The 113774-nt window shown below is 70.7% G+C and carries 107 protein-coding genes, 3 tRNA genes, 1 pseudogene and 1 riboswitch (1 of these 112 running past the window's edge); of the genes and pseudogenes, 68 read left to right on the forward strand and 43 right to left on the reverse strand.

Going from position 1 to position 113774, the window contains the following annotated elements:
* Positions 1-153 precede the first annotated feature (153 nt).
* The 10 genes from dnaA to HUJ41_RS00050 all read left to right on the forward strand — a co-directional run bounded on the left by dnaA (position 154) and on the right by HUJ41_RS00050 (position 11021).
* Positions 154-1566 carry a chromosomal replication initiator protein DnaA gene (dnaA, locus tag HUJ41_RS00005; RefSeq protein ID WP_179872829.1) on the forward strand — a complete coding sequence of 471 codons (1413 nt, stop codon included), beginning with the start codon at positions 154-156 and terminating at the stop codon, positions 1564-1566.
* Positions 1567-1975: 409 nt separating this feature from the next.
* Positions 1976-3118: a DNA polymerase III subunit beta gene (gene dnaN / locus HUJ41_RS00010; RefSeq protein WP_179872830.1), complete on the forward strand. Its 1143-nt coding sequence runs from the start codon at positions 1976-1978 to the stop codon at positions 3116-3118.
* A gap of 5 nt (positions 3119-3123) precedes the next feature.
* Entirely contained in the window at positions 3124-4338 is a 1215-nt protein-coding gene (gene recF / locus HUJ41_RS00015) for a DNA replication/repair protein RecF (protein WP_179872831.1), read from the forward strand.
* A complete protein-coding gene (locus HUJ41_RS00020) occupies positions 4331-4840 on the forward strand; it encodes a DciA family protein (protein WP_179872832.1) in 510 nt (169 codons plus the stop codon). Before recF ends, HUJ41_RS00020 begins: the two co-directional genes overlap by 8 nt.
* A 161-nt stretch (positions 4841-5001) precedes the next feature.
* Positions 5002-6996, forward strand: coding sequence for a DNA topoisomerase (ATP-hydrolyzing) subunit B (gene gyrB, locus HUJ41_RS00025; protein ID WP_179872833.1), 1995 nt, complete (start codon positions 5002-5004; stop codon positions 6994-6996).
* 69 nt (positions 6997-7065) lie between these two features.
* Positions 7066-9666: a DNA gyrase subunit A gene (gyrA, locus tag HUJ41_RS00030; protein WP_179872834.1), complete on the forward strand. Its 2601-nt coding sequence runs from the start codon at positions 7066-7068 to the stop codon at positions 9664-9666.
* Entirely contained in the window at positions 9663-10070 is a 408-nt protein-coding gene (locus tag HUJ41_RS00035; protein ID WP_179872835.1) for a DUF3566 domain-containing protein, read from the forward strand. The genes gyrA and HUJ41_RS00035 overlap by 4 nt, the downstream gene beginning before the upstream one ends.
* Before the next feature lie 76 nt (positions 10071-10146).
* Positions 10147-10220: transfer RNA gene (locus tag HUJ41_RS00040), tRNA-Ile, on the forward strand.
* Between the two features lie 148 nt (positions 10221-10368).
* Positions 10369-10441: transfer RNA gene (locus HUJ41_RS00045), tRNA-Ala, on the forward strand.
* Between the two features lie 177 nt (positions 10442-10618).
* Positions 10619-10682: riboswitch (guanidine-III (ykkC-III) riboswitch) on the forward strand.
* 12 nt (positions 10683-10694) lie between these two features.
* The gene (locus tag HUJ41_RS00050) at positions 10695-11021 is read left to right on the forward strand and encodes a DMT family transporter (RefSeq protein ID WP_179872836.1); all 327 of its coding nucleotides are present in this window, start codon (positions 10695-10697) and stop codon (positions 11019-11021) included.
* Between the two features lie 105 nt (positions 11022-11126).
* Here the strand turns inward: HUJ41_RS00050 and HUJ41_RS00055 are convergent, their stop codons facing one another.
* Entirely contained in the window at positions 11127-11705 is a 579-nt protein-coding gene (locus HUJ41_RS00055; RefSeq protein WP_179872837.1) for a type 1 glutamine amidotransferase family protein, read from the reverse strand.
* A gap of 127 nt (positions 11706-11832) precedes the next feature.
* Here HUJ41_RS00055 and HUJ41_RS00060 point away from each other — a divergent pair, with 127 nt between their 5' ends.
* Together HUJ41_RS00060 and HUJ41_RS00065 are read left to right on the forward strand one after the other, a co-directional pair.
* The gene (locus HUJ41_RS00060) at positions 11833-12375 is read left to right on the forward strand and encodes a peptidylprolyl isomerase (protein ID WP_179872838.1); all 543 of its coding nucleotides are present in this window, start codon (positions 11833-11835) and stop codon (positions 12373-12375) included.
* On the forward strand, positions 12372-13205 hold the full coding sequence (locus tag HUJ41_RS00065; protein WP_179872839.1) for a rhomboid family intramembrane serine protease: 834 nt from the start codon (positions 12372-12374) through the stop codon (positions 13203-13205). The genes HUJ41_RS00060 and HUJ41_RS00065 overlap by 4 nt, the downstream gene beginning before the upstream one ends.
* A 112-nt stretch (positions 13206-13317) precedes the next feature.
* On the opposite strand, the gene HUJ41_RS00070 is transcribed toward HUJ41_RS00065, so the two are convergent.
* A complete protein-coding gene (locus HUJ41_RS00070) occupies positions 13318-13554 on the reverse strand; it encodes a cell division protein CrgA (RefSeq protein ID WP_179872840.1) in 237 nt (78 codons plus the stop codon).
* Between the two features lie 53 nt (positions 13555-13607).
* Between HUJ41_RS00070 and HUJ41_RS00075 the strand changes: the two genes are divergently transcribed.
* Genes HUJ41_RS00075 through HUJ41_RS00085 form a run of 3 tightly spaced genes read left to right on the forward strand, consistent with a single transcriptional unit; the run spans position 13608 to position 15209 of the window.
* Positions 13608-14384: a class E sortase gene (locus tag HUJ41_RS00075; protein WP_246299255.1), complete on the forward strand. Its 777-nt coding sequence runs from the start codon at positions 13608-13610 to the stop codon at positions 14382-14384.
* Positions 14385-14400: 16 nt separating this feature from the next.
* Positions 14401-14565 carry a hypothetical protein gene (locus HUJ41_RS00080; protein WP_179872841.1) on the forward strand — a complete coding sequence of 55 codons (165 nt, stop codon included), beginning with the start codon at positions 14401-14403 and terminating at the stop codon, positions 14563-14565.
* The gene (locus HUJ41_RS00085; RefSeq protein WP_179872842.1) at positions 14499-15209 is read left to right on the forward strand and encodes an anthranilate synthase component II; all 711 of its coding nucleotides are present in this window, start codon (positions 14499-14501) and stop codon (positions 15207-15209) included. Before HUJ41_RS00080 ends, HUJ41_RS00085 begins: the two co-directional genes overlap by 67 nt.
* Positions 15210-15235: 26 nt before the next feature.
* Here the strand turns inward: HUJ41_RS00085 and pknB are convergent, their stop codons facing one another.
* From pknB to HUJ41_RS00120, 7 genes are all read right to left on the reverse strand, one after another.
* The gene (gene pknB, locus HUJ41_RS00090) at positions 15236-16954 is read right to left on the reverse strand and encodes a Stk1 family PASTA domain-containing Ser/Thr kinase (RefSeq protein ID WP_179873795.1); all 1719 of its coding nucleotides are present in this window, start codon (positions 16952-16954) and stop codon (positions 15236-15238) included.
* Between the two features lie 88 nt (positions 16955-17042).
* Positions 17043-18710, reverse strand: a complete 1668-nt coding sequence (locus tag HUJ41_RS00095) for a serine/threonine-protein kinase (RefSeq protein WP_179872843.1) — start codon at positions 18708-18710, stop codon at positions 17043-17045.
* Positions 18707-20161: a peptidoglycan D,D-transpeptidase FtsI family protein gene (locus HUJ41_RS00100; protein ID WP_179872844.1), complete on the reverse strand. Its 1455-nt coding sequence runs from the start codon at positions 20159-20161 to the stop codon at positions 18707-18709. Before HUJ41_RS00100 ends, HUJ41_RS00095 begins: the two co-directional genes overlap by 4 nt.
* The gene (locus tag HUJ41_RS00105; protein ID WP_431356472.1) at positions 20161-21588 is read right to left on the reverse strand and encodes an FtsW/RodA/SpoVE family cell cycle protein; all 1428 of its coding nucleotides are present in this window, start codon (positions 21586-21588) and stop codon (positions 20161-20163) included. Before HUJ41_RS00105 ends, HUJ41_RS00100 begins: the two co-directional genes overlap by 1 nt.
* On the reverse strand, positions 21575-22816 hold the full coding sequence (locus HUJ41_RS00110; protein WP_179872845.1) for a Stp1/IreP family PP2C-type Ser/Thr phosphatase: 1242 nt from the start codon (positions 22814-22816) through the stop codon (positions 21575-21577). Before HUJ41_RS00110 ends, HUJ41_RS00105 begins: the two co-directional genes overlap by 14 nt.
* Positions 22817-22821: 5 nt before the next feature.
* On the reverse strand, positions 22822-23325 hold the full coding sequence (locus HUJ41_RS00115; RefSeq protein WP_179872846.1) for an FHA domain-containing protein FhaB/FipA: 504 nt from the start codon (positions 23323-23325) through the stop codon (positions 22822-22824).
* Positions 23322-24029 (reverse strand): FHA domain-containing protein, encoded by a 708-nt coding sequence (locus tag HUJ41_RS00120; protein ID WP_179872847.1) that lies wholly within the window; start codon positions 24027-24029, stop codon positions 23322-23324. The genes HUJ41_RS00115 and HUJ41_RS00120 overlap by 4 nt, the downstream gene beginning before the upstream one ends.
* A 174-nt stretch (positions 24030-24203) precedes the next feature.
* On the opposite strand from HUJ41_RS00120, the gene HUJ41_RS00125 reads away from it, so the two are divergent.
* From HUJ41_RS00125 to HUJ41_RS00155, 7 genes are all read left to right on the forward strand, one after another.
* Positions 24204-24290, forward strand: a tRNA-Leu gene (locus HUJ41_RS00125).
* Positions 24291-24489: 199 nt separating this feature from the next.
* Positions 24490-24822 (forward strand): hypothetical protein, encoded by a 333-nt coding sequence (locus tag HUJ41_RS00130; RefSeq protein ID WP_179872848.1) that lies wholly within the window; start codon positions 24490-24492, stop codon positions 24820-24822.
* A 14-nt stretch (positions 24823-24836) separates the two neighbouring features.
* The gene (locus HUJ41_RS00135; protein ID WP_179872849.1) at positions 24837-25535 is read left to right on the forward strand and encodes a DUF4386 family protein; all 699 of its coding nucleotides are present in this window, start codon (positions 24837-24839) and stop codon (positions 25533-25535) included.
* Between the two features lie 56 nt (positions 25536-25591).
* Positions 25592-26584, forward strand: coding sequence for a GlxA family transcriptional regulator (locus HUJ41_RS00140; protein WP_179873797.1), 993 nt, complete (start codon positions 25592-25594; stop codon positions 26582-26584).
* Positions 26585-26636: 52 nt separating this feature from the next.
* Positions 26637-27185, forward strand: a complete 549-nt coding sequence (locus HUJ41_RS00145; RefSeq protein WP_179872850.1) for a YaeQ family protein — start codon at positions 26637-26639, stop codon at positions 27183-27185.
* A gap of 45 nt (positions 27186-27230) precedes the next feature.
* A complete protein-coding gene (locus HUJ41_RS00150; protein ID WP_224744496.1) occupies positions 27231-27629 on the forward strand; it encodes a heavy-metal-associated domain-containing protein in 399 nt (132 codons plus the stop codon).
* 3 nt (positions 27630-27632) lie between these two features.
* Positions 27633-29933 carry a heavy metal translocating P-type ATPase gene (locus HUJ41_RS00155; RefSeq protein ID WP_179872851.1) on the forward strand — a complete coding sequence of 767 codons (2301 nt, stop codon included), beginning with the start codon at positions 27633-27635 and terminating at the stop codon, positions 29931-29933.
* Between the two features lie 13 nt (positions 29934-29946).
* Here HUJ41_RS00155 and HUJ41_RS00160 read toward each other — a convergent pair whose 3' ends face one another.
* The 4 genes from HUJ41_RS00160 to HUJ41_RS00175 form a co-directional block, all read right to left on the reverse strand.
* Positions 29947-30348 (reverse strand): winged helix-turn-helix transcriptional regulator, encoded by a 402-nt coding sequence (locus HUJ41_RS00160; RefSeq protein ID WP_179872852.1) that lies wholly within the window; start codon positions 30346-30348, stop codon positions 29947-29949.
* 125 nt (positions 30349-30473) lie between these two features.
* On the reverse strand, positions 30474-32306 hold the full coding sequence (locus HUJ41_RS00165; RefSeq protein ID WP_179872853.1) for a GMC family oxidoreductase N-terminal domain-containing protein: 1833 nt from the start codon (positions 32304-32306) through the stop codon (positions 30474-30476).
* Positions 32307-32308: 2 nt separating this feature from the next.
* Positions 32309-34009, reverse strand: coding sequence for an aldehyde dehydrogenase family protein (locus HUJ41_RS00170; protein WP_179872854.1), 1701 nt, complete (start codon positions 34007-34009; stop codon positions 32309-32311).
* Positions 34010-34106: 97 nt separating this feature from the next.
* On the reverse strand, positions 34107-35438 hold the full coding sequence (locus HUJ41_RS00175) for an MFS transporter (protein ID WP_179872855.1): 1332 nt from the start codon (positions 35436-35438) through the stop codon (positions 34107-34109).
* A 61-nt stretch (positions 35439-35499) separates the two neighbouring features.
* Between HUJ41_RS00175 and HUJ41_RS12680 the strand changes: the two genes are divergently transcribed.
* Genes HUJ41_RS12680 through HUJ41_RS00185 form a run of 3 tightly spaced genes read left to right on the forward strand, consistent with a single transcriptional unit; the run spans position 35500 to position 38123 of the window.
* Positions 35500-36564 carry a type III polyketide synthase gene (locus HUJ41_RS12680; RefSeq protein WP_191151316.1) on the forward strand — a complete coding sequence of 355 codons (1065 nt, stop codon included), beginning with the start codon at positions 35500-35502 and terminating at the stop codon, positions 36562-36564.
* Positions 36561-37091, forward strand: coding sequence for an isoprenylcysteine carboxyl methyltransferase family protein (locus HUJ41_RS12685; RefSeq protein WP_246299256.1), 531 nt, complete (start codon positions 36561-36563; stop codon positions 37089-37091). The genes HUJ41_RS12680 and HUJ41_RS12685 overlap by 4 nt, the downstream gene beginning before the upstream one ends.
* Entirely contained in the window at positions 37092-38123 is a 1032-nt protein-coding gene (locus tag HUJ41_RS00185; protein WP_179872856.1) for an NAD(P)/FAD-dependent oxidoreductase, read from the forward strand. It begins immediately after the preceding gene.
* 42 nt (positions 38124-38165) lie between these two features.
* Here HUJ41_RS00185 and HUJ41_RS00190 read toward each other — a convergent pair whose 3' ends face one another.
* Positions 38166-38819 carry an HAD hydrolase-like protein gene (locus HUJ41_RS00190; RefSeq protein ID WP_179872857.1) on the reverse strand — a complete coding sequence of 218 codons (654 nt, stop codon included), beginning with the start codon at positions 38817-38819 and terminating at the stop codon, positions 38166-38168.
* Positions 38820-39007: 188 nt separating this feature from the next.
* Between HUJ41_RS00190 and HUJ41_RS00195 the strand changes: the two genes are divergently transcribed.
* The gene (locus tag HUJ41_RS00195; protein WP_179872858.1) at positions 39008-42274 is read left to right on the forward strand and encodes a fibronectin type III domain-containing protein; all 3267 of its coding nucleotides are present in this window, start codon (positions 39008-39010) and stop codon (positions 42272-42274) included.
* 42 nt (positions 42275-42316) lie between these two features.
* Here the strand turns inward: HUJ41_RS00195 and nucS are convergent, their stop codons facing one another.
* Genes nucS through HUJ41_RS00210 form a run of 3 tightly spaced genes read right to left on the reverse strand, consistent with a single transcriptional unit; the run spans position 42317 to position 45121 of the window.
* Positions 42317-43012: an endonuclease NucS gene (gene nucS / locus HUJ41_RS00200; protein ID WP_179872859.1), complete on the reverse strand. Its 696-nt coding sequence runs from the start codon at positions 43010-43012 to the stop codon at positions 42317-42319.
* A 9-nt stretch (positions 43013-43021) separates the two neighbouring features.
* Positions 43022-43852, reverse strand: coding sequence for an SDR family NAD(P)-dependent oxidoreductase (locus tag HUJ41_RS00205; RefSeq protein WP_179872860.1), 831 nt, complete (start codon positions 43850-43852; stop codon positions 43022-43024).
* 9 nt (positions 43853-43861) lie between these two features.
* Positions 43862-45121: an MFS transporter gene (locus HUJ41_RS00210; protein ID WP_218925617.1), complete on the reverse strand. Its 1260-nt coding sequence runs from the start codon at positions 45119-45121 to the stop codon at positions 43862-43864.
* A gap of 192 nt (positions 45122-45313) precedes the next feature.
* Here HUJ41_RS00210 and HUJ41_RS00215 point away from each other — a divergent pair, with 192 nt between their 5' ends.
* Positions 45314-45487, forward strand: coding sequence for a CsbD family protein (locus tag HUJ41_RS00215; RefSeq protein ID WP_179872861.1), 174 nt, complete (start codon positions 45314-45316; stop codon positions 45485-45487).
* Here HUJ41_RS00215 and HUJ41_RS00220 read toward each other — a convergent pair.
* Positions 45484-46788 carry an MATE family efflux transporter gene (locus tag HUJ41_RS00220; RefSeq protein WP_179872862.1) on the reverse strand — a complete coding sequence of 435 codons (1305 nt, stop codon included), beginning with the start codon at positions 46786-46788 and terminating at the stop codon, positions 45484-45486. The two genes, HUJ41_RS00215 and HUJ41_RS00220, sit on opposite strands and share 4 nt — an antisense overlap.
* 68 nt (positions 46789-46856) lie before the next feature.
* On the opposite strand from HUJ41_RS00220, the gene HUJ41_RS00225 reads away from it, so the two are divergent.
* The 6 genes from HUJ41_RS00225 to HUJ41_RS00250 all read left to right on the forward strand — a co-directional run bounded on the left by HUJ41_RS00225 (position 46857) and on the right by HUJ41_RS00250 (position 55754).
* Positions 46857-48818: a M13 family metallopeptidase gene (locus tag HUJ41_RS00225; protein ID WP_179872863.1), complete on the forward strand. Its 1962-nt coding sequence runs from the start codon at positions 46857-46859 to the stop codon at positions 48816-48818.
* Complete coding sequence (locus tag HUJ41_RS00230; RefSeq protein ID WP_489137752.1) at positions 48782-49720, forward strand: serine hydrolase; 939 nt, start codon at positions 48782-48784, stop codon at positions 49718-49720. The genes HUJ41_RS00225 and HUJ41_RS00230 overlap by 37 nt, the downstream gene beginning before the upstream one ends.
* Positions 49721-50012: 292 nt before the next feature.
* On the forward strand, positions 50013-51290 hold the full coding sequence (locus tag HUJ41_RS00235) for a hypothetical protein (RefSeq protein ID WP_179872865.1): 1278 nt from the start codon (positions 50013-50015) through the stop codon (positions 51288-51290).
* A gap of 12 nt (positions 51291-51302) precedes the next feature.
* Positions 51303-53291, forward strand: a complete 1989-nt coding sequence (locus tag HUJ41_RS00240; RefSeq protein ID WP_179872866.1) for a hypothetical protein — start codon at positions 51303-51305, stop codon at positions 53289-53291.
* A 174-nt stretch (positions 53292-53465) separates the two neighbouring features.
* Complete coding sequence (locus HUJ41_RS00245) at positions 53466-55256, forward strand: hypothetical protein (RefSeq protein WP_179872867.1); 1791 nt, start codon at positions 53466-53468, stop codon at positions 55254-55256.
* A 90-nt stretch (positions 55257-55346) separates the two neighbouring features.
* Positions 55347-55754, forward strand: a complete 408-nt coding sequence (locus tag HUJ41_RS00250; protein WP_179872868.1) for a pilus assembly protein CpaE — start codon at positions 55347-55349, stop codon at positions 55752-55754.
* On the opposite strand, the gene HUJ41_RS00255 is transcribed toward HUJ41_RS00250, so the two are convergent.
* Positions 55695-56987 carry a glutamyl-tRNA reductase gene (locus tag HUJ41_RS00255; RefSeq protein ID WP_179872869.1) on the reverse strand — a complete coding sequence of 431 codons (1293 nt, stop codon included), beginning with the start codon at positions 56985-56987 and terminating at the stop codon, positions 55695-55697. The genes HUJ41_RS00250 and HUJ41_RS00255 overlap by 60 nt on opposite strands.
* Before the next feature lie 113 nt (positions 56988-57100).
* Between HUJ41_RS00255 and hemE the strand changes: the two genes are divergently transcribed.
* Genes hemE through HUJ41_RS00290 form a run of 7 tightly spaced genes read left to right on the forward strand, consistent with a single transcriptional unit; the run spans position 57101 to position 64734 of the window.
* Entirely contained in the window at positions 57101-58171 is a 1071-nt protein-coding gene (hemE, locus tag HUJ41_RS00260; RefSeq protein ID WP_179872870.1) for a uroporphyrinogen decarboxylase, read from the forward strand.
* Entirely contained in the window at positions 58164-59474 is a 1311-nt protein-coding gene (locus HUJ41_RS00265) for a protoporphyrinogen/coproporphyrinogen oxidase (protein WP_179872871.1), read from the forward strand. Before hemE ends, HUJ41_RS00265 begins: the two co-directional genes overlap by 8 nt.
* Entirely contained in the window at positions 59471-60136 is a 666-nt protein-coding gene (hemQ, locus tag HUJ41_RS00270) for a hydrogen peroxide-dependent heme synthase (RefSeq protein WP_179872872.1), read from the forward strand. Before HUJ41_RS00265 ends, hemQ begins: the two co-directional genes overlap by 4 nt.
* Positions 60133-61413: a ferrochelatase gene (locus HUJ41_RS00275; RefSeq protein WP_179872873.1), complete on the forward strand. Its 1281-nt coding sequence runs from the start codon at positions 60133-60135 to the stop codon at positions 61411-61413. Before hemQ ends, HUJ41_RS00275 begins: the two co-directional genes overlap by 4 nt.
* A gap of 26 nt (positions 61414-61439) precedes the next feature.
* On the forward strand, positions 61440-62390 hold the full coding sequence (hemC, locus tag HUJ41_RS00280) for a hydroxymethylbilane synthase (RefSeq protein ID WP_179873801.1): 951 nt from the start codon (positions 61440-61442) through the stop codon (positions 62388-62390).
* On the forward strand, positions 62387-63373 hold the full coding sequence (gene hemB, locus HUJ41_RS00285) for a porphobilinogen synthase (protein ID WP_179872874.1): 987 nt from the start codon (positions 62387-62389) through the stop codon (positions 63371-63373). Before hemC ends, hemB begins: the two co-directional genes overlap by 4 nt.
* Complete coding sequence (locus HUJ41_RS00290; RefSeq protein ID WP_179872875.1) at positions 63370-64734, forward strand: glutamate-1-semialdehyde 2,1-aminomutase; 1365 nt, start codon at positions 63370-63372, stop codon at positions 64732-64734. Before hemB ends, HUJ41_RS00290 begins: the two co-directional genes overlap by 4 nt.
* Before the next feature lie 61 nt (positions 64735-64795).
* Here the strand turns inward: HUJ41_RS00290 and HUJ41_RS12690 are convergent, their stop codons facing one another.
* The 6 genes from HUJ41_RS12690 to HUJ41_RS00315 form a co-directional block, all read right to left on the reverse strand.
* The gene (locus HUJ41_RS12690; protein WP_246299259.1) at positions 64796-64942 is read right to left on the reverse strand and encodes a hypothetical protein; all 147 of its coding nucleotides are present in this window, start codon (positions 64940-64942) and stop codon (positions 64796-64798) included.
* A 111-nt stretch (positions 64943-65053) separates the two neighbouring features.
* The gene (locus HUJ41_RS00295) at positions 65054-65824 is read right to left on the reverse strand and encodes an ABC transporter substrate-binding protein (RefSeq protein WP_246299260.1); all 771 of its coding nucleotides are present in this window, start codon (positions 65822-65824) and stop codon (positions 65054-65056) included.
* A 104-nt stretch (positions 65825-65928) separates the two neighbouring features.
* Positions 65929-66726, reverse strand: a complete 798-nt coding sequence (locus HUJ41_RS00300; RefSeq protein WP_179872876.1) for an ABC transporter ATP-binding protein — start codon at positions 66724-66726, stop codon at positions 65929-65931.
* Positions 66723-67733 carry a FecCD family ABC transporter permease gene (locus HUJ41_RS00305; RefSeq protein WP_246299374.1) on the reverse strand — a complete coding sequence of 337 codons (1011 nt, stop codon included), beginning with the start codon at positions 67731-67733 and terminating at the stop codon, positions 66723-66725. The genes HUJ41_RS00300 and HUJ41_RS00305 overlap by 4 nt, the downstream gene beginning before the upstream one ends.
* Before the next feature lie 50 nt (positions 67734-67783).
* The gene (locus tag HUJ41_RS00310) at positions 67784-68827 is read right to left on the reverse strand and encodes a FecCD family ABC transporter permease (protein WP_179872878.1); all 1044 of its coding nucleotides are present in this window, start codon (positions 68825-68827) and stop codon (positions 67784-67786) included.
* Entirely contained in the window at positions 68824-69822 is a 999-nt protein-coding gene (locus HUJ41_RS00315; RefSeq protein ID WP_179872879.1) for a siderophore-interacting protein, read from the reverse strand. Before HUJ41_RS00315 ends, HUJ41_RS00310 begins: the two co-directional genes overlap by 4 nt.
* Positions 69823-69971: 149 nt before the next feature.
* On the opposite strand from HUJ41_RS00315, the gene HUJ41_RS00320 reads away from it, so the two are divergent.
* The 4 genes from HUJ41_RS00320 (at position 69972) to HUJ41_RS00335 (ending at position 71988) form a co-directional block, all read left to right on the forward strand.
* Positions 69972-70361: a YtxH domain-containing protein gene (locus tag HUJ41_RS00320; protein ID WP_179872880.1), complete on the forward strand. Its 390-nt coding sequence runs from the start codon at positions 69972-69974 to the stop codon at positions 70359-70361.
* Between the two features lie 13 nt (positions 70362-70374).
* Complete coding sequence (locus HUJ41_RS00325) at positions 70375-70791, forward strand: phage holin family protein (protein ID WP_179872881.1); 417 nt, start codon at positions 70375-70377, stop codon at positions 70789-70791.
* On the forward strand, positions 70788-71045 hold the full coding sequence (locus HUJ41_RS00330) for a DUF3618 domain-containing protein (RefSeq protein ID WP_246299262.1): 258 nt from the start codon (positions 70788-70790) through the stop codon (positions 71043-71045). Before HUJ41_RS00325 ends, HUJ41_RS00330 begins: the two co-directional genes overlap by 4 nt.
* Positions 71046-71160: 115 nt before the next feature.
* A complete protein-coding gene (locus tag HUJ41_RS00335; RefSeq protein WP_246299264.1) occupies positions 71161-71988 on the forward strand; it encodes a uroporphyrinogen-III synthase in 828 nt (275 codons plus the stop codon).
* A gap of 16 nt (positions 71989-72004) precedes the next feature.
* Here the strand turns inward: HUJ41_RS00335 and HUJ41_RS00340 are convergent, their stop codons facing one another.
* From HUJ41_RS00340 to HUJ41_RS00350, 3 genes are all read right to left on the reverse strand, one after another.
* Positions 72005-72439 carry a DUF1304 domain-containing protein gene (locus HUJ41_RS00340; protein ID WP_179872882.1) on the reverse strand — a complete coding sequence of 145 codons (435 nt, stop codon included), beginning with the start codon at positions 72437-72439 and terminating at the stop codon, positions 72005-72007.
* Positions 72436-73419: an MDR family oxidoreductase gene (locus HUJ41_RS00345; RefSeq protein ID WP_179872883.1), complete on the reverse strand. Its 984-nt coding sequence runs from the start codon at positions 73417-73419 to the stop codon at positions 72436-72438. Before HUJ41_RS00345 ends, HUJ41_RS00340 begins: the two co-directional genes overlap by 4 nt.
* 63 nt (positions 73420-73482) lie before the next feature.
* Positions 73483-74508 carry a 6-phosphofructokinase gene (locus tag HUJ41_RS00350; protein ID WP_179872884.1) on the reverse strand — a complete coding sequence of 342 codons (1026 nt, stop codon included), beginning with the start codon at positions 74506-74508 and terminating at the stop codon, positions 73483-73485.
* Positions 74509-74656: 148 nt separating this feature from the next.
* Here HUJ41_RS00350 and HUJ41_RS00355 point away from each other — a divergent pair, with 148 nt between their 5' ends.
* The 6 genes from HUJ41_RS00355 (at position 74657) to HUJ41_RS00380 (ending at position 77715) form a co-directional block, all read left to right on the forward strand.
* Positions 74657-74941: a hypothetical protein gene (locus HUJ41_RS00355; RefSeq protein ID WP_152583370.1), complete on the forward strand. Its 285-nt coding sequence runs from the start codon at positions 74657-74659 to the stop codon at positions 74939-74941.
* Between the two features lie 70 nt (positions 74942-75011).
* The gene (locus HUJ41_RS00360; RefSeq protein WP_179872885.1) at positions 75012-75410 is read left to right on the forward strand and encodes a PPOX class F420-dependent oxidoreductase; all 399 of its coding nucleotides are present in this window, start codon (positions 75012-75014) and stop codon (positions 75408-75410) included.
* A complete protein-coding gene (locus HUJ41_RS00365; RefSeq protein ID WP_246299265.1) occupies positions 75407-76411 on the forward strand; it encodes a DNA-3-methyladenine glycosylase family protein in 1005 nt (334 codons plus the stop codon). The genes HUJ41_RS00360 and HUJ41_RS00365 overlap by 4 nt, the downstream gene beginning before the upstream one ends.
* Positions 76412-76428: 17 nt before the next feature.
* On the forward strand, positions 76429-76977 hold the full coding sequence (locus tag HUJ41_RS00370; RefSeq protein WP_179872886.1) for an acyl-CoA thioesterase: 549 nt from the start codon (positions 76429-76431) through the stop codon (positions 76975-76977).
* Between the two features lie 49 nt (positions 76978-77026).
* Positions 77027-77410, forward strand: coding sequence for a YidH family protein (locus HUJ41_RS00375; protein WP_179872887.1), 384 nt, complete (start codon positions 77027-77029; stop codon positions 77408-77410).
* Complete coding sequence (locus tag HUJ41_RS00380) at positions 77407-77715, forward strand: hypothetical protein (protein WP_179872888.1); 309 nt, start codon at positions 77407-77409, stop codon at positions 77713-77715. The genes HUJ41_RS00375 and HUJ41_RS00380 overlap by 4 nt, the downstream gene beginning before the upstream one ends.
* Positions 77716-77738: 23 nt before the next feature.
* Here the strand turns inward: HUJ41_RS00380 and HUJ41_RS00385 are convergent, their stop codons facing one another.
* A complete protein-coding gene (locus HUJ41_RS00385) occupies positions 77739-78653 on the reverse strand; it encodes a LysR substrate-binding domain-containing protein (protein ID WP_179872889.1) in 915 nt (304 codons plus the stop codon).
* A 104-nt stretch (positions 78654-78757) separates the two neighbouring features.
* Between HUJ41_RS00385 and HUJ41_RS00390 the strand changes: the two genes are divergently transcribed.
* The gene (locus HUJ41_RS00390; protein WP_179872890.1) at positions 78758-82342 is read left to right on the forward strand and encodes a proline dehydrogenase family protein; all 3585 of its coding nucleotides are present in this window, start codon (positions 78758-78760) and stop codon (positions 82340-82342) included.
* Between the two features lie 13 nt (positions 82343-82355).
* On the opposite strand, the gene HUJ41_RS00395 is transcribed toward HUJ41_RS00390, so the two are convergent.
* The 3 genes from HUJ41_RS00395 to HUJ41_RS00405 all read right to left on the reverse strand — a co-directional run bounded on the left by HUJ41_RS00395 (position 82356) and on the right by HUJ41_RS00405 (position 85256).
* On the reverse strand, positions 82356-82712 hold the full coding sequence (locus HUJ41_RS00395) for a GntR family transcriptional regulator (RefSeq protein WP_152583378.1): 357 nt from the start codon (positions 82710-82712) through the stop codon (positions 82356-82358).
* Positions 82713-82721: 9 nt separating this feature from the next.
* A complete protein-coding gene (locus HUJ41_RS00400; RefSeq protein WP_152583379.1) occupies positions 82722-83720 on the reverse strand; it encodes a hypothetical protein in 999 nt (332 codons plus the stop codon).
* Between the two features lie 66 nt (positions 83721-83786).
* Complete coding sequence (locus HUJ41_RS00405; protein WP_179872891.1) at positions 83787-85256, reverse strand: helix-turn-helix transcriptional regulator; 1470 nt, start codon at positions 85254-85256, stop codon at positions 83787-83789.
* A 136-nt stretch (positions 85257-85392) separates the two neighbouring features.
* On the opposite strand from HUJ41_RS00405, the gene aceA reads away from it, so the two are divergent.
* Both aceA and aceB read left to right on the forward strand, forming a co-directional pair.
* Positions 85393-86703, forward strand: a complete 1311-nt coding sequence (gene aceA, locus HUJ41_RS00410; RefSeq protein WP_179872892.1) for an isocitrate lyase — start codon at positions 85393-85395, stop codon at positions 86701-86703.
* Between the two features lie 148 nt (positions 86704-86851).
* Positions 86852-88495 (forward strand): malate synthase A, encoded by a 1644-nt coding sequence (gene aceB / locus HUJ41_RS00415; protein ID WP_179872893.1) that lies wholly within the window; start codon positions 86852-86854, stop codon positions 88493-88495.
* 29 nt (positions 88496-88524) lie between these two features.
* On the opposite strand, the gene HUJ41_RS00420 is transcribed toward aceB, so the two are convergent.
* Positions 88525-88959 (reverse strand): hypothetical protein, encoded by a 435-nt coding sequence (locus HUJ41_RS00420; protein ID WP_179872894.1) that lies wholly within the window; start codon positions 88957-88959, stop codon positions 88525-88527.
* A gap of 114 nt (positions 88960-89073) precedes the next feature.
* Complete coding sequence (locus tag HUJ41_RS00425; RefSeq protein WP_152582557.1) at positions 89074-89511, reverse strand: Lrp/AsnC family transcriptional regulator; 438 nt, start codon at positions 89509-89511, stop codon at positions 89074-89076.
* 103 nt (positions 89512-89614) lie between these two features.
* Between HUJ41_RS00425 and ddaH the strand changes: the two genes are divergently transcribed.
* From ddaH to HUJ41_RS00455, 6 genes are all read left to right on the forward strand, one after another.
* Positions 89615-90484, forward strand: a complete 870-nt coding sequence (gene ddaH, locus HUJ41_RS00430; RefSeq protein ID WP_407941908.1) for a dimethylargininase — start codon at positions 89615-89617, stop codon at positions 90482-90484.
* The gene (rocD, locus tag HUJ41_RS00435) at positions 90484-91716 is read left to right on the forward strand and encodes an ornithine--oxo-acid transaminase (RefSeq protein WP_152582611.1); all 1233 of its coding nucleotides are present in this window, start codon (positions 90484-90486) and stop codon (positions 91714-91716) included. The genes ddaH and rocD overlap by 1 nt, the downstream gene beginning before the upstream one ends.
* A gap of 289 nt (positions 91717-92005) precedes the next feature.
* Positions 92006-93055: an extracellular solute-binding protein gene (locus HUJ41_RS00440; RefSeq protein ID WP_179872895.1), complete on the forward strand. Its 1050-nt coding sequence runs from the start codon at positions 92006-92008 to the stop codon at positions 93053-93055.
* A gap of 53 nt (positions 93056-93108) precedes the next feature.
* On the forward strand, positions 93109-94689 hold the full coding sequence (locus HUJ41_RS00445) for an ABC transporter permease (RefSeq protein WP_179872896.1): 1581 nt from the start codon (positions 93109-93111) through the stop codon (positions 94687-94689).
* A complete protein-coding gene (locus HUJ41_RS00450; RefSeq protein ID WP_179872897.1) occupies positions 94686-95768 on the forward strand; it encodes an ABC transporter ATP-binding protein in 1083 nt (360 codons plus the stop codon). Before HUJ41_RS00445 ends, HUJ41_RS00450 begins: the two co-directional genes overlap by 4 nt.
* Positions 95769-95848: 80 nt before the next feature.
* Positions 95849-97096, forward strand: coding sequence for a kynureninase (locus HUJ41_RS00455; RefSeq protein WP_179872898.1), 1248 nt, complete (start codon positions 95849-95851; stop codon positions 97094-97096).
* Positions 97097-97216: 120 nt separating this feature from the next.
* Here HUJ41_RS00455 and HUJ41_RS00460 read toward each other — a convergent pair whose 3' ends face one another.
* Positions 97217-98032, reverse strand: coding sequence for an ABC transporter permease (locus HUJ41_RS00460; protein ID WP_268888681.1), 816 nt, complete (start codon positions 98030-98032; stop codon positions 97217-97219).
* Between the two features lie 50 nt (positions 98033-98082).
* A complete protein-coding gene (locus HUJ41_RS00465; RefSeq protein WP_179872899.1) occupies positions 98083-99084 on the reverse strand; it encodes an ATP-binding cassette domain-containing protein in 1002 nt (333 codons plus the stop codon).
* 226 nt (positions 99085-99310) lie between these two features.
* Between HUJ41_RS00465 and HUJ41_RS00470 the strand changes: the two genes are divergently transcribed.
* The 3 genes from HUJ41_RS00470 (at position 99311) to HUJ41_RS00480 (ending at position 101982) form a co-directional block, all read left to right on the forward strand.
* Positions 99311-100444: an acyl-CoA dehydrogenase family protein gene (locus tag HUJ41_RS00470; protein WP_179872900.1), complete on the forward strand. Its 1134-nt coding sequence runs from the start codon at positions 99311-99313 to the stop codon at positions 100442-100444.
* A gap of 13 nt (positions 100445-100457) precedes the next feature.
* Positions 100458-101315 (forward strand): alpha/beta fold hydrolase, encoded by an 858-nt coding sequence (locus HUJ41_RS00475; RefSeq protein ID WP_246299267.1) that lies wholly within the window; start codon positions 100458-100460, stop codon positions 101313-101315.
* A gap of 67 nt (positions 101316-101382) precedes the next feature.
* On the forward strand, positions 101383-101982 hold the full coding sequence (locus HUJ41_RS00480) for a hypothetical protein (protein ID WP_179872902.1): 600 nt from the start codon (positions 101383-101385) through the stop codon (positions 101980-101982).
* A gap of 12 nt (positions 101983-101994) precedes the next feature.
* Here the strand turns inward: HUJ41_RS00480 and HUJ41_RS00485 are convergent, their stop codons facing one another.
* From HUJ41_RS00485 to HUJ41_RS00500, 4 genes are all read right to left on the reverse strand, one after another.
* The gene (locus tag HUJ41_RS00485; protein WP_179872903.1) at positions 101995-102705 is read right to left on the reverse strand and encodes an alpha/beta hydrolase; all 711 of its coding nucleotides are present in this window, start codon (positions 102703-102705) and stop codon (positions 101995-101997) included.
* Positions 102702-103733 carry a serine hydrolase domain-containing protein gene (locus tag HUJ41_RS00490; RefSeq protein WP_179872904.1) on the reverse strand — a complete coding sequence of 344 codons (1032 nt, stop codon included), beginning with the start codon at positions 103731-103733 and terminating at the stop codon, positions 102702-102704. The genes HUJ41_RS00485 and HUJ41_RS00490 overlap by 4 nt, the downstream gene beginning before the upstream one ends.
* Complete coding sequence (locus HUJ41_RS00495) at positions 103730-104677, reverse strand: LLM class F420-dependent oxidoreductase (RefSeq protein WP_179872905.1); 948 nt, start codon at positions 104675-104677, stop codon at positions 103730-103732. Before HUJ41_RS00495 ends, HUJ41_RS00490 begins: the two co-directional genes overlap by 4 nt.
* Positions 104678-104740: 63 nt before the next feature.
* The gene (locus tag HUJ41_RS00500) at positions 104741-105166 is read right to left on the reverse strand and encodes a DUF1801 domain-containing protein (protein WP_152582568.1); all 426 of its coding nucleotides are present in this window, start codon (positions 105164-105166) and stop codon (positions 104741-104743) included.
* Between the two features lie 57 nt (positions 105167-105223).
* Between HUJ41_RS00500 and HUJ41_RS00505 the strand changes: the two genes are divergently transcribed.
* Positions 105224-106081, forward strand: coding sequence for an aldo/keto reductase (locus HUJ41_RS00505; RefSeq protein WP_152582569.1), 858 nt, complete (start codon positions 105224-105226; stop codon positions 106079-106081).
* Between the two features lie 87 nt (positions 106082-106168).
* Here the strand turns inward: HUJ41_RS00505 and HUJ41_RS00510 are convergent, their stop codons facing one another.
* The 3 genes from HUJ41_RS00510 to HUJ41_RS00520 all read right to left on the reverse strand — a co-directional run bounded on the left by HUJ41_RS00510 (position 106169) and on the right by HUJ41_RS00520 (position 109017).
* Complete coding sequence (locus HUJ41_RS00510; protein WP_179872906.1) at positions 106169-107401, reverse strand: alpha-hydroxy acid oxidase; 1233 nt, start codon at positions 107399-107401, stop codon at positions 106169-106171.
* Between the two features lie 4 nt (positions 107402-107405).
* Positions 107406-108080 (reverse strand): GntR family transcriptional regulator, encoded by a 675-nt coding sequence (locus HUJ41_RS00515; protein ID WP_179872907.1) that lies wholly within the window; start codon positions 108078-108080, stop codon positions 107406-107408.
* 70 nt (positions 108081-108150) lie between these two features.
* Positions 108151-109017, reverse strand: a complete 867-nt coding sequence (locus HUJ41_RS00520) for a substrate-binding domain-containing protein (RefSeq protein WP_246299269.1) — start codon at positions 109015-109017, stop codon at positions 108151-108153.
* Positions 109018-109036: 19 nt separating this feature from the next.
* Here HUJ41_RS00520 and HUJ41_RS00525 point away from each other — a divergent pair.
* The 5 genes and pseudogenes from HUJ41_RS00525 to HUJ41_RS00545 form a co-directional block, all read left to right on the forward strand.
* Positions 109037-109840, forward strand: a pseudogene (locus HUJ41_RS00525) (FGGY-family carbohydrate kinase); the annotation flags it as partial.
* 9 nt (positions 109841-109849) lie between these two features.
* Complete coding sequence (locus HUJ41_RS00530) at positions 109850-110812, forward strand: 1-phosphofructokinase family hexose kinase (protein ID WP_218925618.1); 963 nt, start codon at positions 109850-109852, stop codon at positions 110810-110812.
* A 77-nt stretch (positions 110813-110889) separates the two neighbouring features.
* Positions 110890-112554, forward strand: coding sequence for a circularly permuted type 2 ATP-grasp protein (locus tag HUJ41_RS00535; RefSeq protein ID WP_152582574.1), 1665 nt, complete (start codon positions 110890-110892; stop codon positions 112552-112554).
* Complete coding sequence (locus HUJ41_RS00540) at positions 112554-113486, forward strand: alpha-E domain-containing protein (protein WP_152582615.1); 933 nt, start codon at positions 112554-112556, stop codon at positions 113484-113486. Before HUJ41_RS00535 ends, HUJ41_RS00540 begins: the two co-directional genes overlap by 1 nt.
* On the forward strand, positions 113483-113774 hold the beginning of the coding sequence (locus HUJ41_RS00545) for a transglutaminase family protein (RefSeq protein ID WP_179872910.1). 551 nt of this gene lie beyond the right edge of the window; only the first 292 of its 843 coding nucleotides appear in the window; the start codon lies at positions 113483-113485; the stop codon falls past the right edge of the window. Before HUJ41_RS00540 ends, HUJ41_RS00545 begins: the two co-directional genes overlap by 4 nt.

The raw sequence follows: 113774 nt of genomic DNA on the forward strand, positions 1-113774 counted from the left end.
CCATGATCACGCTGAACGTTGGTCACGACATGCCCGGTCGAACTACAGTAGGCAGACGGTCCGCGACTCGCACGCGCAGCCCACTGCTGCACGCCTCCCGCCGGCCAGCCCCCACCAGAGACCCCTTCACGAGCAGAGATGAGGACATCCGTCATGGCGGACGACACCGAGTCACCACAGGAGCTGTGGAACTCGGTGCGCACCGCGCTCACGACGGATGAGCGCATCACGCCCCAGCTGCACGGCTTCATCAACCTCGTCGAACCGCGCGGCATCATGGCGGGCACGCTCTACCTGGAAGTGCCGAACGAGCTCACGCGCGGCATGCTCGAGCAGCGCATCCGGTTGCCCCTCCTCACCGCCCTCACGACCGTCGCCGGCGACAACGTCTCGAGCTTCGCGATCGTCGTGAACCCCGAGATCCAGAACGAGGGCCTCGAGGCGTCCCTCGAGACGACCGACTCCTCGGCCCCCTACATCGAGCAGTCGACCACCCCGCCGCCGAGCGATTCGGGCGGGCGCCGCGGTGACAGCAGGCTCAACCCCAAGTACAGCTTCGACAACTTCGTCATCGGCGGCTCCAACCGCTTCGCCCACGCCGCGGCCGTCGCCGTGGCCGAAGCGCCCGCGAAGGCCTACAACCCGCTCTTCGTCTACGGGGAGTCCGGGCTCGGCAAGACCCACCTCCTCCACGCGATCGGGCACTACGCCGAGAGCCTCTACCCGGGCATCCGCGTGCGCTACGTCTCGAGCGAGGAGTTCACGAACGACTTCATCAACTCGATCGCGAACAACCGGGCCAGCGTGTTCCAGTCGCGCTACCGCGAGATCGACATCCTCCTCATCGACGACATCCAGTTCCTGCAGGGCAAGGACTCGACGCAGGAGGCGTTCTTCCACACGTTCAACACGCTGCACGACCACAACAAGCAGGTCGTCATCACGAGCGACCTTCCGCCCAAGCACCTCACCGGGTTCGAGGACCGCATGCGCAGTCGGTTCGAGTGGGGTCTCATCACCGACGTGCAGGCGCCCGACCTCGAGACCCGCATCGCAATCCTGCGCAAGAAGGCGCAGAACGACCGCCTCCAGGTTCGCGACGACGTGCTCGAGTACATGGCCTCGAAGGTGTCGAGCAACATCCGCGAGCTCGAGGGCACCCTCATCCGCGTCACGGCGTTCGCCAACCTCAACCGCACGCCCGTCGACCTGCAGCTCGTGCAGACCGTTCTCAAGGATCTGATCACGCTCGACGAGGACAACGTCATCGCACCGGTCGACATCATCAATCACACGGCTGCCTACTTCAAGCTCACGGTCGACGACCTCTACGGGTCGTCCCGCTCGCAGGCCGTCGCGACCGCGCGTCAGATCGCGATGTATCTGTGCCGCGAGCTCACCAACCTCTCCCTCCCGAAGATCGGGCAGCTGTTCGGCAACCGCGACCACACCACGGTCATGTACGCGAACAAGAAGATCAGCGAGCTCATGAAGGAGCGCCGGTCGATCTACAACCAGGTCACCGAGCTCACGAGCCGCATCAAGCAGAACAACCGCTACAGCTGAGCGCGAGTCGCACCCACCGCTGCGTGGTGACGTTCCGTGGCGCCGCCAGGGCACTCGAGCGACTTTTCGCACACTGGGGACAGCCTGTGGATAACTCCGTCGTGAATGGGGAGCGATTGTTGAATGACAGCTCCAGCCTGTGGGGTCACGCCCTGCGTCACCCGGCCGAGTGCACGGATTCCCGGTCCCGTTCCCACCACTCCTCCACAAGTTACACACATGTGGTTCAGCCAGCCCCCGCGGACTCCGCAGGGTTATCCACACTGTGCACAGCGGTTAACACTGTTGTTCTTGTTTCTCTCTGATGACATGACGATGGATAACTTTTGCCCGCCCGCCGAACGACACACCTGCTGTGCCAGTATGGGAGGCCCGGGATTCCGGTGAGGGACGACCGAGAGGCAGCCGCGTGAAGTTCCAGGTCAATCGCGACGTTCTGAGCGACGCCGTGTCGTTCGCCGTCAAGCTCCTTCCCCAGCGCACCACGCTTCCGATCCTCAGTGGTGTTCTCGTGCGGGCCGAGAACGGCACCGTCACCCTCTCGTCGTTCGACTACGAGGTCTCGGCGCAGACGACGATCTCCGCCGACGTCACCGAGGAGGGCACGGTTCTGGTGTCGGGCCGGCTGCTCGCCGACATCGCCTCGCGCCTTCCCGCCGCGCCCGTGGAGTTCGTCACCACCGAGTCCAAGATCGCGGTCACGTGCGGTTCGGCGCGCTTCACGCTCTCGAGCATGCCGGTCGAGGAGTACCCGAGCCTGCCCAGCGTCGACGGACCGAGCGGCATGCTGCCCGGAGAGGACTTCTCCGATGCCGTCGGTCAGGTCGCCGTCGCCGCCTCGCGGGATGACGTCACCCCCGTCATCACCGGAGTCCAGCTGGAGATCGTCGAGAACCGGCTCTCCCTCGTCGCCACCGATCGCTACCGGGTCGCCGTGCGCGAGATCGACTGGGAGTCGACTGCCGTCGAGGTCGGCGTCACCGCTCTCGTACCCTCGCGCACGCTCTCGGAGATCGGCAAGATCTTCGCCCACAGCTCGGCCGTGACGGTCACGATCGTCACGGGCGGAGACCGCGAGCTCATCGCCTTCTCCGCCGACAAGAAGACGGTCACCTCGCTCCTCATCAAGGGCAACTTCCCGCCCGTCAAGCGACTCTTCCCCGAGACGGTCGAGAACTACGCCGTCATGAACACCGCGGAGCTCGTCGAAGCCACACGCCGCGTCGCCCTCGTGCTCGAGCGCGACGCCGCGCTGCGGTACTCATTCAGCGATGACGGACTGACCCTGGAGGCCATCGGCTCGGAGAACGCTCAGGCTTCCGAGACCATCGACGCGCACGTAACGGGCGGCGAGACCACCGTCTCCCTCAAGCCGCAGTTCCTCATCGATGGGCTGGCCGCGGTGCACAGCGAGTTCGTGCGCCTGTCGTTCACGAAGACCGACAACCCCAACAAGCCAGGCCCGGTTCTCATCACGAGCCAGTCGTCGAAGGATCAGCCCGGGTCGGACAACTACCGCTACCTCCTGCAGCCGAACCTGCTTCTGCGCTGAGTCGCGTGCACGTCACGCACCTCACGCTCGTCGACTTCCGCAACTACGCGCGGGCCGACGTCGAGCTCTCCCCAGGCACGACGCTGTTCGTGGGCCGCAACGGGCAGGGCAAGACGAACCTTGTCGAGGCCATCGGCTATCTGAGCACCGTCTCCTCTCACCGGGTGTCGACCGATCAGGCTCTCGTGCGGGCAGGACAGGAGTCGGCGATCGTGCGCATGCGGGTGCAGCACGAGGAGCGTGCGCTCGTGATCGAGCTGCAGCTCAACCGCGCGGGAGCCAACAGGGCCCAGGTGAACCGGGGCGCGATTCGCACGAGAGAGCTGCCGAGGTACTTCGCGAGCGTGCTCTTCGCCCCCGAGGATCTCTCGCTCGTGCGCGGTGAGCCGTCCGGTCGCCGCGCCTACCTCGACGCGCTCGTCGTGCAGCGCTCGCCGCGCTTCGCGGGTGTCATCTCCGACTACGAGAGAGTCGTGCGGCAGCGCAACTCCCTCCTGAAATCGGCTCGAGCCTCGCGACTGCCCGCCGATTCGCTCACAACGCTCGATGTGTGGGACGACCGTCTCGTGGAGCTCGGCACCGAGCTCATGGTCGCGCGGCACGAGTTGGTCGAGCAGCTGCGGCCGCGAATCTCGCAGGCATATCGGGCGGTCGCCGGCGATGAGCACGACACCGGTGTGAGCATCCAGCGCAGCATCGATGCGGATGCTCCGCTCGAGGCCGCCGCGGCCCTCACCGTCGATGCGGCCGGGGCCGGGGGAAACCCGGCGATCGTGGCCGCCGCCTTCCGCGACCGTCTCGCGGCTCGGCGTCGCGACGAACTCGACCGCGCCGTGACGCTCGTCGGGCCGCACCGCGACGACCTCGTGCTCGATCTCAACGGTCTGCCCGCGCGCGGCTACGCGAGTCACGGGGAGAGCTGGTCGTTCGCGCTCGCCCTCAAGCTCGCGTCGGCTGAGGTGCTGCGTGTCGACGCCGTCGCGGGTGACCCCGTGCTCGTGCTCGACGATGTCTTCGCCGAGCTCGATGAAGGGCGCCGCGAGCGTCTCGCCGACGCGATCGTCGACTACGAGCAAGTGCTCATCACCGCCGCCGTCGGCCGCGATGTGCCGGAGCGGCTGCGCGCCACCACGGTCCGCATCGCGGCCGGCGCGATCGTGGAGCCCGACACCGAGGCGGCCCCGCAGGAGGGCCCGGTATCCGGGGCGCGCCATGAGTGACGACTCCTCGCCTCCTGAATCCGAGGCCAGTGCCGTCTACCGGCGCATGCGGCGCGTCTTCGGCGACCCGTCGATGCGCTCGTCGGATGCTCGCAAGCGCGCGGCGGGGGCGCGCACGCGCGGTGCGTCGTCACCGTTCGGGGCGGGGCGCGACCCCGCCGGCCTCGACGACGTCATCGACTCGCTCACGCGCGTGATGGGGTGGACCTCCCCCCTCGCTCGCGGCGAGCTGCTCTCCGCATGGTCGAGCATCGTGGGAGAGGACGTCGCGGCGCGGTCGCAGCCCGTGGGCATCGAGGAGGGTGTGCTGAGCATCCAGTGCGATTCGACCGCGTGGGCGACCCAACTGCGCATGATGCAGGGCGATATCCTGACCTCGATCGTGCGCACGTTCCCCGACGCAGGCGTCGCGAGCGTGCGGATTCTGGGGCCGGGCGCGCCCAGCTGGAAGCGCGGCCCACGGTCAGTGCCCGGTCGTGGCCCACGGGACACGTACGGCTAGGAAGGCGAATCACTCCACCACAGCGTCGAAATCTCCCCAGAGGGCCTTTCTGGCGTCTCTGAGCACGCGTTTCTTGGTAGGATGGACACGTCGTCGGGGACCCAATTCTTGGGCCCGTGATCGGCCACCACGATCGACTCGGCGGGAGCACCCACACGCACATGACAGCTTCGACTTCGCACTCGGACAACGGATACGGCGCCGGCGACATCCAGGTACTCGAGGGGCTCGAGGCGGTACGCAAGCGCCCGGGCATGTACATCGGGTCCACGGGCCCGCGCGGTCTGCACCACCTCGTGTACGAGATCGTCGACAACTCCGTCGACGAGGCCCTCGCTGGCCACTGCGACACGATTCACATCACGCTGCTCGAGAACGGCGGTGTGCAGGTCATCGACAACGGCCGCGGCATCCCCGTCGACGAGCACCCGATCGAGAAGCGGTCGACCGTCGAGGTCGTCCTGACGATCCTCCACGCGGGCGGCAAGTTCGGCGGCAGCGGCTACGCCGTCTCGGGCGGCCTCCACGGCGTCGGCAGCTCCGTCGTCAACGCGCTCTCCTCGCGTCTCCAGGTCGAAGTGCGGCGCCAGGGCTCGATCTGGCGGCAGAGCTATCAGCACGGTGTTCCGGATGCCCCGCTCGCGCAGGGCGAGGCGACGACCGAGACCGGCACGACCATCACGTTCTGGCCGAACGACGAGATCTTCGAGACCGTGCAGTTCGACTGGGACACCCTGCGCACGCGCTTCCAGCAGATGGCCTTCCTCAACAAGGGTCTCCGCATCACCATCACCGACGAGCGCGTCGCGACCGAGGGCGAGACGATCGTCGCCAAGGAAGCGGGCGACGAGCCCCTGCGCGAGGAGTTCTACTACGAGCAGGGCCTCGTGGACTACGTCGAGTTCCTCAACTCGGCGAAGAAGACCGAGGTCGTGCACCCCGAGATCATCTCCTTCGAGTCGGAGGACACCGAGCGCCGCATCGCGCTCGAGGTTGCCATGCAGTGGACCAACGGCTACAGCGAGTCGGTCCACACCTACGCGAACACCATCAACACGCACGAGGGCGGCACCCACGAAGAGGGCTTCCGCGCTGCACTCACCACCCTCGTCAACCGCTATGCGCGGGAGAAGGGCATCCTCAAGGAGAAGGACGAGAACCTCTCAGGCGACGATGTGCGCGAAGGCCTCACCGCCGTCATCTCGATCAAGCTCGGCGAGCCGCAGTTCGAGGGCCAGACGAAGACCAAGCTCGGCAACACCGAGGCGAAGTCGTTCGTGCAGAAGGTCACGGGCGAGCACCTCTCCGACTGGTTCGAGCGCAACCCCGTGCAGGGCAAGGACGTCATCCGCAAGGCCATGCAGGCCGCGGCCGCGCGGCTCGCGGCGCGCAAGGCGCGCGAGCAGACTCGACGCAAGGGCCTGCTCGAGTCGGGCGGCATGCCCGGCAAGCTCAAGGACTGCCAGTCGAAAGACCCCTCGCTCAGCGAGATCTTCATCGTCGAGGGCGACTCCGCCGGCGGCTCGGCCGTGCAGGGGCGCAACCCCGAGACGCAGGCGATCCTGCCGCTGCGCGGCAAGATCCTCAACGTCGAGAAGGCGCGCCTCGATCGCGCGCTCGGCAACGCCGAGGTGCAGGCCATGATCACCGCCTTCGGCGCGGGCATCGGCGAAGACTTCGACCCCGACAAGGTGCGGTACCACAAGATCGTGCTCATGGCCGATGCCGACGTCGACGGCCAGCACATCACGACGCTCCTCCTGACGCTGCTCTTCCGCTACATGAGGCCGCTCATCGACCTCGGCTACGTGTACCTCGCGCAACCACCCCTGTACCGCCTCAAATGGACCAACGCCGATCACGAGTACGTGTTCAGCGACCGTGAGCGCGACGTTCTCATGGAATCAGGGCTGGCGAGCGGCAAGCGCATCCCGAAGGACAACGGGGTGCAGCGCTACAAGGGCCTCGGCGAGATGAACCACCAGGAGCTGTGGGACACCACCATGAACCCCGTCAGCCGCACCCTCCTGCAGGTCACGCTCGACGACGCGGCCATGGCCGACGCCGTGTTCTCCACCCTCATGGGCGAGGACGTCGAGTCTCGCCGCACCTTCATCCAGCAGAACGCGAAGGACGTGCGGTTCTTGGACATCTGACCGCGCCGCGCGTGATCGACCAGCGCGAACGGGCACCCCCACTCCACCACCACCGAAGGCAGCAGCACCATGGCAGACGACAGCACCGGCACCGGGCCGATCGACGCTGAGGCGACCGAACCCATCGACTACGGCCCCGGCGGTCGGGTCAACCAGGTCGACCTGCAGCTCGAGATGCAGCGCTCGTACCTCGACTACGCGATGAGCGTCATCGTCGGGCGTGCGCTGCCCGACGTGCGCGACGGCCTCAAGCCCGTTCACCGTCGCGTGCTCTACGCCATGTTCGACGGAGGCTACCGGCCCGACAAGGCCTTCTCGAAGTGCTCGCGCGTCGTCGGCGACGTCATGGGCCAGTTCCACCCGCACGGCGACTCGGCGATCTACGACGCGCTCGTGCGCCTCGTCCAGCCGTGGTCGATGCGCTACCCGCTCGCCGCCGGGCAGGGCAACTTCGGCTCGCCGGGCAACGACGGCGCCGCCGCCCCGCGGTACACCGAGACCAAGATGGCCCCGCTCGCCATGGAGATGGTGCGGGACATCGAGGAAGACACCGTCGACTTCCAGGACAACTACGACGGCCGCACGCGCGAGCCGAGCATCCTGCCCTCGCGGTTCCCCAACCTGCTCGTCAACGGGTCCGTCGGCATCGCGGTGGGCATGGCCACCAACATCCCACCCCACAACCTGCGCGAAGTCGCCTCGGCGGCGCTGTGGCACCTCGAGAACCCGGAGGCCGACCGCGAAGAGCTGCTCGAGGCGATCCTGCAGCGCGTCAAGGGCCCCGACTTCCCGACCGGCGCGCAGATCCTCGGAGTCAAGGGCATTCAGGACGCCTACCGCACGGGTCGCGGCTCCATCACGATGCGCGCCGTCGTCACGGTCGAGGAGATCCAGGGGCGCACGTGCCTCGTCATCACCGAGCTGCCGTACCAGGTCAACCCCGACAACCTCGCGATCAAGGTCGCCGACCTCGTCAAGGAGGGCAAGCTCGCCGGCATCGCCGACATCCGCGACGAGTCCTCAGGCCGCACCGGCCAGCGCCTCGTCATCGTTCTCAAGCGCGACGCCGTGGCGAAGGTCGTGCTCAACAACCTCTACAAGCACACTCAGCTGCAGGACAACTTCGGCGCCAACATGCTCGCGATCGTCGACGGTGTGCCGCGCACCCTGCCGATCGACGGGTTCATCCGCCACTGGGTGACCCACCAGATCGAGGTCATCGTGCGGCGCACCGCGTTCCGCCTCGCGAAGGCGGAGGCGGACGCCCACATCCTGCGCGGGTACCTCAAAGCACTGGATGCTCTCGACGAGGTCATCGCTCTCATCCGACGCTCGCAGACCACCGAGGAGGCGCGCGACGGGCTCATGCAGCTCCTCAGCGTCGACGAGCTGCAGGCCACCGCCATCCTCAACCTGCAGCTGCGCCGCCTCGCCGCGCTCGAGCGGCAGAAGATCCAGGAGCAGGCGGAGGAGCTCGAGCGGCTCATCGCCGACTACCAGAGCATCCTCGCGAGCCCCGAGCGGCAGCGCACGATCGTCGGCGAGGAGCTCACCGAGATCGTCGACAAGTACGGTGATGATCGCCGCACCGAGATCATGTTCGGGTTCGACGGCGACATGAGCGTGGAAGACCTCATCCCCGTCGAGGAGATGGTCGTGACCGTCACGCGCGGCGGCTACATCAAGCGCACCCGCAGCGACAACTACCGACCCCAGCACCGCGGCGGCAAGGGAGTGCGCGGAGCGCAGCTTCGCGCCGACGACGTCGTCGAGCACTTCTTCGTCACGACCACGCACCACTGGCTGCTGTTCTTCACGACCACGGGGCGCGTCTACCGGCTCAAGACGTACGAGATCCAGGAGGGCAGCCGGGACGCCAAGGGTCAGCACGTCGCCAACCTGCTCGCCCTGCAGCCGGACGAGCAGATCGCCCAGATCCTCGACATCCGCGACTACTCGGTCGCCCAGCACCTCGTGCTCGCAACGCGCAAGGGGCTCGTCAAGAAGACAGCGCTCACCGAGTACGACACCAACCGCACGGGCGGCATCATCGCCGTCAACCTGCGCGAGGGCGACGAGCTCGTGTCAGCCATGCTCGCCGACGAGTCCGACGACATCCTCCTCGTCTCACGACTGGGCATGTCGCTCCGGTTCACCGGCGACGACAGCGCGCTGCGGCCCATGGGGCGCTCCACCTCAGGCGTCACCGGAATGAAGTTCCGTCCAGGCGACGAACTGCTCGCGGCCGCCGTCGTGGGCGACCGCGGCTACGTCTTCGTCGTCACCGGTGGCGGGTACGCCAAGCGCACCGCCGTCGACCAGTACCGCATCCAGCAGCGTGGCGGGCTCGGCATCAAGGTCGCCAAGCTCAACGACGACCGCGGAGCCCTCGCCGGCGCACTCATCGTCTCCGAAGACGACGAAGTGCTCGTGGTTCTCCAAAACGGCAAGGTGGTACGCTCTGCCGTGGCTGAGGTGCCTGCCAAGGGGCGCGACACCATGGGAGTCGTGTTCGCTCGGCCGGACGACGACGACCGCATCATCGCCATCGCTCGCAACAGCGAGCGCCATCTCGTGGATCCCGATGCCGACACGGCGACGGAAGCCGATACTGACAATGCCGCTCCGGCCGCGACCGCGACCGAGGCCGGGAAGGACCACAGCTCGTGAGTACAGTCGCCGAGAAGCTGCAGCGCAAGTCGCAGCGCAGCGCCCCCGTCAAGCAGGTGCGCCTCAAGCTCGTCTACATCGACTTCTGGTCGGCGGTGAAGCTCTCCTTCCTCGTCGCCATCTGCCTGTCGATCGCGCTCCTCATCACGACCCTCATGATCTGGGTCGTGCTCTCCTCGCTCGGCATCATCAACGACGTCGACGCGCTCTTCGCTGAGATCCTCGGGGAAGACGCTCTGAGTCTCGCCGAGATCCTCTCGCTCGGGCAGGTCATGTTCTTCGCGAGCATCGTCGCCGTCCTGAACGCCGTCGGCGGCACCGTGCTCGGAGCCGTGAGCGCGCTCATCTACAACCTCAGCGTGAAGCTCACCGGCGGCCTCCTCGTCGGATTCACCAACAACTGAACGAGCCCTCCCCGCATCGCCTCGGCGCGAATTGGGGGAGGGTGACCGGGTGCTGTACAGTCGTATCCGGTCTCACGGGGATATAGCTCAGGCGGTTAGAGCGCTTCGCTGATAACGAAGAGGTCCGAGGTTCAAGTCCTCGTATCCCCACGCATTTTCTGTCACGCCGCCGATCCTGCGGCGTGACGACGCTTCCGCGTCGTGAGCGTGGTCACGACGCTTCGCGCTTCAGGCCGACGTGGACGCGACTTCCGCATGACAGGACTCGACACACCGGGTTCGCTAAACTGAAGACCTCGGGGCCTTAGCTCAATTGGTAGAGCGCCTGCTTTGCAAGCAGGAGGTCAGGAGTTCGATTCTCCTAGGCTCCACGGTATTTTCTGTCACGCCGCCGCTCCTGCGGCGTGACGCGCTTCCGCGAGGCGCGTGCGAGCGCCTCGCTTCACGGTGCAGCTCACCACGCTGTGGCACAGCGCGCTCAAGCTCGACGCGCGACCGCATGCCTTGCGGTGCGCAGGGGGTGCTCACGGAGGCGTGCGAGCATGGGGCGCGAGCCCGAGAGGGGCTCCCGGACGAGGCATCCCGTACCCGGACAGCGACAAGACGGGTCGAGGAGGCTGCGTCATGTCGTGGATCATTCTGGTGGCATCGGGGATGCTCGAAGCCGTGTGGGCGACCGCCCTCGGCGCATCGAAAGGCTTCACGCGTGTCGGGCCTACCGTCGTGTTCGGCGTCGCCCTCGCCCTCAGCATGGCGGGGCTGGCCTACGCGATGCGCGAGATACCCACGGGCACGGCCTACGCCGTGTGGGTGGGCATCGGGGCCGGTCTCACGATCCTCTGGGCGATGCCCACGGGAGCGGAGACCGCCTCGGTCGTCAAGATCCTGCTCGTGCTCGGCATCGTCGCGTGCGTCGTCGGGCTCAAACTGGTGAGCGACGCCGAAGCCTGAGCCCGGGGCCGCGCCGTCCCACGCAGGGCACGGGGAACCCAGCGCTCAGGGAACGCAGAAGCGGTGCCGCCCCGAAGGGCGGCACCGCTCGTCGTGCAGCAAGACTCAGGACTGGGCGGAGGTCTCCACCGGAAGATCGTCGTCCTCGGCCTCGACCCACAGGTCGTCGTCGGCGCGCAGCGTCTGCCACGCCGCGTAGGCGATGCCGGCCGCGGCGACGACGCCGAGCCCGATGAGGATGTAGGTGCCGGGGCCGGGCTTGGGCTTGACCTCGATGAGTCCGACGCGCTGACCGGCCCTGGTCGCGAGCTCGCGCCCGGACGCCGAAGCCGACTTGAGAGCATCCCGAAGCTGCTTGTTGCGCGCGATGTCGAGAACCGCGATCGCCGACCCGAGGGCCCCGGAGACGGCGGGAAGGACGTCGTCGGTGAACGTGGAGCGGGTCGCACTCGCGGCGGACCGCACCGAGCCGACGCCGGCGTCGATGCCCGGCTGGACGCGCTTCTCGTAGGCGCTCTTCACACGGGGTGCGACGTCATCGCGGGCGACGTTCGCCGCCTCGCGGCTCGCGGCCCGCAGAACCTTCGCGGCGTGGTCGAGAACCTCGCGCTGCTCGCTCCAGACATCCGAGGCTGACCCGCGGAGCTTCTTGATCTCGCGACGGCGCTTGCGTGACAGTCCCATAGTCCTCATCCTCCAGCAGGTGGCGATCGGTGACCCGTCCATCCTGGCACTGATGCGGGAGGCTCCCCAACGGCACAGACCGAATGCTCAGGAATCACCCCGAGTGGAGCGTGGAACAATAGGTGTCATGACGATCCACACCGCTGTCGCGACCATCCACACCAACCATGGCGACATCGTCGTCAACCTCTACGGCAACCACGCGCCCAAGACCGTGGACAACTTCGTCGGCCTCGCAACGGGTGCGCGGGAGTGGACCCATCCGCAGACCGGCCAGGCGACGACCGAGCCGCTCTACAACGGCGTGATCTTCCACCGCATCATCACCGACTTCATGCTGCAGGGCGGCGACCCGCTCGGCCAGGGCATCGGCGGCCCCGGCTACGAGTTCGACGACGAGATCCACCCCGAGCTGCAGTTCACCGAGCCCTACCTGCTCGCCATGGCGAACGCCGGCAAGCGCGGCGGCCGCGGCACCAATGGCTCGCAGTTCTTCATCACGACGGTGCCGACTCCGTGGCTCAACGGCAACCACACCATCTTCGGTGCCGTCGCCGACGACGCCTCGCGCAAGGTCGTCGACGCCATCGAGGCCGTGCCCACCGGCGCTGGCGACAAGCCCCTCGAGGACGTCGTCATCTCGAGCATCGAGGTGGCGCAGGCCGCGTGAGCGACCCGGGCGCCGCGACCGGCGCGACGGTCTGCTATCGGCACGCCGAGCGGCGCAGCCTGATCCGCTGCCAGCGCTGCGGTCGACCCATCTGCCCGGAGTGCCAGACGCCGGCTCCCGTCGGCGTCCACTGCCCCGAGTGCCGTGCCGCCGCGGCCGCGACGGCTCCGGGTCGTCCCTCGCGCCTCGCGCGCGCCTTCCGACGCGGCAGCAGCGTGCCCGTCGTGACCTACACGATCATCACCGTCACGATCGCCGCGTTCCTGCTGCAGTGGCTCACCCAGGGGCTGCTGACGCAGGCGTTCGCCTACTACCCGCCTCTCACCGTGCAGGAGCCGTGGCGAATGCTCACCGTCGCGCTCGTGCACAGCGAGCGCTCGGTCTTCCACATCCTCGTGAACATGTACTCGCTGTTCGTGCTGGGCTCCCTGCTGGAGCGCCTCATCGGACGATCGCGGTTCCTCGCGGTCTACGGCCTCTCCATCCTCGGCGGGTCGGTGGCCGTGCTGTGGCTCGCGCCCGACTCGGTCGTGGTCGGCGCCTCCGGCGGCATCTTCGGGCTGCTGGGCGCCTTCTTCGTGATCCAGCGTCGACTGGGCGGGGGGAGCATCCAGCTCGTCGTCCTCATCGTCATCAACCTGGGGCTCGGCTTCGTCATCCCGGGCGTCTCGTGGCAGGCCCACGTCGGCGGTCTCGTCGTCGGGGCGCTGACGGCGCTCGTGCTGCTGCGCACCAGACGGGCTGATCAGCAGAGGCGTCAGGCTCTGCTGCTCGCTGGCGTCGGCGCGGTCCTCGTGCTCACCACAGCGGCACGGTTCACCCTCGTCTGACGCGGCCGCTCGCGACGTGAGGGAAAGTTATCCACACCTGATTCCACACTGGGGATAATCACAGACGTGTAGTTCCACCCCCGCTCGGGGGACAGGGTCGGAGAAGGCCCGATCAGCGCCAGCGTGTCGTCATGAGGAAGCCGATGAACATGATGCCGAAGCCCACCATGATGTTCCACGGGCCGATGCTCGGCACCGGCCAGGAGCTCTGGCTCACGTAGTAGACGAGAATCCAGACAAGGCCCACGAGCATGAAGCCGAACATGACCGGCTTGAACCACACCGGGTTCGGGGTGTCCTTGCTGCTCGGAGTGGGCGTGTTCTCGGAGTCGCTCGTCGTCCTGGCCATGGGGCGATTCTAGCCCGACCCGCCACCCCAGCACCTCCGCCTACAATGAGCGCGTGGCCAGGACCAAGAAGTCGACGACGCCCGTGAGCATCACGGGCGTCCTCGGCGAGCTCCTCATCACCGCCGGAGTGCTCGTCATGCTCTTCCTCGGCTGGTACGTCTGGCTCAACGACATCGTGACCGGCTCGGAGCAGCAGGGCGCCGCCGTGGACGTGCAGCGCGAGCTGCAGCAGGAGTGGGAGGACGACCTCGCCGCGCAGCCCGAGCCCGAGCCCGAGGAGACGACCGAGCCGGGCGCCCCGCTTGACCCGCCCGTCGCCGTCGCGGGTGCTGAGGGGGAGCGCTGGGGCGCGCTCATCGTGCCGCGCTTCGGCGACGACTACGTGCGGGCCATCGGCGAAGGCGTCGACCCGGCGACCGTGCTCAACAGTCGCACGCTCGGCGTGGGGCACTACGCCGAGACGCAGATGCCGGGCGAGCTCGGCAACGTGGCCCTCGCCGCCCACCGCAACACCTGGGGCGGCGCCTTCAGCGAGGTGGGCGAGCTGCAGCTCGGCGACAACCTCTACGTCGAGACGCGCGACGGCTGGTACCAGTACGGCTTCCGCGGGCTCGAGTACGTCTGGCCGAGCGGCGTCGACGTGCTGCTGCCCGTGCCGCAGGCTCCGCAGGTCGAGCCTGGGGAGCACATCCTGACCCTGACCACGTGCAACCCGCGCTTCTCGACGGCGGAACGCATGATCGCCTACGCCGTGCTCGAGGACTGGCACCCGCGCTCGGGTGGCGCCCCCGCGGAGATCTCCGGACTCGTCGAAGCGTCGAGCCGATAGGCACGAGAGGAACCTCATGTACGCAGCACTCTGGCGGGTACTCCCTGGCCCGCTCGCCGTGCGGGTGCTCATCGTGCTCGTGCTCGTGGCGAGCATCCTCATCGCTCTCGTGACATGGGTCTTCCCCTGGATCGCGGAGACCTTCCTTCAGCAGGAGTCCGTCGTGGAGTCGATGTCGTGAGGGTTCTCGTCATCGACAACTACGACAGCTTCGTCTACACCCTCGATGGGTATCTGCAGCAGCTCGGTGCGCACACCACGGTCGTGCGCAACGATGTGGTCGACGCCGATCAGGTCGCCGAGCTGATCGGCGGCTACGACGCGGTGCTGCTCTCACCCGGACCCGGCAACCCCGCTTCGGCCGGCATCTCGATCCCGGTAGTCCATGCGGCGATCGCCTCGGACATCCCGCTCCTGGGCGTGTGCCTCGGGCACCAGGCCATCGCCGAAGCCCTGGGCGGGGTCGTGACCCACGCCGAGGAACTCATGCACGGCAAGACGTCGCTCATCGATCACGATGACAGCCCCTTCTTCGCGGGTGTGCCGCAGTCGTTCCGCGCGACGCGCTATCACAGCCTCGCGATCGTCGAGGGAACCGTGCCCGAATCGCTCGTCATCACGGCGCGCACCCCCGGCGGGGTCATCATGGGTGTGCGACACCGCGCCGCACGCGTGCACGGCGTGCAGTTCCACCCCGAGTCGGTGCTCACCGAGGGCGGCTATCGGATGCTCGGCAACTGGCTCGCGGAAGCCGGACTCGTGGAGGCCGCCGTGACCGCGCGCGGCCTCACGCCGCTCGTGAGCTCAGCCACTCTCGGGGACTGAGCGGCCTCGCGCTCGCCCCGACGCTCCTAGTCGTCTTCGGCGGAGCCGTTGCAGTACCGCAGGGTGACCGCGGAGTTCTGCGGATGATCGCCGGGCGCGAGCGACTGGCCGGTGACCGTTTGGCCCGTGCAACTGGCATCGCCCTGCACCGTCACGCTCAACTGCAGCGCGCTCATCTGCGACGTCGCCTCGCCGATCGTCTCGCCGCGCACGTCCGGCACGGTCACGAGGCCGTTCGAGATCACGAGGTTGACGGAGTCGCCCTCCCGCAGCTCTGCTCCGAACTCCGGGTCGGTGCGGATCACGACGTCGGGCCTCACGTTCGGCGAGTTCTCGCTCGCGACGGTACCGACGACGAGACCGCTCGCCTCCAGCTCGGCCTCCGCTTGCTCGAGCGTGAGAAGGGTGAGGCTCGGCACGTCGACGAGCGGGGCACCCGAGGAGACGTACACCTCGATGTCCTGGCCAGGGCCCACCGCGATGCCCGCCGGCGGCTCGGTGCGGAGGATCTGACCCTCAGGGATGTCGGGGGTCGACTCGGTGAACGGCACCGGCTCGAGGCCGAGGTCGATGAGCTCCTGGGCGCCGTCCTCGTACTGCTGGCCGACGAGCTCGGGCACCTCGATCGCGACCGAGTTCGTGAGCGGCGTCTGCTCGAGGTTGAAGACCCAGTAGAGCACGGCCGCGATGATGACGATCATGACGGCGATGCCCGACCAGATCCAGGCGACGGGGGGTCGTGTCTGGCTGCGGCTGCGGCGCTCCTCGTCGTCGACGCTCAGCTGCCGCATGGCCGACTCGGTGCTCGCCGTAGCCTGCGGGTTGACGCCGAACAGGGTGGCGCTGAAGTCGGGACCGCTCTCCGGTCGCATGACGGGAGCGCTGCCGCCGAGAGCGGCCGCCACCTCCGTGCGGAACTCGGCCGCTGACTGGAACCGCGTGAAGCGGTCTTTGGAGAGCGCATGCATGACGACGGCGTCGAGCGCGGGAGTCACCTGCGGCGCGAGAGTGCTCGGCGCGACGGGCGGCTCGCTCACGTGCTGATAGGCGACGGCGACGGGAGAATCCCCTTGGAAGGGAGGACGCCCCGTCAGCATCTCGAAGAGCACGACACCGGTCGAGTACAGGTCAGTGCGGGCATCGACGGTCTCGCCGCGCGCCTGCTCGGGCGAGAAGTACTGCGCCGTGCCCAGGATGCTGCTGGTCTGCGCGACTGTCGCCGCCGAGTCGGAGATCGCGCGAGCGATGCCGAAGTCCATGACCTTCACCTGCCCGGTGGGGGTCACCATGATGTTGCCCGGCTTGATGTCACGGTGCACGACGCCGGCGCGGTGCGAGTACTCGAGCGCCGTGAGCACTCCCTCGATGATGCGTGCGGCTTCGGCGACCGGCAGCGGGCCGTCGGCGATGATGTCCTTCAGCAGGCGGCCCTCGACGTGCTCCATGACGATGAACGGAACGACCGTCTCGCCGGTGCCCGACTCGGTGACGACCTCCTCGCCCGCGTCGAAGACGCGCACGATCGTGGGGTGCGCCATGCGCGCGGCGGCCTGAGCCTCCTGGCGGAAGCGCGTGCGGAAGACGGGGTCGCTCGCGAGGGCGGACTTCAGCAGCTTGACGGCGACGCGTCGACCGAGCTTGGCGTCTGTCGCCACGTGCACGTCGGACATGCCGCCTCGGCCGATGAGGGCTCCCAGCTCGTAGCGACCCGCGAGAACCCGCGAACCCTGCGCGACATCGTCCATCGTCACCGTATCCTCACTGCTGCGTCTGACTCGATCACAGTGTAGGTGGTCGCGGTGCGCGACCACCCGGTGATCGGGTGGAGGGCTCTCACTCCTCGGCGATGGGAACGGCGAGCTCTGCGGAGCGCTCGGACTGCAGCGAGCCGCACTGCGCCACGTAGGTCACGCGCAACTGGCCGCTGTCGGCGAGGGTCACGACGAGACTCGTGGTGGAGGCGGGGAGCGGGTTGCCCTGCGCGGGGGTTCCGCCGACGATCGTGACGTTGTACGCCTCGAGGCTGTAGCCGGCGGGGCAGTCCGAGTACGCGGGCCAGCTGAGAGTGACGTCGCTCCCCGCGGGGTACGGCCCCTCGCCCGGTGCGATCGCGAGATTGCTCGGTGCGGGAGGGGTCGGGATGTCCGTGTAGAAGTACACGGTGAGGAGCGTGCCCGTCTGCACCTCGCCTCGGATCGGCGTCGTGCGGTAGGAGAGCCCCTGCTGCTCCCGGCTCGGGGCGATGTTGCCGTCGACCTCCTCGATGCGCAGGTCGAGGCGCGCCGCCTTCTCCTGCACCTGCGCGCGCGTGAGGTCCACCCACTCCTCCTCGACGATGAGCACGGTCTCGACCGTCGGGGTGGGAGACGGGGTCTCGACCTCGGTCGGCTCGACGCTCGTCGTCTCGGTCGGCACGGGAGCGGGCTCGTTCGGCTCGGCGAAGACAGCGATGAGCACGCCGACGAGGGCGAGCAGCAGCACGCTCGAGAGGGCGACGAGGGGCCACGTCCACGGGCTGCGCTGAGTGGGGGCCGGCTGAGTGTCGGTCGTGCTCGCCGCCGCGCCGCCCATGCTCGGCAGCACTCTCGTGGCGTCCTCCGACCCGACCGCCCCGAGAACCTGCGTCGCCTGGGTGGTCGCGCCGCCCGTGATGGCGGGTACGATCGCGGCCGCTGCGCCGACATCGCCACGGCGCAGGGCCTGCGCGGCGCGGGCGAAGGCCTGCGCCGATGCGGGGCGATCGGAGGGCTTCTTGGCGATGGACGCGAAGATCAGGTTGCGCACGGGCTCGGCGACCGTGACCGGCAGCTCGGGAGGGGCCTCGTTGATCTGGGCCATCGCGATCGCGACTTGCGACTCCCCGGTGAACGGCCGGCGACCGGCGAGGGCCTCGTAGGCCACGATGCCGAGAGAGTAGACGTCGGTGGAGGGGGAGGCGGAGTGCCCGCTCGCCTGCTCGGGCGACAGGTACTGCACGGTGCCCATGACCTGACCGGTGGCGGTGAGCGGAACCTGGTCGGCGATGCGGGCGATGCCGAAGTCGGTGATCTTGACCCGTCGGTCGGGGGTGATGAGCAGATTGCCGGGCTTGATGTCGCGGTGCACGAGCCCCGCCTGGTGCGCCGCATGCAGAGCCGACGCCGTCTGGGCGATGATGTCGAGCACCTGGTCGGCGGGCAGCACCCGCTCGCGCTCCAGGATCGTCGACAGGGCCTCGCCGGGCACGAGCTCCATGACGAGGAAGGCGCTGCCCTCCTCCTCGCCGTAGTCGTAGACATTAGCGATGCCCTCGTGGTTGACGAGCGCGGCGTGGCGGGCCTCGGCGCGGAAGCGCTCGAGGAACCCTGGGTCGCCCATGTACTCGTCCTTGAGGATCTTGAGCGCGACGGTGCGGCCGATCACGAGGTCGGTCGCCTGCCACACCTCGCCCATGCCGCCGATCGCGATGCGGGAGAGCAACTGGTAGCGCCCACCGAAGGTGAGCCCGCTCGTAGGCCTCATCTGCTCAGCACCGCCTCAAGAACTCTCTTCGCGATCGGAGCCGCGATCTGGTTGCCGAACGCGGACTGCCCCTGCCCGCCGCCGTCCTCGATCACGACAGCGATCGCGACCTGCGGGTTGTCGGCGGGGGCGAAACCGGTGAACCACAGGGTGTAGGGCTCGGTCGCGCCGTTCTCGGCCGTGCCGGTCTTACCCGCCACGTCGACGCCTTCTATTCTGGCATTAGACGCAGCCCCGTTGGCGACCCCCTCGACCATGAGCGCCGTGAGCTCCGTGGCGGTGGATCGTGCGATCGGCTGGCTCAGCAGCACGGGCTCGGGGTCCTCGATCGTCGCGAGGTCGGGAGCGACGATGCGCTCCAGCAGCGTCGGCTGCATGAGGTTGCCGCCGTTCGCGATCGCGGCACTCACCATGGCCACCTGCAGGGGAGTCACGCGCACGTCGTACTGCCCGAACGACGAGAGCATGAGCTGCGCCTCATCCATTCCCGTGGGGAAGGTGCTCGGGGTCGCCGTGAGCGGAATCTCGTGCGCGGTGCCGAACCCGAACGCGGTCGTGTAGTCGGCGAGCGTCTGCTCGCCCAACTCGCGGCCGAGCTCCGCGAACGGGATGTTGCAGCTGAGCCGCAGCGCCGTCTCGAGTGTCGCGGTGTCGCCGGAGCCGCACGTGCTGTTGTTCGAGTTCGTCACGATCGACGAACTCAGGGGCAGCGTGAGACTGGCAGGGTTCGGGAACTCGTCGTCGGCGTCGAAGGCGCCGCTGTCGAGGGCCGCTGCTGTGACGACGAGCTTGAAGACCGAGCCTGGCGCGTAGAGGTCGCCGCTGATCGCGCGATTGATGAGCGGGTCACCATCGGCCGCGAGAAGCTCGTCGTAGACCTCGAGCACCTCGGAGGTGCTGTGCGAGGAGAGCCGGTTCGGGTCGTAGCTCGGCGTCGACACGAGCGCGAGGATGCGCCCGGTCGCCGGCTCGATCGCGACGATCGAACCGGTCAGATCGCCCATCGCCTCGTACGCGGCCTGCTGCACGACCGGGTCGACGGTGAGCTCGACCGCGGCCCCTCGGGGGCTCTGGCCGGTGACGATCGCGCTGAGCTGGTCGAGGAACTGCTCGTTGGCCGTGCCGGTGAGGAAGTCGTTGAAGGCGGACTCGACGCCCGTGACGCCCTGGTTGAGCGTGAAGTAGCCCGTCACGTGGGCGTAGGGGAAAGGCTCGGGGTAGGTGCGCAGGAACTCGTACTCGTCGTCCACCCGCACCGACTCGGCGATCGGCGAGTTGCCGACGAGGATGGGCCCGCGCTCGGCCGAGTAGCTCGCGTACAGGGTGCGCACGTTGCGGTCATCCGCCTGCAGGTCGTCGACGGCGAACACCTGGATGACGCTCGTCGACACGAACAGGGCGAGGAACATCGCGAGGGTCGCGACACTCACTCGGCGCAGCTCCTTGTTCATCAGTCCTCCACCACCAGTCGCGGCTGGTGGCGCACGCTGTCGCTCAGCCTCAGAAGGAGGGCGATGATGATCCAGTTGGCGACGAGCGAGGAGCCGCCGGCCGCGAGGAACGGGGTCGTGAGGCCGGTGAGGGGGATGACGCGCGTGACGCCGCCGATGACGACGAACACCTGCAGGGCGATCACGAAGGAGAGGCCCACAGCGAGCAGGCGTCCGAAGTCGTCGCTGCCGTTGAAGCCGATGCGGAACCCGCGGGCGACGAGGAGGAGGTAGAGCGCGAGGATGCCGAACAGGCCCACGAGCCCGAGCTCTTCGCCGAGGCTCGCGATGATGTAGTCGCTCTCGGCGAGCGGCACGATGTCGGGCCGCCCCTGGCCGAGGCCCGTGCCGATGAGCCCGCCGTTGGCGAGCCCGAACATGCCCTGCACGAGCTGATAGCTGCCGCCGACCGCCTCGTAGACCTCGGGGTTGAACGAGTCGAGCCACGCGTCGAAGCGGCCGCCGACGTAGCCGAGCACCCGGCTGGCGAGGAGGGCACCGCCCACGAACAGGGTGAGGCCGAGCAGCACCCAGCTCAGGCGGCCGGTCGCGACGTAGATCATGACCAGGAACAGGCCGAAGTAGAGGAGGGAGGTGCCGAGGTCGCGCTGGAACACGAGCACGCCCATCGCGGCGATCCAGATGATGAGGATCGGGCCCAGATCGCGACCCCGGGGCAACTGGATGCCCAGCACGCGTCGCCCGACGATCGAGAGCGACTCGCGCGCCGTCACGAGGTACCCCGCGAAGAACACCGCGAGAGCGATCTTGCCGATCTCACCGGGCTGGAAGGAGAACGGCCCGAGCTGAATCCACAGCCGCGCACCGTTGATCGTCTGGCCGATGCCCGGCAGGAGGGGCAGCAGCAGGAGGCCGATGCCGACGACCATCGCGACGTAGCGGTAGCGCGCGAGGACGCGGTGATTGCGCACGAGCACGAGCACGCCGATCGCGGCGACCATGGCGATCGCGGTCCACACCATCTGGCGGATGCCCGCGCTCTCCCAGCCCGCGAAGCCCTCGGCGATATCGAGGCGGTAGATCATGGCGACGCCGAGCCCGTTGAGGGTCATGCTGATCGGGAGGACGAAGGGGTCGGCATCGCGTGCGACGATGCGCAGAACGACGTGCACGCCGAGGCCGAGCACGCCGAGCCCCGCGCTGTACAGCAGCACTTGCGGATCGAGCGCGCCGAGGGCGCCGAGCTGCACGAGGGTGACGGCCGCGCCCGTGATCGCGATCGCGATGAGGACGAGCCAGAACTCGAGGTTGCGCAGCGGCGAGGGCGTTCGCAGTCGAATCCTGATGGATTGCGTCGCGGGCGCGAGGGGAGCATCCGCGTCCACCACGGGGCCAGTCAGCGGCATGGTCGGCTCAGTCGAGGACATCACTGAGCCTCTCGACGATGCGGTAGGCGTCGCTCAGGCTGTCGGCGTTGATCGTGGCCTCGACGCTGCGCCGCGTGAAGTCGGGCAGGTCGTCGACCGCGATGGGCGTCTCCACGACGACGCTCGAGAGGGGGAAGGGCCCGAGATCCTGCTGCACGCCCTGGTAGATCGCCACGTTGCCGTCGGCGGTGCCGACGAAGTACCGCGTCTGAGTCCACTGGTAGCCGGCGGTGAGGGCGGCGACGATGATGCCGACCACGAGCACGATGCCGACCGACCACGTGATGCGGCGGCGGATGCGCCGCCGCCGGTCCTCGGCGATGAGCTCGCGCAGGAACTCCTCCGACTCGGGCTCGAAGTGCTCGTCCTCCGGGTCGGTGATCGCGGCGCGAATGGGGTGCAGCAGCATGGCCGGGATGCGCAGCGAGCGCTTGGCGGCGACCGGCGAGTAGCTCAGCGGCGCGCCGGCGGCTCCGACGAGGCTCGGCTGCGGCACCCCGCTCGGTCGGTCGGCGTCCACGCCGACGATGACGATCGTGACGTTGTCGGGGGCGCCGTTCTCGAGTGTCGCCTCGATGAGCTGCTGGCCGGCCTCCGCGGCATCCGGCTGACGCGAGAGCACGCTCGCGATCTCCGACTCGGGCACGTAACCGGTGAGGCCGTCGGAGCACAGCAGCCAGCGGTCGCCGGGTTGCGTGTCGACGACCATCGTGTCGATCTCGGGCGTGATGTCGACATCGCCGAGCACGCGCATGAGCACCGAGCGCCGAGGGTGCGTCGCCGCCTCCTCCTCGGTGATGCGCCCGCTGTCGACGAGGCGCTGCACGAAGGTGTGGTCCTTCGTGATCTGCGTCAACTCGTGGTCGCGCCATCGGTAGATGCGGCTGTCGCCGATGTGGGCGATCGCGAGCTGGTCGCCGACGCGCACGAATCCGCTGACGGTCGTACCCATACCGGTCAGCTCGGGGTGCTCGAACACCGTCTCGGCGAGTTCCTTGTTGGCCTCCAGGAGCGCGGAGGCGAGCGCCTCCTCAGCCTCCTCGGGGCTCTCGAACTCGCGGTCGATGTGGGCGATGGACTGGATCGCGAGCGCGCTCGCGACATCCCCTCCCGCGTGGCCGCCCATGCCGTCCGCCACGACGAAGAGGTGGGCGCCGGCGTAGCCGGAATCCTGATTGTTGGCGCGGATGCGACCGACGTGGGATCCCGCCCAGGAGAGCGTCGTCACGGGGGCTACCGCCGCAACTCGAAGGTCGTCGTGCCGACGCTCACGGGCGTGTTGAGCGGTACGGGCGTGGGGACGCTCACGCGGTTGCCAGCGAGGAAGGTTCCGTTGGTCGAGTCGAGATCCTGCACCATCCACTGGCCGTCCCACAGCATGAGGCGCGCGTGGTGGGTCGAGGTGTAGTCGTCGCGGACGACGAGGGCGGAGTCGGAGGAGCGGCCGATCGTGAGCTGCTCGCCGGTGAGCTCGATCTCGAGCCCCTCCTTGCTGCCGGAGGTGATGACGAGGCGCTTCGCGGGCGGGTCGTCGGTCTTCGGCTGGGGCGTCGGCGTGGGAGGCGTCGGTGGGAAGAGGTCGGTCTCGCGAGGCGCGGCCGGCGCCGCGGGGGGTGCGACCCGACGCACCTTCTGCCCGAACAGGTCGGAGCGGAGCGCGTAGACGATCGCGAACACGAACGCCCACAGGAGGAGCAGGAAGCCGATGCGGAGTACCAGGAGCGTCAGTTCACTCATCGCTGGCCTCCTCGGGGTGGGGTCGGGCCGGCGCCGCGACCGGTCTGCGCCAGCACGCGGAAGACGATCCGCGTGCGGCCGATCTCGATCACGCTATCGGGAGGCAGCACAGCACGCGACACCGGCGCACCGTTGAGCTGCGTGCCGTTGGTGCTGCCGAGGTCGGTGAGCTGGGCCCGCTCGCCATCCCAGAGGATCTCGATGTGGGTGCGGCTCGTGCCCGTGTCGGCGATCGTGATGTCGGCCTCGCTGCCGCGGCCGATGACCGTGCGCGAGTGGGTGAGGCGGTGGCGCTCGCCGTCGATCTCGACGACGGGAGACCACACGACCTTGTTCTTGACCGACTCGGAGTCGACGACGACGACGCCCTCCGCGAGACCGTTGTCGACGGTGAGCGTGATGCTGATGCCGCCGGGGAAGGTGTAGCTCTGGGCGGTCGCGTGCTGCTGCAGCAGTTGCGTGAGCTCGTCGTTGAGGGCCTCGCCGAGGGACGCCATGCGCGCGTGGTCGGCGGGGGAGAGGCGAACGGTGAGGATGTTCGGCACGAGAATCCGCTCGCGCGAGACGACCGCCGCCTTGGTGTCGAGCTCGCGGCGCAGGGCCGCGGCCACCTCGAGCGGTTGAACGCCGCTCTTGAAAGTCTTGGCGAACGCCCCGCCCACGACCCGCTCGAGACCGCGCTCGAAGCTGTCGAGAAGCCCCATCGCCGCCTCCTTCGATGATCGTGGTGGAAGCACCTGCATGGGCGCCGACGACCCTCTGATGGTAGTCGGCGCAGGTACTAGGGGCCGAACGGGAGGTGGGCGTGCGCTGTGATAATGTCACCTGGTTGACGACACGGTGCTCGGCCGTCCACGAATCGAGCACGATGACGTTGCGCGCGAGTGGCGGAATTGGCAGACGCGCTGGCTTCAGGTGCCAGTGTTCGAAAGGACGTGGGGGTTCAAGTCCCCCCTCGCGCACCACAGGTGCAGGATGGCTCGTCGCACGGGTCGCACGTGACTCTCGGTCGACGGCACGCGCCTCACGGCCCGGCGGCCTCGAGGGTCGACACCTCTTCGCCTGCGGCACACGTCCCGCGCGGCGCTTCCCCCCACCCCACGTGGCGCACTTCGTCAATCATCTGTCGTAGCGCCACCCTCCCGCGCTCGAGACAGTGGATGCGTGCAGGAGAACGTGACCGAACTCGAGCAGCGCGTGGCGAGCATGACGCGCGCGCTGCGGACAGGGCTCACCGTCATCGCCACCCTCGCCTGCTCGCTGACCGGGCTCGTCGCGCTCCTCTCGATTCATCGCGCGGCGCGCGAGGGGAGCGCGGGCGTGGGGTGGGAGACGTGGGTCTCGGCCGCCGCGTTCGTCGCGACCCTCGCGTGGGGTCTCTCCGGCACAGCGATCATGTCGGCCCTTGCCGGCGACAGCACCACACCATCCCCTCGCCGCCCGCGTGATGCGCGCGTCTCCGCGACCGCGGGAGCGCGTGCGCGGCGTCCGTCCTGAAAGAGAGAACAACCATGAACACCCTCCAGAAAGTGGGAGGTGCCGCGGCGTCGACCGCCGCCGGAACCTTCGTCTTCGGAATCCTCCTCGCCCTCACCCGCCTGAACGACTACGTGTCGACGGATGATCCGGCGGTCGCCGTGCCGCTCCTCGTCGAGAACGAGCAGACGCTCATCCTCTGGAACATCGTCATCACGATTGTGTTCGGAATCGTGATGGTGCCGCTCACGATCGCCCTCCGAGACCGGGTGACCCACGAGCGAGCGGGCCAGCTTGCGCGCGTCGCACTCGTCTTCGGTCTGCTGTGGGCGGGGGTCATCATCGCGGCCGGCATGGTCATCGGAGTCGGGCTCTCGACGGTCTCCAGCCTGGCGAGCACCGACGCGGAGGGTGCCCAGCAGCTCTGGCGCGCGGTCGACACGGTCGGCAACGGCCTGGGCGGCGGCAACGAGGTCATCGGCGCCGTGTGGGTCATCGCCGCGAGCCTCGCCGCGTGGGTCGGGCGCGCCCTGCCCCGGTGGATCTGTGCCATCGGCATCCTTGCCGGCATCCCGGGTCTCGTGACCGTCGTGCCGGGCTTCGCGGATGCCGGTGCCGCCTTCGGGGTAGCCATGATCGTGTGGTTCTCACTCGTCGGAATCGCTCTCTGGTACCTGCGGCCAGCCCACGAGAGGGCCCCCGCGGCTGCACCTCTCGCGAGCACGTCGGCCTGATCTCCTGAGACCGAGTGTCCATTGACACCGGCGGTGGCGCCTCCCACGATGGTGACGTGCGTCACCGCCGGGTCGTCATCGTCGCATTCGACAACGTGCAGGGTCTCGACGTCTTCGGGCCCGCGGATGTGTTCTACTTCGCCAACTGGGTCGCCGCGCAATCCGGCACATCAGATCCTCCCTACACCGTCGAGATCGCCGCGACTCAGCCCGGGCCCGTCGCCACGGCAGCGGGGCCCGCGCTGTATGCGACGCGAGCGGTCGACGACGCCGAACTCGTCGCCGACGTGCTGCTCGTCGCCGGCGGCCTCGAGGTGGAAGCCGCGGCAGAGAACCCGGAGTTCGTCTCCGCGCTCGCCGCCTTGGCACGTCGCAGCGGCGAGGTCGGGTCCATCTGCACGGGCGCCCTGCTCCTCGCCCGCGCGGGACTGCTCGAGGGTCGGCGTGCGACGACGCACTGGGCGCTCGCGCACACCCTCGCGACCGCGCATCCTGACGTGGAGGTCGACGCGGACCGCATTTTCCACTACGACGGCGTCTGGACCTCGGCCGGGGTCACGGCCGGCATCGATCTCGCACTCGAGATCGTGCGAACCCATCACGGCAGCGCCCTCGCCGCCGATGTCGCGCGCTGCCTCGTGGTGTACCTGCGGCGTGCGGGAGGACAGCTGCAGTACTCCGTGCATCTCGCGGCGCAATCGTCGCAGCACTCGGAGATGGCCGATCTGCTCGCGTACATCTCTGATCATCTGCAGTCAGACCTCACGGTGCGGGCGCTCGCCGAGCGAGCCCGCATGAGCGAGCGGAGTTTTCAGCGTCGCTTCACGACCGAGGTGGGCACGAGCCCCGCTCGGTATGTCGAGAGCGCCAGGTTGGATGCCGCTCGCCGGCTGCTCGAACTCACCGAGGACGGCATTGCGGCCGTCGCGTATCAGACCGGCTTCCGCAACGCGGAGACTCTCCATCGATCGTTCAAGCGCGTGCTCGGTGTGACGCCCACCGAGTACCGCGAACGGTTCTCGCGGCCGACGATGCCGGTCGAGCCCTGAACGCTCCTCGAGCCGCCTCCCCGCTCCTCGCCCGACGCGTAGGCTCGACCGCATGGCAGCGGGCGCAGTGGTGCACACCTTCACGGGGTCGCTCGCCGATGTCGATCGGGGCGTGTACGAGGAGCTGAGCATCCGCGTCGCCCGGCACCCCTCCGAGACCGAGGCCTACATGGTCACGCGCGTTCTCGCGTACTGCCTCGAGCACACCGAAGGCATCGCCTTCAGCGAGGGGCTCTCCTCGACCGAGGAGCCCGCCGTGATAGTGCGCGATCGCACGGGGCGCCTGACGGCCTGGATCGAGGTGGGGGCTCCGGATGCCGCGCGGCTGCATCACGGCAGCAAGCTCGCCGAGCGCACCGCCGTCTATACGCACCGCGACCCCGGCAAGGTCATGGCGCCCTGGGTGGGCAAGAAGATCCACGAGGCGTCAGCGATCGTGCTGTACAGCTTCGACCCCGGGTTCATTGACGCCGCGGTTGCGGCGCTCGAGCGGCGCAACACCCTCACGGTGTCGGTGACGGAGCGGCAGCTGTACCTCGAGCTCAACGGGGTGACGCTGAGCTCGGTCGTGCACGAGCACCCTCTCGACCCGTCCTCGTGATGCGAGCCCTTGAGTACCCCTAGGGGGTATGCCACAATGGGGCGCATGGACACCAACGGCATGCCCCAGAACTCTCTCAACCTTCTCGGCGACCAGAGCGCCGCCGGCGGATGCTGCGGTGGCGGAGCCTGCATGTGCGGTCACGGCGACGGCGGTGCTGACGCCGCAGCCACCGAGACTGCGACCTCGGAGGCACGTGTCTCCAGCATCGGCAACGGCACGGCCCCCGGCGGTCTCGCCGTCGAATACCTCGTGACCGGCATGACGTGCGGCCACTGCGTCTCGTCCGTCAAGGAGGAGGTCGGTGCGATCGAGGGCGTCGACGCCGTCGAGATCGTGCTCAAGAAGGACGGCGCCTCGCGCGTGACAGTGCGCTCGAGCGCCTCGATCAGCCCCGAGAAGGTGCGCGCAGCGGTCGACGAGGCCGGCTACGCACTGCTCTAGACCATGAGCACCACGGATGCTCGGCCCGCGGTGGGCGCCGAAACCGAGCCCGCCGGCCTGCAGCTCGACCTGACGGGCATGACGTGCGCCTCGTGCGCCAACCGCATCGAGCGCAGCCTCAACAAGGTGCCCGGCGTGGAGGCCACGGTCAACTACGCGACCGAGAAGGCGAGCGTGCGCGCGGCCGCGGGCGCGGCAGAGCAGCTCGACGCCGACGCGCTCATCGCGGCGGTCGAGAAGGCCGGGTACTCGGCGACGCTCGTCGTCCCGCGCGAGGTGAGCGCAGCATCCGGAGATCACGACGGGAACGGCGCCGCGCTGAGCGCGCCCGACGAGCTCGGCGCGCTGCGGCAGCGGCTCCTCATCTCCACGGTGCTCACGGTGCCCGTGCTCGTGCTGTCGATGATCCCGGCGCTGCAGTTCACGAACTGGCAGTGGCTCGTGCTCGCCCTCGCGTCGCCCGTGGCCGTGTGGGGGGCGTGGCCTTTCCACCGCGTCGCGCTGCACAACGCGCGCCGCTTCATCGCGAGCATGGACACTCTCATCTCGGTGGGCGTGACGGCGGCCTTCCTCTGGAGCGTGTACGCGCTCTTCTTCGGCGAGGCCGGCATGCCCGGCATGACCATGCAGCTGCAGCTGCTCGGCACGCCCGAGGCGGGAGCCCACGAGATCTACCTCGAGGTCGCCGCCGCCGTGACCGTCTTCATCCTGCTCGGGCGCTACCTCGAGGCGCGCGCCAAGCGCTCGTCACGCGAAGCGCTCGACGCCCTGCTCGATCTCGCCGCGCGCGAGGCGACCGTACTGCGGGACGGCGTCGAAGTGCGCGTGCCCGTCGACGCGCTCCAGGTCGGCGACCGCTTCGTCGTGCGCCCCGGCGAGACCATCGCGACCGACGGCCTCGTCATCGAGGGCGCCTCGAGCGTCGACCAGTCTCTGCTCACGGGCGAATCGGTGCCCGTCGACGTCACGGTCGACGACCGCGTCGTGGGCGGCACCCTCGCCGTCGGTGGCCGTCTCGTCGTCGAGGCGACGCGCATCGGCGCCGACACCGAGCTCGCGCGCCTCGCGCGCCTCGTCGAAGAAGCGCAGACCGGCAAGGCCGACGTGCAGCGGCTCGCCGACCGAGTCTCGGGCATCTTTGTGCCCATCGTCTTCCTGCTCGCGCTCGTGACGCTCCTGGCGTGGATCGTCGTCGCCGACTCGGTCGAGATCGGCTTCACGGCGGCGGTCGCGACGCTCATCATCGCGTGCCCGTGCGCCCTCGGACTCGCGACCCCGACCGCGCTACTCGTCGGCACGGGGCGCGGCTCGCAGCTGGGCATCCTCATTCGGGGCCCGCAGGTGCTCGAACGCACGCGCCGCATCGACACGATCGTGCTCGACAAGACCGGCACCGTCACGACCGGGCACATGGCGGTGCGCTCGGTCACGGCTGCGGGCGGCATCGATCGCGATCGGATGCTCGTGCTCGCAGCCTCTGCCGAAGACGGGTCGGAGCATCCCCTCGCCCGGGCGGTCGTCGACCACGCACGGTCGTCAGGGCTCGAGCTGCTGCCGGCCGAGGGCTTCGAGTCGCACGCGGGCGCCGGCGTCACGGCCGTCGTCGACGGGCACGCGCTCGCGATCGGCCGGGCGTCGTGGCTGCGCGAGCAGTGGGCTGTGCCCGTCGACGATTCACTCGTGACGGATGCTGAGTCTCAGGGTGCGACGCCGATCGTCGTCGCGGTCGACGGAGCCGTGGCCGGGGTCATCGTTCTCGGCGACACGCTCAAGCCGACCTCGGTGCTCGCACTCTCGCGCCTGGGGGCGCTCGGGCTCACGCCCGTGCTGCTCACGGGCGACAACGCGGGAGCCGCCGCGGCGGTCGCGGCCGAGCTCGGCATCGACGACGTGCGCGCGGGCGTGACGCCCGCCGGCAAGCTCGACGTCATTCGACAGCTGCAGGCCGACGGTCACGTCGTGGCGATGGTCGGCGACGGCGTCAACGACGCTGCCGCGCTCGCCGCCTCCGATCTGGGCATCGCCATGGGCGGCGGCACCGATGCGGCCATGGCGGCCTCCGACCTCACCGTCGTGAGCGGCGACCTGCTCGTCGTCGTCGACGCCATCCGGCTCGCACGGCGCACCCTGCGCACGATCATCGGCAACCTGTTCTGGGCCTTCGGCTACAACGTCGCGGCGATTCCGATCGCCATGCTCGGGCTGCTCAACCCGTTGCTCGCCGGGCTCGCGATGGCGTTCTCGAGCGTGTTCGTCGTGACGAACTCGCTGCGGTTGCGCGGGTTCCGCCCCCAGCTGCGGTGAGCCCCTCGCCGGCCTAGGCCCTGAGCCTCGACTGCACCGCGGCGACGGCCGCTGCACGGGTGCCGGGGTTCGCGAACGCCGCGAAGGCCGGGTTCTCGGGAACGGCGGTGTGGCGGCTGCCCCAGGCGACGAGCTCGGCCAAGACGGGTATCAGGTCGATGGCGGGAGGCAGGGGACGGTAGATCACTCGCCTGCCGTCATCCGGGTCGGCCCTCTTCTCGACGAGCCCGCTGTCGACGAGCCGGTGGAGCCGGTCGGTGAGGATGTTCGTCGCGATCGACTCGTCGGCGGCGAACTCTGAGAATCGGGTTCTGCCGCCCAGGAGCATGTCGCGCAGGACCACGAGGGTCCACCGGTCGCCGAGGATGTCGAGGGACGCCGCGATCGGGCACCCGGAACGCAGGTCACTGCTCATGGGCTGAGGATCCCCCTATCGGGCCGCACTGTCGCACACGTCTGCTGCACGTGGCAAGCGGCTCACTCGGTACTCTACTTGCGAAGCACAAGGCAATCCCCGCGCGGCAGGCTCGGGGAGACCCTCTAAGCCTTCCGGCCGACGCGCGGGATGCCCAGCGGCACGGGGAGGCGCAACTCGGCGGGAGCGCCGGGCGGCACCACGGGCGACCGCGGAGCGACCGGCGGAACGGGGTGGTACTGCTCGCCGAGCGCGGGACGAGCATCCCGTTCGCCGCGATTCGGCCACAGGGCGAAGGCGCGCTCCGCCTGCGCGGTGATCGTGAGCGAGGGGTTCACGCCGAGGTTCGCCGAGATCGCCGAGCCGTCGACGACGTGCAGGCCCTCGTGCCCGAAGACGCGGTGGTACGCGTCGACGACTCCCGACTCGGGGGAGTCGCCGATGGCGCAGCCGCCCAGGAAGTGCGCCGTCATGGGCACGTCGACGACCTCGCTGATGCCCGACTGCGGGAACCCGTTCATGTGCTTCGCCATGAGTGCGTAGGTCTCGTTCGCCTGCAGAATGTAGGTGGGGTTCGGCTCGCCGTGCCCCTGCTGCGACCTCAGGCGGAAGCGCCCGAAGGCGCCGCGGCTCGCGCGCACCGTGAGCGAGTTGTCCCGGGTCTGCATGACGAGGCCGACGATCGAGCGGCGCGACCAGCTGCCGAGCCCGAACGCCATCGAGGCGACGCGGCCGGGGTGGCGCAGCAGCTGGCCGATCCAGAGGAGCCAGCGCGGGGTGCGGCGGCCGCCGGGAACGGCGAGCGTCGCGAGCAGGGCGAGCGCGTTCGAGCCGTGGCCGTACCGGCAGGGCTCCACGTGCGTGTGCTCGTCGGGGTGGATCGACGACGTGATCGCGACGCCCCGCGTGTAGTCGACGCCGCGGCTGCGGCGCAGGGCCGTGGATGCTCCGCCGAGGGCCTCCGAATTGGTGCGGGTGAGCGTGCCCAACCGGTCGGAGATGCCCGGCAGATGGTCTTCCGCCTTCATGCGGTGCAGCAGCTGCTGCGTGCCCCAGGCTCCCGCCGCGACGACCACCTGGTCGGCCGTCCACCGCCGCTCGCTGCGCCGCCCGGCGCCGGTTGCACGCGTGGTCACGAGGTACCCACCCGCCCCAGCTGTGCCAGATCTGGCGCGAATCGGCGCTGGGGCGTGGGGCACGCGCCCCTGTGCGCCAGATTTGTCCCGTTCGGGGTGGGGGCGGCGGGGGGTTACTCGGGTCACCGTGGTGCGTTCGTGCACCTGTGCGCCAGCCGCCTCGGCCAGGTGCAGGTAGTTCTTGACGAGCGTGTTCTTCGCGTTGTGGCGGCAGCCCGTCATGCACTCGCCGCACTCGCGGCAGCCGGCGCGGGCCGGGCCGGCACCGCCGAAGTACGGGTCGGGCGACTCGACACCAGCGCCCTCGCCGAAGAACACGCCCACGGGCGTGCGGCGGAAGGTGTCGGAGACGCCGAGGTCGGCGGCGACCTTCTGCATGACCTCGTCGGCGGGCGTGATCGTGGGGTTGGTCGTGACCCCGAGCATCCGCGAGGCCTGGTCGTAGTAGGGGTCGAGCTCGGCTCGCCAGTCGGCGATGTGAGCCCACTGCCGGTCGCGGTAGAACGCGTCGCTCGACGGTCGGTAGAGCGTGTTGGCGTAGACGAGCGAGCCACCGCCGACGCCCGCGCCCGCGAGGATCATGACGTCGTCGAGCAGGTGGATGCGCTGGATGCCGAGCAGGCCGAGCGCGGGAGCCCAGAAGTACTTGCGCAGACTCCACGAGGTGCGCGCGAACTCGTCATCGGCGAACCGGCGACCGGCCTCGAGCACGGCGACCGAGTATCCCTTCTCGACGAGGCGCAGCGCGGCGACGGCGCCGCCGAACCCCGAGCCGATGACGAGCACATCGACGTGCCGCTCGTGCTCGGGCGCGGTCGTCACCCTCAGCCCTTGCGGTAGCTGTCGAGCGCGGCGGCACCGATCGGGGCGGCGATCGCCCACGAGTCGATGCCCGCGAAACGCGTGAGGCGGCGGGCGGTCACGTGCGCGGTGCGGTTGCCGACGTACCAGAGGGGGGTGGGATGCGCGCGCCACGGCCCCTCCGCGACGGTGCGCTCCACGTGGTCGGGGTCGAGCAGCAGGGCGTTGTGCACGATGCCGAGGCCGCTGCCGACCTCGGCGAGGGTGTGGCCGGGGAAGGCGCCCCACGTGCCTCCGGGCATCCCGAAGACGGTGCCGCCCCACGCGTTGATGCCGATCGTTCCGTAGCGCAGCTGCGCGACGAGGTCGTCGAAGGCGACACCCAGGGCGTCCCGCGTGGTCGGATGAAGATGGATGCTCGCGCTCAGGGTGCCCGCGAGGCGCTCGTTGGCGAACTCGATCGCCGCAGCCAGGTACGGTTCGGGCTCGCGCGTGCCGGGCAGCCGCACGACGCCGAGCACGGGCCCGAACGCCTCCTGCGTGAACAGGTGCTCGTCCGCGTCCAGCGGGTCGAGGTGATCGACGAGGGTGCGGGGCACGTTCGGGTCGCCGCCGAGCACATTGGCGTGCGGGTGCACGGTGACGACGGCGAGCTGCCGGCTCGAAGCCCCCGGGTAGTAGGCGGGCCGCGTCGGTGCGATCGCCAGGTGGTGGCGCAGCCGGTCGACGAAGGCATCGGCCTTGCCCCAGGCTTCCGGGATCACGACGATCTGGGTCGCCACGCAGTTGAACCCCGAATTGTGCAGGCGCTGCGTCGCGATGTCGCGGGCGACGGCGTCGACGTTGTCGTCGCTCCAGGTCTCCTCGGGCACGATGATCGCCGGGCCCACGCCGCCGAGCTCGCTCGTGACGGGTTTGGAGAGCCGGGGCTCGCCCGCCGCGCGGCGACGGGCGGCATCCTCACCGTCACCCCACACGATCGCATCGTGGGTGTGGCGGCTGCCCGTGAGGTGGACGCGATCCACGCGATCGTCTGTGACGAGAGCCTCGCCGAGGTCGCGGTCGCCCGAGACGACCGCCACGACACCGAGGTCGATGAGCGGCGCGAACGCGGCCTCGAGCGCCGGCCGCAACGGGTCGGTGATCGGGTTGAGCTTGACGAGGACGGCCGAGTTCTCCTGGTAGAGCGCGCTCAGCACGTCGAGGGCGGGGATCGCGGTGATATTGCCGGCCCCGAGGACGAGCGTCAGTCGCGGCTGGGGGTCGCGTCGACGCAGCTCGCGCGCGATGCCGGCGCGCACCTCGTCGAGCGAGACGCCGGGTCGCAGCCACACACGCGCCTCGTAGTCCTGCAGGACGGCATCCTTCGCCACGTAGGGGAAGACGCGCAGAGTCGTGCGGCCTCCAGGAGCCCGGCCGATCTCGACCTCGGACACGGGGGAGCGCCCCGCGTCGAGCAGCTTGAGGGTCTTCTCCATCGCGCTCGTCGCCGTGATGAGCGAGTAGGGGCCCGTCGACCACTCCTCACCCGCGGCCGGAGAATCGGGGTCGATGCCCTTGATCTCGCAGGCCGTGCGCACCCAGTCGGCTGCGGCGGCGAGAGTGGCGGCCCGCACGCTGCGCAGGAGGTCGCGCTTGCTCGCGAGGGGCAGCTCGACCCACCGTTGCGCTCCCGCGCGCAGGGCATCCACACGGGGTGAGTGATCGGCGTTCGACGGGGGCACACAGACTCCTTCGAGGGCGCGTTCGTCGGTGAAGGCGGGGCGCGTCGAGCCTAACCGCTCGGCGCGGTTCGAGGGTCAGGGCTGGGGATGCTCGGCGCTAGTCAACCGGAGCCGACGACGCGACGGGAGCACGCACGACGATCGCCGCGATGAGAATGCCGAGCGGCAGGAGCGCGGAGACGAGAGCGGTCTCGATGTAGCTGCCCGTGGCCCCGAAGCCGAGCGCGAAGACGAGAGGGCCGAGCGCCGTCGAGGCGAGACCGATCGAGGTCGCGACCCCGCGGATCGTTCCGATGCGACGACGACCGTAGTAGCGCACGAAGGCCGCGGCCTCGATGCCCCGCAGCCCGCCGCCGGCGGCGCCGAGCATGAGCCCGTAGAGGATGCCGAGCACACCGCTCTCCACGAAGGGAAGGAAGAGGAGCGTGCCCGCCATCATCGCCATCGAGAACACGACCCCCCAGCGCGGGTCGATGCGGTCGGCGAGAGAGCCGACGGCGAGCGTCGCGAGTAGGGCCGTGATGGTCTGGTACGCGAAGTTTGCGGCCGCTTCGACGGTCGAGAAGCCCTGCTGCCCGAGGATGGAGATCTGGTGGAACGCGAGTGCCGTGGTGAGCATCCCGGTGCAGAAGATCGCGCCTGTGAGCACCCAGAACATGCCGGTGCGCAGGGCCGGCCGAAGATCCCAGCCCTCGGCGGGGGCCTCGGTGGGCCGCTCGGAGCCCTTCCGCCCCGGGGCGTCGCGGGGGAGCAGCAGCGAGATCGGCAGCACGATCGCGAGCACCGCGAGCGATTCGATGCGCCACGTCGTCGCGACATCGCTCGCGGCGACGAGCCGCTCGACGCCGAGGGGCGCGAGCGAGATGCCGGCAGAGCCGATCGCGCTCGTGATGCCGAGCGCGAGGCCAGACCGGTGGGTGACTGTGCGGGCGACGATCGTGACCGCCGTGAGGGAGAGAGCCCCCTGGCCCGCCATGCGCAACCCTGCGTAGGCGCCCGTGAGGCCGAAGATGTCGGTGACGAAGCTCGCCGCGGCGAGGAGGAGCGCGAAGACCACGCCGACGATCATCATGACCGAGCGGGCGCCCCAGCGGTCGAGGGCGCGGCCGATGAACGGCAGCGCCACCGCGCCGGCCAGAGTGCCGATGAGGTACGCCGTACTGATCTCGGTGCGGGTGATGTCGAGCGTTGTGATGAGCGGGTCGACGAGCGGGCTGAGGCCCGCGGTCTGGCCGGGAGCTGTGAGCCCGGAGACGATCCCGGCCCCGACAACGACTCCCCACCACCACAGTCGACCGCGCGGCCGACGTCGGGTGACCGGCACGGGCTCGGTCGAGGGGTTCAGCGGCAGCGGGATCTCTGTCGTGCTGGGCGGACTGCCGATGAGGGTCTCCTGATGCGAGGTGGGTGCGTCGGGACGGACGATCATCGAGCCTACGGTGTGCTGAATACGTGGCCGAATCCTCACCCTGCCCTGCTAGCGTGCGCGAATGGCGCGCATCCTCTCCGTGGCCCCAGCGCTGCCGGATCACGAGCACGCCCAGGAGGAGATCACGGCGGCGCTCGCCGCGGGGATGACCGAGGACGACCGCACGCGCTCGGTCATGGAGCGCATCCATGCCTCGAGCGGCATCCGCACCCGGCACCTCGCTCTGCCGCTCGACGAGTACCGGGGCCTGGGCGGCTTCACCGAGACCAACGAGCTCTTCGTCGAGCACGCCCTGCCGCTCGCGCAGCGCGCTGTGCGGGTCGCCCTCGAGGAGGCGGGTGTGGGCGTCGACGACGTCGACCACCTGTTCTTCACGACCGTGACGGGGCTCGGCGCCCCCTCCCTCGACGCGCTCCTGGCGACGAGCATGGGCTTTCGCTCCGACCTGCGGCGGGTGCCGAGCTTCGGGCTCGGCTGCGTGGCGGGAGCCGCGGGCATCGCGCGCGTCGCCGACTACCTGGCCGGCCACACCGAGGGAGTCGCCCTGCTCGTGAGCGTCGAGCTGTGCTCGCTCACCCTGCAGTGGGACGACCACTCGATGGCGAACGTCGTCGGCACCGGCATCTTCGGCGACGGCGCGGCGGCCGTCGTCATGGTCGGCGACGAGCATGCCCTCGCGACCGGGCGCAGCACCGCGCTGCCGCGCGTCGTCGGCAGCCGCAGCGCCCTCTACCCCGACAGCGCCGAGATGATCGGCTGGCAGATCGGCAGCGCGGGCTTTCGCCTCATGCTCGCGGCGGGCGTGCCCGCGCTCATCGGCGGCCACTTCGCGGCCGGCGTCGACGAACTGCTCGCCGAGCGGGGCTGGCAGCGCGACGACATCGACGTGTGGATCGCCCACCCGGGCGGGCCCCGCGTGCTCGAGTCGTTCGCAGACTCCCTCGAGCTCGCGCCCGCGGCGCTCGACATCAGCTGGGGTGTCATGGAGCGCACGGGCAACATGTCGTCGGCGGCCGTACTGCACGTGCTCGCGGCCGTCGGAGAGCGGCCCGCCGGAGACCGCGCCCTTCTCTTCGCCCTGGGCCCCGGGGTCACCGCCGAGCTCGTGCTGCTGGAGTGGTCGTGAGCGTCGTCCTGTACGTCGGCCTGGTGCTTCTCACCGGCATCGAGCGCCTCGTCGAGCTCGTCATCTCGAAGCGCCATGCGGCCCTCGCCTTCTCGCGCGGCGGCGTCGAGCACGGTCTCGGACACTTTCCCGCCATGGTCGTGCTGCACACGGGGCTCCTCCTCGCGTGCATCGCCGAAGTCGTGCTCCTCGACCGCCCGTTCCTCGGCGCGGTCGGCTGGCCCATGCTCGTCATCGCCCTGCTGTGCCAAGCCGGCCGCTACTGGGTCATCTGGGCGCTCGGCGAGCAGTGGAACACGCGCGTCATCGTCGTGCCCGGCGCGACCCGCGTGACGCGCGGGCCGTACCGCTGGCCGTGGCTGCGACACCCCAACTACTGGATCGTCGCGATCGAGGGCATCGCGCTGCCTCTCGTGCACTCCGCGTGGATCACGGCGCTCGTCTTCACGGTGCTCAACGCGATCCTGCTCCTGGGCTTCCGCATCCCCACCGAGAACCGCGCGCTCGCCGCTCTGCGCGAGAGCTGAATGCACGCCGACCTCGCGATCGTCGGCGGCGGGCCGGTGGGCCTCGCGCTCGCGCTCGAGGTGCACGCGCGCGGCCTCACGCCGGTCGTGCTCGAGCCGCGGGAGGGTCCGATCGACAAGGCCTGCGGCGAGGGGCTCATGCCGGGAGCGCTCGCGGCCCTCGGCACGCTCGGCGTCGACCCGGTGGGGCACCCGATCGCGGGCATCCGGTATCGGGATGCGCGCCGGGAGGTCGCCCACCGCTTCGCGGGCGCCCCCGGTCGCGGAGTGCGCCGGCTCGTGCTGCACGCGGCACTGCGCGAGCGCGTCGAGGCGGCGGGCATCGAGGTGCGTGCCGAGAAGGCGGAGGAGATCGCGCAGGACGACGCGGGAGTGACGGTGAACGGGATGCGCGCCCGCTGGCTCGCGGGGGCCGACGGCCTGCACTCCCGCGTGCGCGAGCTCGCCGGCCTGCAGTCGCGTGCGCCTCGGGGGCGTTCGCGTGCACCGCGCTTCGGGCTGCGGCGCCACTACTCGATCGCCCCGTGGAGCGACCTCGTCGAGGTCACCTACCTCGACGACGCCGAGCTGTACGTGACGCCCGTCGACGAGCGCACCGTGGGCGTCGCGGTGCTGGGCGGGAAGCCCGCCGACCTCGACGCGACGATCGCGCGGGCGCCGGAGCTGCGCGCGCGACTGGACGGGGCCGCCCCGGCGAGCGAGCTGCGCGGGGCGGGAGCGCTGCGGCAGCGCAGCACGGCGCGCACGGCGGGGCGCATCGCGCTCGTGGGCGACGCCTCGGGCTACGTCGACGCGCTCACCGGGGAGGGCCTGCGCGTCGGCTTCGCGCAGGCGAGCGTGCTCGCCGACCGGCTCGCCGCCGACGACCTGCCCGGCTACGAGCGGGCGTGGGCGCGCGCGACGCGCGACTTCCGCGTGCTCACCGCGGGCCTGCTCGCGGCGGCGACGTCACCGGCGCGCGGCCTGATCGTGCCGACGGCCGCGCGCCTGCCCAGCGTCTTCGGCGCGGTCGTGGAGCGTCTCGCGCGCTGAGCGGCCTGGGCTTTCCGTTGCCCGAGCGCTCTGGCCCGGGGGTCAGAGGCCGAGCAGGGCGCGCAGCTCCTCCACGTCGTGGGCGATCGCGCGGGCGTGCTGGTGCTCCTCGTCGTCGCCGTAGCCCCACGTCACGGCGATCGTCGGGATGCCGTGCACCGCGGCCCCCTCGATGTCGTGGATGCGATCGCCGATCATGACGGGGCGGCTGAGGTCGGCATCCATGGCCCGCAGTCGCACGAGCGCCTCGGCCACGACGTCGGCCTTCGCGCTGCGCACCTCGTCCTCGGAGGCGCCCGTGATGATGTCGAAATGCTCGGCGATCGTGAAGTGCTCGAGCATGAGCGTCGCGGGAGTCTCCGGCTTCGAGGTCGCGAGACTGAGCGGGATGCCCGCCTCGGCGATGTCGCGCACGAGCAGCCCCATGCCGAGGTAGAGGGTCGAGTCGTAGGCGCCGCGGTCGAGGTAGCGCTCGCGGTACACCTCGAGGGCACGCTCGCGCTGCTCGAGGGTCAGGCCGGCGCGGTCGCGGAACGAGTCGAGCAACGGTGGGCCGACGTACCGGAGGAGCTCCTCGGGCGGGGGCACGGGCATCCCGAGCTGGGTGAAGGTCCACGCGAGCGTGTCGGTGATGCCGGGGGCGGAGTCGGTGACCGTGCCGTCGAGATCGAGCAGGATCGCCGAGTAGTGGGGCATCCCGCCAGCCTAGAGCGCCCGAGCCGAGGCCCCCGCGTTCGGGGGTGCCCCGCATTGGGGTCGCGAATTCAGTTCATATTCTCGATACCGTCGGGGAACGCGCGCACGTCGCAGTACGCCGTCCACGGGGGAGGGCACGGCGTGGCGCGGTGGCCGCACGAGCGGCTGCAGCAAGGGGGAACAGCACCATGCGCACCACCACGTCGACCCACGGGGGGCGCCGACGTCGGCAGCACCTCGGGCTCCTCACGTCCACCGGCCTCATCGCGGCGCTCGTCGCCTTCCCTGCCACGGGCGCGAGCGCGGCACCGTCCGTCTCGAACAGCGGCTCGCCCGCCTCCTACACAGAGCAGGAGCCTCCCGTGCCGGTGGCGGAGAACGTCACCATCACGGGCGGAACCGCCTATGCGGGGGAGTACCTCGACTTCACCGTCGACAGCGGAACCTCGTACGAGTCGCTCTCACTCATGACGACCGGTAGCGCATCGACGGCGAACGGCGTCATCTCGATCGTCGGCACCGCGGTGTACCTCGGCAACGGCTCCACCGCCGACCCGGTCGGCTCCGTCGACCCTGTGCGCAACGGGCAGAACGGCCAGCCTCTGCGTGTCAACTTCACGAGCGAGTTCACCAACCCCAGCTTCGAGACCTCGACCCTCACGGGCTGGACGACCATGAACCAGCGCATCGACCTCGGCGTGACCTCCATCGCCGGGCGCGTGCCGACCGACACCTCGACCTACCCCGGCAACACGCCGAACCAGGACAACAACGTTCCGGACACTCTCGGCTCCTACAACGCCTACATTCAGAGCTCGCAGGCCAGCCAGGGCGGCTACGCTCTGCGCCTCGAATCGTCGGGCATCTGGACGAGGCAGGGGTGCGACGTCGTCCACGGCCCCGCCGTGTACAGCGACCCCTTCGAGTCGGGCGCAGGCGACTCGATCTACTTCGACTGGCGGGCCTTCGCCGGTGACGACGATTATCACGTCTTCGGCTACATCGTGGATCAGAACGGCACGCAGATCGAGGTGCTCGACGCGACCGGAGGCGGCAACACCGCGTGGACGACGAAGGAGACGGTGATTCCGAATTCGGGCACGTACCTCTTCGTCTTCGTCTCCGGAACCTACGACGCCACGTGCGGTCAGGCCGCAGGAGCCTCGCTCTACATCGACAACGTTCGCGTCTTCGGCACCAAGGTCAACGACACCGTCGTGCAGGACATCGCGCGCAAGCTGCAGTACGAGAACCAGTCGGACAACCCCCCGACGAGCCGTACCATCACGATCGCGGCGAAGAGCAACTCGACGGGAATCGGCACCGGCCAGGTCTCGGTCGACATCACGCCCGTGGACGACGCTCCGACCTTCGTCGACCCGGCGCCGTCGACCTTCACGAACGCCGAGGGCCCCGAGACTCGCACGCCGCTCACCGGCACCCTGCTCGCGACCGACCCCGAGGACGACCCCCGCACCTACTCGCTCACGGGCGGCACCGCCGAGGTCGTGACGATCGGTGAGCAGGAGTACACCGAGTACGTCACCGGCGAGTACGGAACACTGCGCCTCGACTCCGCCAGCGGCGCCTACCTGTTCGAGGCGCACGACGACGCCATCGATGCGCGCCTCATCGACGACGAGGAGGTCTTCGCAGCGAGCGTCGACGCGCTCGGTCTCACGGACGCCGGTCAGATCACGCTGCGCGTCTCGGTGCCCGACACGGCACCCGGCTCCCCGACGCTCCTCGCCGCCTCGCCGCGTCCGGAGTCGGCGGCGCTCAGCTGGACGGCGCCTGAGTGGCTCGGAGGCTCGGAGATCAGCGGCTACCGCATCGAGGGCGCTGCGAACGGAGGGGCCTGGCAGACGCTCGTCGCCGACACCGGCAGCGCGAGCACCGAGCACACGGTCAGCGGCCTTACCAACGGCGTGCCCATGTCCTTCCGGGTCTCGGCGATCAACGCGACCGGCACCGGTGCGCCGTCGAGCACTGCCGAGGCCACCCCCGTCGATGTACCGGGCGCGGCGAGCGACGTCGCGGCCTCACCGGACGATCGATCTCTCACGGTCACCTGGTCGACCCCGGCCGACACGGGAGGCCTGCCGATCCTCGGCTACCGCGTGCAGATCTCGACCGACGGCGAGGAGTGGACGACCGCTGTCGACGACACCGAATCGACCGCCACGACCTTCGCGATCGGGGAGCTCGAGAACGGCACTCCCTACACCGTGCGCGTCATCGCGCTCAACGCCGAGGGAGCCGGTCCCGCGTCGACGGTGGCCACGGCGACCCCGCGCACCGTGCCGGATGCTCCCCTCGACCTGGCCGCGGCGCCGGACGACGAGGCGGTCGACCTCAGCTGGACGGCACCGCTCGAGGACGGCGGCAACCCGGTCAGCGGGTACCGCATCGAGTCGACGACGGACGGCGAGACCTGGAGCGTCGTGGTCGCCGACACCGGCTCCACCGACACGACGCTCCGTGTGGCAGGTCTCACGAACGGCGAGTCCCTCACGTTCCGCGTCTCGGCACTCAACGAGGCGGGTGACGGTGCCCCGAGCGGCACGGCGACCGCGACGCCGCGCACCGTGCCGGACGCACCCGGTATCGACGGGGTCGACCCGGGCAACCGCAGCCTCATCCTCACGGTCGCGGCACCTGCCTTCGACGGCGGAGCGCCGATCACCGGGTACGAGTTCTCGATCGACGACGGCGTCATGTGGTCGAGCGCAACGATGGATGACACCGGCCTGCGGGTGCAGGCCTGGGGCCTGACGAACGACGTCGAGCACAGCATCCTCATCCGTGCCGTCAATGAGGCGGGTCCCGGCGCGGCGAGCGATCCTGCGACGGGAACCCCCGAGGTTCGGCCTGTGTACGACGGCGGCGGGCTCGTGCCCGAGATCCCGACGACGCCGCCCGGCACCGGCACACTGCTCGTCGACGGCGTGCCGCAGGAGGTCGTGATCACCGTCGACGGCGACACCACGACGATGACGGGCGAGGGGTTCACGATGACGCTCACCGCGTACGACGCCGACGGCGGCAGCTTCCCCGTGGATGCCCAGGGCAGGCTCATCGTGACCGAGGACGGCTCGGTGCGGGTCTCCGGAAGCGGATTCCTGCCCGGCAGCACCGTCGACGTGTGGCTGTTCTCGACACCGCACCTGCTCGGCGAGCTCCTCGTCGACTCGGGCGGCCGCTTCTCGGCGACCCTTCCGCTGCCCGGCGGCATCGCGGTCGGAGAGCACACGATCCAGCTCAACGGCGTCGCCGCGGGCGGCGAGGTGCGCAGCCTCACGACCGGCATCGTCGTCATGGCGACCCCGGCGGCCGCACTCGCCTCCACGGGCGCGGCAGCATCGGAGTCGGCGGCGCTGGGCATGGTCGCCCTGCTGCTGCTCGGCACGATGCTCGTCGCGGTCGGGCGCCGCCGTACCGCCGTGCGAGCGTGATCACTCGCTCGGATTGACCTCGTTTCGACGGAGTGCCTCGGCTCAGAAGAGCCGGGGCACTCCGTCGTCGAGGCCGCGCATCGCGTCGTAGTCGAGCAGCAGGCAGCGGATGCCGCGGTCCTCGGCGAGCGTGCGCGCCTGCGGCGTGATCTCCTGAGCCGCGAACACTCCCGTGACGGGAGCGAGCAACGGGTCGCGGTTCATGAGCTCGAGGTAGCGCGTCAGCTGCTCGACGCCGTCGATGCCGCCGCGGCGCTTGATCTCGACGGCGACGGATGCTCCGCTCGCGTCGCGCGCGAGGATGTCGACCGGGCCGATGGCCGTCATGTACTCGCGGCGCACGAGAGCGTGGCCCTCGCCGAGCAGCTCGATGTGCTCGGCGAGGAGCTTCTGCAGGTGCGCCTCCACGCCGTCCTTCTGCAGGCCCGGATCGAGCCCGAGGTCGTGCGCCGTGTCGTGCAGAACCTCGTGGATGCTCACGACCAGCAGGTCGGCGGTCTTGACGTGCGTGACGCGCCACAGCTCGACCACGCCGGCCTCGGCCTGGTCGTCGTCTGGCTGCTCGATCGCGAGCGTGCACGGCGGGCTCATCCAGTTGAGGGGCTTGTAGCTGCCGCCGTCGGCGTGCACGAGCAGGCTGCCGTCGTTCTTGAGCATCAGCAGGCGCGTCGCGAGAGGCAGGTGCGCGCTCAGTCGGCCCGCGTAGTCGACGGAGCAGCGGGCGATGACGAGACGCATCCGTTCAGCCTACGGTTGTCGGGCCCAGAGGCCCGGGCGGCGCTCCTCGATGACGGAGCCCCCACCGTCGACGACGATGAGCTGCCCCGTCACGTAGCTCGCGCCCGGGGAGGCGAGCCACGCGATCGCGCTCGAGACCTCCTCGGCGGTGCCGCTACGGCCGAGCGGCACGAGCTCGCCCTCCTCGGCCTCCTGCGGCAGCTGCGAGCCCGTCGCGATCCACCCGGGAGCGACGGCGTTGACCGTGATGCCGCGGCGCGCCTCGTCGACCGCGAGCGCCCGGGTGAAGCCGAGCACCCCGGCCTTGGCGGTCGCATAGCCGAGGTCGTCGCGCGCGGCCTGCACGGCACCCGTCGTCGAGGCGACCGACACGATGCGGCCCCAGCCGGCGTCGCGCATGCCCGCGACGACCGCACGCGTGACGAGGAAGACGCTCGTGAGATTGACGTCGACCGCGCTGCGCCACTCCTCCACACTCATGCCGATGTCGCCCCGCGGCATCTCCTCGCCGGTCGCCACCATGCCGGCGTTGTTGACGAGGATGCTCGGCGCGCCCACCGCCTCGACGACGGCTCGCACGGCCGCGATCGCGGCGGCCTCGGTCTCGAGCCGCGCGACGACGCCGACCGCGTTGAGGCCCTCGTCGTGCAGCTCGGCGACCCGGGCCTCGATGCGCTCGGTCGTCGCCGTCATGGCGACGCGGGCACCCCGCTGCGCGAGCGCGCGGGCGGTGGCGAAGCCGATGCCGCTGGGTGATCCGCACCCCGTGACGAGCGCCGTGCGGCCGCTCAGATCGAGGTCGAGCGGCAGGGCGGAGTGCGAGCGGGGCGAACCTGTCATGGGCTGAGGCTAGTGCGGGGCATCCCGAACCGGTGTCGCATGCCGGGATGCGCCGCGCTCGCGCGCGGCCGGCGTCGCGACGAAGGCGACCGCGATGAGCACGAGCACCACCCAGAAGGCGTTCAGCAGGCCGAACTGCTTGCCCAGGAAGCCGAGGAGGGGCGGCCCGACGAGGAACGCGAAGTAGCCGACCGTCGCGACCGCGGCCACGCGCGCCGCCGCCTTCGACGGCTCGTCGGCCGCCGCCGACATGCCCACGGGGAAGCCGAGCGACGCCCCCAGGCCCCACGCGAAGATGCCGATGCCCGCCGCCACCGGGTGGTCGACGAGGATGAGCAGCGCGAGGCCGACCATGGCGAGGAGCGCGCTCGCGCGCAGCACCGGCACACGGCCGAAGCGGTCGAGCACCCACACGCCCGCGATGCGACCGGTCGTCATCGCTGTCGCGAAGACGCCGAAGGCCAGGGCGCCCGTCGCCTCGTCCGCACCGCGGCCGTCGACCATCGCGAGGGCGAGCCAGTCGTTCGCGCTGCCCTCCGCGAACGCCATGCCGAGCACGATCGCGCCGATGATGAGCGTGCGCGGCTCGCGCCAGATCGCCATGCGCTCCGCGAAGGTCGAGCGCTCGGGGCCTGGTCCGTCATCGTCGAGCCCCGGCAGTGCGCGATGGCGGGGAAGATGCCGGACGGCGAGAATGCTCGCGATGAGACCGAGCGCGGCCATGCCGAGCAGGTGGGCGTCGAGGCCCACACCGATCGCCGCGAGCCCGGCGGCCGCGGCGGCGCCGACGATCGTGCCGAGGCTCCACGAGGCGTGGAACCAGGGCATGATGCTGCGACCCTGCGCCTGCTCGACGCCCGCGCCCTCGACGTTCATCGCGACGTCGATGATGCCCGTCGTCGCCCCGAACAGCACGAGCGCCACGAGGACGAGCGGGTAGGAGCCGAAAGCCGCGGAGCCGATGCCGAGCAGGGCGATCGACCCCATGCTCACGACGAGGCCGACCAGGAGCGTCGCGCGCGTGCCGATGCGGGCGATCACGTGGGAGGAGCCGAGGAGGCCCGCGATCGACCCGACCGCCATGCCCGCGATGAGCACCCCGAACTCGTCGGTGCGCACCTGCAGCGCATCCCGGATCGCCGGCGTGCGCGCGAACCAGCTCGCCATGGCGAGACCGTTGATCGCGAAGACCACGAAGACCGCGAGACGCCAGGCGGCGAGGCTCGGGCGGCCCGGGCGCGCTGTGCGGGAGGAAGGGGTGGCGCTCACTGCGACCTTTCGTGGGAGGGACTGCGGTGGTGAGGTGCGCAGGTCGAGAGATGACGCTACCAGCGGTGCCTTACCGCGCTCGGCGCGGAACACCTCACACCTGCACTGTCAAGGGGGTGCCGCGATTCGACGCTCGGTGGAAACGTGACAGTGGTCCGCACGAACGCTCCACGACACGAAGAGAGGTTCACCATGGGAATCGACGACAAGGCGCAGAACAAGGGCGAAGAACTCGGCGGCAAGGCCAAGGAAGCCGCGGGCAAGCTCACCGACGACGAGCAGCTCGAAGCGGAAGGCAAGGCCGACCAGGCGAAGGCCAACCTCAAGCAGGCCGGTGAAGAGGCCAAGGACGCCTTCAAGAACTAGGTCGTGAGTCCCGTCACGATCCATCCTGTGCCGCGCGCCCTCATTCCCAGAGTGAGGGCGCGGGCGCCCAGGTACACGAGCGTGAACGCCCCCAGAAGCAGCTCGAGCGAGGTCACGAGCGGGAGCACCGCCGCATAGGCCGCCAGGTTGAGCACGCCCGTGAGGGCGAGATACCGCCCGTCACCGGCGCCGATGAGCACGCCGTCGAGCACGAACACCACTCCGGCGAGCGGCAGGCCGAGCGCGAGGATCGCGACGGCGAGCGGCAGGGCATCCCGCACCGCGGCATCGGAGGTCATCGCGACCTGCAGGAGGGGGATGCTCGCGAGGAGCACCCCCGTGAGCGCGAGGCCGACGACGAGCCCCCAGCCGACGAGCCGCCGGGTGATCGCGTGGACGCGCGGCACGTCGGCAGCGCCGAGACCGCGCCCGATGAGCGCCTGACCCGCGATCGCGAGGGCGTCGAGCGCGAGCGCGAGGAGCGCGTAGAGCGCGAACCAGACGTGGGTCGCCGCGAGCTCGACCGTGCCGAGCGAGGTGGCGACGACGACGGTGGCGACGAGGGCGATGCGCAGGCTCAGGGTGCGCACGAGCAGCCACGAGCCGGCCCGCGCAGCAGCGAGCAGGCCGACGCGACTCGGGCGCAGGGGCGCCGTCGCGGCCCGGGCGCGGCGCACCACCGCCGCGACGAGCACGATCGCCATGCCCCACTGCGCGATGACGGTGCCGATCGCCGAGCCGACGATGCCCAGACCGAGCCCGTAGATGAGCACGGCGTTGAGGGCGATGTTCGCGCCGAAACCCACTGCGGCCACGAAGAGGGGAATGCGCACCTCCTGCAGTCCGCGCAGCGCCCCTGTCGCGGCGAGCACGAGGAGCATGCCCGGGATGCCCCACCACGCGACAGCGAGGTACTGCCCGCCCGACGTCGCGACCGCGGGCTCCGCGCCGAAGAGCCCGACGAGCCAGGGGCTCAGCGGCAGCATGACCAGCAGCAGCGCCACCCCGAGCCCGAGCGCGAGCCACAGGCCGTCCACGCCGGCCGCGTGCGCGCCGCGCTCGTCTCCCGCACCGATCCTCCGCGCCACGATGGGCGTCGTCGCGTAGGCGAGGAAGATGAGCAGGCCGATCGCGGTCTGCAGGATCGTGCTCGCGAGCCCGAGACCCGCAAGCGGCTCGGCACCGAGGTGGCCGACCATCGCCGTATCGGTCAGCACGAAGAGGGGCTCGGCCACGAGCGCACCGAGCGAGGGGAGCGCGAGCCGCACGATGTCGCGGTCGAGAGCTCGGGAGGCGCGCACGCCCTCACGCTACCGCCGGCGATATTCGTCATGGTCTGCCAAGGCGAGCGCGACTACGCTCAATCCTCGTGACTGACGCCTCCGCCAGCGGCATCGACCGCGCAGAACTCGACCCAGACATCCGACCGCAGGACGACCTGTTCCGTCACGTGAACGGGCTGTGGCAGGCGCGCACGCCCATTCCCGCCGACAAGGCCCGCTACGGCTCGTTCATGATCCTCGCGGAGGAGGCGGAGAAGGCGGTGCGCACGATCATCGAGGAGGCGCAGCTCGCCGAGCCCGGCACTCCCGAACGCAAGGTCGGCGATCTGTTCTCGAGCTTCATGGACGAGGAGCGCATCGAGGCGCTCGGCGCCGCCCCGCTGGAGCCTCTGCTCGCGCAGGTCGAAGCGGTGGCCGATCTCGAGGGCCTTCTCGCGACGACGGGGAGCCTCGAGCGGCAGGGTGCCCGAGGCTTCGTCCAGCTGTTCGTCGACACCGATCCGGGAGACCCCGAGCGCTACATCGTGCTCGTCGAGCAGGGCGGGCTGGGGCTGCCTGACGAGTCCTACTACCGCGTCGACGCGCACGAGGCGACGCGCACCGCCTACCTCGCCCACATCGAGAGGATGCTCGCGCTCGCGGGCCTCGACGACCCGGCCGCCCGTGCCGAGCGCGTCATGTCGCTCGAGACCGCGCTCGCCGGCCACCACTGGGACAACGTGCGCAACCGCGACGCTCAGGCGACCTACAACCTGCGCACGTGGGCCGAGTGGGCCGGTGCGGCCGAGGGAGTCGCCCTCGACGCGTGGCGCGAGGGTTACGGGATTCCGGCGACGGCGCTCGCCGAGGTCGTCGTGCGCCAGCCCGACTACACCCCCGGCCTCGCGGCCGAGCTGACCGGGCGCCCGCTCGAGCAGTGGCAGGACTGGCTGCGCTGGTCGATCGTGCGGTCCTTCGCCCCCTACCTCTCGGCGGCGTTCGTCGAGGCGAACTTCGACTTCTACGGCCGCACCCTCACGGGAGCGCAGGAGCAGCGGGCGCGCTGGAAGCGCGGCGTCGGCCTCGTCGAAGGAGCGATGGGCGAGGCGGTCGGCGCCGCCTATGTCGAGCGGCACTTCCGCCCCGAGGCGAAGCAGGAGATGGACGCCCTCGTGGCGACGCTCGTGGAGGCCTATCGGCAGAGCATCACGACTCTCGAGTGGATGACCCCGGCCACGCGCGAGAAGGCTCTCGAGAAGCTCGAGCGCTTCACCCCCAAGATCGGCTACCCCGTGCGCTGGCGCGACTACGGCTCGTTGGAGATCTCACCAGACGATCTGCTCGCGAACGTGCGTGCGGCGGGCGAGTTCGAGTTCCAGCGCGAGCTCGGCAAGGTGGGCAAGCCCATCGACCGTGACGAATGGTTCATGACCCCGCAGACCGTCAACGCGTACTACAACCCCGGCATGAACGAGATCGTCTTCCCCGCTGCCATCCTGCAGTACCCCTTCTTCGACGCCGAGCGGGATGCTGCGGCCAACTTCGGCGCGATCGGCGCGGTCATCGGGCACGAGATCGGGCACGGCTTCGACGACCAGGGCTCGCGCTACGACGGCGACGGCCGGCTGCTCGACTGGTGGACGGAGGAGGATCGCGCCGCCTTCGAGAAGAGAACCGCCTCCCTCATCGGTCAGTACGACGCGCTCGAGCCGCGGGAGACCCCCGGCCACCACGTGAACGGCGCCCTCACCATCGGTGAGAACATCGGCGACCTCGGCGGTCTCGGCATCGCATGGAAGGCCTACCTGCTGTGGCTCGACGGCGCGGTGCCCCCGGTGATCGATGGCCTCACGGCAGCTCAGCGATTCTTCCTCTCCTGGGCCCAGGCGTGGCAGATCGCCATCCGGCCGGAGGAGGCACTGCGCCTGCTCTCCATCGACCCGCACTCTCCGAACGAGTTCCGCTGCAACCAGATCGTGCGCAACATCGACGCCTTCTACGATGCGTTCGACGTCACCCCCGCGGATGCTCTGTGGCTCGCCCCCGAGGAGCGCGTGACCATTTGGTAGATCTGCCCCTGACGCGCACGCCGGGAGCCCACGCGGGCTCCCCTCCGGCGGCGCGCCACCGGGCGGATCAGAGGGAGCCGGGGTTTCGAGCGTCGTACCGTGCCCTCGGGGCCGTCGCTCTCGAAGGTGCGAGGGTCTCGGTTGCCGTGAGCGATCTCGCGACAGGCGGGAGCGTCTTCGCCGTCGACGAGCGCATCGTCCTCCCCACCGCCTCCGTCGGCAAGATCCTGCTGCTCATCGAGGTGAGCGCGCGTCTCACGGAGCGCTCGGTCTCGGACTTCGCGATCATCGACCGCGTCGACGGCGACGCGGTGGCAGACAGCGGACTCTGGCGGCATCTGCAGGCGCCAGCCTTCCCGCTCGGCGATCTGGCGGCGCTCGTGGGGGCGACGAGCGACAATCTCGCGACGAACGCGCTGCTGCGCCAGATCGGCCTGCCGGCGGTGCGCGCGCGCTCGGAGAAGCTCGGGCTCGCCCGCACGGCGCTGCTCGATCGGGTGCGCGACGAACGCGGCCCCGACCACGCTCCGCAGCTCTCCGTGGGCTCGACCGCCGAACTCGCGTGGCTTTTCCACGCTCTCGCCCACGGCCACATCGTCGACGAGGAGACGAGTCAACGGGTGCTCGGGTGGCTCTCGCTCAATGCCGACCTCTCCCTCGTCGCGGGGTCGTTCGGGCGAGACCCGCTGGCGCACCGAGGCGTCGAGCACAACACCTGGATGGTCAACAAGACCGGCACGGACGCAGGCGTGCGCTCGGAGGCGGGTGTTCTGCGGGGCCCGCGCGCCGGGGTCTCCTACGCGGTGTCCGTGCACTTCGAGGACACCGACCTGGGTCGGCGACTGCGCGTGATCGACGCCCTGCGCACCTTCGGGCTCGACCTGCTCGAGTACGTGCACTGAGGTTTCATCATGCCTCTCCCCAGTCCTGGGGTAGACAAGTCTGTTCAGGCTGTCCCCCAAAGGGCGGACCGAGTAGTCTCCTATCGGCCTCGAACTGCGCCCACCCGACGTTGACGCAGGGTCGAGACACAACCCGAATATCTCAACCCGAACACCCGAACCCGACCGCTCCGGTCGGTGCCGATGATCTCCCCGGATCTCGGTGCCGTCGACTCGAGCAGCCGGAACCCGAAGCACCCTGCGCCGCGCACCCCCGCGGCGTGAGGCTCCAACCCCCCAGGAGCGCACCACCATGTCTCGTAAAGCAACCCGCCGTGCCGAACGTGCCACCTCGCTGCGTCGGCGCATCCTCGCCGGAGCCACCGCGGTCATCGTCGGCCTCGGACTCGCCGTAGGCGGCGTCACGCCCGCGATGGCCACGCCGCCGTCCTCATCGCTGCCGACGATCGCCGGAGTCACCTTCACCCAGGAGAACGGGCTCACGTGCGACAAGGCCGGTTATCAGAAGCCTGGGGCGATGAACGCGAGCAGCGGCACGTTCACCGCACCGTGGGGCTCTGCGACGTGGACCCAGAACGGAGCCTTCAACTGGACTCTCACGCCCGGCTATGACGTTGATTTCTGCGTGAAGGGGTCGACGATCGTCGCGGGCATCGACTCGAGCGCATATGACGGTTCCTCGTTCGACTTCAAGTCGCAGACGGGGCACGGCACCTCTCACGTCGGGTACCGCATTGTCTCGACACCGGAACCGACGATGATCGTCGACTGCGTCGAGATCAGCTACGAGACGCAGCGGCCGCTGAACGGCGCGGACCACATCAACGTCGACGTCGTGTACAACGGGGTCGAGGGTCAGATCAACCTCGAGATCAACGACAACAAGCTCGCGAACGGCGACCCGGACAGCACTTCCGGATTCCACGCATACCTCAAGTTCGCGGCCGCTTTCGGCATCGACGACGTGAAGATTCCCATCTCGCAGGAGGAGCTCGACTCGGGTGTTCTGCGATTCGAGTACGGGCAGTACTTCACCGGCACCTGGACGATCGAGTGGGTGCAGTTCAACAGCACGTACTTCAACCAGGATCGCGACGAGCTCGAGTTCGTCACGTGCGGCGACCTGCCCACGGACGAGCTCGTCGTGCCGACGGCCTCCATGCAGCAGCTGACGTGCGACACCGATGGCTCCTACACGCTCGGCGATGTCGAGGGCGTCGTCTGGTTCGTCTCGATCGACGGTGGCGAGTACGCCGAGACGCCGCACGGCACGTACCCCGTGACGAGCGCCCAGACCGTCGATGTGCGCGCTGAGACCTCCAGCGACGACTACGGCTTCGCGGCGGAGACGCAGACCGAGTGGACGTTCGGATTCCTGGAACCCACCGACTGCCCGGCGCCGCCCGAGTGCATCCCCGACGAGTACATCTCGTACACGTACGACGCCAGCACCAACTCGGGCGTCGTCACCGTCACCCAGCCCGCCGGTGACGACTACACCGACCAGCTGTGCGCGCCGCTCTACGTGACCGCAGCCGCGTGGGCCTTCAACAGCCCCACGTCCCTGTGAACGCAGACTCTCGTGGACTCCGAGGAGATCAACGACGGTGTCGCGATCACGGAGGTCGGCGAGTACGAGTACGGCATTCCGGTCGACTGCGGCCAGGGCGACATCTACGCTTCGCGCACCGCCTTCCCGAACCCCTCCCCGCTGCTCAACGGGCCCAACCAGCCCGCATGGCCCGAGGGCGTGACGCCGTGGGACTTCGAAGAGCGCTTCTTGCACAACATGGGGTTCGACGGCCCGAACCCGACCTACACCTACACCGATCCCGGGTGCAACGCGGAAACCCCGATCGCGCCGACCGTGAGCTACATCGTCGAGTGCGGAACATACGGCTCGATCTCTCTGCCTGACGACAACCCCTACGTCTCGTACACCGTCCGCAATGCGGACGGCGACATCGTCGACGTCGAGGCTGCTCGCGAGGGCGAGTTCACCGTCACCGCGCACGCCTCCTTCCCCTACATCCTGAAGGACTACCCCGAGGGCGGCTGGACCTACGACCTCGGCGAGTACGTCGAGTGCCCCGTGACCCCCACGGCCACGCCGACCCCTGAGACCTGCCTCGACGGCAACGGCACGATCGTCTTCGGAGACGTCGACGGCATCGCCAGCTACTCCGTGGAGGGCATCGAGGGCACCTTCGCTCCCGGCGCGACTCTCACGGGCCTCTCGGCCGACACCTACACCGTGACCGCTGTGGCCGAGGACGGCCTCGAGCTCGCCACCGGCTCCTCACCGTTCGACGTCGAGGTCACGTCCTCGACCGAGAACTGCGGCGTCGCGACTGCCTCAGTGGACACCACCGACCCGTCGTGCTTCAGCGGTGAGACGCTGGATGAGTCCGGATTCTCATTCTCCGACGGTGTCACCTGGTCGGTCATCGACGACGGGGCGACAAGCGGCGCCTTCGAGGTACTGTTCACGGCTCCCGAGGGCAGCCTGTTCAGCAACGGGACGCGGACCCTCATGGCCACCGGGGATCTTGCTCCGGCGCTCGGCGAGGACGAGTGCGTCCTGCCCGTGACGAATGCGTTCCTGGCCTTCACCGACGCCACGTGCCTCGAGTCGCAGGCACTCGACGTCGACGGCTTCCTGTTCGACTCCGAGCTCGCCTCGATCGACGAGACGACGGTGGAGGAGAACGGTGACTACACGGTCGTCTTCACGGCGGTCGGAGCCAACACGACGTTCGACCAGAGCCCCGACGTCGATGCGGAGGGCCGCGAGGTCTCGACGGACGGCAAGACGCTGACCTTCACGGGCACTCTCGAGGGTCCCAACGAGGAGCTGTGCGAGCAGCTGCCCGTCGTCGACCCGTTCGAGTACGTCGACACGTGCCTCACGGCGACCTACGCGCTCTATTTCGTCGAGGGCCTCACCTACTGGGTGACGGTCAATGACGACGAGCCCTTCGAGGTCGCCTTCGGCGAGAACGAGGTGTCGAAGACGTTCGCCGCGAACCCGGGCGACTACGTCCTCGCGACGCCGGTCGCTAACCCCGGCTATGTGCTCGCCCCCGACCAGCCGGCACCGCTCGAGCGCACGTTCAACACCTACCCGGACGGCTGCCAGCTGCCCGAGCTCGCCAACTGGCCGGCAAGCGCGACGGCGACCGACGAGGTCTGCACGCCCTTCGGCGTGACGAGCGGATCGATCACCGTGCAGTTCTCGACCGGTCCGGAGGAGAACCCGAACCCGGTGCGTTACTACCTCGCCTACGGCACGGACGCTGAGCAGGAACTCACCGCGGAGACCACCACGCTGCCCGACGGTGACTACGTCGTGACAGCCGTGCTCACCGATCCGGAGGACAGCCTCAACGATTCCGGCAGCGACCCCGTGAGCTTCCCCCTCACGATCGGGGCCGCTGACGAGAGCGACTGCGACCTGCCGACGCTCGCGATCACCGGGGCGAGCAACGCCGTGACCGGAGTCGGTATCGGCGCGGTCATCATCATCCTCGCGGGGCTCGGCTTCGTGCTTCGACGCCAGCTCGTGGAATAGCCCCGCGACCACAGCGCAGCCCGGCGTGCCGGACCGACCCGAAAACGGTCTGTCGCGCCGGGTTGCATCACCCCCACAACTGAATATCCCAGCAGTACCCGCTACAACCCACCCGAACCTCACACGCCGTACCCGACGCGCGAGGCTCCTCCTCACCCTTCAGGAGCAAAGATCATGAGAACTCGACAGCGTATCCTCGCGGCTGCGACGGCCACAGTCGTCGCACTCGGCATGAGTCTCGGCGGCGCTGGCGCCGCCTTCGCCGACCACAATGGCGGTGGAGCCACGGTCGATGACCTGCCTACCGTGACCGGTGTCACCCTCACCGACGACAACGGCCTGACGTGCGACGGCGCGGGTTACACCAAGCCCGACGCGATGAACGCGCCCTCGGGCACCTACTCCGCCGATTGGGGATCGGTGTCCTGGAACGGCGCGAGCTTCACGTGGACACTCAACGCCCAGTACGACGTGGACTTCTGCGTCAAGGGCTCGACCCTGGTCGCGGGCGTCGATACGTCGGCGTTCGCCGGTACGACCTACGACTTCTCGGCGCAGACGGGGCACGACATCTCACACACGGGCTTCCGCATCGTGTCGACTCCGCAGCCGACGCCGGTCACCCCGAGCGCGACGGCGACGCAGTACAGCTGCGTCGATGAGGCCGTGGCGGGCGGATACATCACGGTCGACCTCACCGTGCCGGGAGTCACTTACTCGATCGAGGACGAGTCGGGCAACCCCGTGGCGTTCGACGGGACCACCGGTCGTACCGCCGCTCTACCCGCTGGCGACTACACCGTCGCCGGCGTCGATGCGGACTCCGGTGATCTGTACACCGCGACGCCACTCAACCAGAACGCGACGATCAACGAGTTCACCGAGGACTGCACTGACCTGCCGACGTTCCCCAACTGGCCGGCATCGGTGACCGTGACCGATGAGGCGTGCGTCGACTACACGGTGACCGACGGCGCGATCAACGTCGTGTTCCCGGAGGGCTCGGAGGAGAACCCGAACCCGATCCGGTACTTCATCGACTACGAGGGTGAGGACGAGCAGGAGCTCACCCAGGAGTCGACGGTGGTGCCGGCGGGCAGTTATGTCGTCACTGCTGTGGTCACCGACCTCAATGACAGCGTCAACGACAGCGGTACGAGCGCGGAGTTCCCGGTCACGGTCGAGGGCGTCGACGCGGCGGCGTGCACTGATCTGCCCTCCTACCCGAATTGGCCGGCATCGGTGACGGTGACGGATGAGCAGTGCGTGCAGTTCTCCGTGACCGACGGCGCGATCAACGTCGTGTTCCCGGAGGGCTCGGAGGAGAACCCGAACCCGATCCGGTACTTCATCGACTACGAGGGTGAGGACGAGCAGGAGCTCACCCAGGAGTCGACGGTGGTGCCGGCGGGCAGTTATGTCGTCACTGCTGTGGTCACCGACCTCAATGACAGCGTCAACGACAGCGGTACGAGCGCGGAGTTCCCGGTCACGGTCGAGGGCGTCGACGCTGAGGAGTGCGACTTCGACTTCCCGACCTTCCCGAACTGGCCCGCCTCGGTCTCCACCACGGACGAGGTCTGCGGACCCTTCGACGTCGTGAGCGGCTCGATCACGGTCACGTTCCCGGCCGGGTCGGTCGAGAACCCCACGCCGGTGCGCTACTTCATCGACTACGAGGGTGAGAACGAGCAGGAGCTCACTGAGGAGACAACTCAGGTTCCCGCTGGCAGCTATGTCGTGACCGCCGTCGTGACGGACCCGAACGACAGCGTCAACGACAGTGGCACGAGCGACGTCTTCGCGGTCGCCGTAGCCGGTCAGGACGCCGACGAGTGCGGTGAGCTCGAGACGCTGGCCTACACGGGAGCGAGCGACCTCACGGGTGCCTTCGGGCTCGCGGCACTGCTCATCACCCTCACCGGCATGGGCATGGTCGTCGCACGCCGTCGCGTGGAGGCCTAGGAACAACGCCTAGCAGTCACTGACGCACAGCACCACGAACCGGGTGTCGCCCTCCAGGCGGCACCCGGTTCGTGCTGTCACGCTAGAGGCATGATCAGCACCGGACTCGCGAGGAGACTGCGCGACGCTGGGCTCTCCTGGACGCCCCGGTCGGGCGACCGATTCCACATCGACCGGCACGAGCTCGACGCCGACGTCTTCACGGTGAGCGAGCTCACGATCGAGGCGCACGACTACCCCTCCGGCACCGTGCTCGGCTTCAACGGCACGACCGAGTGGGCGCTCGACTCCGTCGACCTCGGCGACACCCTGTGGCTCCCCCACGAGGATCAGTTGCGCGACCTGCTGCGAACGGCCTTCCGCTCGCTCGAGGTCGTCGACGATGGCTACCGCGTGACGATCCAGCTCGATGGCGAGCTCACCGAGTTCGAGAGCGTCTCAGCGCCCGAGGCCTACGGCCTCGCCCTGCTCGCCCTGCTCGAGGGACTCCGCCCCTGAGGGCCGCGGCGCGCTTCGGGAGCGCTCCGCGCCCACCTCGAGACCGAACAGCGTCTCGACCGCGTCGGCCACCGCCTCTGCCCGCCCGGCGGCCGCGTGGCGTCGCGCCATGATCGACGGGGTGTGGAGGAACACGCTCGTGAGGTGACGCAGGGCCTCCTCGACCCTCCCGTCGTCACCGCGCGCTCGTGCGCGGGCGATCTCGCCGTCGACGAGCTCGAGAACGTGCTGGCGCAGCGCCACGACGGCGGGCTGGACGGCAGCGTCGGACACGAACGAGTGAGCGGCGGCATCGACGACGCCCCGGGCATCCTCTTCGGCGGACCAGTGGACGAGCGGCGCGTGCACGCGGATCGTCTCAAGGTCGAGAAGCGTCACCCCCTCGAGCTCGCCGACTGCCGCATCGACGTTGCGGGGCAGGCCCAGATCGACGATGAAGCACCGGGCGTCCGCAGGTACGTCCTCCACCCCGATCGACAGGCGCGCCGTGCAGGTCACGACGACATCAGCCCAGATGAGGGAAGCGCCCAGGTCGTTGGTGGGATCGCTGGCCGTGCGGGCCGCGAAGACCTGCGCGCGGCCGCTCGGCGAGTACACGCGGATGCGATCGGCGCCGCGTTCGCGCAGTGCGGCGACCGTCGTCGCCGCGTACTGGCCGGTGCCGACGAGCAGCACGTTCACGCCGCCCCAGTCGGAGAGGCGGCTGCCCACGAGGTCGAGCGCGAGCCGGGCGAGAGACCGACCGGTGCGGCTCGCATCGCCCTTGGCCCGCGCCGCTCGTGCGGTGCGCGTCGCCTCCTGGAAGGCCCGGTCGAGCGTGGGAGTGGTGGTGCCCGCCTCGCGCGCGAGCTGCGCCGAGCGCTTCACCTGACCGGCGATCTCCTCCTCGCCGACGGCGACCGACTCGAGACCGGCGGCAACCGAGAACAAGTGGTGCACGGCGCCGGCGCCGTCGAGAAGCTCGGCGTTCTGCGCTACCGCGGCCTCCTCCACACCGGCGAGCGATTCGAGTGCACCGAGCACCGAGCGCTGCGCGAGCTCGCGCGCGAGAAGATCGGGCGCGTCCACATCCAGGTAGACCTCGAGCCGATTGCACGTCGCGATCGACACCGCGCCGCGAATCGCGGGGTGCGCATCGTGCACCGACCGAGAGAGTTCGGCGGCGTCGACCGCGAGTCGTTCGAGGAGCTCGAACGACGTGTTGCGGTGGTGAGCGGTGATGCAGAGGAGCACGAGGACCCATCCTACGGCGCGTGAGCCGACGAACCCTGACATTCCCCCAGGGGGTATTGCCGAGGGTGCCTCAGAACAGCGAGTTCACACTCCAGGCCGCCTATCCTGGTCGGGTGCCTCTGCGCCCCACCCACCCCCTCGTCGACGGTCGCACGACCGATTCCGCCCTCGTACGCGCCTACCGCGGCGACCGACCGGAGCAAACCCCCGTGTGGTTCATGCGGCAGGCCGGGCGATCCCTGCCCGAGTACCGTGAGCTGCGCGCGCGCGGCGACATGCTGCAGGCGTGCCTGACGCCCGAGCTCGCGAGCGAGATCACCCTGCAGCCCGTGCGGCGCCACGGCGTCGACGCCGGCATCTTCTTCAGCGACATCGTCGTGCCCGTGCTGCTTGCCGGAGTCGAGGTGAGCATCGTCGCGGGGCGGGGGCCGGTGCTCGAGCATCCTGTGCGATCGGCCGCCGATGTGCTCGCGCTGCGCCCCCTCGACCCCGCCGCGCTCGACCCCGTGCGCGAGGCCGTCGCCCTCACCGTCGAGCAGCTCGGCGCCACGCCGCTCATCGGCTTCGCCGGCGCCCCCTTCACGCTCGCCTCGTACCTCATCGAGGGCGGACCCTCGAAGGACCAGATCAGGGCGCGTGCGCTCATGCACAGCGACCCGCACACGTGGGCGACGCTGCTCAACTGGTGCGCCGACGTCACGGGCATGTTCCTGCGTGCGCAGGTCGAGGCGGGCGCGAGCGCCGCGCAGCTCTTCGACTCCTGGGTCGGGTCGCTCTCGCGCGCCGACTACCAGCGCCGCGTCGCGCCGCACTCGAAGCGCGCCCTCGACCACCTGCGCGGGCTCGACGTGCCCCGCGTGCACTTCGGTCTCGGCACCGATCGCATCCTGCCGCAGATAGCCGCCCTCGGCGTCGACGCGATCGGCATCGACTGGCGGTTGCCGCTCGATGAGGCGAGCGCGGCGTTCGACCACGCGATGCCCCTGCAGGGCAACATCGACCCCGCCCTGCTCACCGCTCCGTGGAGCGTGCTCGCCGCGCACGCCGACGACGTGCTCGAGCGAGGCCGCCGCGCGCCCGCCCACGTGCTCAACCTCGGGCACGGCGTGCCCCCGGAGACCGACCCAGACACGCTCACGCGCCTCGTCGCCCACGTGCACGGCGACCGACCCGAGCATGACTGACCCGAGCCCCAGCGAGCGCGCTCCCGTCGCGGGGGCGCCGCCCGCCGCGATCGTCGTCGGCGCGGGTGTCGCGGGCCTCGTCGCCGCTCGCGAGCTCGTGCTGCAGGGCTTCACCGTGCGCGTTCTCGAGGCCGACGCGGTCGCCGGAGGCCAGGTGCGAGCCCACGAGGTCGCCGGCATCCGCCTCGATTCCGGCGCCGAATCGTTCGCGACGCGCGGTGGCATCGTGCGCGACTATCTCGCGAGACTCGACCTCGAGCACCGCATCGTGAGCCCGGACGACCGGGGGGCGTGGCTGCACAGCGCTGAAGACCGCGCGGCGCGGCTGCCCGCTGTGAGCCTCCTCGGCATCCCGTCCGCCCCGCTCGCGGCGGACGTCGTGAGCATCGTCGGGCGGCGCGATGCCTGGCGCGGGATGCTCGACACGGTGCTACCCGGGCCCGTCGGCGCGAAGTCCGCCACCGTCGGCGAGCTCGTGCGCCGCCGCATGGGTGACGGCATCCTCGAGAAGCTCGTCGCGCCCGTCGTCGAGGGCATCCACTCGCGGCACCCCGACGACCTCCCGCTCGGCGCCGTGCCCGGGCTCGCGCACCACCTCCTGCGAGAGAACTCGCTCGGCCGCGCCGTCGCCCGGCTGCGCATCGACGCCCCCGCGGGCAGTCTCGTCGCGGGCCTCGAGGGCGGCATGAGCGTGCTCGTGGAGGCGCTGCTCGCCGAACTCGACCGCTTCGGCGTGCCCGTGCACTACGGCACGCGAGTCGCCGAGGTGCACGACGATCGCGTCGTGCTCGCCACAGACGACCCGGATCACGACGGCGAGCAGCTCGAGGGGCGGGTCGTCGTCGCAGCACCCGGCCTCGTCGGCGCCGGTACGCGCACCGCGACCCACCTCGTGACGCTCGTCGTCGACGCTGATGCTCTCGGCGGCAGAGATGCTCTCGCCGAGGCGCCCCGCGGCACCGGCGTGCTCGTCGCCCGAGGCTCGAGCGTGCGCGCCCGAGCCCTCACGCACCTCACCGCGAAGTGGGAGTGGGTGCGCACAGCCGCCCACGGCCGTGAGGTGCTGCGCCTGAGCTACGAGCACGATGCGACCGTCGACCAGGCCCGCGAGGACGCGGGCAGACTGCTCGGCTTCGCTCTGCCCGCTGCGAGCATCGTCGGCTCGACGGTGACCACGTGGCACCGGGCCGGCCGCATCGAGGCGAGCGGGAGCATCCCGATCGTCGGTGAGCAGGTCGCCGGAACCGGGCTCGCCGCCATCATCGACCACACCCAGCGCACCATGAAGGAGCTGCAGCCGTGAGCGACACCCTCGCCTACACCCTCTACGTCGTCCTGCGACGGGATGCCGCCCGCCCCGCGAGCGGCGGCGGCGTCGCGCACGCCGTGGCCGCCGTCACCGAACGAGGAGTGACGGTGCGCGGCGTCTACGACGTGAGCGGCCTGCGCGCCGACGCCGACATCATGCTGTGGCTGCACGGCGCCGACCCCGAGGCGCTGCAGTCGGCGGTGCGGACCCTGCGCCGCGCCGAGCTGCTGAGCGGGCTTCTGCCGACGTGGAACGCCATGGGGGTGCACGTGCAGGCCGAGTTCAGCCGCAGCCACGCGCCCGCCTTCATGCTCGGCAAGGAGCCCAAGACCTGGCTGTGCGTGTACCCGTTCGTGCGGTCGTACGAGTGGTACCTGCTGCCCGACGAGGAGCGGCGCGACATGCTCGCCGAGCACGGCCGCAAAGGCAGCGCCTTCACCGGCGTGCTCGCCAACACGGTCGCGAGCTTCGCCCTCGGCGACTACGAGTGGCTGCTCGGTCTCGAGAGCGACGAGCTGCTCGACCTCGTCGACATGATGCGCGACCTCCGTTACACGGAGGCTCGCCGGCACGTGCGTGAAGAAGTGCCGTTCTACACCGGCCGCAGGCTCGACGATGCCGAGCTCGACGCCCAGATCCTGGAGGTTCTGCGATGACGCTGAGTTCATCGAACATCTCGAACAACGGTCTCGGACCGGACGGCAAGGCCGTGGTGGTCGACCTGGCCGACGGCCACTACGAGGGCGAGCAGTTCGCGCGCGCCGCGACCGACACGGCGCAGGCCTTCGCCGTGCCCGGGCGCGTCGAGGCGCCCGTCGCCTACGACGCCGTGATCCTCGCCGGCTTCGGCGGCCCCGAGGGTCAGGACGACGTCATCCCGTTCCTGCGCAACGTCACGCGCGGGCGCGGCATCCCCGACGAGCGCCTCGAGGAGGTCGCGCACCACTACCGCCACTTCGGCGGGGTGAGCCCCATCAACGAGCAGAACCGCCAGCTGCAGGCGGCGCTGCAGGCCGAGGCTGATCGTCGGGGCCTGGGGATGCCGATCTACTGGGGCAATCGCAACTGGGATCCCTATCTGCCCCAGGCCCTGCAGCAGGCCTTCGACGACGGCCACCGCACGATCCTCGGCCTCGCGACGAGCGCCTACAGCAGCTTCTCCAGCTGCCGCCAGTACCGCGAGGACTTCGCGAAGGCCCTCGACGCGACGGGCCTGTGGGGCCAGGTGCGCATCGACAAGGTGGCCCAGTTCTTCGATGCGCCCGGCTTCGTCGCCCCGTTCGTGACGGGCGTCGCGGATGCTCTGCGCGAGCTGCTCGCGGCCGGCACCGACCTCGCCGCGACGCGTGTGCTGTTCGCGACCCACAGCATCCCGACCACCGATGCCGAGCGCAGCGGCCCTCGAGATGTCGACTGGGGCGAGGGTGGCGCCTACGCGGCTCAGCACCTCGCCGTGAGCGAGGTCATCATGCAGCGGGCGCTCGCGACGCTCCGAGACGAGGGCGCCGACGTGCCTGAGGTCGAGTGGCAGCTCGTCTACCAGAGCCGGTCCGGCCCTCCCACGCAGCCCTGGCTCGAGCCCGACATCAACGACGCGATCGGCGAGCACGCTGCCGCGGGCGCGACGACGATCGTCATGGTGCCGGTCGGCTTCGTGAGCGACCACATGGAGGTCATGTGGGACCTCGACACGGAGGCGATGGAGACCTGCGAGGAGCACGGGGTGGCGGGCGTGCGCGTGCCGACTCCCGGCGTCGACCCCGTCTATGTGAGCGGGCTCGTCGACCTCATCGAGGAGCGCCTGCGGGGCACGCCGACCGTCGAGCGCGTTCGGGAGACGACCCTCGGGCCCTGGTACGACGTGTGCCGGCCGGGCTGCTGCGAGAACGTGCGCGCGGGCTACAAGCCCGCCATCTCGGGGTTGCAGCCGTGACGGCCGCCCCACCGCCGACACCCGACGTGGCGCCGATAAGGCTCGGCACTCGGGGCAGCGCCCTCGCCCTCGCGCAGTCGCAGCGCGTCGCCGACTCGATCGCGGCCCGTACGGGCCTCGAGGTCGAGCTCGTGACGATCACGACGCACGGCGACACCTCGCCAGAGCCGCTCGCGAGCATGGGCGGCGCTGGCGTGTTCGTCACCGCCGTGCGCGAGGCGCTCCTGGCGGGGGAGTGCGACGTCGTCGTGCACTCGCTCAAGGATCTGCCGACCACCCCGCATGGCGAGCTCGTCATCGGTGCGATGCCGAAGCGCGCGGATGCGCGGGACGCCGCGGTCGTCGGGGGCGGGGTTCCGCTCGCCGAGCTGGCGCCGGGCGCGCGAGTGGGCACGGGCTCACCGCGACGCCGCGCGCAACTGCGCCGCCGGTTCCCCGAGCTCGAGGTCGTCGAGCTGCGGGGCAACGTGGACACCCGGCTCGCGCGCGTCCTCGGCGACCGGGAGGGCGTGGCGGCCGACCTCGAGGCGGTCATCCTCGCCGCCGCGGGGCTCGAGCGTCTGGGCCGCGACGATGCCATCACCGAGCACCTGGGGATCGATGGCTGGCCGACCGCCCCGGGGCAGGGAGCCCTGGCGGTCGAGGTGCGTCGCGGCACGCGCGGCCCCCTCACCTCCGCCCTGCAGAGCCTCGACCACGGCCCCACGCGCACGGCCGTGGACGCCGAGCGGGCCGTGCTGCGCCTGCTCGAGGCGGGCTGCTCGGCGCCTCTCGGCGCCCACGCCTTCCTCGATGACGGCATGCTCTTCCTCGCCGCACGCGTGTACTCGCCCGAGACGGGCGAGCAGGTCTCGAGCGCGCATGCGCTGTACGTCGCCGACACGCGCACTCCCGGGGAGGACGCCGCTGCGCTCGTCGTCGATGAGCTGCTGCGGCAGGGTGCGGCCGACCTCGCGCCTCTCGGCGGTGCGCGATGAGCGGCCTCGGCCCGCGCATCCGCCCCCGCCGTCTGCGTGCGACGCCCGCTCTGCGCCGCCTCGTCGGCGAGACGGAGGTGGCAGCCCGGCGCCTGGTGCTGCCCGTCTTCGTGCGGGAGGGCCTGAACGCCCCGCAGCCGATCGGCTCGATGCCGGGCGTCGAGCAGCACAGCCTCGACAGCGTGCGCGCGCTCGCCGCCCGCGCGGCCGAGGCTGGGCTCGGTGGGCTCATGCTCTTCGGCGTTCCCTCGACGCGCGACGCGACGGGAACGGGAGCGACCGACCCGGACGGCATCCTCAATGTGGCGACGCGCGCCGTCGTCGCCGAGGTCGGCGACAGTCTCGTCGTGCAGACCGACCTGTGCCTCGACGAGTTCACCGACCACGGGCACTGCGGCGTGCTGGATGCTCAGGGCCGGGTCGACAACGATGCCACTCTCGAGCGCTACGCGGCCATGGCGATCGCGCAGGCCGAGGCGGGCAGCCAGCTGCTCGGCCTCAGCGGCATGATGGACGGCCAGACGCGCGTCGTACGCGACGCGCTCGACGCCGCGGGATACTCCGACACCGCAACGCTCGCCTACTCGGCCAAGTTCGCCTCGGCGTTCTACGGGCCCTTCCGCGATGCGGTCGAGTCGGCGTTGCAGGGTGATCGCCGCACCTATCAGCTCGACCCGGGCAACGGCCGCGAGGGCGTCCGCGAAGCGGCGCTCGACATCGACGAGGGCGCCGACATCGTGATGGTCAAGCCCGCGCTGCCGTACCTGGACGTACTGCGCCGCGTTGCCGACACCTCCCCGGTGCCCGTGTGGGCCTACATGGTCTCGGGGGAGTACGCCATGATCGCCGCTGCAGCGCAGAACGGCTGGATCGACGGCGACCGCGCTCAGCTCGAGGCGCTCACCTCGCTGCGCCGGGCCGGCGCGGACGCGACCCTCAGCTACGCGGCGCTCGACCTCGCCGAGAAGGGACTCCTGTCATGACCCGCTTCGTCTCCGGGCGCACCTCGGCCACGAACGCCGAGGCCTTCGAGCGCGCCCTCGCCGTCTCGCCGGGGGGTGTCAACTCGCCCGTGCGCGCGTTCGGCTTGGTGGGCGGCACCCCGCGCTTCCTCGCGAGCGGCCGCGGCCCGTACGTGACCGACATCGAGGGCACTCAGTACGTCGACCTCGTGGGGCAGTGGGGCCCGGCGCTGCTGGGCCACGCGCATCCCGATGTCATCGCGGCCGCCCATGCTGCCGTCGATCACGGCCTCGGGTTCGGGGCCGTCTCGACGGGAGAGGTCGACCTCGCCGAGCTCGTGCTCGATCGCCTCACCCTGACCGCCGCGGACGGCACCGAGCGCCGCGGTATCGAGAAGCTGCGCCTCACCTCGACGGGCACCGAAGCGACCATGACCGCGATCCGCCTGGCGCGCGGGGCGACCGGTCGGCCGCTGCTCGTGAAGTTCGCCGGCCACTACCACGGGCACTCCGATTCGCTGCTGTCGGAGGCGGGGTCGGGCATCGCGACGCTCGGCATTCCCGGGTCGGCGGGCATCACCCCCGAGACGGCCGCGCAGACGATCGTGATCCCCTACAACGACGAGGCGGCGCTCGCCGAGGTCTTCGCGACGCACGGTGATCGCATCGCGGCCGTCATCACGGAGGCGGCCGCCGCGAACATGGGGGTCGTGCCTCCGAAGCCGGGCTTCAACCGGCTCCTCGCCGACACGGCGCATGCTCACGGCGCCCTGCTCATCAGCGATGAGGTCATGACCGGGTTCCGCGCGACGGCCGCGGGCTGGTGGGGCCTCGAGGAGCGCGAGGGCACACCGTACGATGCCGACCTCACGACGTTCGGCAAGATCATCGGCGGCGGTCTGCCGCTCGCGGGTCTCGGCGGTCGCGCCGAGGTGCTCGACCTTCTCGCTCCGCTCGGGCCCGTCTACCAAGCAGGCACGCTGAGCGGCAATCCGGTCGCGGCGGCGACGGGCGCGGCGATGCTCGCGGGGGCCGACCCGGCCGTCTACGACCGGCTGACGAGCGCCGCGCGGCAGATCGGCGACGGCCTGTCGTCGGCTCTCGCCGCGGAGGGCGTCGTGCACACGGTGGCGTGGGCGGGCTCGCAGTTCTCGATCTTCTTCCGCGAGACGGCCCCGCAGAACTACGCCGAGGCCCAGGATCAGGAATCGTGGCGATACCCCGCCTTCTTCCACGGGATGCTCGACCACGGCGTCTCGTTGCCGCCGAGCGTCTTCGAGGCGTGGTTCGTCTCCGCCGCGCACGACGACGCGGCAGTCGCGCGCGTGCTCGAGGCGGCGGCCCCCGCTGCTCGGGCCGCCGCCTCGGCGTCGCGCTCCTGACCGGCGCCGCGCTCCTGATGGGCGTCGACAGACTGCCCCACCGCGCGCGGGCGCGTGTTCGCTACTCGAGCGCGGCGACCGCCGCGGCGAGCTGAGCGACGGTCTCGTCGAGGCCCCACGTGAGCGAGAGGGCCGAGGGGGGCGAGACGGAGGAGATGAACTCGGCGCCGACGATCGGCGCGATCGCCCCCGCCTGCACCTGCGGCATCGCCTGGGAGTATCCGGCGTCGAGGAAGGTGTCGACCTCCTCCTGGGTCGTGCCGTAGACGACGAGAACGTCGCTCGTGAGCTCGCTCAGCCGCTCGTGGGAGAGGGTGAATTAGAAGGGCGACTCGTCGGTGTCGAGCTCGTCGACGGCCGCGGCGTTGGTGAAGCCGAGGTCGAGCATGAACTCCACGCGGGGGTCCTCATCGGCGTAGACGTAGAATGTCGCCGCGCTGTCCCACACGGCGGCGAGGCTGACGCCCGCGAACTCGTGGTGCTCTGCGGCGGAGGCGGCGATCGCGTCCTCGATCCCGGTGAGCACGTCGTCGGCTTCCGCACGCAGGCCGAGTGCGTCGCCCGTGATGGTGATGACCTCGCGCCACGGCGTCGACCACGGCTGGTCGGGGAAGGCGACGACGGGAGCGATCTCGCTGAGCGTGGCGTACTGCTCCTCGGTGAGCCCCGAGTAGTGCGCGAGGATGACGTCGGGGTCGGCCGCGGCGATCTCCTCGAAGGGCACGTCCTCCCCGGTGTCGGGCAGCACCGTCGGCAACGGCTCTCCCGTCTCCTCGAGGGCCTCACGAATCCAGGGCAGCACGCCCTCTGCGTCTCCCGCGTAGGCCTGGAAGGGCATCGCGACGGGCGTGACGCCGAGGGCGATCGCGGCATCGGTCGTACCCCAGCCCCACGTGACGACGCGGTCGGGCTGCTCAGGGATCACGGTCTCGCCGTAGGCGTGCGCGATCGTCACGGGGAAGCTCGCGTCGCCGGGCGAGCCGTCCGGTACGTCGGCGGTCTCGGCGGCGCACCCGACGAGTGCGATGGTCGCGGCGGCGAGGCCGGCGAGGGCGGTGCGTCGCAGAGCGCGCAGGGGAGTGGGGGTCACGAAGGTCTCCTAGACAGGGCGAACGGGAGGGACGGTGCGCGGTCGCGCGGGTGGGCTCGAAGAGGGCCCGAAGCGACCATGCTTAGGTAAGGCTAACCTTATATCTAGCGAGCCTGCGCTGCAACCGCCCGCGGCAGCACGACCGGGCGGCCGGTATCCGGATCGGTCAAGAGGAGCGCCTCGATGCCGAACGCGCGCTGCAGCACGGCGGGCGTCATGGTCCTCTCGGCCGACCCCTGCGCCACGATCTCGCCGTCCGCCAGGACGACGACCTCGTCCGCGTAGCGGGCGGCGAGGGTCAGATCGTGCAGCACGACCACGACCGTCATGCCGCGCGCGACCTCCGCCCGCAGCACATCGAGCACCTCCGTCTGGTGGGCGATGTCGAGCGAGCTCGTCGGCTCATCGAGCAGCAGGATGCGGGGCTGCTGGGCGAGGGCCATGGCGATCCAGGCCCGCTGGCGCTGGCCGCCCGAGAGCTCGTCGACACGACGGCTCGCGAGCTCGGCAGCGTCGGTCGCGTCGAGGGCCGCAGCGACGACCGCGTCGTCATCACTGCGGTGCCCGCCGAAGATGCCGTGATGGGGGTAGCGGCCGCGCGCGACGAGGTCGGCGACGATGATGCCCTCGGGTGCGATCGGGCTCTGCGGCAGCACGCCCAGGATGCGGGCGAGCTCGCGCCCCCGCAGCTCGGTCACGTCGCGCCCCTCGACGAGCACGCGACCCGAGAGCGGTGTCATGAGCCTGCTGAGTCCGCGCAGAAGCGTCGACTTGCCGCTCGCGTTCGCGCCCACGAGCACGGTGAGCGAGCCGGGGGCGATCTCGAGATCGACGCCGCGCACGACGATGCGCTGGTCGTAGCCGAGGGTGAGCCTCTCGGCCCGCAGGGCGGGTGTCGTCATGTCTCCTCCATCATCGGGGCCCGGTCGCGGGTCGGGAGCCGAGCGCGCGATCGTGCGGATCCTCGTTCGCCGCGCACGAGGATCCACAGCAGGAACGGAGCGCCGAGCGCGCCCGTGGTGAGACCGACGGGCGGGCGCAGAGAGCCGGGAAGCAGATTCTGGCTCACGAGGTCGGCGGCGAGCACGATGAGGGCTCCGGTGAGTGCGGCCGTGGCGAGCGCGGGGCCGCGGCCGCGCATCCGGCGAGCGAGAGGGCCGGAGACGAACGCGACGAACGCGATCGGTCCCGTGACGGCGACCGCGATCGCGGCGAGGATGCTCGACCCCGCGATCGCGAGAACCCGAGTGGCGACGGGCCGACCGCCGAGCGCTCGCGCGGTGTCGTCGTCGAAGGCCTGCAGCGAGAGGGCGTGGGCGCCGAGCACGAGCGCGAGGACGACGACCGCGAGGGTCACCGCGAGCAGCAGCAGGTCGGAATCGCTCGGAGAGCCGACGCTGCCCACGAGCCAGAAGTAGGCCGACTCGGCCTGCACGAGCGAGGCGCGTGTGAGCGCGAACCCGAGCACCCCCTGGGCGAGGAAGGCTACGGCGATGCCGACCACGACGAAGCGCGCTCCGGCGACGCCGCGCCCGCTCGTGAGGAAGACCACCGCGGCGGCGCCCAGCGCGCCTCCGAGCGCCGCGCCGCTCACGGCCCAGCCACTCGCTCCCCCGGCGATCGCGAGCACGGCCGTGGCGCTCGCGCCACCCGTGATGCCGACGATGTCGGGGCTCGCGAGCGGATTGCGCACGACGGACTGCAGGAGGGCTCCAGCCAGGCCCAGAACCGCGCCGGCCAGGAGTGCGAGCAGCAGGCGCGGCAGGCGCAGCCCGAGCACGATGAAGCTCGAGCCGCCCACGTCGAGACCGAGGAGCGCGCCGGCGACCTCGGCGGGGGGCACGGTCACGGCGCCGGCCCCGAGGGCGACGACGCTGAGCGCCGTGAGGCACACGAGAAGAAGGAGCATCACGAGAAAGCCTCGACGGCGATCGTGCGAGCGGTGTCGCTCGAGCCCGCTCACACCGCCACCCGCGCAGACCGGACCAGGCCGATGAGAAGGGGGGCGCCGAGCACGGCGATGACGATGCCGACCTCGATCTCGGCCGGGGGAGCGACGACCCTGCCGAGCGTGTCGGCCACGAGCAGGGCGGCGGCGCCGACGAGGGCGGAGGTGGGCAGGAGGATGCCGTGGCGCGTACCGACGAGAGCGCGAGCGGCGTGCGCGGCGAGCAGACCGACGAAGACGAGCGGGCCGGCGAGCGCCGTCGCCGTGCCGCACAGCAGAACGATGCTCGCGAGGGCGAGCCCGCGCGTCGAGCGCAGCCGGAAGCCGAGCCCGCGCGCCACATCGTCGCCCAGGGCGAGCGCGTCGAGGGGCCGCGCGAGGAGGGCGGCGAGGATGCCCCCGAGCAGGAGGAGAGGCAGGAGGGCGGTCGCGAGCTCGAGGTCGCGGGCCGTGAGCGAACCCACCGTCCAGAAGCGATACCGATCGAGGGCCGCGGGGTCGCTCAGCAGCACGAGCGTCGTGAGCGAGGTCAGCCCCGCCGTGACGGCGGCGCCGGCGACGACGAGCACGGCCGGAGTCGTGAGCGAACGGGTCGACGCGGCGACGATGGCGATGAGCACCGAGGCCAGGAGAGCGCCGAGCAGGGCACCGGTGGCGATGCCGAGCGGCGAGACCACGCTGAGCATGGAGATCGCGACGACGACGGCGAAGGACGCGCCCGCGTTCACGCCGAGCAGTCCAGGGTCGGCGATCGGGTTGCGCGTGACGCCCTGCATGACCGCTCCGGCGAGACCCAGCGCGGCACCGGCGGCGAGACCGATGAGGGTGCGGGGGATGCGCAGCTCGACGATGACGATGGCATCGACCTCCGCTGCGCCGAGGCCGGTCGCGTCGAGCACCGCTCCCTCGAACGCGGAGGCGAGGATCACGTCCACGAGCGTGAGCGGGTCGATCGCGCGCGCGCCGATGGCGAGGCTCGCGAGAACGGCGAGCACGACGACGGCGCCGGCGATCGCGGTGCCAGCCGTCCGCGGCGCGAGCCGGCGGACGGTCACTGGGCTTCGGAGCGACCGTCGCGCCAGTAGCCCATGAAGGCAACGTTGCGACGATCGACGCCGATGTCGCTCACGAGGTGCCGGCGAAGAGACTTCACGGTCGAGGCCTCCCCGGCGATCCAGGCGCAGAAGTCTCCCGTGCTGGGGTCGACCGGGGAGTCCCAGAGCAGCTCCGCGTCGACATCGATATCGTCCAGCTGCTGCGGGGCGAGGGAGACCGCGCTCGCGAGCTCGGCGGTGTGGCGGGGCAGCCAGGCGCGCACGGCGCGCTCGAGCAGCTCGCCGCGCGGAGCGATCGCTTCGAAGCCGTGCGCGGTCTCGCAGCCAGCGTCGCGCGCGAGCCAGGCGACGCGAGAGATGCCGCGAGGGACGAGCGAGAGGATGTCGGCGCTCGAGGGCACCTCGATGAACGCCTGCGCCGTGATGCGGGGGTCGAGCGATTCGATGATCGAGCAGATGGCCGGAGCGGCCGTCTCGTCACCGGCGAGCAGCACGTGCCGGGCCGAGCCCGGTCGCCAGTCGATTCCGACGGTCGGGTCGGCAGTGCGCGCATCCGGGCCGACGATGATGACCTCGTCTCCCACCGTCGCGCGGCGCAGCCAGCTCGCGGCGGGGCCGTCCCTGTGGCCCGACGTGGCGGGGTGCAGCACCATGTCGACATCGAGCTCGCGTCGCTCGGGCCGGATGGCGCGCACCGTGTATGTACGGAAAGGACTGCGGTCAGCAGCGGGCAGCGCTCGCCAGCGGGCGTACCAGCTGCCCTCGCGCACGACGCGCTCATCGTCGGCGCCCACGTCGCACAGGCCCCCGTCGGCGGAGGGAAGGATGAGCTTGATGCGCTGATCGAGCCCTGTCGTGCCGAAGACCTCGAAGTCGGGCCCGGTGAAGGTCACGCGACGGAAGCTGGGGCTCAGCGGCAGCACGCGAGCGACCGTAGCGCGGTACGGACGGTAGGCCGGCCAGGCGACCGCGGTGCGCTCAGGTGAGGTAAGCATTGCCTAAGTATGCACGCGACCCGCGCGTCGGCGCCAGCCGTGCCGTCCTGGGAATCCCCTCCGTATTCCCCGACGGGCACGGGTCGGGCGGCACTACGCTGGAGACCCGCGGACGCTCCACATCCGTGCCCATCGCAGAAGGAGGAGCCATGAGAGGCAAGATCCTGTTCGCCGCTGGACTCGGCGTCGGCTACGTACTCGGCACTCGCGCGGGACGCGAGCGCTATGAGCAGATCAAGACCGCGTCTGCGCGGCTCTGGAACGACCCCCGCGTGCAGGAGCGAGTCGAGCAGGCCGAGGACTTCGTGAAGGACAAGGCGCCCGAGGTCGCCGGCTTCGTCTCCGACGGCGCCAAGAAGATCGTCGGGGGCATCACGGGTCGCAGCGCGAAGCCGAGCAGCTCGCGCTCGAGCGGCGCCAAGAAGTCGGGCTCGACCTCGAGCGGCAGGACGAGCTCCACTGGGAAAGCCTCGTCCGCGAAGAGCTCGTCGGCGAAGAGCTCCACCGCCAAGGGCTCCGGCTCGACCACGAACTCCTGATCGGCGGTACACGATGACCACTCCTCCTGAAGGACGCTCCCGTCGAGGACTGATCTCGCTCATCGCGGACGTTCCTCGGCTCATCATCGAGCTGCTGCAGGCCGAGATCGAATCGTTCAAGGCAGAGATCACGAGCAAGCTCAAGTCAGCGGGCATGGGCGCCGGGCTGCTGGTCGGCGCCGGCGTGTTCGCGTTCTTCGCGGCGCTCGTGCTCACCGCAGCCGGCGTGCTCGCCCTGGCACTCGTCGTTCCGGCCTGGGCCGCGGCCCTCATCGTCGGCGGGATCCTGCTCGTGCTCGCGGCGCTCATCGGCCTCGTCGGGTACGGGCAGCTCAAGCGCGGCGTTCCCCCCACCCCCACCGAGACCATCGACAGCGTGAAGGAAGACGTCCGCGCGATCCGCGGACTCAGGAAGCGAGGAAACTCATGAGCGACACCGTCAAGAACACCGTCGACGCGGCGAAGGACAACGTCAAGAGCACCGTTTCGGCCACCCGCGCGCAGCTCGAGCAGACGCTAGACGCGATCGACGAGAAGTTCGACGTCAAGAAGCGGAGCACCGAGGTGGCGCAGCGCGCGCAGGCCTCCTACGAGTCGAACCCGGTCCCCTGGGTCATCGGAGCGACCGCTGCCGCGGTCGTCGTGGTCGGGCTCGTCGCGTGGGCGATCTTCAGCGACGACTGAGCGCCTCCGGGAGCGCCGCGCCTGCTGCCCGGTGCGATCACGGAACCTCTGCGCGTCGACCGGGCGTTCATGGCTCGATTATGCGTCTGCGCTCGAGCGGGTCATCATTAACCTGATGTCCTCACCCACAGACATGGCGATCGACCGCACGCCCACGGGCGCGCTGCCGGTCATCAAGCCGTTGCTCGGCTGGCGCGTGCTCGTGCCCCGCGGCGGCAAGTGGGGAGACGGCATCGCCGCCCAGCTGCGGTCGCTCGGGGCATCTCCCGTGATCGCACCGCTCATCAACTTCGCGGGCGCCGATGATCAGGACGCCCTCAACGCCGAACTCGACGCGCTGCGCGCGGGAGAGTACGGCTGGCTCGTCGTGACGAGCGCCACGACCGTGGACGTGCTGCTCGGCCAGGGCGTGCGCCTGCCCGAGGGAACACGCGTCGCGGCGGTCGGCGAAACCACCGCGCACGCCCTGCAGCTCGCCGGGTACCCGGTCGACTTCGTGCCGAGCGACCACTCGGCTCGCGGCCTCGTCAAGGAATGGCCCGACCCGCGCGGCGCCCGCGTGCTCGTTCCCCAGTCGGAGATTGCGGAGCCCACGCTTGTGAGCGGGCTGCGCGACCGTGGCATCGATGCCCGCTTCGTGAGCGCCTACCGCACCGTCGGGGTCGCGGCACCCGCCGAGCTCGTCACCGAGATCGCGGAGGGCCGCATCAACGGACTGCTCGTGAGCTCGGGCAGCGTGGCCCGGCAGATCGCGGAGCAGTTCGCGCCCCTGCCCGAGTGCACCGTCGTGGCCTGCATCGGCCCCCGCACGGCGTTCGACGCGCGCGCCGCGGGTCTCTCTGTGCACCGCATCGCCGAAGAGCGGTCGAGCAGCGCGCTCGTACGTGCCCTCGCCGACTACGCGATGGATCCGGACGACCGCTGCCCGCCCGTCGTGCCCTGACCGGCGACATCGACTCTCATCCCAGCGGCACGGACCCCCCGAACAGGAGTGCCCCGATCGCCACGAGCGGTGGTGCCCCCTGCACGACGGCGGCACGCCACAGTCGCGGCACGGTCACCACGAGAGTGAGGGCGGCGAGCAGCATGACCGCGCACCCGGCCACGAGCACAGCGGCGCCGATCGCGCCCTGCTCGGCTCCGGCGCGCTCGCCCCATGGTGCGGCGAGTATGAGCACGACTCCGGCTCCCACGACCAGCGCGAGGCCGAGATTGTAGACGCCCTGGTTGCGGGCGAAGACCCGCAAGGGCGCCGAGTCGTCGCTCGGGCGCACCCCGAACAGTCGGCGCACGGATGGCCGCGTGAACAGCACGCTCTCGAGAACGAAGATCGCGATGTGCACCGCGACGGCGAGGCCCGCGGCGATCACACTCACCGTGAGACCGGCGATCATCCGGATGCTCCGCGCACCTCGACCGCGATGCGACCTCGCACGCGGCCAGCCAGGAGGTCCTCGGCGGCGGACTGCGCCTGATCGAGCGTGACGTCGGTCACGACGCCGTCGATGACCTCGGCGTCGAGGTCGCGCGCGAGCCTCTGCCAGGCGCGCTCGCGCAACGGGGTCGGGCAGTGCACCGAGTTGATGCCCGCGAGCGTCACGGCGCGCAGGATGAACGGCATGACCGTCGTGGGCAGATCGGTGCCACCGGCGAGCCCGCAGGCCGCGACGGTACCGCCCTGCCGCGTTCGGCTCAGCACGCTCGCCAGAGTGCGCCCGCCCACCGAGTCGATCGCGGCACTGAAGGTCTGCGTGTCGAGCGGGCGGCTCTCACGGTCGAGCTCGTCGCGGTCGATGATCTCTGACGCTCCCAGATGCCGCAGCTGCTGCGCGTGCTCGGGGCGGCCCGAGGACGCGATGACGGTCGCACCGGCGCGGGCGAGCAGGGCGATCGCGAAGGAGCCGACGCCGCCGCTCGCACCCGTCACGAGCACGGAGTCCAGGTCGGCGCGATGGTCCTCCACGCTGAGAACGGCCAGCATCGCGGTGAAGCCGGCCGTGCCGATGCCGGCCGCCTGCCGATCGGTGAGACTGTCGGGCACGGCGACGAGCGCGCCTCCCGACACGCGGGCGTGCTCGGCCAGGCCGCCGTGGTGGGTCTCGCCGGCACCGTCGCCGTTGAGCAGCACACGGTCGCCGATGCTCCAGCGCTCGTCGTCGCTCGCGCTGACCCGCCCCACGAGGTCGATGCCCGGCACGAGCGGATCGATGCGCATGACTCCCGGGTTGCCGGTGAAGGCGAGCGCATCCTTGTAGTTGATGCCCGACCACGTGACGTCGACGGTGACGTCACCCGCCCCCAGGTCGCCCACGTCGTCGAGCAGGCGGGCGTCGACTCCGTCGTCGCCTCGCGTGAGCTGCCAACCGCGCGTCATGCGCCCACCCTATGCGCGCACGGCGTCGCCGCGCGAGGGCGGGGCCGGTGGTGGAGCGGCGGTTCAGCCGAAGAGCATCGCCGCTTCGTCGTAGCGCGACTGCGGCACGGTCTTGAGGGTGCCGAGGGCCTCGGCGAACGGCACCGTCACGATCTCCGTGCTGCGCAGCGCGACCATGCGACCCCAGTCACCGTTGGTCACGGCGTTCACCGCGGCCATGCCCAGTCGCGTCGCGAGAACGCGGTCGAAGGCGCTAGGGGTGCCGCCGCGCTGAATGTGACCGAGCGTCGTGGCGCGCGTCTCGATGCCCGTGCGCTCCTCGATGAGGGGGGCGATGAGCTCGCCGATGCCGCCCAGGCGCGGGCGGCCGAAGGCGTCGAGCCCTCGCTCCGAATGCGGATCGTCCATCGAGTCGAGAGTGAAGCCCTCCGCGACGACGACGAGAGGCGCGCGGCCGCGCGACGCGGCGCTCGTGACCCACTGCGAGATCTGCTCCATGCTCGTGCGCTGCTCGGGAATGAGGATCGCGTGCGCGCCGGATGCCATGCCCGAGTGCAGGGCGATCCACCCGACGTGGCGCCCCATGACCTCGGCGACCATGCACCTGCTGTGGGCATCCCCCGTCGTACGGAGGCGATCCATCGCCTCCGTCGCGATCTGCACGGCCGTGTCGAAGCCGAACGTGTAGTCGGTCGCGTCGAGGTCGTTGTCCACCGTCTTCGGCACGCCCACGATGCGGATGCCGGCGTCGGTCAGCCGCTTCGCCGCCGCGAGCGTGCCCTCTCCGCCGATCGCGATGATCGCGTCGATGCCGAGATCGGTCATGACCTCGTTCACCCGGTCCACCCCTCCGCGCCCCTCGAAGGGGTTCGTGCGCGACGTACCGAGGATCGTGCCGCCCTGCTTGCTGATGCCCTTGACCTCGTTGCGGCCGAGCGGCATGGTGTCAGCCTCGATGAGCCCGCGCCAGCCGTCTCGCAGACCGATGAAGTCGTGCCCGTGCACCGTCTGGCCGATCAGCACGGCCCCGCGGATGACCGCGTTGAGGCCGGGGGCATCGCCACCGCTCGTGAGCATTCCGATTCTCATGCGTTCTATCTTGGTGCCTCCGCGGGGATGAGCGGAAACGCGCGTGCCCGACCTCCGCATGGCTTCTTCTGCGCGACACCCTCTGCCGGTAGAGTTCGCGCGACGGTGAGCCCGCCCGGGTTCGCCCCCACCCTGTTAGGAGCCCCGCATGACCGAGCCCACGCCCTACAGTTCCGCCCCCGCCGAGAACCCCGCCGACTACCCCGGCAAGACTCTCGGCATCGTCGCCCTCGTCCTCGCGTTCCTCTTCACTCTCCTCGGCCTCATCCTCGGCATCGTCGCCAACAACCAGTCGAAGGCTGCGGGCTACGCCAACCCCTTCGCCAAGTGGGCGATCATCCTGAGCATCATCTTCCTCGTCATCGGTCTCATCGTCGGCATCATCGTGGCCGTGACGAGCGCCGCGCTCTTCAGCACCGTCGGCTACTACTAGACCGCACAGCTCCGGGAGGGGGCGGCGGGATGCGCACCGCGCATTCAGCCGCCCCCTTTACCGTGACGCCATGACCACCGAACCAGGCCTGCTCGAGCTCGGCGACGAGCAGTACGTGCTCCTCACGACGACGCGGCGCTCGGGCGTCGACGTGCCCACGCCCGTGTGGGTGGCCCGCGACGGCGACGCCCTCATCGTGACCACCGGCGCCGACTCAGGCAAGGTCAAGCGCATTCGCCACACGCCGCGCGTGACGCTGCAGGGCTGCGACCGATCAGGTGGGCCGCACGAGGATGCGCGGGTCGTCTCCGCCCACGCCACCATTCTCGACGACGACGCGGCGCGCGAGCGGCTCGACGAGGTGTTCCTCGAGAAGTACGGGGCGCAGTACCGCGCCATCCGCGCCCACGGCCGCGTGCGCGGGCGCTCCCGCTCGGCGTCGGTCGTCGTGCGCATCATGGAGTCGTGACGCTGAGGGCTCGGGGAGCGGAGGGTGCGGAGGCCGGGGCGGCGCTCGACTACTGCCCCGAGCATCCCCTCGATCTCGCCAGCACCCTCTCGCCCCTCCAGCGCGGTCGCGGCGACCCGACCTCGCAGTGGATGCCCGACGGCAGCGTCTGGCGCACGCAGCGCACACCGCGCGGGGCCGCGACTCTGCACCTCGAGTCTCGACGTGTCGCCCCCGGGAAGACCGTCGTGCGCGCACGCGCCTGGGGCCCCGGCGCCGAGTGGAGTCTCGCCCACGTGCCCGCACTGCTCGGGGACGGTGACGACCCCGAGTCGCTCGACCTCGCGGCAGCGGCCGCTCGGCCCGTGCCGGGGTGGCCGGCCTCGGCCGTCGCGGCACTCGCCTCCGTGCAGCGCCGCCGCCCGGGAGTGCGGCTCACCCGCACCGAGCTCGTGCTCGAGGCGGCCGTGCCCGCCGTGCTCGAGCAGAAGGTCACGGGCGTGGAAGCCCGGCGGGCGTGGCGCCGGCTGCTGCTGCAGCACGGCGAGGTGCCGCCCGGCCCCGCACCGGAGGGAATGCGGGTCGTGCCGACGCCGGAAGGGTGGCGGAGCATCCCGGACCACGACTGGCACCGCGCGGGAGTCGGCCCGCAGCGCATGCGCACCATTCGCCGCGTCGCGGCCGTCGCCTCGGCCCTCGACCGCACGCTCGACCTCGGCCGGGGAGGCCCCGCGGTCGTCGCCGCGCTCACGTCGATACCGGGCGTGGGCATCTGGACGGCGGCCGAGATCACGCAGCGCGCGCACGGCGACCCCGATGCGGTGAGTGTCGGCGATGCCCATCTCAGCCACGTCGTCGGCCACTACGTGACGGGCGAGCGCACCGACGACGACGGCATGCTCGCGCTGCTCGCCCCCTTCAGCGGGCAGCGGCAGCGCGTTGTGCGACTCATCACGCTGAGCGGGGTCACGGGGCCGCGATTCGGGCCGAAAGCCACCATCGAAGACCACCGCGCGCGCTGAGCGCCTACGCTCCAGGCGTGAACAAGATCCTCCGCCTGCTGCGCGTCATGCTCGCCGCCCGTCGCCGCCCGCCGCTCGCCCCCACCGACGTCGGCACCGTGCGGTTCCGCGTGCTGCCGAGCGACCTCGACGTGCAGGGCCACATGAACAACGGCGTCTACCTCTCCCTCATGGATCTCGGCCGCATGGACCTCATGGTGCGGTCGGGCGTGTGGCGCGAGCTCAGCACGCGCGGCTACTACCCCGTCGTCGTGAGCTCGACCATCACCTACCGGCGCTCGCTCGACCCATGGCAGCGCTACGAGATCGAGAGCCGCATCGTCGGCATCGATGACATCGCCGGGTATGTCGAGCAGCGATTCGTGCGCGACGGCGAGATCTGCGCACGCGGGGTCATCAAGGCGCGGTTCCTCAAGAAGAGCGGCGGCATCGTGCCGATCCCCGAGCTCGCCGAGCTGTTCGGGCTCGACCCCGACAACCACCCGCTGCCCGACTGGCTCGCCGAGTGGAGCCGCAGCATGACGCTGCCGCCGCGTCGCGAGGCCACGCCGAGCGTCTGGGAATAGGCCGGGAAGCGGCTACAGCACGGGCCGGGTGCTCCGCTAGCGTTCCGGCATGACCGACTCGCGCCGCCCCCGTTCCGTGTACAGCGTGGGGGAGGAGCCCGAGGTGCAGGCCTCCCTCGCGAACGAGCGCACGGCTCTCTCCTGGATCCGCACCGGCATGGCGCTCGTCGCCGGCGGTGTCGCCCTCGCGACGCTCGCGAGCTTCGGCGAGCTGCCCGTCATCATCCTCGCGATCGCGGCGCTCTCGAGTCTCGGCGGTGCGGCGCTCGCCGTGTGGGCGCTCGTCTCCTGGCACCGCTCGGAGAAGGCGCTGCGTCTGCGGGAACCGCTGCCCGCTCCCGCGGCACTCCCGTGGCTCGTCGGCGGTGTCATAGCCGTCGCCCTGGTGCTCGCCGCCTTCGCCGCCTTCCAGGCGCTCGAGTCGGCGACGTGAACGCGGCCGCGCGCGCACCCGTCGACCGCACGAGCCTCTCCTGGCAGCGCACGGAGGCCCACTCGACGCTCGTCGCCCTGTTCGCCGCGATCACGGCGGTGCGACTCGGCGAGCCCGCCGTGGCCATCGCGGCCGGCGCGCTCATCCTCGCGGCCGTCATCGTCGCCGCGTCGACCCCGCGCGTGCACCGCTCGACGGCCGAGCGCCGTGACCCGTGGTCGCTCATGGTGCGCACGGCTGCCGTCGTCGTGCTGAGCGCCGTGGTCGCCGCCGTTCTGCTCGTGGCCGTGCAGCTCGACGCCTGAGCCGCGACTCGGTCGAGCGGCGGTCAGGGGGAGGCGGGGGTGAGGGCGCGCGCGAGCAGCTCGCGCACCGCGACGATCGCGGGCCGCGACGCCGCCGCCGTGCGCGTCGACGTGAAGAGGGTGCGGTGCGGGTCGCCGTCGAGGGTCACGAGCTCGACCGTCGGCGGGCGACCGCCCCACACGAGGTCGGGCAGCAGGGCGACCGCGTGCCCGGCCTCCACGAGGCGGATGTGCGCCTGCAGGTCGGCGGTCTCGAAGCGCACGTCCGGTTCGAACCCGGCCAGGCGGCACGACTGCTCGGCCCAGTGGCGGCTCGCTGTTCCGCGCGGTTCCATGACCCAGGCGTGCTCGGCCGCCTCCGCCAGCGAGCGGATGGCGCGCCCCGACGGGGCGCGCGAGACCCCCGCCGCGGGCACCCCGAGGCGCAGCGCGTCACGGCCCAGCGGCACGCGGTCGAGCTCGCGCCGCAGGGGAGCGGCGTGGGCGGGGTACTCCTCGGCGATCACGAGGTCGAACTCGCGCGCCCACACCTCGTCGAGCGCGCTCTCGGGCTCGCGCTGCGTGATCTCCAGCCGCACGCGGGGGTGCTCCTCGGCGAGGAGGGAGAGGGCTTGCGGCACGATGCCGAGCGCCGCCGACTGGAACACCGCGAGCCGCACCGTGCCCGTGACCTCCTGCGTCGAGGGCACGAGCGAGGCCTCGAGCCGCTCCATGTCGTCGAGCAGCCGGCTCGCGCCCGCGACGAGCAGCTCGGCCTGCGGCGTGAGCTGCACGCGTCGCCCCGTGCGCTCGAGAAGCGTCACGCCCGCTTCGCGCTCCAGCAGGCTCAGCTGCTGCGAGATCGTCGACGGGCTGTAGGAGAGAGCTCGCGCGACGGCGTGCAGCGTGCCGCGGCGGTGCACCTCCCGCAGCAGGCTCAAGCGGCGCAGGTCGAGCATGGGCGGCCTTCCGTCGTCCGAAAGAGTGCTGTTCGAGCATCCCGAACAAAACTGTACGCGTATCATCGCTTTTCCTGCACGACTCCAGGGCGCAGACTGGGGGCATGAGCGTCGACAGCACCGCACCCAGCACCCCCACCGCCCTCGCCGACCCTGCCGTCGAGCTCGTGCGCGACTGGCTCGGCCAGACCGAGGGCGTGACGCCCGACGCGAGCGCCACGCGCCTCGCCGGGCTGCTGCAGGACCCGCTCGGGCTCGAGTTCGCCCTCGGCTTCGTCGATCGCGTCGCCCGCCCCGACGACCTGCGCGTCGCCGCCCGCAACCTCGAGCAGCTCAGCCAGCGCATTCCGCGATTCCTGCCCTGGCACCTGCGGTTCCTCATCCGCCTCGGCGGCGGCTTCGCGCCCCTCCTGCCCTGGCCCATCGTGCCCATCGCGCGGCGCGTGCTGCGCGGCATGGTCGGGCACCTCATCATCGACGCCACACCCAGCCGCCTCGGGCGCACCCTGCAGAAGCTGCGCGGCGACGGCGACCAGCTCAACATCAACCTGCTCGGCGAGGCCGTCCTCGGCGACGCGGAAGCGGACCGGCGCCTCGAGGGCATCCGCGAGCTCGTCGACCGCGACGACGTCGACTACGTCTCCGTCAAGGTCTCCGCGATCGTCAGCCAGCTCTCCATGTGGTCCTTCGACGAGACCGTCGACCGCGTCGTCGACCGCCTCGTGCCGCTCTACGAGGCCGCCGCGCTCGGCGTGCGCCCCACCTTCCTCAACCTCGACATGGAGGAGTTCCGCGACCTCGACCTCACCATGGAGGTCTTCGAGCGTCTCCTCGACCGCGCCACCCTGCGCCAGTACGAGGCCGGCATCGTGCTGCAGGCCTACCTGCCCGAAGCGCTCCCCGCGCTCGAGCGCCTCACCGCGTGGGCCCAGGCCCGCCGAGCCGCGGGAGGCGCCGGCATCAAGGTGCGCGTCGTCAAGGGAGCCAACCTCGCCATGGAGCGCGTCGACGCGGCCGTGCACGGCTGGCCCGTCGCGGTGCTGCCCAGCAAGCAGGCGAGCGACACCAACTACAAGCGCGTGCTCGACCACGCCTTCCACCCCGACCGCGTCGACGCCGTGCGCATCGGCGTCGCCGGCCACAACCTCTTCGACATCGCGTGGGCGCACCTGCTCGCCGACTCCCGCGGGGTGAGCGACCGCGTCGAGTTCGAGATGCTGCTCGGCATGGCTCCCGACCAGGCCGACGCCGTGCGCCGCACCGTCGGGCACCTCCTGCTCTACACGCCCGTCGTGCACCCTCGCGACTTCGAGTCGGCCATCAGCTACCTCATCCGCCGGCTGGAGGAGAACGCGAGCACCGAGAACTTCATGAGCGGCGTCTTCGAGCTCGTCGACGATGCGCGCATCTTCGCTCGAGAGGAAGGCCGATTCCGCGCGGCGCTCGACGACCTCGCCGCGGCACCCGGGGCGCCTCAGGTGCACCGGGTGCAGAACCGGCTCGAGGATGCTCCGCACACGCAGCCCGGGAGCGCCGGCGTGCACGAGGGCGCTGGAGTTCGAGAGGGCTTCGACAACGAGCCAGACACCGACCCCGCGCTGCCCGCCAACCGGGAGTGGGGCCGCGCGGTGCTCCGCGCCGCCGCGGCGGGGCTCGAGAACGGCCGGCTGCCCGGCTCGGAGCTCGTGCAGCAGGCTGCGGTCGCCGAGGTGGGCGCGCTGGAACGCATCGTGAGCGAGGCCCGCAGCGCAGCATCCGGATGGGCCGATCGCGGCGCCGGCGGGCGCGCGGAGATTCTGCACGCCGCGGGCCGGATGCTCGCCTCGCGCCGCGCGGAGCTTCTCGAGGTCATGGTCGCCGAAGCCGGCAAGACCCTCGCCGAAGGCGACCCCGAGATCAGCGAGGCGATCGACTTCGCCCACTACTACGCCGAGAGCGCGCACGACCTCGCCCGCATCGACGACGCCCGCTTCGAGCCGGCCCGCCTGACCGTCGTCGCGCCGCCGTGGAACTTCCCCGTCGCGATCCCCGCCGGCAGCACGCTCGCGGCGCTCGCCGCGGGCAGCTCGGTCATCATAAAGCCCGCCCCTCAGGTGCGGCACTGCGCCGCCGTCATGGTGCAGGCGCTGTGGGATGCAGGAGTGCCGCGCGAGGTGCTGCGCTTCGTCGACGTGCCCGAGAACGAGGTCGGGCGGGCGCTCATGAGCCACCCGAGCGTCGACCGTCTTGTGCTGACCGGAGCGTGGGAGACCGCGGCGCTGTTCCGGTCGTGGCGCAGCGACCTGCCGATTCTCGCCGAGACGAGCGGCAAGAACGCGATCGTGATCACACCGTCGGCCGACGTCGACCTCGCCGTCGCCGACCTCGCCAAGAGCGCCTTCGGGCACGCCGGGCAGAAGTGCTCGGCCGCCTCGCTCGCGATCCTCGTCGGCTCCGTCGCCGACTCCGACCGCTTCGAGCGCCAGCTCGTCGACGCCGTCATGACCATGAAGGTGGGGGCGTCGACCGACCCGACGACGATCGTCGGCCCGCTCGTCGAGCCCGCTCAGGGCAAGCTGCTGCGCGCGCTCACGACGCTCGACGACGGGGAGTCGTGGCTCATCGAGCCGCGCCAGCTCGACGACGAGGGCCGCAGCTGGAGCCCCGGCGTGCGCCGCGGCGTCACCGGCGGCAGCGAGTTCCACACGACCGAGTACTTCGGGCCCGTGCTCGGCATCATGCGCGCGCGCTCGCTCGACGAGGCGATCGCGTTGCAGAACGCGACATCGTTCGGCCTCACGGCGGGCCTGCACTCGCTCGATGTCGACGAGGTCGACCACTGGCTCGAGCACGTCGAGGCGGGCAACCTCTACATCAACCGCGGCATCACGGGCGCGATCGTGCGCCGGCAGCCGTTCGGCGGCTGGAAGCGCTCGAGCGTCGGCGGCTCCACCAAGGCGGGCGGGCCCAGCTACGTCATGGGCTTCGGCACGTGGCACCCCGTCGCGCGCGAGCCGAAGCAGAACCTCAGCGTGCGCGGCTTGCACGACGGAGTGCGGCGCCTGCTCGAGGCGGCTCAGCCGGCCCTCGACTTCGTCGGCTTCGACGCTGCTCGCGCGGGAGCGCTGAGCGACCAGGCCGCGTGGGAGGACGAGTTCGGCCTCGGCCGCGACGACTCGCAGCTCGGCGTCGAGCGCAACGTGCTGCGCTACCGCCGCACCGACGTCACCGTGCGGGCCGCCGAGGGTGCCCCCGTCGTCGGGCTCGTGCGCGTGCTGCTCGCCGCCGCGCGGGTCGGCGCCCACGTGCAGCTGAGCAGCGCGGCGCCCATTCCGGCGCGCCTGCTCGCCGCGATTGAAGCCGGCGAGTCGCGCCTGCGGGTGACCTCGGTCGCGATCGAGAGCGATAGCGCGTTCAGCGCGCGCGTCGTCCAGGAGCGGCCCGCGCGCATCCGGCTCATCGGCAGTGACGGCACGGTCGTCGCTGCTGCTGATGCCGGCACGGATGCGCCTCGCGCTCGCCCCGCCCTCGAGGTCGCGCGCGAGCTGCATGCGGCCCTCGGCGGAGACCCCGACGTTGCGATCTGGTCGAACCCGGTCACAGTCTCGGGCCGCGTCGAGCTGCTGCCGTTCCTGCGCGAGCAAGCCGTGTCGCTCACCGCGCACCGGTTCGGCAACCCCTACCCGGCGATGGGCGAGCTGGAGTTCTAGGGTTCGAGCAGCGCTAGGTGCGCAGTGCCGCGTCGATGAGTGCGCGGGCGTGATCGTCGGCGACGCCGAGGCGTCGTACCGTCTCGACATAAGCGGTCGCCGCCTGCTGAGCTGCGCGCTCGGTCGCGTCACCATGCGGGGAGACGACCGTGCCGTTGCGACCGCGCGTCTCGACGACGCCGTCGGCCTCGAGCTCGCGGTAGGCACGGGCGACCGTGTTCACGGCCAGGCCGAGGTCTTCCGCGAGGCGCCGCACGGGCGGCAGTTTCGCGCCCGGCGCGAGCGCTCCGCTCGCGACGGCATCCCGCACCTGCACGCGGATCTGCTCGTACGGCGGCGTCGCCGACTCTGTGCTGACCGTGACGAGCATGGGCTGAGACTACTGCGGGTGGATCGCGAACTCGGGCCAGAGCGTGCGCTGCACGTGGCGCTCGGGGGAGCGCACGAGCACGAGCGCCACCGTCACCAGCAGCAGGACGAAGCTCGCGTAGGCGCTCACGTTGATCCAGATCGTGGAGGCGACGGCGGAGTCGTCGGGAACTGCCGTGCCGATCACCATGAGCGCGCTCAAGCCGGCGACGCCTCCGACGTATGCGATCGCCCAGTGCAGGTCACGCAGGCTCTGCGCGGTCAGCGCGTCGCTCCACGCGAGCGCCGCGGCATCTCCGAGCAGCGCGCGGCGTCGGGCGAGGCGATCGGCGATCGCGGGGAGGGTGAGGTACAGCGCGCCTGCGGCGAGACCCAGGAAAGCAAGAGGCGCCGCGGACAGGGCGAGCGACTCAGGGGCGTCAGCGAGCGGTAGCGAGAGGACGACGAGCAGCAGCGCGGGGAGTGCGACCGCGACGCACGCGGCGACGGCGGCCATGCGTCGCTCGGCCGGAGCGACGAGGTCGGCGAGGCTGATCGGTGTCACGCGAGCGACAACGGCCCGCGAGGGCATCGACCGCCGTGCGAGCATCCCGCCGACGATGGCGCCCACCTGCGTTCCGAGGAAGGCGAGGCCGAAGCTGAGCGGACCTGTGGCGAGCCCGAGGCTTGGGGGCGGGAACTCCCACGGCCGCACGAGCATCAGGACCGACGTCAGGCCGACGAGACCTCCCAGTACGCCGCCCCGCACCCGCATAGCGAGCTGATGCTCGAGCGCGGGCCGTAGCTCCTCGGGCACGACGAGGTTCGCCCGCAGCGCGTGGCGGTTCACGAGCCGCTCGCGCGTCGCGGGGCGCCACGTGCGCACGAAGGTCAGGGCGAGGAAGGTCAGGACGGCGACGCCGCCCGCCGCCAACGCCACGAGCATGCCGGTGAAGAAGACCTCGCTCGGGATCTCCACGACGGTGGTGCTCGTGCCCCCGCGGTCGATGATGTGCGTTCCTGCTGTCATGGGCTCCCCTCGACCCCGCGATTGTAGCAATACAAACGTGGGTGAGTCGAGGGCAGCGCCTGCTCCCTACGCGCGCGGCGCGTGCCGCTCGAGGAACCCGTACACCTCGGTCTGGTCGACCCCGGGGAACGACTCCGTCGGCAGGGCGGCGAGCAGGGAGGAGTGGATGCGCGCCTGGGGCCGTGCGGCGCCGCTCCAGCGCTCGGCGAGCGGCGCCGGCGCCTGCCGGCAGCACGCCGGGTCCGGGCAGCTCGACTCCCCACGACGACTCGTCTCGCGGCCACGGAACCACTTGACGTGCGCGAATGGCGTGCCGACCGAGATCGAGAACTCGCCGGCCGAGCCCGACTCGATGCGCGAGGTGCACCAGTAGGTACCCGTGGGCTTGTCCGTGTACTGGTGGTACGCGCTGAAGCGGTCGGGCTCGTCGAACACCGTGCGCGCCGACCACTTGCGGCACACGAGCTGCCCCTCGACCGCGCCCAGGGCATCCTTTGGAAACTGCACCGCATCGTTCTCGTACGCCTTCGACAGCACGCCGGCCGGGGACACCTTGAGGAAGTGCACGGGGATCCCTAAGTGCTCGGTGGCGAGATTCGTGAAGCGGTGGGCAGCCGTCTCGTAGGTGACGGCGAAGGCGTCGCGCAGGTCTTCGACGGCGAGCTCGCGGCGCTCCTTCGCCCGCTGCAGGAAGGCGACCGCGTCGCCCTCGGGGATCATGAGCGCGGCAGCGAGGTAGTTCGACTCGACGCGCTGGGTGAGGAACTCGGCGTAGTCGCGCGGTTCCGGGCGCCCCAGCACGTGGCCGGCGAGAGCCTGCAGCAGGTTCGCGCGTGGGTCGCGGCCCGGCGCGTTCGAGACGGGCAGATAGATGCGGCCGTTCTCGAGGTCGGTGATCGACCGGGTCGAGCTCGGCAGGTCGCTCACGTAGTGCAGCGCGAAGCCGAGGTGGCTCGCGAGCTCGGCGGCGAGGCGCTGCGAGAGCGGCCCGCCCTCGTGCCCGATCTTCCGCAGCAGGTCGGCCGCGATCGTCTCGAGCTCGCCGAAGTAGTTGCCGCGCGCCCGCATCGACTGCCGCAGTTCGGCGTTGGCCCGCCGGGCCTCCTCCGGCGTCGCCGCACGCTCGACGTGCACGCGCTGCAGCTCGTCATGAAGGGCGAGCACCGTCTCGATCGCCTCGTCACTGAGCGACTTGCGCACGGGCAGCGGCGGGATGCTCAGGGCCGAGAACAGCGGACCCTCCTGCGCTCGCGCCAGAGCGATCTCGAGCGCCGCGCGGCGACTGGGCGGCGTGGGCGTCAGCAGCTCGTCGAGCGTGACGCCGACGGCGCGGGCGACCGACTGCAGCTCGCTGAGCTTCGCCTCGCGCTTGCCGTTCTCGAGGCTCGACATGTGCGAGGTGGCCACCCCGACAGAGCTCGCGAGGTCGGCGAGCGTGAGCTGGGCATCCGATCGCAATTGCCGGATGCGCTTGCCGAGGGTCAACGAATCGATCACCTCTTCAGCCTGGGCCGAGAGCAGGGGCGTTGGGGTCATGCCGAGAGCCTGACACCGCGAGGTTTTCAGCGCAACTGAAATAGCGGGGTATTTCAGTGCTTCGGGGCGGGTGCGGAGGGTTGTTCTTCGCCCAGTGTTGCTTCCACACCGACCCACTCGTCACGAGGAGCACACCATGAGCACGCAGAGCCCGTCACAGCAGCGCGCAGGAGACCAGACGCAGACCGCCGCTGAGCTCGAGGCCAGCTGGAAGACCGACGCGCGCTGGGACGGCGTGCGCCGCGATTACACCGCCGAGGACGTCATCGAGCTGCGCGGCCCCGTGCGCGAGGAGCGCACGCTCGCCCGCCGCGGCGCCGAGAAGCTGTGGGAGCAGATTCAGGCCAACACCGACAACCCCGAGGAGTGGACCTACGCCCTCGGTGCTCTCACCGGCAACCAGGCCGTGCAGCAGGTGCGCGCGGGGCTCAAAGCCATCTACCTGAGCGGCTGGCAGGTAGCCGCCGACGCCAACCTGTCGGGCCAGACCTACCCCGACCAGAGCCTCTACCCGGCCAACTCGGTGCCCGCCGTCGTGCGCCGCATCAACAACGCGCTGCTCAGGGCTGGGCAGATCGAGCAGGACGGGCGCGACTGGATGGCGCCCATCGTCGCCGACGCCGAAGCCGGCTTCGGCGGACCGCTCAACGCCTACGAGCTCATGCAAAGCATGATCGAGGCCGGAGCGGCCGGGGTGCACTGGGAGGACCAGCTCGCGAGCGAGAAGAAGTGCGGCCACATGGGCGGCAAGGTGCTCGTGCCCACGAGCCAGCACATCCGCACGCTGCAGGCCGCGCGCCTCGCGGCCGATGTGAGCGACGTGCCGAGCATCATCATCGCCCGCACCGACTCGCTCGCCGCGAACCTGCTGACGAGCGACGTCGACGAGCGCGACCAGCCGTTCCTCACCGGCGGCCGCACCGCCGAGGGCTTCTACAGCGTGGAGCCCGGCATCGGTCCGGTGCTCGCCCGTGGCCACGCCTACGCCGAGTACGCCGACCTGCTCTGGGTCGAGTCGAGCGAGCCCGACCTCGAGCTCGCGCGCACGTTTGCGGAGAGCATCCACGCCGAGTTCCCCGGCAAGAAGCTGGCATACAACTGCTCGCCGTCGTTCAACTGGAAGCGCCACCTCGATGACGACACCATCGCGAAGTTCCAGCGCGAACTGTCGGCGATGGGCTACGCGTTCCAGTTCATCACCCTGGCCGGCTTCCACTCGCTCAACCACGGCATGTTCGAGCTTGCGAGCGGGTACCGCGACCGTCAGATGAGCGCCTATGTCGAGCTGCAGGAGGCCGAGTTCGCCTCCGAGGCTCACGGCTACACCGCCACCAAGCACCAGCGCGAAGTGGGCACCGGCTACTTCGACCGCATCGCGACGGCCCTCAACCCGGCCAGCGCGACCCTCGCTCTCGTGGGCTCGACCGAGTCCGAGCAGTTCCACTAGACAGCGCTTCCTGTTCGCTCACTCGGGCGCACGACCGTTCCACACGGTGTGTCGCACGCGACACAGCGGGTTCCGCATCCGAAAGCCCGAATGAGCGAACACCACCACCGCACTTCTGGACCAGTACTTCCCTGAGAGGACGAGCATCATGACCACACTGAGCATCACCGGGCCGATGCGGCCCCGGTACGACGAGATCCTGACGCCGGAGGCGCTGCAGTTCCTCGCCGAGCTGCACCACCGCTTCGCGGGCGAGCGGCACGACCGCCTCGCCGAGCGCATGCAGGTGCGCTACGACCTGGGCAATGGGCGCGACCTTCGCTTCCTGCCGCACACGGCGAGCATCCGCGAGGATGCGTCGTGGCGCGTCGCCGGGGCCGGCCCCGGCCTCGAGGACCGACGGGTCGAGATCACGGGCCCGTGCGACCCGAAGATGACGATCAACGCCCTCAACTCAGGAGCCAACGTGTGGCTCGCCGATTTGGAGGACGCCACGAGTCCGACGTGGGGGAACATCGTCGAGGGGCAGCTCTCGCTCTTCGACGCGATCCGCGGGCGGCTCACCCACACCAACGCGGAAGGCAAGACCTACGAGGTGACGGCCGAGCGCACGCCGACGATCGTCATGCGGCCGCGCGGCTGGCACCTCGTGGAGAAGCACATCGAGCACGTCGACCGCAACGGCCTGCGCCTGGCGGCGAGTGCGAGCCTCGTCGACTTCGGGCTCTACCTCTTCCACAACGCGCACGAGCTCATCGCGCGCGGCCGCGGCCCGTACTTCTACCTGCCGAAACTCGAGAACCACCGCGAGGCGCGGCTGTGGAACGACGTCTTCACCTTCAGCGAGGAGCGCCTCGGGCTGCCGCACGGCACGATCCGCGCGACGGTGCTCATCGAGACGTTCGGCGCCGCGTTCGAGATGGACGAGATCCTCTACGAGCTGCGCGACCACTGCGCCGGCCTCAACGCCGGCCGCTGGGACTACGTCTTCTCGATCATCAAGAACTACCGCGGACGGGGCCAGTGGTTCGTGCTGCCCGACCGGGACCGCATCCTCATGACCCTGCCCTTCATGCGCGCCTACACCGAGCTGCTCGTGCAGACCTGCCACAAGCGGGGCGCGCACGCGATCGGCGGCATGAGCGCGTTCATCCCGAACCGACGCGACCCCGAAGTCACCGAGCGGGCGCTCGAGCGCGTCGCCGCCGACAAGCTGCGCGAGGCGAGCGACGGCTTCGACGGCTCGTGGGTGGCACACCCCGACCTGATCCCCGTGGCGCGCGCCGAGTTCGACGCCGTCCTGGGCGGTCGGCCGAACCAGCTCGACCGCCAGCGCGACGACGTGCACGTGACGGCGCGCGACCTGCTCGACATCCGCTCGGCCGGTGGCGAGGTGACGCTCGCGGGAGTGCGCGCCAACATCTCCATCACGGTGCGCTACCTGGAGTCCTGGCTGCGCGGCATCGGCGCGGCGGCGATCGACAACCTCATGGAGGATGCCGCTACCGCGGAGATCAGCCGCTCGCAGCTGTGGCAGTGGATCCACCAGGACCACCTGACGACCGAGGGCGAGCCCGTGAGCAAGCAGCTCGTCGAGCGTCTGCTGCGGGAGATCATGGCCGAGCTGCCCACCCCCGAAGGGCACAAGCTCGCCGAGGCGGAGGACGTGTTCCGCACCGTGACGCTGCAGGAGGACTTCCCGACCTTTCTCACGGTGCCCGCCTACACGCGGTACCTCGTGGAGCAGGCCGAGCGTGAGGAGCGGGTCGATGTGGTGACGGTCGCCGCGTAGCGCCTACCCGAGCCGGCCAGCCCGGCGGGTCAGTCGAGGTTCTCGGCCGCGGCCCGCTCGTCGGGGTGGTTCGGCGTCCAGCCGTACCAGCCGTCGTCGGTCGGGATCACCGTCCACTCGCCGCACGCGAACGCGCTATCGGTGTACGGGCTCGGGGCGCCGTCGAGAGCGAACGTGGGGCCCGAGAGCCGCTCGGTCTCGATGCAGACCGCCGGGTCCAGAGCGGTCGAGCTCGTCGCGAGGAGGGTCGCGGGCGCAGCATCCGGAGTCTCGCGGATGCGGATGCCGGTCGCGTCCTCGGGAAGCCACGGGGCCGACTTCTCCCAGTCGGCGACGAGGTCGGCGGTCGACGAGAACTCGCTCGCCTTCTCGTTCTGGAGGGAGTCGGCGATCGCGCAGCCCGTGAGCGCAGTAGCCGAGGCGAGGGCGAGAGCGGAGAGGATGATGATGCGTGACGTGGTCATGCGTCCATTGAGCCGCACGGCCGGGGTCGCGCGCTTCCCCCGGAGGAACCGACCGGACTGGTCCGAGGAATGAACTCCACCGGTCCTCGTGGACCGGAGCGACTCAGCGCGCCGTCAGTCCTGCACGCGGTCGACGAGCCTCGAGAGGATGATCGCGCTGCGGGTGTGGTCGACGTTGGGGGCCACGCGAACCCGCTCCAGGGCATCCTCGAGGCTCTGAATGTCACGCGAGCGGATGCGCACGATCGCGTCAGCCTCGCCCGTCACGGTGCCGGCATCGATCACCTCGGGCACGGTCGAGAGGATGCGCCTCAACTCGTCCGGCGCGACCGTGCCGCGGCAGAAGAGCTCCACATACGCCTCGACGGCGAGCCCGTCGACAGCAGGGTCGACCTGCACCGTGAAGGCGCGGATCACCTTGTCGGCGACGAGCTTGTCGACGCGGCGTTTAACTGCGGAGGCCGAGAGCCCGACGACGTCCCCGATGTCGCCGTAGCCCGCGCGGGCGTTCTGGCGCAACTGGTCGATGATGCGGTAGTCGATGGCGTCCACACCCCCAGAGTACGGCGATTAGCTGCGTGGAGCGACACGATGATGCAGAAAAGTTGCGCTCAGCGATTGACAGCGCCGTTCGGTTGCGTGTGACACTGGACGGGTGACTCTGACCCCGACGAACGACCCCGCTGCGGCGCGCACGCCCGCCCGCACGGCCAGCACGCGCACCGTGCTCATGTGCCGCCCCGACTATTTCACGGTGAGCTACCGGATCAACCCGTGGATGTTCCCCGAGAACCCCACCAACACGACCCTCGCCGTCGAGCAGTGGGAGCGCCTGTACGCGATCTACATCGAGCTCGGGTTCGAGGTGCACCTCATCGACCCCATCGAGGGGCTACCCGACATGGTCTACTCGGCCAACGGCGGCTTCACCCTCGACGGCATCGCCTACGGCGCCAAGTTCACCTACGACGAGCGCGCGGCCGAAGGCCCCGCCTACCTGGCGTGGCTCGCCGAGCAGGGCTTCACCCCGCACGCGGCGGCCGAAGTCAACGAGGGCGAGGGCGACATGCTGCTCGTCGGCGACGTCATCCTCGCCGGCACCGGCTTTCGCACCTCGACCGCGAGCCACCGCGAACTCGCCGAGACGGTCGGCCGCGACGTCGTCAGCCTGACCCTCGTCGACCCCGAGTTCTACCACCTCGACACGGCGATCGCCGTGCTCGACCCCGACCCGGCGCCGGGTCAGCAGGCGAACATCGCCTACCTGCCGAAGGCCTTCGACGAGGCCTCGCAGGCGATTCTGCGCGAGCGCTACCCCGACGCGATCATCGCGACCGAAGAGGACGCGGCCGTGCTCGGCCTCAACTCCTTCAGCGACGGCCTGCACGTCGTCATCGCGAGCCGCGCCACCGACTTCGACCGACAGCTGCGCGAGCGCGGCTACGAACCCATCGGCGTCGACCTCAGCGAGCTGCTGCTCGGGGGCGGCGGCGTGAAGTGCTGCACCTTGGAGCTGCGACGATGATGACCCCCACCACGACCACCGCCCACGACGCCGGCGAGGCGCTCATCGCGATCGAGGACGAGCGGCTCGCCCACAACTACCACCCCCTGCCCGTCGTCGTGGAGCGGGGCGAGGGCGCCTGGGTCACCGACGTGAACGGCAAGCGCTACCTCGACTGCCTTGCGGCCTATTCGGCGGTGAACTTCGGCCACGGGCATCCCGATCTTCTGGCGGCCGCCCGCGACCAGCTCGAGCGCATCACGCTCACGAGCCGCGCCTTCCACAACGACCGCCTCGGTCCGTTCGCCGAAGCGCTCGCGCGACTGGCCGGGGTCGACCGCGTGCTGCCCATGAACACGGGAGCCGAAGCCGTCGAGTCGGCGATCAAGCTCGCACGCGCGTGGGGCTACCGCGTGAAGGGCGTGCCCGAGGGCGCCGCCGAGATCATCGTCATGAGCGGCAACTTCCACGGCCGCACGACGACGATCGTGAGCTTCTCCGACGACCCGACCTCCCGCGACGGGTTCGCGCCGTTCACGCCCGGCTTCGTGGCGGTTCCCTACGGGGATGCGGCCGCTCTCGAGGAGGCCATCACCGACAACACGGTCGCGGTTCTCGTAGAGCCCATTCAGGGCGAGGCGGGCGTCGTCGTGCCGCCGGCCGACTACCTGCCGAGCATGCGCCGCATCACCGCGGAGCACAACGTGCTCATGATCGCCGACGAGATCCAGTCGGGCCTCGGCCGCACGGGTGCGACGTTCCAGTGCGACAACACCGGGGTCATCCCCGACCTGTACGTGCTCGGCAAGGCGCTCGGCGGCGGCATCGTCCCCGTGAGCGCGGTCATCGGGCGCGGCGACGTCATCGGCGTGCTGCACCCGGGCGAGCACGGATCCACGTTCGGCGGCAACCCGCTTGCCGCCGCCGTCGGCCACGCCGTCGTGACGCTGCTCGAGACCGGGGAGATGCAGGAGCGCTCGCGCGTGCTCGGCGAGCACCTGCACGCACGGCTCGAGGCGCTCATCGGCCGCGGCGTTCTCGCGGTGCGCGGCGCCGGGCTGTGGGCCGGCATCGACATCGACCCGTCGCTCGCGACCGGGCGCCAGGTGTGCGAGGCGCTGCTCGCGCGGGGCGTGCTCGCGAAGGACACGCACGGCTCGACGATCCGGCTCGCGCCGCCCATCGTCGTGTCGAAGGAGGACCTCGATTGGGGTCTCGACCAGCTCGAGGCGGTGCTCGCCGAGTTCGCGTGAGGGGTGCGCGAGCCGCGCATCCGTCGCCGTGTGCATGTGCCCCACGGAGCTCGCACGTCCTCGCGCCTCGCCCCGCGTGCTCGCGCCGCGTGCTCGAGGGGCCTAGACTTGCCGCAAACGGGGTCTATCCGCCACGGCAAGCGCCCTTTCGTGCCAGATCTGGCACGAAACGGTGAGTTGGGCGTGAGACTCGGCGTGGAGTGGCGCCTAGCGTGAAGTTAGCCTAACCTAACTTCTGGCAGCGTCGCCGAGTCCCGTTTCCCTTCGCACTCTCTGGAGTTTCATCCCCATGCGCTCATCGCGTTCCTTCTCCCTGCTCGCCCTCGCCGCGAGCGCCGCCCTGCTCGCCGGCTGCGCCGCCAACCCCGGCACGGAGCCGGCCGAGCCCGGCGGAGAGCCGACCGCCGACGGTGCCTTCACGCTCTACTCGGGCCGCGACGAGGAGCTCATCCAGCCGCTCATCGACCTCTTCGAGGAGCAGTCGGGCATCGAGGTCGACGTGCGCTACGGCAACACCGCTGAGCTCGGCGCGCTGCTGCTCGAGGAGGGCGAGGCGACCCCCGCCCGCGTCTTCCTCTCCCAGGATGCCGGAGCGCTCGGCGCCCTCAGCCAGGCCGGACTCTTTGCGACCCTGCCCGACGACATCGCCGACGCTGTGCCCGCGGGCTTCACCTCCACCGACGACAGCTGGGTCGGCGTCACCGGCCGGGCCCGCGTCGTCGTCTACGACGGCGACGAGCTTACGGCGGACGACCTGCCCGACACGGTCGTCGAGTACGTCGAGCCCGAGTGGGCCGGCCGGCTCGGCCTGCCGCCGGGCAACGCGAGCTTCCAGTCCTTCGTCACGGCGCTGCGCGTCATCGAGGGCGAGCAGGCCGCCGAGGAGTGGGTCGAGGCGCTCGCCGGCAACGACCTGCAGATCTTCGAGAACAACACCGCGACGCTCACGGCCGTGAACGAGGGCACCCTCGACGTCGGGCTCATCAACCACTACTACTGGTTCCGTCAGGCCGCCGAGGTCGGCGCCGAGAACATGCGTGCGCAGCTGAAGTTCCTCGCGGCGGGCGACGCGGGCTCGATCGTCAACGTCACCGGTGCGGGCATCCTCAGCGCCGCGGCCGAGGACGCCGACGCCCTCGAGTTCGTGCGCTTCCTCGTCTCGGAGGAGGCGCAGGCCTACTTCGTCGAGCAGACCTTCGAGTACCCGCTGCTGCCCGGTGTCGACGCGCCCGAAGGCCTGCCCGCGCTCGACTCGCTCGTCAACCCCGCACTCGACCTGAGCGACCTCGACGACCTGTCGACGACGCAGCAGCTGCTCGCCGAGTACGGCCTCATCTAGTGCCGAGGCTCTCACTGACCCGCATCTTCAGCCGAGGGTGATGCACTAGACGCATGATCATCGCGCCGGAGGCAGTCGAGCCGCCCCGGCGGCCCGCGCCCGTGACCGCTCCGGCGGCACCGGGTCGGCCGCCGGGGCTGCTCGTCGTCGCGGCGGGGGTGGCGGCGGCGGCAGCCGCCATCCCGCTCGTGTACCTCGTGGTGCGGGCCACCGGGGGCGGCTTCGAGGCGATGCTCGACGTGCTCGCCCGGCCGCGCGTGCTCGAGTACGCGGCGAACTCGCTGGGGCTCGCGGCCGCCGTGACGCTCAGCGCGCTCGTGCTGGGTACGGGGACGGCGGTCGTGCTGAGCAGACTGCGCGTGCCCTTCCCGCGCGCCTGGCTGCTCGTCTCGTCGTTGCCTCTCGCGGTGCCCTCCTACCTCGCCGGTTACGGGTGGCTGGTCACGCTGCCCGCGATCAACGGCTTCGTACCGAGCTGGATCCTGCTCACGGCGGTCACGGTTCCGTACGTGACGCTGCCGGTCGCGGCGGCGCTGCGCGGAGCATCCGGAGACCTCGAGGGCGTCGCGCGCACCCTCGGCCGCGGGCCCGTGCGCGCCTTCCTCGTCGCGACGTGGCCGCAGGTGCGCCCCGCCGCGATCGCCGGCTCGCTGCTCGTCGCGCTGTACTCGCTGAGCGATTTCGGGCTCGTCGCAATGATGCGGTTCCCGACCCTCACGTGGGGCATCAACCAGGCGTACGCGGCGAGCTTCGATCGCGCGCAGGCGGCGGTGCTCGCGCTGCTGCTGGTCGTGCTCGCCCTCCTCGTCGTCGTGGGGGAGCGCAGTGCGCGCGGCCAGCTGCCGAGGCAGGCGGCGCGCGCGGTCGCCCCGCGAACGATCCGGCGCGGGATGCTCGTGGCCCTGCTGCCCGTCGTCGCCGCGGCCCCCGCCGTCGGTGTCGCGGTTCCCCTGCTCGGGCTGCTCGCGCGCTTGCTCGAGGCGCAGACGTTGCGCGAGCTCGACGTGGCACGCCTGCTCGGAGCGGTCGGCGCGACCGTGGGAGTCGCCGTCGGTGCGGCGCTGCTCGCCGTGCTGCTCGCGCTGCCCGTCGCGGCGCTCGCGAGCCGCTACCGCGGGCGGCTCGTGTCGGCGCTCGAGTCGGTGAGCTACCTCGGCCACGCGCTGCCCGGCATCGTCGTCGGGCTGTCGCTCGTGTTCTTCGCCCTCGCGGTCGTTCCGGTGCTCTACCAGAGCGTCGTCGTGCTCGTCTTCGCGTACGCCGTGCTGTTCGCGCCGAAGGCGATCAGCACGATGCGGGCCGGGCTTGGAGACGTTCCGCCGCGCCTCGTCGCGGTCGCCCGCACGCTCGGCGATTCGCCGTTGCGCGCGTGGTGGCGCGTGACCGTGCCGCTCGCCCTGCCGAGTGTCGGCATCGGCGCCCTGCTCGTGGCCATCGCGACCATGAAAGAATTGCCGGCGACGCTGCTGCTGCGCCCCACGGGGGTGTCGACGCTCGCCACGGAACTGTGGAACCGCACCGTGATCGTCGAGTACGGGGCTGCCGCACCGTACGCCGCGATGCTCGTGCTGCTGGCCGCTGTTCCGGCGGTCATCCTCTCGGGGGTGCGCACCGTCGCCAAGGAGGAGCTGTGAGCGATCTCGTCATCGACGGGGTGAGCGTGACCCACGGGTCGACGCTCGCGATTGACGACGTCTCGGTGCGCATCGACTCGGGCGACCTCGTGGCGGTGCTCGGGCCGAGCGGCTGCGGCAAGACGACCCTGCTGCTCGCGATCGCGGGCCTGCTGCCCATCGGGGCGGGGTCGATCCGCATCGGGGAGCGCGAGCTCTCCCGACCGGGCCGCACGGTGCCGGCCGAGAAGCGCGGCATCGGCTGGGTGCCGCAGGAGGCCTCGCTCTTCCCCCACCTCTCGGTGGCCGACAACATCGGGTTCGCGGTGCCGCGCGGTCGCGGTGGCGCGATGGGTCGCGCTACGCGCATCGCCGAGCTCGCCGAGCTCGTGGGGCTCGGCGACCTCACCGGCCGCGCCCCGAATCAACTCTCCGGCGGGCAGGCTCAGCGGGTCGCGCTCGCGCGGGCCCTCGCGCCCCGCCCGGAGCTGCTGCTGCTCGACGAGCCTTTCGCAGCCCTCGACACCCAGCTGCGCGTCGGCCTGCGCCGCGAGGTCGCCGAGCTGCTGCGCGCCCAGGGCACGACCTCGCTGCTCGTGACGCACGATCAGGAGGAGGCGCTCACCCTGGCCGACAAGGTGGCGGTGCTGCGGGATGGCCGGCTCGAGCAGTTCGGAACCCCCGAGCAGATCTACCAGCACCCCGCCTCCGACTGGGTCGCCTCCTTCGTGGGCGATGTGGTCGAGCTCGACGGGCTGTGGCGCGGGGGTCGCGTGACGTGCGCGCTCGGCGCCGTCGAGGCCACCGCGGTCGGGTTCGCGCCCGCCGACGGCGACCGTGTGCGGCTCATGCTGCGCCCCGAGTGGATCGTGCCGCGCCCCGAGCTGCTCGCCCACGCGGCCGCCGGTGCGGACGCCCGCGTCGCGGCCATCTCGTACGCGGGCCACGACGCGATGCTGAGCTGCGACGTCGTCGGTGGCCCCACGGTGCGCATGCGCATGGCCGCGGTCGAGCTGCCGCACGTGGGCGACGAGGTGCGCCTGGCCGTGCAGCGCCCCGGCCTGGCCTTCCCCGCGACCCCGCTACAGGCGCAGATCTGACGCGAATGGGCGCTTGGCCCAGCGCCAAGTGCCCATTCGCGTCAGATCTGGCTCAAGGTGGGCGTGGGTAGGCTCGGCGCATGAGCAACCGCGTGCCGAGTGACCGGGACAGCGTGCCGAGTGACCTCGCTGCCGAGCTCGACGCCGCCGATCCTTTGGCCGAGTACGTCGAGCGCTTCGTGCCGGGCGACGACCTCGTCGCGTACCTCGACGGCAACTCGCTCGGGCGCCCGCTGACCCGCACGCTCGAGTCTCTGCCCGAGGTGGTGCGCGCGCAGTGGGGCGGGCGACTGATCAGGGCGTGGGACGAGGGCTGGCTCACCCAGGCAGAGCGGCTGGGCGACCGCATCGGGGCGGCCTGCTTGGGCGCAGCATCCGGCCAGACGATCGTGGCCGAGTCGACGACGGTGCTCATCTTCAAGCTGCTGCACGCCGCGATCGCGGCCCGGCCCGGCCGTGACGAGCTGGTCGTGCTGCGCGACGAGTTCCCGACCGACCGCTACATCGTCGACCGCCTCGCCGAGGACCACGCGCTCACGGTGCGGTGGGTGGAAGCTCCGCGCGACGCCGGCATCACGCCCGAGCTCGCGGCCGACGCAGTGAGCGACCGCACGATCGCCGCGCTGTTCAGCGGTGTCGCCTACCGCAGCGCGTGGTGGGCCGACATGCCCGCGGCGACGGGCGTCGTGCAGCGCTCGGGCGCGCTCATGCTGTGGGATTGCTCGCACGCGGTCGGCTCGGTGCCGCTCGAGCTCGACGCCTGGGGCGTCGACATGGCAGTTGGATGCTCGTACAAGTACTTGAACGGAGGCCCTGGCGCCCCGGCCTGGGCCTATGTCGCCGCGCGGCATCAGGGTGAGCTGCGCAACCCGATTCCGGGCTGGCTCGGGGCGCAGGAGCCTTTCGCCATGACCGAGCCGTACGCGCCGGCTGAGGGCATCCGTCGGCTCGTGAGCGGCACGCACCCGATCCTGGGGATGGTGGCGCTGAGCGACATGCTCGACGAGATCGAGTCGGTGGGCACAGGGTCGATGGGCATCCGCGCTATCCGCGCCAAGTCGGTCCTGCTGACCGGGTTCGCGCTGTCGCTGGTGGAGGAGCTCATCCCCGAGGCCGAGCTCGCGAGCCCGCGCGAGGAGGCGCGCCGCGGCGGGCACGTCACGATCGATCACCCTAACGCGGCCCGCGCCGTGGAGTCGCTCTGGGCCGAGGGCGTCATCCCCGACTTCCGCCACCCGAGCGGCGTACGTATCGGGCTGTCGCCGCTCAGCACCTCGTTCGCGGAGGTCGAGCGCGGCATCCGCGCCCTGGCTTGCGCCCTCGCGTAGCGCCGCCGCGCACCGAGCTTGGCCGAGCCCAGTCGAGCCGCAAGTGTGCCGTTCCGTGGCAACTGTGCCCGATCTGCCGAGCACAGTTGCGACGAGGGAGCACAGTCGTCGTCGGCCGTCCTACCGCGAGAGCGAGTTGAACCTCTTGATGGAGAGCGGCACGAAGATGAGCAGCATCACGGCGATGCCGAGCAGCACGGTCGCGATGGGGTTTTGCGCGGTCCACGCGTCGCCGACGGGCGTGCCGGGGGGAACGTTGCCGAACAGTTCGCGGGCCGACTGAACGAGGGCCGAGACGGGGTTCCACTCGGCGAAGACGCGCAGCGGCGTGGGCAGGTTCTCGCTCGGCACGAAGGCGTTGGAGACGAACGTGAGCGGGAAGAGGATGAGGAAGGACGCGTTGTTGATGATCTCGGGGCTGCGCACCGCGAGGCCGAGGAACGCCATGACCCACGAGAACGCGTAGGCGAACAGCAGCAACAGGGCGACGGCGGCGAGGAACTCGAGCGGCGAGGAGGTCACGCGCCAGCCGACGAGAAACCCGGTGCCCATCATGACGAGCATGGAGAGCGCGTTGATGACGAGGTCGCCGTTGGTGCGGCCCACGAGAACGGCGGCGCCGTTCATGGGCAGCGTGCGGAACCGGTCGATAATGCCGTCTTTGAGGTCTTGCGCCATCGCCGACCCGGAGTAAGTCGACCCGAAGACGACGGTCTGGCCGAAGATGCCCGCCATGAGGAACGACGTGTAGCCCTCACCGGGGATGTCGATCGCGGCGCCGAACACATAGTTGAACAGCAGCACGAACATGATCGGCTGGATGAGGCTGAACAGCAGGATCTCCGGCACCCGGATGATCTTCATGAGGTTGCGCCACGTGGTCACCCAGCCGTCGGAGAGGAACCTCGTGACGGTGTTGCCGGGCACCGGCGTCAAGGTTCCGGATGCTCGGGGCGCGGTGCCCGTCACCGTCGGGTTGATCGTGCTCACGCTGCGTCCTCCGTCGTCTCGTCCCTGTTCGTCTCATCGGGGCTGTGCTCGGCTTCGTGGCCGGTGAGCTGCAGGAACACGTCGTCGAGCGTGGGCCTGCGCATCCCCGCATCATGGAGCGCGATGCCCTCCTGCGCGACCGCCGCGACGATCGCGCTCAGGGCGGGGGCGCCGTCTGCGACGGGCACGATCCACGTGCGCCCACCGCCCGAGGCGACGGGCTCGCCCGCGCCGTGCTGGGCGAGGATCGACCGTACTGCCTCGCCGTCGGCCTCGTTCACGAGCGTGAGCGCCACGCGCTGCCCGCCCACCGAGGCCTTGAGCTCGTCGGCCGTGCCCTTCGCGATGACCCTGCCGTTGTCGATGACCGAGATGGAGTCGGCGAGGCGGTCTGCCTCCTCCAGGTACTGGGTCGTGAGCAGCACCGTGGTGCCGTCGGCGACGAGGGTCTCGATGACGTCCCACATGCCCATGCGGCTGCGCGGGTCGAGACCCGTCGTCGGCTCATCGAGGAAGAGCACGGGGGGCTTGATGACGAGCGCACCTGCGAGGTCGATGCGGCGGCGCATGCCTCCCGAGAAGCCCTTGACCGGGCGATTCTGCGCCTCCACGAGGTCGAACTGCTCGATGAGCTCCTTCGCCCGCTGCCGGGCGACCTTCGTGCCCAGGTGGTAGAGCTGCCCCACCATCATGAGGTTCTCGAAGCCCGTGAGGTTCTCGTCGACGGCGGCGTACTGACCGCTCGCGCCGATCATGCGGCGTACGGCCTGCGGGTCGCCGAGCACGTCGACGCCGTCGATCGTCGCGGTGCCCGAGTCGGGCCTGATGAGCGTTGTGAGCACCTTGACGGTGGTGGTCTTGCCGGCGCCGTTGGGGCCGAGGAGGGCCGCGACGGTGCCCTGCGGCACGTCGAGGTCGAGCCCGTCGAGGGCCCGCACGACGGGGGCGCCCTTGGGGGAATAGGTCTTGACGAGATCCGTCGCCTCGATGAATGCCATGGGCGAGATGCTAGTGCGCACGGGTGACACTCAGGTGGCCCGTTCGCCAGGGGCTGCGCAGGGAGTCGAGGGCGGCAGGGCGCACCATGGGGAGGGCGGGCCGGTGCGGCATGTGCGTCGCCACGACGCACTCGTGCCCAGACTCGCCCCGAATCGGCTCTATCCACTGCGCCGAGCGCCCTTTCGCGCCAGATCTGGCCCAGGGGGCGGGGGTAGCGTGAGGGGCATGGCCTCTGCGCTGAACCCCGAGCTGCTCGCGCGCGTGCGCGAACGGGCGCCCGGGTACGACGCCGCGAACGGCTTCTTCACCGAGGATCTCGACGAGCTGCGGGTGGCCGGCTATCTGGCGCCGCGCAGCCTGAGCGCAGCATCCGCGGATCAGCGCCTGCTCGCCGCGCACGCACCCGCCACCGCTCTCGGGCTCACGATGCACCACGTCTGGATGGGGGTCGCGCGCGACCTCGCGGCCGCGGGCGACCCCTCGCTGCAGTGGGTGCTCGACGACGGCGAGCGCGGCGAGCTCTTCGCCTTCGCGATCAGCGAGGCGGGCAACGACCGGGTCATGAGCGACTCGCTCACGCGCGTCGAGCGCGTGTCGCTCGACGGCGGCGCGGGCGGCTGGGCTTTCACGGGCACCAAGATCTTCACGACCCTCTCGCCCGCGTGGACGCGCCTCGGGGTGCTCGGTCGGCACGACCCCGCCGACGGCTCGGAGCCGAGCATCGTGCACGGCTTCCTCACGCGGGAGACTCCCGGCATCACGATCACCCCCGACTGGAACACGCTCGGCATGCGCGCGACGCAGAGCCACACGACAGGGCTCGAGGGTGCCGTGGTGACCGACGATCGGGTCGCGCGCATTCTGCCCGTCGGCCCCAGCGGCGACGCTTACGCACTCGCGATCGCCGCCAACTTCCACACCCTCATCGCGAGCGTCTATGCCGGCATCGCCGATCGCGCCCTCGAGCTCGCCGTGGAGAGCGCGCAGCGACGCATGAGCATGAGAGCCGGCGGAGCCCCGCAGGCCCACGACCCCGACATCCGCTGGCGCATCGCGGATGCTGCGCTCGCGCTCGATGCGCTCGCACCGCAGCTGCACGCGGTCGTGCACGATCGCGACCACGGGGTCGATCGAGGTGCGCGGTGGTTCCGCGACCTGGCGGGGCTCAAGCACCGCAGCGTCGAGACTGCGCGGCACGTCGTCGACCAGGCGATGCGCATCAGCGGCGGCGGCGCCTACCGCGCCACGGCCGAGCTGAGCAGGCTGCAGCGCGATGTGCTCGCGGGCATCTACCATCCGAGCGACACGGAGGCCGTGCACGCGACCGTCGCGACCGACCTGCTGGGGCCGCTGCCGTGAGGGGGACGGTGCGGTGACGCGCGTGCGCGAGCGCGACATCGACCTTCCCGACGGCCGCACTCTGCACGTCTACGACAGTGGCGCGCAGAAGCGCTACCCGGTCCTCTGGCAGCACGGCACGCCCAACACCGGCAACCCGCCCGAGCCGCTCATGCGAGCAGCGAAGAAGCTCGGCCTGCGCTGGGTATCGTTCGACCGCCCGGCCTACGGTGGCTCGACTCGGCACGCAGGCCGCACCGTCGGCTCGGTCGCGGCCGATGTCGCAGCGCTCGCCGACGCCCTCGAGCTCGAGAGCTTCGCGGTCATGGGCCACTCGGGCGGCGGACCGCACGGGCTCGCGTGCGCGGCGACGCTGACCGATCGGGTGTCGGCGGTCGTGAGCGTCGCGGGCCTCGCGCCCTTCGACGCCGACGGCCTCGACTGGTTCGACGGCATGGGCCCGACGAGCACTGCGGCCCTGCGGTCGGCGCAGGAGGGGGCGGATCGCAAGCGCCGCCACGAGGAGGAGAGCGCCGATGCCCCGATCGACTTCACGGCGCGCGACTGGGCGACCCTCGCCGGGCCGTGGGGCTGGCTCGCGGAGGTCGCCGCGGCGGGTGTGGCGAAGGGCCTCGACGGGATGATCGACGACGATCTCGCCTACGTCACCCCGTGGGGCGTCGACCTCGCAGCGATCACGGCGCCGGTGCTGCTGCTGCACGGGAGCGACGATCGGGTCGCGCCGGCGAGCCACTCCCGCTGGCTCGCCGGCGCGCTCCCGGGCTGCGAGCACTGGACTCTCCCCGGGGAGGCTCACCTCTCCGTTCTGGCCGCCGAGGAGCACGGTGCCGAGGATGCTCTGCGCTGGCTCGCGGAGCGCACGGGCCGCTGACCGCCGGTCTCCCTGAGCGCCGCCTGGCAGGTACCTGCGCCCTCCGAGCCTGCGCCCTACTCTGGGCGTGACCGCTCCGGCGACGACCGTCCGCGACCGAGAGGAGTCCGCCACGAGCGAGGCCCGCACTGCCGCCGCACCGTCACCCTCCACCGGGGGCGCCGCGCTCTCGCCGCCCACCCGCCGTCGTGCGCTGCGCATCCTCGTCGTCGTCCTCGCGATCGGCCAGCCGGTGTCGTCTCTCGTCTTCGACTGGCTGTCGCCCTCGACGCTGCAGTCGGGGGCCGAGTTCTCGCCGATCGTGCCGCCTGGCGCCTGGTTCGCGATCTGGGGCGTCATCATCGTCCTGAGCATCGCGTGGGCGCTCGCCCAGGTGCGGCCGTCGACGGTCACGGTCGACACGGGCATCCGCGACCGCCTCGCGGGGCCCACGGCGGTCGGCTTCGTCGCCGTCTCCCGCGGCTCGATCGTCTACGCGGTCACCGTCAGCTATGCGCTCGTCGGTGTGGGGCTGAGCACGGCGGAGGCCGGTCTCACGGCGCTCTGGATCACGTGCATCGCGGGCGTGAGCATCGTGTGGGCCTCGGTCATCGCCATCCGCCTGCTGGATGCTCGGCACCCCGCCCTCGGGGCGCGCAGTACCGAGGCTCACGGCCGCGCCCTCTGACCGCCCTCGGGCTCAGCTCACCCAGCCGAGCTGTCGCAGCCAGCGCGCGCACGCTGCCGTCCAGTCGGCGGCGTTGCCCGCCTGCTCGCCGTCCGGCACCCCGTCGACGAGGCCGAGGCCGTGGCGCCCACGGGGATACACGTGCAGCTCGTGCGGCACGGCGTGCGCCGCGAGAGCGGCCGCGAGCCGGTAGGCGTGCTCCACGGGCACGGCGGCATCCTCTGCGGTGTGCCAGAGGAACGTCGGCGGAGCATCCCGCGTCACCATACGGTCGACCGACAGCGCACGCCGCGTCCACGGCGCCGCCCACCGCCCCATGAGGTTGTGGCGCGAGCCGGCGTGCGTCGGCAGCTGCATCGACACGACCGGGTAGCAGAGGATCGCCGCGTCGACGAGGCGACTGGTCGCGGATGAGCGCGAGGGGCCCGACATCGCGGCGTGGCCGGCGAGGTGGCCTCCGGCCGAGAATCCGAGGATGCCCAGCCGCCCGACCCCGTCGGCCCGCAGCTCGGCGACCCGCGTGCGCACCGCGTCGATCGGGCCGGGGTGGCGCGCGGCGTTCCCGTTGACCGATGCCACCGGGTAGTGCAGCACGCTCGCCGACAGGCCGAGCGACCGCAGCCACTGCGCGACCGGCTCGCCCTCGTGGTCGGCGTGGTGGCCGTAGCCGCCGCCCGGCAGCACGATGATGTGCGGCACCGTGCCGTCCTCCGGCGCGCTCACGGGGTGCCCGCCGCGAAGACGGCGTTCTGCAGCTCGTCGGGCCGCACGGGGTGCCACGGCTCGCGCGCATCGAGCCGATTGGTGAGCAGCACGAGGCACAGGCCGGTGGCAGGGGAGAGCCAGAACTGGGTCATCGACCAGCCCTCGTGGCCGAAGACGCTGTGGTCGACGAGGCCGGGGCGGCGCGGCAGGTTCCAGCCGAGGCCGAAGTTCTCGAAGCGCTTGCGCGGCTCCGGGTCGATGATGAACAGCCCCTCCGTGCGAGGCCGCTGCATCGCGGCGAGCGTCGGTGGCGAGACGACTGCGCCGTCGCCGGCGAGGAGGGAGCGGCCGACCGCGAGCAGGTCCTCCGCGCTCGCCGCGAGGCCGGCGGCCGGATGCCGTTGCGCGAACATCGCCTCAGGGTCGTGCCCCATGACGTCCCCGCCGTGCACGCGCGGGGTGCCCGCCGTGTCGAAGGAGAGCCCCTCGGCGCCAACCGCGCTCGTGAGCTGCGCGAGCCGCGATTCGAGGGTGTCGCCCGTCGCGGATTCGAGGATCGCCGAGACGCCCGCCCACGCGAGGTTGTTGTAGCGGCGGGCGGTGCCGACGATCGTCTCGAGGGCCGTGCGCTCGATCGTCTCGTGCAGGCTCGTGGCGCCCGCGGGCATCGGAGCACCGAGCGGGTGGTCGACGATGCCGCTCGAATGGCTCATGAGGTGGGCGAGGGTGACGTCGGGGCTCAGGAACCCTGGCAGAGCATCCCGCAATCGGGCGTCGACAGTGAGGGAGCCCTGCTCGACTGACCGCATGACCGCGAGGGCCACGAGGGGCTTCGTGACCGAGTACAGCGCGAAGCGGTCCTCGGTCGTCGTCGGGCGGTCGTCGACGGCGCCGAAGGCCTCCAGATGCTGCGTGCAGGCGGCGTCGGTGATGCCGAGCACGGCGGCGGGGAAACGGCCGGCGTCGACGTGGCGCCGCACCCAGGCGGTAGCGGCGCTCCAGCGCGGATCGGCGGATGCGCCGCTCACGCCGCTGTGCCCGCTCATGCGACTGTGTCGGTCACGTGCGGCAGAACCTCGGCGGCGATGAGGTCGAGGTGCTCGAGGTCGGTCATGTCCATGCACTGAAGGTAGACGCGACGAGTGCCGAGGTCGGCGACGCGCTGCAGCTTCTCGACCACCTGCGAGGGGGTGCCGACGAGCACGCCCTCCTCGGCCGCGGCACCCGCCCGCCCGGGGTCTATGCCGGCCGCGGCGCAGCGACGCTCCAGCTCGGCTGGGGACGCCGCGACGATCGTCGGCAGCGCGACGGAGAGCGAGAGCGTGAGCGGATCGCGACCCTCGTCGCCGCACACGCGGTGCAGGTTCGCGAACGCGTCGCGAACCTTCTCCTCTCCCACGAAGCCGATGTTGAACTCGGTCGCGTTGCGGGCCGCGAGCTGCGGGGTGCGCTGCGGCCCCCCGCCGCCGACGATGAGCGGAACCGGCGATTGCACGGGCTTCGGCAGGGCGGGGGAGTCGGTCAGGGCGTAGTGGGCGCCGTCGAAGGCGAAGCGCTCGCCGACAGGGGTGCGCCACAGGCCCGTCACGATCGCGAGCTGCTCCTCGAGCATCCCGAATCGCTTCGTGGGAAAGGGGATGCCATACGCCGCGTGCTCCTGCGCGAACCAGCCCGTGCCGAGGCCGAGCTCCACCCGGCCGCCCGACATCGCATCGACCTGGGCGACCTGGATGGCGAGGATGCCCGGGTGGCGAAACGTCATCGATGACACGAGCGTGCCGAGGCGGATGCTGCTCGTCTCGCGCGCGAGGCCTGCGAGCGTCGTCCACGCATCCGTCGGGCCAGGCAGGCCGTCGCCGTCGCCCATGACCAGGTAGTGGTCGGAGCGGAACCAGCCGTCGAAGCCGAGCCTCTCGGCGTGCTGGGCCTGCCGCAGCATCGTCTCGTAGTCGGCCCCCTGCTGGGGCTCGGTGAAGACGCAGAACTCCATCGTGTGACCTCCGCCTTCGAGCCTAGAGGGCGCGGGCGGCGCCCGGCGCGGAGCTCGACTGCCTCAGGAATCGAGCGTGGCGAACGCCTCGTCGACGAGGGAGGCCAGCCCTTCGAGGTTCACCTTCTCGAGCGACGGGATCGTGAGAGCAGCGGCGCCCTGCTTGAGCGAGCCGAGCCGGCCCTGGTACTGGGCGAGCAGGTAGCCGCCCTCGGCGACCGCGTTCACGTAGAGGCTCACGTGCTTCTGCTGCTGCGCGAGGCCGAGCAGGAACCACTCGACGCTCTCGCCCTTCGGCCGGGGCTGCTCGATGCGCGCGTAGCCGATGATGCGCTGCTCGGTGCCGCCCCAGAACACGCCCTCCCAGAGCTCGCGCTCGCGGCCACCGAGCCGCTCGCCGATGAGCGCGTCGATCGCGCGCACGGTCTCGGCGTGCGGCCCGTCGAGACTCGCGAGGAACTCGTCGACGTCGGCACCGGTGCGCTCCATGGGGAGCCAGTGTAGGCGCGCTCGGCGGAGCGGGCCAGGAGCCCCTACTCTCGAAGCATGAGCATGCTCGACGGGCCCGGCGTCGTTCTCGGCGTGGCGTCGCTCGTGCTCGGGGAAGGCATGGAGCAGCGGCACGCCGAGCTCGTCGTGCGCGCGGGCGTCAACGCCGGCGCCGCGGCGCTCGACACGGCGCGGGCCTACGCCTCGGTCGAGGACGACGCTGTGGGCGAGCGGCTCGCCGTTGTCGCCGAGGAGCGTCGGCCGGGCATCCCGGTGATCACGAAGGCCGGCCACTACCGTCTCGGCACCGCCTCGTGGGACGCCGACGGCAGCGCCGCCCGGCTGCGCCGCGATGCGGAGCGCAGCGTCGAGGTGCTCGGGGGGCCACCCGCACTGCTACTGCTGCACCGCGCCGACCAGGTCGACGACGTCGCGGCATCGGTGCGCGCGCTCGACGAGCTGCGGCGCGAAGGGCTCGCGCTGCGGATCGGGGTCTCGAATGCCTCCGTGGAGATGCTCGAGCAGCTCGAGGGCATCGCCGAGATCGACGCCGTGCAGAACCGGCTCGGGCTCGGAGTCGAGTCTTTCGCCGAGTACCGGTACTGCCGTGAGCGCGGCATCGACTTCTTCGCCTACGCGCCCTTCGGCGGGCCGAGAGCCGCTCCTCTCGCGACGCGCGTGCCCCGGGTGGCGGCGCTCGCCGCCGAACGGGAGCTGTCGGTGCACCGACTCGCGCTCGCCGCGATGCTCGACGCGGTGCCCGGTTGCTGGCCGGTCATCGGGCCACGCCGCATCGAGAGCGCGGTCGACAGCATCCGCGCTCGCGAGCACGAGGTCGACGACGCGCTGCGCGCGGCGTTCGCTGACGATCTGACGTCGCGCGGGGTGTCGGTGCAGGAAGCCCCGAACGCGTGAGCGTGAGGAAGGACCCCGCCGCGACGACCACCACAGCGCCGCGACGGGGTCGGAGGGAGCGGAGATGCGCATCCCGCTCTCTCGAGGTCAGCCGCGCGGTATGAGCCGCTGCAGCTGAGTCACGTGGCCAGGCTCGAGCTCCTCGAGGGAGGTCACGCCGAGCAGGCGCATGGTGCGGGCGATCTCGGAGCCGAGGATCTCGATCGCCCGGTCGACGCCCTCGCGGCCGCCGGCCATGAGCCCGTAGAGGTAGGCGCGGCCGATCAGGGTGAAGCGTGCCCCGAGGGCGACGCTCGCGACGATGTCGGCGCCGGTCATGATGCCGGTGTCGAGGTGCACCTCGGTGTCGTTGCCGACCTCGCGCACGACCTCCGGCAGGAGGTGGAAGGGGATCGGCGCGCGGTCGAGCTGGCGCCCGCCGTGATTCGAGAGGGTGATGCCGTCGACACCCAGATCGGCGAGCCTCCTCGCGTCGTCGACGGTCTGCACGCCCTTGACGACGAGTTTGCCCGGCCACTGCTCCTTGATCCAGGCGAGGTCCTCGTAGGTGACCGTGGGGTCGAACATGGAGTCGAGAAGCTCGGCGACGGTGCCGTCCCAGCTGGAGAGGCTCGCGAAGGCGAGCGGCTCGGTGGTCAGGAAGTCCCACCACCACCACGGGCGGGGGATCGCGTTGGCGATCGTGCCGAGCGTGAGGGCCGGCGGAATCGAGAAGCCGTTGCGCTTGTCGCGCAGGCGCGCGCCGGCGACGGGCACGTCGACGGTGACGAGGAGAGTGTCGAAGCCGGCCTGCGCAGCGCGGTCGACGAGCTGCATCGACTTCTCGCGGTCCTTCCACATGTAGAGCTGGAACCAGTTGCGACCCTCGGGCGCCGATGCTCGAACGTCCTCGATGCTCGTCGTGCCCATCGTCGACAGCGAGAACGGGATGCCCGCCGCAGCGGCCGCGGAGGCACCAGCCTCCTCGCCCTCGGTCTGCATCATGCGCGTGAATCCGGTGGGCGCGATACCGAAGGGCAGCTCGACGCGCGACCCGAGCACATCCCAGCCGGTGTCGACGCGGCTGACGTCGCGCAGGATCGCGGGGTGGAACTGGATGTCTTCGAAGGCCTGCCGCGCACGCCCGAGCGAGATCTCGGCCTCCGCCGCACCTTCGGTGTAGTCGAAGGGCGCCTTCGGGGTGCGCCGCTGCGCGATCGCCCGCAGGTCGTGGATGGTCAGCGCGCTCTGCAGCCGCCGCTTCTTCGCGTCGAGCGTCGGCTTCTTGAACTTCATGAGCGGCGCGAGCTCGCTCGGGCGGGGGAAGCGGCGTTTCACCATGGGGCTAATCCTTTGCGTGTGTCTGGTCGTAATGGCCGAGGAGCCGGTCGCGGGCGCCCTCGATGTGGGCTCGGGTGAGCTGCCCGGCGACGGCAGCGTCGCCGCGGGCGACGGCATCGAGGATGCTCTGGTGCTGGTCGACCACATCCCCGAGGGCGAGCAGCCGGTGCGATTGCACCTGCCCGGTGCAGAGCTCGATCTCGCCCATGAGCAGCCCGTGCAGGCGTGCGAGGCGCGGCGAGTGCTGCGCTTCGACGAGGGCGCGGTGGAAGGTCACATCTGCGCGGGCCAGTGGCGCGGTGTCGCCGTCGTCGGCGACGAGTGCATCGCTCAGCATGCGCTGGGCCGCGACGGCGTCGGCGGGGTGTGTGCCGCTCTCGGCGAGGTTGCGCAGGGCGGCGACCTCCACGGTCGCGCGCGCGGCGTAGAGGTCGACGATGTCGTCACGGGTCAGCTCGGGCACGCGCGCGGTCTTGTGCGCGGTGCGTCGCAGCAGCCCGTCGGCGACGAGGCGCTCGAGCGCGACCTTCGCGGTGGGGCGGGCGACGCCGAAGCGGTCGGCGATCGCCTGCTCGGTCACGGCCGAGCCTGGAGCCTCGCGCTGCGTGAGGATGCTCTCCCGCAGCGCCTCGTAGACGGCGTCGGGCACGCGCGTCACAGCGAGGGCTTCGGCGGTCATGCGCTCGACCGTACCAGATTGTTAGACAAGTGTACGAGGAAAGTATGGGCGAGCCCGCGCGGCGACGGAGCTACCGCGCGGTGCTCGCGCGCACCACGAGTTCGGGTTGGAAGACGACCTCACGGGGGTCGAGCCCCGGGTCGGCCACGGCCTCGAGCAGCAGGTCGATCGCGGTGGAGCCGATGAGCTGGCTCGGCTGCCGCACCGACGTGAGGGGCACGACGGCCGCGCTCGCGAAGTCGATGTCGTCGTAGCCGACGAGGGCGATGTCGTCCGGCACACGCAGGCTGCCGGTCATGACGAGAGCCTGCAGCACGCCGACCGCGAGCAGGTCGTTGACGGCGAAGATCCCGTCCGGACGGTCGGCCGGAGTGCGCGCGGCGACCTCCTCGCCGCCACGTCGGCCGTCGACGACCGTGAGCCCGGGGGCGTTGATGATCTCGAGCGTCGAGTCGGAGACCTCGGCGATCGCCCGCCGTGCGCCTGTCACGCGGTCGGCGACCTGGCGGATGTCGAGCGGCCCCGCGAGGAGCGCGATGCGGCGACGGCCGATGTCGAGCAAGTGGCGCACGGCGAGGTACCCGCCCGCGACGTCGTCGACGGCGACGGAGGAGAACCCCGTGCCCTCGCCGCGCCGGTCGACGAGCACGGCCGGCGTGCCGCGCTCGCGCAGCCGCTCGAGCCGCTCGGTGACATCTCCGAGAGGAGAGATGAGCACGCCGTGCACGCGCTGCTCCTCGAAGAGGTCGAGGTAGGTGGATTCCCGTGCAGGGTCCTCGTCGCTGTTGCCGAGCAGGATCGACAGGCCCTCGGCGGCGGCGCGGTCCTCGGCGCCGCGCGCGAGCTCGGTGAAGAACGGGTTGCGCACGACGAGGACGACGAGCCCGACCGTGCGGCTGCGCCCGGCGCGCGAGGCCGACCCTGCGGGCCTCCACAATTCAGGAGATCCTGCACACGTGGTGCTGCCGCGGGTGCTGGATCCGCACGCTTCGGTCGCGGTCGATGCCGAAACTCCTGAATTGTCGGGATGCCGCAGCGGCATCGTTGTGGGGCCGGGTGCCGGCGACAACGCGGGCGCCGCACTCGGGCTCGGCGCGCGCCCCGGCGACGTCGTCGTCTCGATCGGCACGAGCGGCACCGTCTACGCCGTGAGCGCAGACCCGGTCGCGGATGCTCAGGGCACGGTCGCCGGGTTCGCCGACGCCGCGGGAGCCCACCTCCCGCTCGTCGCGACGCTCAACGCCGCGCGTGTGCTCGACGCCGTCGCGCGCCTGCTCGGTGTCGACCACGACGGTCTCGCCGAGCTCGCCCTCGCCGCGCAGCCCGGCGCCGACGGCCTCGTGCTGCACCCGTACTTCGAAGGCGAGCGCACTCCCAACCTGCCCGACGCGACCGCGACGCTCACCGGCCTCACGCTCGCGAGCACGACGCGGGAGAACCTCGCGCGCGCGGCGGTCGAGGGCATGCTGTGCGGCCTCGCCGACGGGCTCGACTCGATCACGGGCCTCGGCGTGCCGGCTGAGCGCATCCTGCTCATCGGCGGTGCTGCGCGCAGCGCCGCGGTCGGGCCCGTCGCGGCGCAGGTGTTCGGCGTGCCGGTCGTCATCCCCAAACCGGGTGAGTACGTCGCCCTCGGCGCCGCCGCGCAGGCGGCCTGGGCGCTCGGCGACGCGCGGCCCGAGTGGCCCGTCGAGACCTGGGCCGAGCATCCCGCCGATGCGCGCCCGGTGATTCGAGAGCAGTACGCCGCACAGGGCTAGCCTGGGGGCATGGCCGAGACGCGCTCCGCCCCGCCGATGCCGATCGTGACGCTCACGATCAACCCCGCGCTCGACGTGAGCACCTCCACCGAGCGCGTGCGTCCCGAGCACAAGATGCGCTGCGGCCCGAGCCGCGTCGACCCGGGCGGCGGGGGCATCAACGTGAGCCGGGTCATCCGGCGCCTCGGGGGTCAGTCGACGGCGATCTACGCGCTCGGCGGGCCGACCGGTCAGGCCTACCGCCAGCTGCTCGAGGCCGAGGGCATCATCGGTCGGGTCATCCCGATCGGCGGGTCGACGCGCGAGAACGTCACCATCGACGAGACGTCGACGGGCGACCAGTTCCGGTTCGTGCTGCAGGGCCCCGAGCTGAGCGACCGCGAGTGGCAGGCCGCGCTCGATGCGACGGAGGATGCGAGCAGGCTCGGCGGCTACGTCGTGCTGAGCGGCTCGCTCGCCCCGGGCGTTCCCGACGACTTCTACGCCCAGGCGACCCGAGCCGCCCACCGCCACGGCGCCCGTGCGGTCGTGGATGCCTCGGGCGAGGCGCTCGAGGCGGCGCTGGACGAGGGCGTCTTCCTCATCAAGCCGAGCGGACGCGAGCTCGGCGAGCTCGTCGGCGCGACCCTCACGACGATCGAGGATCGCGTCGCGGCCGCTGAGGAGCTCGTGCGGCGAGGCAGCGTCGAGACCGTCGCCCTCACCCTCGGCGGCGACGGTGCCGTGCTCGTGAACCGCGAGGGCACGACGCGGTTGCGTCCGCCCCCGATCGAGGTCGCCTCGACGGTCGGTGCGGGCGACAGCTTCCTCGCCGGGGTCGTGCTGCGCCTCGCCGAGGGGCGCGACATCGCGGAGGCGTTCCGCGCTGGAGTGGCGGCGGGGGCCGCCGCGGCGATGACAGCCGCGACCGAGCTGTGCCATCGCGATGATGTGGAGCGTCTCGAGAGCGAGTTGGCGGAGGCGTCGCACTGACGCTGTGCGCGGGAACGCCACCGGAGAGCGGCGTTCGAGGAAACATCGCCGCAATACTGCCCGAGTAGGGTGGGTCCATGGCCGACCTGTTCGAGGGATACGCGCCGACGCCGACTCGGCGCGGCTCCGCGGTCGCCTTCGACGAGATGTTCGCCCCCGACAGCGAGGTGCGCCTGCCCTACCGGCAGATCCATCAGGCTCTCGCCCAGATGAGCACCGACGAGCTGCGCGGCCGCACCGAGGCGCTCGCCGACAGCTATCTCGCACAGGGCGTCACCTTCGACTTCGCCGGCGAGGAGCGACCCTTCCCGCTCGACGCCGTTCCTCGCGTCATCGACCGTGCCGAGTGGGTCGACGTCGAGCGCGGCATCGCCCAGCGCGTGCGGGCTCTGGAGCGCTTCCTCTCCGACATCTACGGGCCGCAGAAGGCCATCGCCGACGGCGTCATCCCGGCCGGCATCATCTCCTCCTCCTCGCACTTCCACCGCGCCGCGGCGGGCATCCAGAGCGCGAACGGCGTGCGCATCCAGGTCTCCGGCATCGACCTCATCCGCGACGAGCACGGCGCGTGGCGCGTGCTCGAAGACAATGTGCGCGTGCCGAGCGGCGTGAGCTACGTCATCTCGAATCGCCGCGTCATGGCGCAGACGCTGCCCGAGCTGTTCGTCTCGATGCGCGTGCGCCCGGTCGGCGACTACCCGAACCAGCTCCTGCACGCCCTGCGCGCCTCGGCGCCGAGCGGGGTGGGGGAGCCGACGGTCGTCGTCCTCACGCCGGGCGTCTACAACTCGGCGTACTTCGAGCACACGCTCCTCGCGCGCCTTATGGGCGTCGAGCTCGTCGAGGGTCGCGACCTGTTCTGCTCGGGCGGGCGCGTCTTCATGCGCACGACGAGCGGCCCGCAGCGCGTCGATGTGATTTACCGCCGCGTCGACGACGAGTTCCTCGACCCGCTGACGTTCCGCGCCGACTCGATGCTGGGCACGCCCGGCCTCATGCTCGCGGCGCGCCTGGGCAACGTGACGATCGCGAACGCGGTCGGCAACGGCGTCGCCGACGACAAGCTCGTCTACACCTACATGCCCGATCTGGTGCGGTACTACCTCGATGAGGACCCGATCATCCCCAACGTGGACACCTGGCGCCTGGAGGAGCCGGATGCTCTCGCCGAGGTTCTCGACCGCCTCGACGAGCTCGTGGTGAAGCCCGTCGACGGCTCGGGCGGCAAGGGGCTCGTGGTGGGTCCGGCGGCCGGCCGGCAGGAGCTCGACGAGCTGCGCACGCGGCTCATCGCCGACCCCCGAGGGTGGATCGCGCAGCCGGTCGTGCAGCTCTCCACCATTCCGACGCTCGTCGATGAGGGCATCCGGCCGCGTCATGCCGACCTGCGGCCTTTCGCGGTCAATGACGGCAGCGATGTCTGGGTGCTGCCCGGCGGCCTCACGCGCGTCGCCCTCCCCGAGGGGCAGCTCGTCGTGAACTCCTCGCAGGGCGGCGGCTCGAAAGACACCTGGGTCGTCGGCCGACAGGCGATGGTCTCCGACAGCCACGACATCCAGGGCATCGTCACCGAGCAGGCGACGGTCACGCAGTCGATCCCGATCATCACGGATGCCCACGCGCACCTGCCCGACCACAATCCGCAGGACGATCCTCGGCAGGACCAGCAACAGCAGCAGCAGCAAAGCGCGAAGAAGAACCCGAGCAATGGCGCTCCCCGTGGCAAGGGGGAGGCATCATGATGCTCAGCCGGATCGCCGAGAGCCTGTTCTGGATCGGCCGCTACGTGGAGCGCGCAGACGGCACCGCCCGCATTCTCGACGTGCACCTGCAGCTGCTGCTCGAGGACCCCTGGATCGACGAGGACACCGCGTGCCGGTCGCTCCTGAGCGTCATGGGCAGCGCCGTGGCGCCGGACCATGCCCTCACGCGCGGCGATGTGCTGAGCATCCTCGCCGTCGACCGGTCGCACCCCGCCTCGATTGCCTACTCGATCGGCGCAGCGCGCGAGAACGCGCGCCGCGCCCGCGAGGTCGTGAGCACGGAGCTGTGGGAGGCCCTCAACACGACGCGCGCCCGAATGCCGCGCCGCGTCGCCAACGACAAGGTGCACGAGTTCTTCGGCTGGGTGCGCGAGCGGTCGGCGCTCGCCGTCGGCATCGTCGAGTCGTCGTCGAGCCGCGACGAGTCGTGGAGCTTCTTCACGCTCGGTCGCAGCCTCGAGCGCGCCGACATGACCGCGCGCCTGCTCGCGACGCGCTCGCTCACCGAGGCCTCGGGTCCGTCGTGGACGACGATCCTGCGCAGCTGCGGCGCCTACGAGGCCTACCTGCGCACCTACCGCGGTGTACCGAGCGCCACGAATGCCGCCGAGTTCCTCCTGCTCGACCGGCTGTTCCCGCGCAGCATCCTCTACTCGGTCACGCGAGCCGAGAACTGCCTGCGCGACATCGAGCCGCGCGGCACGGGTCGGGCGGGCGTCGGCGATGCAGCCCTGCGCCAGCTCGGGCAGATCCGCAGCGAGCTCGAGTACCGCCCGATTCACGACATCCTCGACGACCTGCAGCGCCACATGGACGCGGTGCAGTCGGCGACGAGCTCGGCGAGCGAGGCCGTGCGTCAGCGCTACTTCCCGACGAACGCCGCTCCGAGCTGGGTGGGGGAGTCGTCATGAACCGCTTGCGCGTGCGCCACGTCACGGGCTTCCACTACGAGGGCGACGTCACCGCGTCGTACAACGAGGCGCGCATGCTGCCGGCGAGCTCGGACGGCCAGCTCGTGCTCTTCTCGCATCTCGACATCACGCCGCACTCGGCGCTGCACCACTACACCGACTACTTCGGCACCCGCGCGACGGCGTTCGAGCAGCTCGAGCAGCACCACGAGCTCGCCCTCACGGCCGACAGCCTCGTCGAGGTGCGCGAGCGTCCGGTGAACGGGGAGCCGATCGGGTGGGATGCTC

Source organism: Microcella indica, from assembly GCF_013414345.1.
Taxonomy (GTDB): domain Bacteria; phylum Actinomycetota; class Actinomycetes; order Actinomycetales; family Microbacteriaceae; genus Microcella; species Microcella indica.

Excerpts from the sequence above, each read along its gene's own strand:
- HUJ41_RS00195 (WP_179872858.1), top strand. The coding sequence starts at position 39,008 with ATGCGCACCACCACGTCGACCCACGGGGGGCGCCGACGTCGGCAGCAC.
- HUJ41_RS00185 (WP_179872856.1), top strand. The coding sequence starts at position 37,092 with ATGCACGCCGACCTCGCGATCGTCGGCGGCGGGCCGGTGGGCCTCGCG.
- HUJ41_RS00345 (WP_179872883.1), bottom strand. The coding sequence starts at position 73,419 with ATGACGCGCGGTTGGCAGCTCACGCGAGGCGACGACGGAGTCGACGCC.
- gyrB (WP_179872833.1), top strand. The coding sequence starts at position 5,002 with ATGACAGCTTCGACTTCGCACTCGGACAACGGATACGGCGCCGGCGAC.
- rocD (WP_152582611.1), top strand. The coding sequence starts at position 90,484 with ATGACCCCCACCACGACCACCGCCCACGACGCCGGCGAGGCGCTCATC.
- gyrA (WP_179872834.1), top strand. The coding sequence starts at position 7,066 with ATGGCAGACGACAGCACCGGCACCGGGCCGATCGACGCTGAGGCGACC.
- HUJ41_RS00245 (WP_179872867.1), top strand. The coding sequence starts at position 53,466 with ATGAGAACTCGACAGCGTATCCTCGCGGCTGCGACGGCCACAGTCGTC.
- HUJ41_RS00495 (WP_179872905.1), bottom strand. The coding sequence starts at position 104,677 with ATGGAGTTCTGCGTCTTCACCGAGCCCCAGCAGGGGGCCGACTACGAG.
- HUJ41_RS00300 (WP_179872876.1), bottom strand. The coding sequence starts at position 66,726 with ATGACGACACCCGCCCTGCGGGCCGAGAGGCTCACCCTCGGCTACGAC.
- HUJ41_RS00070 (WP_179872840.1), bottom strand. The coding sequence starts at position 13,554 with ATGGCCAGGACGACGAGCGACTCCGAGAACACGCCCACTCCGAGCAGC.
- HUJ41_RS00445 (WP_179872896.1), top strand. The coding sequence starts at position 93,109 with ATGATCATCGCGCCGGAGGCAGTCGAGCCGCCCCGGCGGCCCGCGCCC.
- HUJ41_RS00530 (WP_218925618.1), top strand. The coding sequence starts at position 109,850 with ATGGCCGAGACGCGCTCCGCCCCGCCGATGCCGATCGTGACGCTCACG.
- HUJ41_RS00020 (WP_179872832.1), top strand. The coding sequence starts at position 4,331 with ATGAGTGACGACTCCTCGCCTCCTGAATCCGAGGCCAGTGCCGTCTAC.
- HUJ41_RS00085 (WP_179872842.1), top strand. The coding sequence starts at position 14,499 with ATGGGTCTTCCCCTGGATCGCGGAGACCTTCCTTCAGCAGGAGTCCGT.
- HUJ41_RS00500 (WP_152582568.1), bottom strand. The coding sequence starts at position 105,166 with ATGGAGCGCACCGGTGCCGACGTCGACGAGTTCCTCGCGAGTCTCGAC.
- HUJ41_RS00145 (WP_179872850.1), top strand. The coding sequence starts at position 26,637 with ATGGCAGCGGGCGCAGTGGTGCACACCTTCACGGGGTCGCTCGCCGAT.
- HUJ41_RS12690 (WP_246299259.1), bottom strand. The coding sequence starts at position 64,942 with ATGCCGCAGGTGCAGGCGGGGGCGATCGCGCCGATCGTCGGCGCCGAG.
- pknB (WP_179873795.1), bottom strand. The coding sequence starts at position 16,954 with ATGGACGATGTCGCGCAGGGTTCGCGGGTTCTCGCGGGTCGCTACGAG.
- HUJ41_RS00400 (WP_152583379.1), bottom strand. The coding sequence starts at position 83,720 with ATGACAGCAGGAACGCACATCATCGACCGCGGGGGCACGAGCACCACC.
- HUJ41_RS00375 (WP_179872887.1), top strand. The coding sequence starts at position 77,027 with ATGACCGACTCGCGCCGCCCCCGTTCCGTGTACAGCGTGGGGGAGGAG.
- HUJ41_RS00100 (WP_179872844.1), bottom strand. The coding sequence starts at position 20,161 with ATGAACAAGGAGCTGCGCCGAGTGAGTGTCGCGACCCTCGCGATGTTC.
- HUJ41_RS00265 (WP_179872871.1), top strand. The coding sequence starts at position 58,164 with ATGACTGACCCGAGCCCCAGCGAGCGCGCTCCCGTCGCGGGGGCGCCG.
- aceA (WP_179872892.1), top strand. The coding sequence starts at position 85,393 with ATGAGCACGCAGAGCCCGTCACAGCAGCGCGCAGGAGACCAGACGCAG.
- HUJ41_RS00350 (WP_179872884.1), bottom strand. The coding sequence starts at position 74,508 with ATGAGAATCGGAATGCTCACGAGCGGTGGCGATGCCCCCGGCCTCAAC.
- HUJ41_RS00095 (WP_179872843.1), bottom strand. The coding sequence starts at position 18,710 with ATGAGGCCTACGAGCGGGCTCACCTTCGGTGGGCGCTACCAGTTGCTC.
- HUJ41_RS00540 (WP_152582615.1), top strand. The coding sequence starts at position 112,554 with ATGCTCAGCCGGATCGCCGAGAGCCTGTTCTGGATCGGCCGCTACGTG.
- HUJ41_RS00325 (WP_179872881.1), top strand. The coding sequence starts at position 70,375 with ATGACCACTCCTCCTGAAGGACGCTCCCGTCGAGGACTGATCTCGCTC.
- HUJ41_RS00175 (WP_179872855.1), bottom strand. The coding sequence starts at position 35,438 with ATGATCGTCCGTCCCGACGCACCCACCTCGCATCAGGAGACCCTCATC.
- HUJ41_RS00215 (WP_179872861.1), top strand. The coding sequence starts at position 45,314 with ATGGGAATCGACGACAAGGCGCAGAACAAGGGCGAAGAACTCGGCGGC.
- HUJ41_RS00120 (WP_179872847.1), bottom strand. The coding sequence starts at position 24,029 with ATGGGGCTTCTCGACAGCTTCGAGCGCGGTCTCGAGCGGGTCGTGGGC.
- aceB (WP_179872893.1), top strand. The coding sequence starts at position 86,852 with ATGACCACACTGAGCATCACCGGGCCGATGCGGCCCCGGTACGACGAG.
- HUJ41_RS00490 (WP_179872904.1), bottom strand. The coding sequence starts at position 103,733 with ATGAGCGGGCACAGCGGCGTGAGCGGCGCATCCGCCGATCCGCGCTGG.
- HUJ41_RS00290 (WP_179872875.1), top strand. The coding sequence starts at position 63,370 with ATGACCCGCTTCGTCTCCGGGCGCACCTCGGCCACGAACGCCGAGGCC.
- HUJ41_RS00135 (WP_179872849.1), top strand. The coding sequence starts at position 24,837 with ATGAACACCCTCCAGAAAGTGGGAGGTGCCGCGGCGTCGACCGCCGCC.
- HUJ41_RS00405 (WP_179872891.1), bottom strand. The coding sequence starts at position 85,256 with ATGACCCCAACGCCCCTGCTCTCGGCCCAGGCTGAAGAGGTGATCGAT.
- HUJ41_RS00355 (WP_152583370.1), top strand. The coding sequence starts at position 74,657 with ATGACCGAGCCCACGCCCTACAGTTCCGCCCCCGCCGAGAACCCCGCC.
- HUJ41_RS00385 (WP_179872889.1), bottom strand. The coding sequence starts at position 78,653 with ATGCTCGACCTGCGCCGCTTGAGCCTGCTGCGGGAGGTGCACCGCCGC.
- HUJ41_RS00360 (WP_179872885.1), top strand. The coding sequence starts at position 75,012 with ATGACCACCGAACCAGGCCTGCTCGAGCTCGGCGACGAGCAGTACGTG.
- HUJ41_RS00150 (WP_224744496.1), top strand. The coding sequence starts at position 27,231 with ATGGACACCAACGGCATGCCCCAGAACTCTCTCAACCTTCTCGGCGAC.
- HUJ41_RS00155 (WP_179872851.1), top strand. The coding sequence starts at position 27,633 with ATGAGCACCACGGATGCTCGGCCCGCGGTGGGCGCCGAAACCGAGCCC.
- HUJ41_RS00315 (WP_179872879.1), bottom strand. The coding sequence starts at position 69,822 with ATGCTTACCTCACCTGAGCGCACCGCGGTCGCCTGGCCGGCCTACCGT.
- HUJ41_RS00395 (WP_152583378.1), bottom strand. The coding sequence starts at position 82,712 with ATGCTCGTCACGGTCAGCACAGAGTCGGCGACGCCGCCGTACGAGCAG.
- HUJ41_RS00235 (WP_179872865.1), top strand. The coding sequence starts at position 50,013 with ATGTCTCGTAAAGCAACCCGCCGTGCCGAACGTGCCACCTCGCTGCGT.
- HUJ41_RS00250 (WP_179872868.1), top strand. The coding sequence starts at position 55,347 with ATGATCAGCACCGGACTCGCGAGGAGACTGCGCGACGCTGGGCTCTCC.
- HUJ41_RS00205 (WP_179872860.1), bottom strand. The coding sequence starts at position 43,852 with ATGACAGGTTCGCCCCGCTCGCACTCCGCCCTGCCGCTCGACCTCGAT.
- HUJ41_RS00190 (WP_179872857.1), bottom strand. The coding sequence starts at position 38,819 with ATGCCCCACTACTCGGCGATCCTGCTCGATCTCGACGGCACGGTCACC.
- HUJ41_RS00060 (WP_179872838.1), top strand. The coding sequence starts at position 11,833 with ATGACGATCCACACCGCTGTCGCGACCATCCACACCAACCATGGCGAC.
- HUJ41_RS12680 (WP_191151316.1), top strand. The coding sequence starts at position 35,500 with ATGGCGCGCATCCTCTCCGTGGCCCCAGCGCTGCCGGATCACGAGCAC.
- HUJ41_RS00465 (WP_179872899.1), bottom strand. The coding sequence starts at position 99,084 with ATGGCATTCATCGAGGCGACGGATCTCGTCAAGACCTATTCCCCCAAG.
- HUJ41_RS00050 (WP_179872836.1), top strand. The coding sequence starts at position 10,695 with ATGTCGTGGATCATTCTGGTGGCATCGGGGATGCTCGAAGCCGTGTGG.
- HUJ41_RS00420 (WP_179872894.1), bottom strand. The coding sequence starts at position 88,959 with ATGACCACGTCACGCATCATCATCCTCTCCGCTCTCGCCCTCGCCTCG.
- HUJ41_RS00330 (WP_246299262.1), top strand. The coding sequence starts at position 70,788 with ATGAGCGACACCGTCAAGAACACCGTCGACGCGGCGAAGGACAACGTC.
- HUJ41_RS00535 (WP_152582574.1), top strand. The coding sequence starts at position 110,890 with ATGGCCGACCTGTTCGAGGGATACGCGCCGACGCCGACTCGGCGCGGC.
- HUJ41_RS00160 (WP_179872852.1), bottom strand. The coding sequence starts at position 30,348 with ATGAGCAGTGACCTGCGTTCCGGGTGCCCGATCGCGGCGTCCCTCGAC.
- HUJ41_RS00275 (WP_179872873.1), top strand. The coding sequence starts at position 60,133 with ATGACGCTGAGTTCATCGAACATCTCGAACAACGGTCTCGGACCGGAC.
- HUJ41_RS00335 (WP_246299264.1), top strand. The coding sequence starts at position 71,161 with ATGTCCTCACCCACAGACATGGCGATCGACCGCACGCCCACGGGCGCG.
- HUJ41_RS00505 (WP_152582569.1), top strand. The coding sequence starts at position 105,224 with ATGAGCATGCTCGACGGGCCCGGCGTCGTTCTCGGCGTGGCGTCGCTC.
- HUJ41_RS00055 (WP_179872837.1), bottom strand. The coding sequence starts at position 11,705 with ATGGGACTGTCACGCAAGCGCCGTCGCGAGATCAAGAAGCTCCGCGGG.
- HUJ41_RS00320 (WP_179872880.1), top strand. The coding sequence starts at position 69,972 with ATGAGAGGCAAGATCCTGTTCGCCGCTGGACTCGGCGTCGGCTACGTA.
- HUJ41_RS00470 (WP_179872900.1), top strand. The coding sequence starts at position 99,311 with ATGGCCTCTGCGCTGAACCCCGAGCTGCTCGCGCGCGTGCGCGAACGG.
- HUJ41_RS00440 (WP_179872895.1), top strand. The coding sequence starts at position 92,006 with ATGCGCTCATCGCGTTCCTTCTCCCTGCTCGCCCTCGCCGCGAGCGCC.
- HUJ41_RS00305 (WP_246299374.1), bottom strand. The coding sequence starts at position 67,733 with ATGCTCCTTCTTCTCGTGTGCCTCACGGCGCTCAGCGTCGTCGCCCTC.
- HUJ41_RS00340 (WP_179872882.1), bottom strand. The coding sequence starts at position 72,439 with ATGATCGCCGGTCTCACGGTGAGTGTGATCGCCGCGGGCCTCGCCGTC.
- hemB (WP_179872874.1), top strand. The coding sequence starts at position 62,387 with ATGAGCGGCCTCGGCCCGCGCATCCGCCCCCGCCGTCTGCGTGCGACG.
- dnaA (WP_179872829.1), top strand. The coding sequence starts at position 154 with ATGGCGGACGACACCGAGTCACCACAGGAGCTGTGGAACTCGGTGCGC.
- HUJ41_RS00115 (WP_179872846.1), bottom strand. The coding sequence starts at position 23,325 with ATGAGTGAACTGACGCTCCTGGTACTCCGCATCGGCTTCCTGCTCCTC.
- HUJ41_RS00510 (WP_179872906.1), bottom strand. The coding sequence starts at position 107,401 with ATGGTGAAACGCCGCTTCCCCCGCCCGAGCGAGCTCGCGCCGCTCATG.
- HUJ41_RS00105 (WP_431356472.1), bottom strand. The coding sequence starts at position 21,588 with ATGTCCTCGACTGAGCCGACCATGCCGCTGACTGGCCCCGTGGTGGAC.
- HUJ41_RS00390 (WP_179872890.1), top strand. The coding sequence starts at position 78,758 with ATGAGCGTCGACAGCACCGCACCCAGCACCCCCACCGCCCTCGCCGAC.
- HUJ41_RS00080 (WP_179872841.1), top strand. The coding sequence starts at position 14,401 with ATGTACGCAGCACTCTGGCGGGTACTCCCTGGCCCGCTCGCCGTGCGG.
- HUJ41_RS00455 (WP_179872898.1), top strand. The coding sequence starts at position 95,849 with ATGAGCAACCGCGTGCCGAGTGACCGGGACAGCGTGCCGAGTGACCTC.
- nucS (WP_179872859.1), bottom strand. The coding sequence starts at position 43,012 with ATGCGTCTCGTCATCGCCCGCTGCTCCGTCGACTACGCGGGCCGACTG.
- HUJ41_RS00515 (WP_179872907.1), bottom strand. The coding sequence starts at position 108,080 with ATGACCGCCGAAGCCCTCGCTGTGACGCGCGTGCCCGACGCCGTCTAC.